The 113179-nt window shown below is 62.5% G+C and carries 106 protein-coding genes, 1 tRNA gene and 2 pseudogenes (2 of these 109 cut by a window edge); 50 read left to right on the plus strand and 59 right to left on the minus strand.

What is annotated here, in order from left to right; translation table 11 throughout:
- The 3 genes from CJO11_RS06395 to CJO11_RS06405 form a co-directional block, all read right to left on the minus strand.
- A protein-coding gene (locus CJO11_RS06395; protein ID WP_095011967.1) for a helix-turn-helix domain-containing protein crosses the window boundary here: on the minus strand, nt 1-176 show its 5' portion. It extends 697 nt beyond the left edge of the window; 176 of the gene's 873 nt are visible here — the first part of the coding sequence; the start codon lies at nt 174-176; the stop codon falls past the left edge of the window.
- A 155-nt stretch (nt 177-331) separates the two neighbouring features.
- Entirely contained in the window at nt 332-2599 is a 2268-nt protein-coding gene (ptsP, locus tag CJO11_RS06400; RefSeq protein ID WP_095011968.1) for a phosphoenolpyruvate--protein phosphotransferase, read from the minus strand.
- Nucleotides 2600-2784: 185 nt separating this feature from the next.
- Entirely contained in the window at nt 2785-2943 is a 159-nt protein-coding gene (locus CJO11_RS06405; RefSeq protein WP_338064660.1) for a YdcH family protein, read from the minus strand.
- 189 nt (nt 2944-3132) lie between these two features.
- Between CJO11_RS06405 and CJO11_RS06410 the strand changes: the two genes are divergently transcribed.
- Together CJO11_RS06410 and CJO11_RS06415 are read left to right on the plus strand one after the other, a co-directional pair.
- Nucleotides 3133-3330 carry a YdcH family protein gene (locus CJO11_RS06410; protein WP_095013253.1) on the plus strand — a complete coding sequence of 66 codons (198 nt, stop codon included), beginning with the start codon at nt 3133-3135 and terminating at the stop codon, nt 3328-3330.
- Nucleotides 3331-3443: 113 nt separating this feature from the next.
- Nucleotides 3444-3899, plus strand: coding sequence for a DUF1465 family protein (locus CJO11_RS06415; protein WP_095013254.1), 456 nt, complete (start codon nt 3444-3446; stop codon nt 3897-3899).
- Nucleotides 3900-3908: 9 nt separating this feature from the next.
- Here CJO11_RS06415 and glpK read toward each other — a convergent pair whose 3' ends face one another.
- Entirely contained in the window at nt 3909-5369 is a 1461-nt protein-coding gene (gene glpK / locus CJO11_RS06420) for a glycerol kinase GlpK (protein WP_095011969.1), read from the minus strand.
- A gap of 56 nt (nt 5370-5425) precedes the next feature.
- On the opposite strand from glpK, the gene CJO11_RS06425 reads away from it, so the two are divergent.
- The 5 genes from CJO11_RS06425 (at nt 5426) to nadA (ending at nt 9921) form a co-directional block, all read left to right on the plus strand.
- Nucleotides 5426-6298 (plus strand): MBL fold metallo-hydrolase, encoded by an 873-nt coding sequence (locus tag CJO11_RS06425; protein ID WP_095011970.1) that lies wholly within the window; start codon nt 5426-5428, stop codon nt 6296-6298.
- Nucleotides 6299-6445: 147 nt separating this feature from the next.
- Nucleotides 6446-7216: an adenylate cyclase gene (locus CJO11_RS06430; protein WP_095011971.1), complete on the plus strand. Its 771-nt coding sequence runs from the start codon at nt 6446-6448 to the stop codon at nt 7214-7216.
- An 86-nt stretch (nt 7217-7302) separates the two neighbouring features.
- Nucleotides 7303-8091, plus strand: coding sequence for a hypothetical protein (locus CJO11_RS06435; RefSeq protein ID WP_150124986.1), 789 nt, complete (start codon nt 7303-7305; stop codon nt 8089-8091).
- A gap of 148 nt (nt 8092-8239) precedes the next feature.
- Nucleotides 8240-8890, plus strand: a complete 651-nt coding sequence (locus CJO11_RS06440) for a hypothetical protein (RefSeq protein ID WP_095011973.1) — start codon at nt 8240-8242, stop codon at nt 8888-8890.
- Between the two features lie 44 nt (nt 8891-8934).
- The gene (gene nadA / locus CJO11_RS06445) at nt 8935-9921 is read left to right on the plus strand and encodes a quinolinate synthase NadA (RefSeq protein ID WP_095011974.1); all 987 of its coding nucleotides are present in this window, start codon (nt 8935-8937) and stop codon (nt 9919-9921) included.
- Between the two features lie 109 nt (nt 9922-10030).
- Here the strand turns inward: nadA and CJO11_RS06450 are convergent, their stop codons facing one another.
- Together CJO11_RS06450 and CJO11_RS06455 are read right to left on the minus strand one after the other, a co-directional pair.
- Nucleotides 10031-11692 (minus strand): M10 family metallopeptidase C-terminal domain-containing protein, encoded by a 1662-nt coding sequence (locus tag CJO11_RS06450; RefSeq protein ID WP_095011975.1) that lies wholly within the window; start codon nt 11690-11692, stop codon nt 10031-10033.
- A 270-nt stretch (nt 11693-11962) separates the two neighbouring features.
- Nucleotides 11963-12895 carry a DMT family transporter gene (locus CJO11_RS06455; protein ID WP_095011976.1) on the minus strand — a complete coding sequence of 311 codons (933 nt, stop codon included), beginning with the start codon at nt 12893-12895 and terminating at the stop codon, nt 11963-11965.
- A 54-nt stretch (nt 12896-12949) separates the two neighbouring features.
- Here CJO11_RS06455 and CJO11_RS06460 point away from each other — a divergent pair, with 54 nt between their 5' ends.
- Entirely contained in the window at nt 12950-14059 is a 1110-nt protein-coding gene (locus CJO11_RS06460) for an alkene reductase (RefSeq protein ID WP_095011977.1), read from the plus strand.
- A gap of 10 nt (nt 14060-14069) precedes the next feature.
- On the opposite strand, the gene CJO11_RS06465 is transcribed toward CJO11_RS06460, so the two are convergent.
- Together CJO11_RS06465 and lipB are read right to left on the minus strand one after the other, a co-directional pair.
- A complete protein-coding gene (locus CJO11_RS06465) occupies nt 14070-14348 on the minus strand; it encodes a hypothetical protein (RefSeq protein WP_095011978.1) in 279 nt (92 codons plus the stop codon).
- Complete coding sequence (lipB, locus tag CJO11_RS06470; protein ID WP_095011979.1) at nt 14345-15016, minus strand: lipoyl(octanoyl) transferase LipB; 672 nt, start codon at nt 15014-15016, stop codon at nt 14345-14347. Before lipB ends, CJO11_RS06465 begins: the two co-directional genes overlap by 4 nt.
- Before the next feature lie 67 nt (nt 15017-15083).
- Between lipB and CJO11_RS06475 the strand changes: the two genes are divergently transcribed.
- On the plus strand, nt 15084-15911 hold the full coding sequence (locus CJO11_RS06475; RefSeq protein WP_095013255.1) for a DUF7847 domain-containing protein: 828 nt from the start codon (nt 15084-15086) through the stop codon (nt 15909-15911).
- Between the two features lie 89 nt (nt 15912-16000).
- A complete protein-coding gene (locus CJO11_RS06480; RefSeq protein ID WP_095011980.1) occupies nt 16001-16306 on the plus strand; it encodes an antibiotic biosynthesis monooxygenase family protein in 306 nt (101 codons plus the stop codon).
- A 38-nt stretch (nt 16307-16344) separates the two neighbouring features.
- Here the strand turns inward: CJO11_RS06480 and CJO11_RS06485 are convergent, their stop codons facing one another.
- Nucleotides 16345-16962 (minus strand): class I SAM-dependent methyltransferase, encoded by a 618-nt coding sequence (locus tag CJO11_RS06485; RefSeq protein ID WP_150124987.1) that lies wholly within the window; start codon nt 16960-16962, stop codon nt 16345-16347.
- 148 nt (nt 16963-17110) lie between these two features.
- On the opposite strand from CJO11_RS06485, the gene CJO11_RS06490 reads away from it, so the two are divergent.
- Complete coding sequence (locus CJO11_RS06490) at nt 17111-18424, plus strand: MFS transporter (RefSeq protein WP_095013257.1); 1314 nt, start codon at nt 17111-17113, stop codon at nt 18422-18424.
- Between the two features lie 21 nt (nt 18425-18445).
- On the opposite strand, the gene CJO11_RS06495 is transcribed toward CJO11_RS06490, so the two are convergent.
- On the minus strand, nt 18446-18790 hold the full coding sequence (locus CJO11_RS06495; RefSeq protein ID WP_095011981.1) for an arsenate reductase family protein: 345 nt from the start codon (nt 18788-18790) through the stop codon (nt 18446-18448).
- 134 nt (nt 18791-18924) lie between these two features.
- Here CJO11_RS06495 and CJO11_RS06500 point away from each other — a divergent pair, with 134 nt between their 5' ends.
- Complete coding sequence (locus tag CJO11_RS06500) at nt 18925-21030, plus strand: TonB-dependent receptor (protein WP_095011982.1); 2106 nt, start codon at nt 18925-18927, stop codon at nt 21028-21030.
- Between the two features lie 12 nt (nt 21031-21042).
- On the opposite strand, the gene CJO11_RS06505 is transcribed toward CJO11_RS06500, so the two are convergent.
- Nucleotides 21043-21588, minus strand: coding sequence for a (2Fe-2S)-binding protein (locus CJO11_RS06505; RefSeq protein ID WP_095013258.1), 546 nt, complete (start codon nt 21586-21588; stop codon nt 21043-21045).
- 129 nt (nt 21589-21717) lie between these two features.
- Between CJO11_RS06505 and CJO11_RS06510 the strand changes: the two genes are divergently transcribed.
- Together CJO11_RS06510 and CJO11_RS06515 are read left to right on the plus strand one after the other, a co-directional pair.
- Nucleotides 21718-23220, plus strand: coding sequence for a flavin-containing monooxygenase (locus CJO11_RS06510; RefSeq protein WP_095011983.1), 1503 nt, complete (start codon nt 21718-21720; stop codon nt 23218-23220).
- A 40-nt stretch (nt 23221-23260) separates the two neighbouring features.
- Nucleotides 23261-24025 carry a competence/damage-inducible protein A gene (locus CJO11_RS06515; RefSeq protein ID WP_095011984.1) on the plus strand — a complete coding sequence of 255 codons (765 nt, stop codon included), beginning with the start codon at nt 23261-23263 and terminating at the stop codon, nt 24023-24025.
- A gap of 88 nt (nt 24026-24113) precedes the next feature.
- Here CJO11_RS06515 and rplA read toward each other — a convergent pair whose 3' ends face one another.
- The 4 genes from rplA to secE all read right to left on the minus strand — a co-directional run bounded on the left by rplA (nt 24114) and on the right by secE (nt 26152).
- On the minus strand, nt 24114-24806 hold the full coding sequence (gene rplA, locus CJO11_RS06520; RefSeq protein WP_095011985.1) for a 50S ribosomal protein L1: 693 nt from the start codon (nt 24804-24806) through the stop codon (nt 24114-24116).
- A gap of 4 nt (nt 24807-24810) precedes the next feature.
- Complete coding sequence (rplK, locus tag CJO11_RS06525) at nt 24811-25242, minus strand: 50S ribosomal protein L11 (protein ID WP_095011986.1); 432 nt, start codon at nt 25240-25242, stop codon at nt 24811-24813.
- Between the two features lie 155 nt (nt 25243-25397).
- Entirely contained in the window at nt 25398-25934 is a 537-nt protein-coding gene (gene nusG, locus CJO11_RS06530) for a transcription termination/antitermination protein NusG (protein ID WP_095011987.1), read from the minus strand.
- A gap of 23 nt (nt 25935-25957) precedes the next feature.
- Nucleotides 25958-26152, minus strand: coding sequence for a preprotein translocase subunit SecE (secE, locus tag CJO11_RS06535; protein WP_095011988.1), 195 nt, complete (start codon nt 26150-26152; stop codon nt 25958-25960).
- Nucleotides 26153-26481: 329 nt separating this feature from the next.
- Between secE and CJO11_RS06540 the strand changes: the two genes are divergently transcribed.
- From CJO11_RS06540 to CJO11_RS06565, 4 genes are all read left to right on the plus strand, one after another.
- Nucleotides 26482-27915 (plus strand): site-specific integrase, encoded by a 1434-nt coding sequence (locus tag CJO11_RS06540; RefSeq protein ID WP_095011989.1) that lies wholly within the window; start codon nt 26482-26484, stop codon nt 27913-27915.
- An 808-nt stretch (nt 27916-28723) separates the two neighbouring features.
- The gene (locus CJO11_RS06545; protein WP_095011990.1) at nt 28724-29512 is read left to right on the plus strand and encodes a hypothetical protein; all 789 of its coding nucleotides are present in this window, start codon (nt 28724-28726) and stop codon (nt 29510-29512) included.
- 2550 nt (nt 29513-32062) lie between these two features.
- The gene (locus CJO11_RS06560; RefSeq protein ID WP_095011993.1) at nt 32063-32737 is read left to right on the plus strand and encodes a recombinase family protein; all 675 of its coding nucleotides are present in this window, start codon (nt 32063-32065) and stop codon (nt 32735-32737) included.
- Between the two features lie 481 nt (nt 32738-33218).
- On the plus strand, nt 33219-33662 hold the full coding sequence (locus CJO11_RS06565) for a hypothetical protein (RefSeq protein ID WP_150124988.1): 444 nt from the start codon (nt 33219-33221) through the stop codon (nt 33660-33662).
- A gap of 155 nt (nt 33663-33817) precedes the next feature.
- Here CJO11_RS06565 and CJO11_RS06570 read toward each other — a convergent pair.
- Nucleotides 33818-33893, minus strand: a tRNA-Trp gene (locus CJO11_RS06570).
- A 75-nt stretch (nt 33894-33968) separates the two neighbouring features.
- Here CJO11_RS06570 and aat point away from each other — a divergent pair.
- Nucleotides 33969-34667, plus strand: a complete 699-nt coding sequence (gene aat, locus CJO11_RS13360) for a leucyl/phenylalanyl-tRNA--protein transferase (RefSeq protein ID WP_420823148.1) — start codon at nt 33969-33971, stop codon at nt 34665-34667.
- A 35-nt stretch (nt 34668-34702) separates the two neighbouring features.
- Here the strand turns inward: aat and CJO11_RS06580 are convergent.
- The 4 genes and pseudogenes from CJO11_RS06580 to CJO11_RS06595 form a co-directional block, all read right to left on the minus strand.
- Nucleotides 34703-35107 (minus strand): annotated as a pseudogene (locus tag CJO11_RS06580) (DUF2155 domain-containing protein); the annotation flags it as partial.
- 2 nt (nt 35108-35109) lie between these two features.
- Complete coding sequence (locus CJO11_RS06585; RefSeq protein WP_095011997.1) at nt 35110-35508, minus strand: NADH:ubiquinone oxidoreductase subunit NDUFA12; 399 nt, start codon at nt 35506-35508, stop codon at nt 35110-35112.
- Nucleotides 35509-35556: 48 nt separating this feature from the next.
- Nucleotides 35557-36036: a DUF192 domain-containing protein gene (locus CJO11_RS06590; RefSeq protein WP_240504595.1), complete on the minus strand. Its 480-nt coding sequence runs from the start codon at nt 36034-36036 to the stop codon at nt 35557-35559.
- Entirely contained in the window at nt 36033-36596 is a 564-nt protein-coding gene (locus CJO11_RS06595; protein ID WP_240504596.1) for a regulatory protein RecX, read from the minus strand. The genes CJO11_RS06590 and CJO11_RS06595 overlap by 4 nt, the downstream gene beginning before the upstream one ends.
- Nucleotides 36597-36737: 141 nt before the next feature.
- Here CJO11_RS06595 and CJO11_RS06600 point away from each other — a divergent pair, with 141 nt between their 5' ends.
- Complete coding sequence (locus tag CJO11_RS06600; RefSeq protein ID WP_095012000.1) at nt 36738-38492, plus strand: fatty acyl-AMP ligase; 1755 nt, start codon at nt 36738-36740, stop codon at nt 38490-38492.
- A 16-nt stretch (nt 38493-38508) separates the two neighbouring features.
- On the opposite strand, the gene CJO11_RS06605 is transcribed toward CJO11_RS06600, so the two are convergent.
- The gene (locus CJO11_RS06605; protein ID WP_169829148.1) at nt 38509-38934 is read right to left on the minus strand and encodes a PaaI family thioesterase; all 426 of its coding nucleotides are present in this window, start codon (nt 38932-38934) and stop codon (nt 38509-38511) included.
- A 60-nt stretch (nt 38935-38994) separates the two neighbouring features.
- Nucleotides 38995-40548 carry a TIGR00341 family protein gene (locus CJO11_RS06610; protein WP_095012002.1) on the minus strand — a complete coding sequence of 518 codons (1554 nt, stop codon included), beginning with the start codon at nt 40546-40548 and terminating at the stop codon, nt 38995-38997.
- 167 nt (nt 40549-40715) lie between these two features.
- Between CJO11_RS06610 and CJO11_RS06615 the strand changes: the two genes are divergently transcribed.
- The 4 genes and pseudogenes from CJO11_RS06615 to ligD form a co-directional block, all read left to right on the plus strand.
- Nucleotides 40716-41924, plus strand: coding sequence for a toxic anion resistance protein (locus CJO11_RS06615; protein ID WP_095012003.1), 1209 nt, complete (start codon nt 40716-40718; stop codon nt 41922-41924).
- Nucleotides 41924-42676, plus strand: a complete 753-nt coding sequence (locus CJO11_RS06620; RefSeq protein ID WP_095012004.1) for a hypothetical protein — start codon at nt 41924-41926, stop codon at nt 42674-42676. The genes CJO11_RS06615 and CJO11_RS06620 overlap by 1 nt, the downstream gene beginning before the upstream one ends.
- Nucleotides 42676-42978 carry a polyhydroxyalkanoic acid system family protein gene (locus CJO11_RS06625; protein ID WP_095012005.1) on the plus strand — a complete coding sequence of 101 codons (303 nt, stop codon included), beginning with the start codon at nt 42676-42678 and terminating at the stop codon, nt 42976-42978. The genes CJO11_RS06620 and CJO11_RS06625 overlap by 1 nt, the downstream gene beginning before the upstream one ends.
- Before the next feature lie 56 nt (nt 42979-43034).
- Nucleotides 43035-43883 (plus strand): annotated as a pseudogene (gene ligD, locus CJO11_RS06630) (non-homologous end-joining DNA ligase); the annotation flags it as partial.
- Here the strand turns inward: ligD and CJO11_RS06635 are convergent.
- Nucleotides 43880-44668, minus strand: coding sequence for an SDR family oxidoreductase (locus CJO11_RS06635; protein WP_095012007.1), 789 nt, complete (start codon nt 44666-44668; stop codon nt 43880-43882). The pseudogene ligD and the gene CJO11_RS06635 overlap by 4 nt on opposite strands.
- A gap of 58 nt (nt 44669-44726) precedes the next feature.
- Here CJO11_RS06635 and CJO11_RS06640 point away from each other — a divergent pair, with 58 nt between their 5' ends.
- On the plus strand, nt 44727-45473 hold the full coding sequence (locus CJO11_RS06640) for an SDR family NAD(P)-dependent oxidoreductase (protein WP_095012008.1): 747 nt from the start codon (nt 44727-44729) through the stop codon (nt 45471-45473).
- An 18-nt stretch (nt 45474-45491) separates the two neighbouring features.
- On the opposite strand, the gene CJO11_RS06645 is transcribed toward CJO11_RS06640, so the two are convergent.
- Entirely contained in the window at nt 45492-46655 is a 1164-nt protein-coding gene (locus CJO11_RS06645; protein WP_095012009.1) for an acyl-CoA dehydrogenase family protein, read from the minus strand.
- Nucleotides 46656-46765: 110 nt separating this feature from the next.
- On the opposite strand from CJO11_RS06645, the gene CJO11_RS06650 reads away from it, so the two are divergent.
- On the plus strand, nt 46766-47638 hold the full coding sequence (locus CJO11_RS06650) for an alpha/beta fold hydrolase (RefSeq protein WP_095012010.1): 873 nt from the start codon (nt 46766-46768) through the stop codon (nt 47636-47638).
- A gap of 5 nt (nt 47639-47643) precedes the next feature.
- On the opposite strand, the gene CJO11_RS06655 is transcribed toward CJO11_RS06650, so the two are convergent.
- Nucleotides 47644-48297 carry a Crp/Fnr family transcriptional regulator gene (locus CJO11_RS06655; protein WP_095012011.1) on the minus strand — a complete coding sequence of 218 codons (654 nt, stop codon included), beginning with the start codon at nt 48295-48297 and terminating at the stop codon, nt 47644-47646.
- Between the two features lie 75 nt (nt 48298-48372).
- Between CJO11_RS06655 and CJO11_RS06660 the strand changes: the two genes are divergently transcribed.
- Together CJO11_RS06660 and CJO11_RS06665 are read left to right on the plus strand one after the other, a co-directional pair.
- Nucleotides 48373-48960 carry an HD domain-containing protein gene (locus CJO11_RS06660; RefSeq protein ID WP_095012012.1) on the plus strand — a complete coding sequence of 196 codons (588 nt, stop codon included), beginning with the start codon at nt 48373-48375 and terminating at the stop codon, nt 48958-48960.
- Between the two features lie 18 nt (nt 48961-48978).
- A complete protein-coding gene (locus tag CJO11_RS06665) occupies nt 48979-49773 on the plus strand; it encodes a class II aldolase/adducin family protein (RefSeq protein ID WP_205651114.1) in 795 nt (264 codons plus the stop codon).
- 45 nt (nt 49774-49818) lie between these two features.
- On the opposite strand, the gene CJO11_RS06670 is transcribed toward CJO11_RS06665, so the two are convergent.
- From CJO11_RS06670 to CJO11_RS06680, 3 genes are read right to left on the minus strand one after another with little or no spacing between them, the layout of a single operon-like run.
- On the minus strand, nt 49819-50961 hold the full coding sequence (locus tag CJO11_RS06670; protein WP_095012013.1) for an acyl-CoA dehydrogenase family protein: 1143 nt from the start codon (nt 50959-50961) through the stop codon (nt 49819-49821).
- A 14-nt stretch (nt 50962-50975) separates the two neighbouring features.
- Nucleotides 50976-52124 carry a CaiB/BaiF CoA transferase family protein gene (locus CJO11_RS06675; protein ID WP_095012014.1) on the minus strand — a complete coding sequence of 383 codons (1149 nt, stop codon included), beginning with the start codon at nt 52122-52124 and terminating at the stop codon, nt 50976-50978.
- Nucleotides 52125-52886 (minus strand): crotonase/enoyl-CoA hydratase family protein, encoded by a 762-nt coding sequence (locus CJO11_RS06680; protein ID WP_240504334.1) that lies wholly within the window; start codon nt 52884-52886, stop codon nt 52125-52127.
- A 103-nt stretch (nt 52887-52989) separates the two neighbouring features.
- On the opposite strand from CJO11_RS06680, the gene CJO11_RS06685 reads away from it, so the two are divergent.
- From CJO11_RS06685 to CJO11_RS06695, 3 genes are all read left to right on the plus strand, one after another.
- Nucleotides 52990-54258 carry an acetyl-CoA C-acetyltransferase gene (locus CJO11_RS06685; protein WP_095012015.1) on the plus strand — a complete coding sequence of 423 codons (1269 nt, stop codon included), beginning with the start codon at nt 52990-52992 and terminating at the stop codon, nt 54256-54258.
- Nucleotides 54259-54366: 108 nt separating this feature from the next.
- Nucleotides 54367-55467: a 4-hydroxyphenylpyruvate dioxygenase gene (hppD, locus tag CJO11_RS06690; protein WP_095013261.1), complete on the plus strand. Its 1101-nt coding sequence runs from the start codon at nt 54367-54369 to the stop codon at nt 55465-55467.
- Nucleotides 55464-56024, plus strand: coding sequence for a VOC family protein (locus CJO11_RS06695; protein WP_095012016.1), 561 nt, complete (start codon nt 55464-55466; stop codon nt 56022-56024). The genes hppD and CJO11_RS06695 overlap by 4 nt, the downstream gene beginning before the upstream one ends.
- 9 nt (nt 56025-56033) lie before the next feature.
- Here CJO11_RS06695 and rfbB read toward each other — a convergent pair whose 3' ends face one another.
- From rfbB to wecC, 3 genes are all read right to left on the minus strand, one after another.
- A complete protein-coding gene (gene rfbB / locus CJO11_RS06700; RefSeq protein ID WP_095012017.1) occupies nt 56034-57089 on the minus strand; it encodes a dTDP-glucose 4,6-dehydratase in 1056 nt (351 codons plus the stop codon).
- A 13-nt stretch (nt 57090-57102) separates the two neighbouring features.
- Nucleotides 57103-57981 carry a glucose-1-phosphate thymidylyltransferase RfbA gene (gene rfbA, locus CJO11_RS06705; protein ID WP_095013262.1) on the minus strand — a complete coding sequence of 293 codons (879 nt, stop codon included), beginning with the start codon at nt 57979-57981 and terminating at the stop codon, nt 57103-57105.
- 86 nt (nt 57982-58067) lie between these two features.
- Nucleotides 58068-59372 (minus strand): UDP-N-acetyl-D-mannosamine dehydrogenase, encoded by a 1305-nt coding sequence (gene wecC, locus CJO11_RS06710; RefSeq protein WP_095012018.1) that lies wholly within the window; start codon nt 59370-59372, stop codon nt 58068-58070.
- A gap of 190 nt (nt 59373-59562) precedes the next feature.
- Between wecC and CJO11_RS06715 the strand changes: the two genes are divergently transcribed.
- Together CJO11_RS06715 and CJO11_RS06720 are read left to right on the plus strand one after the other, a co-directional pair.
- Nucleotides 59563-60828, plus strand: a complete 1266-nt coding sequence (locus CJO11_RS06715; protein ID WP_095012019.1) for a nucleotide sugar dehydrogenase — start codon at nt 59563-59565, stop codon at nt 60826-60828.
- A complete protein-coding gene (locus CJO11_RS06720) occupies nt 60825-62048 on the plus strand; it encodes a glycosyltransferase family 4 protein (RefSeq protein ID WP_095012020.1) in 1224 nt (407 codons plus the stop codon). Before CJO11_RS06715 ends, CJO11_RS06720 begins: the two co-directional genes overlap by 4 nt.
- Here the strand turns inward: CJO11_RS06720 and CJO11_RS06725 are convergent.
- Complete coding sequence (locus CJO11_RS06725; RefSeq protein ID WP_095012021.1) at nt 62025-62540, minus strand: hypothetical protein; 516 nt, start codon at nt 62538-62540, stop codon at nt 62025-62027. The genes CJO11_RS06720 and CJO11_RS06725 overlap by 24 nt on opposite strands.
- A gap of 224 nt (nt 62541-62764) precedes the next feature.
- Between CJO11_RS06725 and CJO11_RS06730 the strand changes: the two genes are divergently transcribed.
- Both CJO11_RS06730 and CJO11_RS06735 read left to right on the plus strand, forming a co-directional pair.
- Complete coding sequence (locus CJO11_RS06730) at nt 62765-63448, plus strand: polysaccharide biosynthesis/export family protein (protein ID WP_240504335.1); 684 nt, start codon at nt 62765-62767, stop codon at nt 63446-63448.
- A 19-nt stretch (nt 63449-63467) separates the two neighbouring features.
- Entirely contained in the window at nt 63468-65669 is a 2202-nt protein-coding gene (locus CJO11_RS06735; RefSeq protein ID WP_095012023.1) for a GumC family protein, read from the plus strand.
- 22 nt (nt 65670-65691) lie between these two features.
- On the opposite strand, the gene CJO11_RS06740 is transcribed toward CJO11_RS06735, so the two are convergent.
- Entirely contained in the window at nt 65692-67053 is a 1362-nt protein-coding gene (locus CJO11_RS06740) for an oligosaccharide flippase family protein (RefSeq protein WP_095012024.1), read from the minus strand.
- Between the two features lie 196 nt (nt 67054-67249).
- Here CJO11_RS06740 and CJO11_RS06745 point away from each other — a divergent pair, with 196 nt between their 5' ends.
- Nucleotides 67250-68122, plus strand: coding sequence for a glycosyltransferase family 2 protein (locus CJO11_RS06745; RefSeq protein ID WP_095012025.1), 873 nt, complete (start codon nt 67250-67252; stop codon nt 68120-68122).
- Nucleotides 68123-68131: 9 nt separating this feature from the next.
- Here CJO11_RS06745 and CJO11_RS06750 read toward each other — a convergent pair whose 3' ends face one another.
- The 3 genes from CJO11_RS06750 to CJO11_RS06760 are packed head-to-tail and all read right to left on the minus strand — an operon-like array spanning nt 68132 to nt 71012.
- Nucleotides 68132-69091: a glycosyltransferase family 2 protein gene (locus tag CJO11_RS06750; protein WP_095012026.1), complete on the minus strand. Its 960-nt coding sequence runs from the start codon at nt 69089-69091 to the stop codon at nt 68132-68134.
- A 26-nt stretch (nt 69092-69117) separates the two neighbouring features.
- Entirely contained in the window at nt 69118-69618 is a 501-nt protein-coding gene (locus tag CJO11_RS13435) for an acyltransferase (protein WP_095012027.1), read from the minus strand.
- Nucleotides 69615-71012 carry a hypothetical protein gene (locus CJO11_RS06760; RefSeq protein WP_095012028.1) on the minus strand — a complete coding sequence of 466 codons (1398 nt, stop codon included), beginning with the start codon at nt 71010-71012 and terminating at the stop codon, nt 69615-69617. Before CJO11_RS06760 ends, CJO11_RS13435 begins: the two co-directional genes overlap by 4 nt.
- 68 nt (nt 71013-71080) lie before the next feature.
- Here CJO11_RS06760 and CJO11_RS06765 point away from each other — a divergent pair, with 68 nt between their 5' ends.
- Complete coding sequence (locus CJO11_RS06765; protein ID WP_095012029.1) at nt 71081-71806, plus strand: sulfotransferase family protein; 726 nt, start codon at nt 71081-71083, stop codon at nt 71804-71806.
- Between the two features lie 8 nt (nt 71807-71814).
- Here the strand turns inward: CJO11_RS06765 and CJO11_RS06770 are convergent, their stop codons facing one another.
- The 6 genes from CJO11_RS06770 to CJO11_RS06795 are packed head-to-tail and all read right to left on the minus strand — an operon-like array spanning nt 71815 to nt 78227.
- On the minus strand, nt 71815-72975 hold the full coding sequence (locus tag CJO11_RS06770; protein WP_095012030.1) for an acyltransferase family protein: 1161 nt from the start codon (nt 72973-72975) through the stop codon (nt 71815-71817).
- Nucleotides 72969-73370, minus strand: a complete 402-nt coding sequence (locus CJO11_RS06775) for a VOC family protein (protein WP_095012031.1) — start codon at nt 73368-73370, stop codon at nt 72969-72971. Before CJO11_RS06775 ends, CJO11_RS06770 begins: the two co-directional genes overlap by 7 nt.
- The gene (locus CJO11_RS06780) at nt 73370-74431 is read right to left on the minus strand and encodes a hypothetical protein (RefSeq protein ID WP_150124990.1); all 1062 of its coding nucleotides are present in this window, start codon (nt 74429-74431) and stop codon (nt 73370-73372) included. Before CJO11_RS06780 ends, CJO11_RS06775 begins: the two co-directional genes overlap by 1 nt.
- A 24-nt stretch (nt 74432-74455) precedes the next feature.
- On the minus strand, nt 74456-76006 hold the full coding sequence (locus CJO11_RS06785) for an MBOAT family O-acyltransferase (protein WP_095012033.1): 1551 nt from the start codon (nt 76004-76006) through the stop codon (nt 74456-74458).
- Between the two features lie 58 nt (nt 76007-76064).
- Nucleotides 76065-77957, minus strand: coding sequence for an HAD-IIIC family phosphatase (locus CJO11_RS06790; protein WP_095012034.1), 1893 nt, complete (start codon nt 77955-77957; stop codon nt 76065-76067).
- Nucleotides 77958-77984: 27 nt separating this feature from the next.
- On the minus strand, nt 77985-78227 hold the full coding sequence (locus CJO11_RS06795) for an acyl carrier protein (RefSeq protein WP_240504336.1): 243 nt from the start codon (nt 78225-78227) through the stop codon (nt 77985-77987).
- A 223-nt stretch (nt 78228-78450) separates the two neighbouring features.
- Between CJO11_RS06795 and CJO11_RS06800 the strand changes: the two genes are divergently transcribed.
- On the plus strand, nt 78451-78720 hold the full coding sequence (locus tag CJO11_RS06800; RefSeq protein WP_240504337.1) for a spike base protein, RCAP_Rcc01079 family: 270 nt from the start codon (nt 78451-78453) through the stop codon (nt 78718-78720).
- On the plus strand, nt 78720-80795 hold the full coding sequence (locus CJO11_RS06805; RefSeq protein WP_095012035.1) for a hypothetical protein: 2076 nt from the start codon (nt 78720-78722) through the stop codon (nt 80793-80795). Before CJO11_RS06800 ends, CJO11_RS06805 begins: the two co-directional genes overlap by 1 nt.
- Before the next feature lie 22 nt (nt 80796-80817).
- Here the strand turns inward: CJO11_RS06805 and rfbD are convergent, their stop codons facing one another.
- From rfbD to CJO11_RS06840, 8 genes are all read right to left on the minus strand, one after another.
- Nucleotides 80818-81675 (minus strand): dTDP-4-dehydrorhamnose reductase, encoded by an 858-nt coding sequence (gene rfbD, locus CJO11_RS06810; protein ID WP_095012036.1) that lies wholly within the window; start codon nt 81673-81675, stop codon nt 80818-80820.
- On the minus strand, nt 81672-82889 hold the full coding sequence (locus CJO11_RS06815; protein WP_169829151.1) for a nucleotidyltransferase domain-containing protein: 1218 nt from the start codon (nt 82887-82889) through the stop codon (nt 81672-81674). The genes rfbD and CJO11_RS06815 overlap by 4 nt, the downstream gene beginning before the upstream one ends.
- A complete protein-coding gene (locus CJO11_RS06820; RefSeq protein WP_169829152.1) occupies nt 82886-84586 on the minus strand; it encodes an ABC transporter ATP-binding protein in 1701 nt (566 codons plus the stop codon). The genes CJO11_RS06815 and CJO11_RS06820 overlap by 4 nt, the downstream gene beginning before the upstream one ends.
- Nucleotides 84561-86498, minus strand: a complete 1938-nt coding sequence (locus CJO11_RS06825) for an asparagine synthase-related protein (RefSeq protein WP_095012039.1) — start codon at nt 86496-86498, stop codon at nt 84561-84563. Before CJO11_RS06825 ends, CJO11_RS06820 begins: the two co-directional genes overlap by 26 nt.
- Complete coding sequence (locus CJO11_RS06830) at nt 86495-86968, minus strand: lasso peptide biosynthesis B2 protein (RefSeq protein WP_095012040.1); 474 nt, start codon at nt 86966-86968, stop codon at nt 86495-86497. Before CJO11_RS06830 ends, CJO11_RS06825 begins: the two co-directional genes overlap by 4 nt.
- A gap of 31 nt (nt 86969-86999) precedes the next feature.
- On the minus strand, nt 87000-87269 hold the full coding sequence (locus CJO11_RS13275) for a PqqD family protein (RefSeq protein ID WP_169829153.1): 270 nt from the start codon (nt 87267-87269) through the stop codon (nt 87000-87002).
- A gap of 25 nt (nt 87270-87294) precedes the next feature.
- Nucleotides 87295-87456, minus strand: coding sequence for a hypothetical protein (locus CJO11_RS13280; RefSeq protein ID WP_169829154.1), 162 nt, complete (start codon nt 87454-87456; stop codon nt 87295-87297).
- Nucleotides 87457-87566: 110 nt separating this feature from the next.
- A complete protein-coding gene (locus tag CJO11_RS06840; protein WP_095012042.1) occupies nt 87567-88424 on the minus strand; it encodes a hypothetical protein in 858 nt (285 codons plus the stop codon).
- Nucleotides 88425-88587: 163 nt separating this feature from the next.
- Between CJO11_RS06840 and CJO11_RS06845 the strand changes: the two genes are divergently transcribed.
- The 4 genes from CJO11_RS06845 (at nt 88588) to CJO11_RS06860 (ending at nt 91481) form a co-directional block, all read left to right on the plus strand.
- A complete protein-coding gene (locus CJO11_RS06845; protein ID WP_150124992.1) occupies nt 88588-88833 on the plus strand; it encodes a hypothetical protein in 246 nt (81 codons plus the stop codon).
- Nucleotides 88834-88840: 7 nt separating this feature from the next.
- On the plus strand, nt 88841-90169 hold the full coding sequence (locus tag CJO11_RS06850; RefSeq protein WP_095012044.1) for an O-antigen ligase family protein: 1329 nt from the start codon (nt 88841-88843) through the stop codon (nt 90167-90169).
- Nucleotides 90166-90870 carry a hypothetical protein gene (locus CJO11_RS06855; protein WP_095012045.1) on the plus strand — a complete coding sequence of 235 codons (705 nt, stop codon included), beginning with the start codon at nt 90166-90168 and terminating at the stop codon, nt 90868-90870. The genes CJO11_RS06850 and CJO11_RS06855 overlap by 4 nt, the downstream gene beginning before the upstream one ends.
- Before the next feature lie 128 nt (nt 90871-90998).
- A complete protein-coding gene (locus CJO11_RS06860; RefSeq protein ID WP_095012046.1) occupies nt 90999-91481 on the plus strand; it encodes a GNAT family N-acetyltransferase in 483 nt (160 codons plus the stop codon).
- A gap of 225 nt (nt 91482-91706) precedes the next feature.
- On the opposite strand, the gene CJO11_RS06865 is transcribed toward CJO11_RS06860, so the two are convergent.
- Nucleotides 91707-94016, minus strand: coding sequence for a TonB-dependent receptor (locus CJO11_RS06865; protein ID WP_095012047.1), 2310 nt, complete (start codon nt 94014-94016; stop codon nt 91707-91709).
- A gap of 167 nt (nt 94017-94183) precedes the next feature.
- Here CJO11_RS06865 and CJO11_RS06870 point away from each other — a divergent pair, with 167 nt between their 5' ends.
- Entirely contained in the window at nt 94184-95224 is a 1041-nt protein-coding gene (locus tag CJO11_RS06870; RefSeq protein ID WP_240504338.1) for a LacI family DNA-binding transcriptional regulator, read from the plus strand.
- 14 nt (nt 95225-95238) lie between these two features.
- Here the strand turns inward: CJO11_RS06870 and CJO11_RS06875 are convergent, their stop codons facing one another.
- Complete coding sequence (locus CJO11_RS06875) at nt 95239-96441, minus strand: MFS transporter (protein ID WP_095013265.1); 1203 nt, start codon at nt 96439-96441, stop codon at nt 95239-95241.
- 215 nt (nt 96442-96656) lie between these two features.
- Between CJO11_RS06875 and CJO11_RS06880 the strand changes: the two genes are divergently transcribed.
- From CJO11_RS06880 to terL, 5 genes are all read left to right on the plus strand, one after another.
- A complete protein-coding gene (locus tag CJO11_RS06880; RefSeq protein WP_095012049.1) occupies nt 96657-98243 on the plus strand; it encodes an alpha-glucosidase in 1587 nt (528 codons plus the stop codon).
- A complete protein-coding gene (locus CJO11_RS06885) occupies nt 98240-100279 on the plus strand; it encodes a hypothetical protein (protein WP_095012050.1) in 2040 nt (679 codons plus the stop codon). Before CJO11_RS06880 ends, CJO11_RS06885 begins: the two co-directional genes overlap by 4 nt.
- A 659-nt stretch (nt 100280-100938) precedes the next feature.
- A complete protein-coding gene (locus tag CJO11_RS06890; protein ID WP_240504339.1) occupies nt 100939-102255 on the plus strand; it encodes a site-specific DNA-methyltransferase in 1317 nt (438 codons plus the stop codon).
- Entirely contained in the window at nt 102252-102728 is a 477-nt protein-coding gene (locus CJO11_RS06895) for a DUF5681 domain-containing protein (RefSeq protein WP_095012051.1), read from the plus strand. The genes CJO11_RS06890 and CJO11_RS06895 overlap by 4 nt, the downstream gene beginning before the upstream one ends.
- Nucleotides 102721-104208, plus strand: coding sequence for a phage terminase large subunit (terL, locus tag CJO11_RS06900; protein WP_095012052.1), 1488 nt, complete (start codon nt 102721-102723; stop codon nt 104206-104208). The genes CJO11_RS06895 and terL overlap by 8 nt, the downstream gene beginning before the upstream one ends.
- Before the next feature lie 22 nt (nt 104209-104230).
- On the opposite strand, the gene CJO11_RS06905 is transcribed toward terL, so the two are convergent.
- Nucleotides 104231-104473 carry a hypothetical protein gene (locus CJO11_RS06905; protein WP_095012053.1) on the minus strand — a complete coding sequence of 81 codons (243 nt, stop codon included), beginning with the start codon at nt 104471-104473 and terminating at the stop codon, nt 104231-104233.
- A gap of 141 nt (nt 104474-104614) precedes the next feature.
- Between CJO11_RS06905 and CJO11_RS06910 the strand changes: the two genes are divergently transcribed.
- A complete protein-coding gene (locus CJO11_RS06910; protein ID WP_095012054.1) occupies nt 104615-104818 on the plus strand; it encodes a helix-turn-helix domain-containing protein in 204 nt (67 codons plus the stop codon).
- A gap of 348 nt (nt 104819-105166) precedes the next feature.
- Here CJO11_RS06910 and CJO11_RS06915 read toward each other — a convergent pair whose 3' ends face one another.
- The 6 genes from CJO11_RS06915 to CJO11_RS06940 form a co-directional block, all read right to left on the minus strand.
- A complete protein-coding gene (locus CJO11_RS06915) occupies nt 105167-106063 on the minus strand; it encodes a fructose bisphosphate aldolase (RefSeq protein ID WP_095012055.1) in 897 nt (298 codons plus the stop codon).
- A 167-nt stretch (nt 106064-106230) separates the two neighbouring features.
- Nucleotides 106231-106932, minus strand: a complete 702-nt coding sequence (locus CJO11_RS06920; protein WP_169829155.1) for a SapC family protein — start codon at nt 106930-106932, stop codon at nt 106231-106233.
- Nucleotides 106933-106964: 32 nt separating this feature from the next.
- Nucleotides 106965-108515, minus strand: a complete 1551-nt coding sequence (locus CJO11_RS06925; RefSeq protein WP_095012057.1) for a tryptophan halogenase family protein — start codon at nt 108513-108515, stop codon at nt 106965-106967.
- Between the two features lie 104 nt (nt 108516-108619).
- Entirely contained in the window at nt 108620-111442 is a 2823-nt protein-coding gene (locus tag CJO11_RS06930; RefSeq protein WP_095012058.1) for a TonB-dependent receptor, read from the minus strand.
- Nucleotides 111443-111730: 288 nt separating this feature from the next.
- Nucleotides 111731-112624, minus strand: a complete 894-nt coding sequence (locus CJO11_RS06935) for an aldose 1-epimerase (protein WP_169829156.1) — start codon at nt 112622-112624, stop codon at nt 111731-111733.
- A protein-coding gene (locus CJO11_RS06940) for a sugar kinase (RefSeq protein WP_095012060.1) crosses the window boundary here: on the minus strand, nt 112611-113179 show its 3' portion. The gene runs 436 nt beyond the window's last position; the window shows 569 of its 1005 coding nt (coding positions 437-1005); its start codon lies off the right edge, out of view; its stop codon occupies nt 112611-112613. Before CJO11_RS06940 ends, CJO11_RS06935 begins: the two co-directional genes overlap by 14 nt.

Raw genomic sequence — 113179 nt, forward strand, 5'->3', positions numbered from 1 at the left:
GCCGGAAGCTCGGCAAAGCGCCCTGCTTCGATCACTTCGAGGTGGCGCTGCGGGATACGGGTTTCCGCCGCAACTTGCGCGAGCGTCATTCCCGCCTTTTCGCGCGCGAGCCGCAAGCGCTCGCCAGCACCGTGCAGCGGTAGTTCGTCCTCCGGCATGGCGGTATCATTGTCCATGAAGCGTCCTGAGAATGCGACCCCACCCCTTGGGATTTACGCCAGATGAGAGGAGCCACATCCGACTGTCAAGCGCGCGATTCGGTGTCTCGAAAGGCGAGCGATGAAATGGGCAGTGTGCGCGGCGAACGCAGCCGAGAAGCCGCCAAGCGCATTCAGTCGGTGTCGATGCCGCGCTCTTCGGCCCAATGCTGCAACGCGGCACGCATATCTGGCGGTGGCGAGGAGAGCCATTCGTTCATCACCTGGCCAATTTCCTTCAGGTCTACCTTGCGCACCAGTTCCTTAATCGGGCCAACGCCTGCCGGGGTTATTGAAAGCTTGCGGAATCCCAGCCCGAGCAAGGCCAGAGCCTCGAGGCGGCGACCACCCATCTCACCGCAGATCCTAAGGTCAACCCCGCTCCCTTCCACGCCCAGCACCACCCGGCGCAGGAACCGCAGGATTGCCGGGCTCAGCCAATCGTAACGTTCGGCGAGCTTCGGATTGGCGCGGTCGGCGGCGAACAGGAACTGGGTGAGATCGTTCGTCCCGACCGACAGGAAGGAAAGTCGGGGCAGCAACTGGTCGAGCACTTCGGCCAGCGCCGGAACTTCCAGCATGGCGCCGTACCTGATCGCTTCGGGAAGGATCTTCTTCTGCTTCTTGAGGAATGCCAGTTGTCCGTCGAAGACGGCCTTTGCGGCATCGAACTCCCACGGCTCGGAAACCATCGGGAACATCACATAGAGAGATCGTCCCGCAGCCGCTTCGAGCAATGCCCGCGCCTGGACCTTGAGCAATCCTTCGCGCTCGAGCGCCAGTCGCAGCGCACGCCAGCCCATCGCCGGGTTCTCGTCGTTCTCGGCCTCCTCGGATGCGACATAAGGCACCGCTTTGTCGCCGCCGATATCGACCGTCCGGAAGATCACCGGCTTGTCGCCCGCCGCATCGAGCACATCGCGATAGAGCCGGGTCTGTCGTTCGCGCTGGGGCATAGTGGCGGAGACGAGGAACTGGAACTCGGTGCGAAACAACCCGATCCCGTCGGCACCGACCAGTGGCAGCGCGTCCATGTCGTCACGCAGGCCGGCGTTCATCATCACCTGGATGCGGGTGCCGTCGCGGGTGAACGGTTCGACATCGCGCAGTTCGGCATAAGCGGCCTGCCGCTCCTTGGTACGGGCAAAGCGCTCGGCAAAGATGTCAATCGTTTGCTGAGAAGGCCGGACGTGAGCGATCGCCTTGTCGGCATCGAGCAGTACTTCGTCGCCGTCGCGCACGATCCCGCGAATCCCGCGCGCACGGCCGAGCACCGGCACGCCCATTGCGCGGGCAACGATCACCACGTGCGCAGTGAGCGAGCCTTCCTCGAGGATCACGCCCTTCAATCGCCGCCGGTCGTATTCGAGCAGCTCTGCAGGGCCGAGGTTGCGCGCGATCAGGATCGTATCGCGCCGCAGCCCTTGCGTTGCGGCAGTACCCAGCTGGCCCGAGACGATCCGCAGAAGCCGGTTCGACAGGTCCTCCAGGTCGTGCATGCGATCCGCCAGCAGCGGGTCGTCGATCTCGCGCATCCGCATCCGGGTGCGTTGCTGGACCCGTTCGATCGCCGCTTCGGCCGTGAGCCCGGAATCGATCGCTTCGTTGATCCGCCGGCTCCAGCCTTCGTCGTAAGCGAACATCTTGTAGGTCTCGAGGATGTCCTCGTGTTCACCACCGGTGCCGAATTCGGCCTGGCTCGACATCGCATCGATCTGGTCGCGCATCTTGTCGAACGCGCGGTAGACCCGTTGGCGCTCGGCCTCGATATCATCCGCCACCACCTGGTCGATATGCACGCGCGGCTGGTGGAACACCGCAAATCCCGACGCGAGGCCTTTGACCAGGCTGAGGCCGGGGACCATCTGCGGGCCGGTCAAGGCTTCGCCCAGCGTGCCCGCCTCTTCATCGACAAGGCCGGCGTGGGCGATCATCTCGCTGAGGACCATCGCGACGGTCTGCAGCGCTTCGATCTCGACGTCTTCGTAGCGCCGCGGATCGGCATGCTGGACGCACAGCGTACCCACCGCGCGTTCGCGATAGACGATCGGCACACCCGCAAACGAATGGAACTTCTCTTCCCCCGTTTCCGGGCGATAGGCAAAGTCGGGATGCGCCGCCGCTTCGGCGAGGTTGAGTGTCTCGATCCGGTCGGCGATCACTCCGTTGAGGCCTTCGCCGATCGCGAGCCGCGTGACATGGACCGCGCTCTGTTCCAGCCCGCGGGTGGCGAACAGTTCGAGCATGCCTTCGCGCAGGAGGTAGATCGAGCAGACCTCGCTATCAAGGTTTTCGCCGATAATCTCGACCACGCGGTCGAGCTTGCCTTGCGGATACATCCGCGAGGCCATCACCTCGTGCAGCTGGGTGAGGATCGATCGGGCAGCGGCGGCGGCAGTCATCTTCGCGTTGCCCTAGCGGATTGTGCACCGTATGGGAATCGCGCAGTCGGTATTCTCGCAATGCCGGGCAAATGGCGCGCGCAAACGCCGATCCATCGCGTTCGCGGCGCGCCATCCTCCCGTCCCCCTCGGGGGAGGGTCGCTCGCGCCGGGCAGCAGGGGACGCTGATGGCGCGAACCGGCGGTCAGAGCTCGTTGAGCTCTTCCTTGATCCTGAGCTTTTGCACCTTGATCTGCTTGATCGTCTCCGCGTTGGGCGCCGGGCGATTCATCTCATCGCGCAATCGGGCTTCGAGGCCTGCATGCTTGGTCTGGAGGGCGTCGGCGTGGGACGATGACAGCATCTCGTTCTCCTCTTGCGGGTGCAACCCGAACAGGCGACTCGTGCCATCTGGCGGCACGTGCCGCTCAAGTGTCATACAACCATAATATTGACGACTTGCGAACCCCTGCCGATCGCCTATTCGATCAACAGCGACGATTTCCGCGACGAGGCGTTGGCTGCGGTTGCATCGGATGGGGACCCAGGACGGATGACCGACGAAGAACTGCGCAAGCGGCTGGCGATGCTCCGCACCGAACATCGCGACCTCGATGCAGCGATCGAAGCGCTGACCGCCGCCGGATCGACCGACCAGTTGCAAATCGCCCGCCTCAAGAAGCGCAAGCTCCGGCTGCGAGACCAGATCGCGATCATCGAAGACCAGCTGATCCCGGACATCATCGCCTGATCGCACTGAGGACGGCGCATTTCTGTCCCGCGCCGGGACAGCACCCCAATACCCGCCGGAAAATGCGGTTACCGATATGGCCCGGCGGAATGGGCGGGAGTAGCCTTGGCGAAATGGGGAGACCACACAACATCAGCCAGCCGATCGTCGAGTCGCTGTATTGCGAAGCGCTGGTGCTTGCCGACGATGTGCGGGCGGCATTCGACCTCTCGCCGCATCGGAGCGAAAGCGACGACCTGACACGGATCGCAATGTCCGCCGAAGGACTGCGAACGACGACCCGGATGATGCACCTGCTCGCCTGGTTGCTCAACCAGCGAGCCCATTTCGCGGGTGAGCTGAGCGAGTTCCAACTCCGCCGACACGGTGCACTGCCGGCCGATCGCCCGGCCGATCCGGATAACCTCGCGCTGTTCGAACCCGAAACGCGCGCGCTGATCCGCGAAACCGAAGCGCTCCACCGGCGAGTGTCCCGGCTCGACGCGGCATGGCGCGAAAGGTTCGCGGCAAGCCCTTCGTCTGCGGCGCGCAACCTGCACGAGAGACTCGACCGCGCGCTCGGGGAATGAACCCGGCGGCTAGACCGCCGCCAACGCCCGCTTCCACCGATCGAGCCGCGCGGACCGGGCCGCATCGTCGATCCGTGGGCTGAAGGTGCGAACCTTGCCGCGCATCGCTGTCGCAGCCTCTTCGAGCGACGCGAACAGCCCGGCCCCGGTCGCGGCCAGGATCGCAGCCCCGAGCGCGGTCGTCTCGACCATGTCGGGCCGCTCGACTTCGAGCCCGAGAACGTCTGCCAGGTCTTGCGCCATCCAGTCATTGGCGCTCATCCCGCCGTCGATCCGCAGGTCGGTCCACGGCGCACCGTCGGCGGCAAAGGCTTCGGCCAAGTCGTGCGTCTGGTGCGCCATCGCCTCCAGCGCGGCCCGCGCCACATGCGCCTTGCCGGTCGCGAAACTGAGGCCCGTGATCACGCCGCGTGCATCCGCCAGCCAGTGCGGCGCGCCGAGGCCTGAGAGCGCCGGCACGATTGTCACCCCACCGCTGTCGGGAACCGAGCGGGCGAGCGCTTCGGTTTCGCTCGCGCTGGCGATCACGCCGAGCGAATCGCGCAGCCACTGGACAAGGCTTCCGGCAACGAACACCGAGCCTTCGAGCGCATAAGTCCGCTTGCCCTTGTGCTGCATCAGTACCGTGCCGAGCAGGCGGTTGTGCGACTGCGGGATTTCGCTGCCCTTGTTGGTCAGCACGAACGCCCCGGTGCCGTAGGTCGCCTTGGTCTCGCCGAACGCGAAGCAGCCCTGCCCGATCGTCGCCGCCTGCTGGTCACCGGCGATCCCGGCGATCGGGATCGTCGGTCCGAGCAGGTCGGTCATCGCCAGCGCGCCATGCGTATCAACCACTTGCGGCAAAGCCGAGTGCGGCACCCCGAACACCTCGCACAATCCCGGGTCGTACTGCGCGCCTTCCAGCGACAACAGCAAGGTGCGACTGGCGTTGCTGGCATCGCTGAGGTGCTCGCCGCCGGTGAGATTGTAGAGCAACCACGATTCGACCGTGCCGAATGCCAGCCGACCCGCCGCTGCTGCCGCGCGCACCTGCCCGTCGTTTTCGAGCATCCAGCGCATCTTGGAGGCCGAGAAATACGGGTCGAGCAGCAGGCCGGTCGCCTGCTGGATCGCGGGCTCTTCGCCGGCTGCTTTCAGGTCAGCGCAGAAATCGGCGGTACGCCGGTCCTGCCACACGATCGCGCGGGCGAGCGGTTCGCCGCCCTGGCGATCCCACGCGACAACCGTCTCGCGCTGGTTGGTGATGCCGATCGCGGCAATGCTCCCGTGGCCGACCTTGGCCGCCACCTCGCGCATGCAGGCGAGCATCCGGTCGCGAATCTCGCCCGCATCGTGCTCGACCCATCCCGGCTTCGGATAATGCTGCGAGAGCGCTTGCTGCGCCACCGCTGCCACATTGCCGGCGAGATCGAACGCGATCGCGCGGGTCGAAGTCGTGCCCGAATCGAGGACGAGGACGTGGTCTGCCATGTGCAATCTCTCCTGAGCGCGTGACATGGCGCAGCCCAACCCCCATATGCAAGGGGATGGCCGGACCACCCCCCAAGCCCTGGCCGACCGGATTGGTCGAGCAACCCGAGCCGCTGGTGCGCCGCGTGCTCGCCCCCAATCCGTCGCCCTATACCTACACCGGGACGCAAACCTACCTGGTGGGTGCCGACGAGCGGATCGCGGTAATCGATCCCGGCCCGGACGAACCCGAGCACGTCGCCGCGCTATTGGCCGCCATTGGCGATGCCGAAGTGGCGGCGATCATGTGCACCCACACCCACCGCGATCATTCGCCCGCCGCCCGGCCGCTGGCAGACAAAACCGGCGCGCCGATTGTCGGCTGCGCGCCGCTAGTGCTCGACGACAGCGGACCGCGTGCCGATGCCGCATTCGACCGCCACTACGAGCCCGACCGCGTGCTTGAAGATGGTGAAGCGATGACCGGCCCCGGTTGGACACTGACCGCGGTCGCCACTCCAGGTCACACCTCGAACCACTTGTGCTTCGCGCTCGAACAGTCGGGCGCGCTGTTCACAGGGGACCACGTGATGGCCTGGTCGACGAGTGTAGTGGTGCCGCCCGACGGCGACATGGCCGCCTACATGGCGAGCCTCGAAAAGCTCTACGCGCGCAGCGATACCGTCTATTACCCGGCGCACGGCCCCGCGGTCGAGAAACCACGCCAGCTGGTGCGCGGGATGATCGGCCACCGCCGCCAGCGCGAGAACCAGATAATCCGTTTGCTCACGGAGCAATCCCGTTCGGCTGCGGACCTCGTGAAGCCGATGTACAAGGGGCTCGATCCCCGGCTCGAAGGGGCAGCGCGCATGAGCGTGACTGCCCACCTGCTCGATCTCGAGCGGCGCGGCATCGTTGCGCGATCGGGCGACGACTGGCGAATGAACTGAAGCGCCTGCTCGAATCGGCCAGCCACCGGATTTTCCGGCGAAAACATACAATAGGCCCTCGTTGACCTGCGGCGAATAGCGGCTACCCTTGTTGCAATCGAGAAAACAACGGTCGCTTGTCCTTGGAACCTGTGAGGAAAGCGAGCCATGGCAACGGCACCCGCAGAGCAATTCGCGCTCGAAAACCAGCTCTACTGGCGCATCGCGGTTTCGCTCTCCGTCTTCATTCTCATTGCGTTCGGTGCATTCAACGCGCTCGGCGTGGTCGATATCACGCAGATGCCCCGTTCGACCCACCTCCACGCGATCGTGATGATCAGCTGGCTAGGGTTCTACCTTTTCCAGAGCCGCCTCGGTGCGGGGGCCAATGTCGCATTGCATAGGAAGCTCGGCTGGTTCGGCGCGGTGTTTGTCGTGCTGATCTTCGCGACTGCGTGGAACACCGGATTCACGACGCACGCACTCGGGCGAACTCCGCCGGCCTTCTCCCATTCCTATTTCCTTGCGCTGACTCTCATCGAGCCGGCGATGTTCGTCGCGATGGTGTTCGCCGCCATCATTTTGCGCAAGCAGACCGACTGGCACCGACGGCTGATGCTGGGCGGGCTCGTCATCCTGCTCGAGCCGGCGCTGGGGCGTGCGCTCCTGATCCTGTCGGTTCCGATGATGGGCGGTCCGGAGAGCGCGATTCCGTTCTTCGCCGCACACCAATGGGTGCTGCCCATGATGCAATTGTTCGTGCAGGTCGTCATCGTGCTGGTGATCATGCTCTACGACCAGATGATCCGCGGCACGACCCATCCGGCGTTGCGCTGGGTGCTGGGGGCCGTAGTGCTCAACTACGCATTGATCTGGACGCTATCGATCGAACCGACGTTCAGGAGCTGGTCGCTCGCCCTATGGAAGAGCGCGGCCTGAGCACTACAGGGTTCTGTCAACAACCGGCAAGTTGATTGCGAAGGCGCGCAGGTATAGCAAACGCGCGGGTCGCAGTGGAGGGAACGATGGCAACTGCTGCGCCTGCGGGATTCGAACCCGTGCACGAATCTCAATCATCCGAAAACAGCTTCTTCGGCAAGATGGCGATCTTCATGGCGATCGTCGTGGTCGCCGGCTTCATGTTCCAGCTGGCGATGGGTCGTTCGACCTTCGCGTCACCGCCGCGGGTGCATTTCCATGCCATCAGTTTCATGGGTTGGGTCGCACTGTTCGTAACGCAGAGCAATCTCGCTGCGCGCGGCAACCTGCGGCTCCATCGCAAGCTCGGCTGGGTCGCAGCAGGCTGGATCATGCTGATGCTGACCTCCGCTTCGATCGTGATCGTCGCAATGGTCCGCAATGCCACGGTGCCGTTCTTCTTCTATCCGCAGCAGTTCCTCGTGTCCGATCCGATGATTCTGATCACTTTCGCCGGATTGGTCGGCTGGGCGATCGCGTGGCGCAAGCGACACGACTGGCATCCGCGATTGCAGATTTGCGCGATGGCAGTGCTGGCTGCGCCGGCATTCGGTCGCTTACTGCCGATGCCGCTGATCGCGCCGTACAGCTTCGAAGCATCGTGCCTTGCTTGCCTGATATTCCCGGCAATCGGAATGGTCCGCGACCGGCGCCGTTATGGCAAGATCCACCCGGCATGGGTCTGGGGCACGGCAATCCTGCTCACCAATATCGTCGTGTCCGACATGATCGCCTATTCGCCAATCGGCGCAGAACTGTATCACACAGTCGCTGCCGGTACGGCAGGGGCGGGTGTCGATCCGCTTGGTTTCGGGACGCCTCCAGGTGGAGGATGAGGCAGGGCAGAGCTCGGCCCTCGAGATTGCCCAAACACAAGAGCAAGCAAAATGGGCACCTGGAAGTATTAAGCGGGGCTATGTCATGGTGTCAGCTGCGGACGTGAACGGTGCCTTGATGCGCTAAGAGCGACAGTTTTTCTTCCTCATGTCGCTGTTGTTGATCGCAACCGCGTTGCTCGGCTTCGGCTATTTCCAGTATGCCGGTCTATCGACTTGGCATTCGCCTTGGTGGGTGCATGTTCATGCATTCACCCAGATGGGCTGGCTGGGCCTGTTCGCCGTGCAGAACGCGCTGGTGGTGAAGGGCAATGTCGCCCTCCACCGCAAGCTTGGGCAGCTTGGCGTGGCCTATGCCATCTGGCTGGCAATCTTCGCAGTATTCACCGGCTATTCGACCCTCTCCACCGGTCGCAACGACAGCGTGCTGCCAGATGAAGCGCTGCTGGCGACCAACTGGGCCACAGTCGGGACTTTCGCGATCCTGTTCATCGCCGCTTTCGGCAACCGCCATCGGAGCGACTGGCACAAGCGGCTGATGCTGTGCTCGGTGATCGCGCTGTCGGTGCCCAGCTTCGGGCGGATACTCGTCATGCTGGGAATACCCAGCACCACCAACCGGGCGCTGTTCGTGCTGTCCTATATCGTGATCGGCATGCTTTTCGACTGGCGCGTGCGGAGCCGGGTCCATCCGGCCTATATATGGGGGGCAGCGGCAGCGGTATCGCTGGGCCTCGCGATCGGCGGCCTGACGCTGTTTCCACCCTTCGTTGCCTTTGCGCGCGGGATTGCGCCTTGATCGACAGGCGCGTTGACGCCATCTGCCTCCCCAAGAGGTGACGCATGAGCATTGAGACCAAACTTCCCACCGGGCAGGACCTGCTTGCCGAGATCGACCGCCTCCGCAAGGAGAAGAACGCGATCATCCTCGCGCACTACTACCAGTCGCCCGAGATCCAGGACCTTGCCGATTTTGTCGGCGACAGCCTCGAGCTCAGCCGCAAGGCGGCGGCGACCGACGCCGACGTGATCGCGTTCTGCGGGGTCAAGTTCATGGCCGACACCGCCAAGATCCTGTCTCCTGAAAAAATCGTCGTGCTGCCCGACATGGACGCCGGGTGCAGCCTCGAGGATTCGTGCCCCCCCGAAAAGTTCAAGGCTTTCCGCGAGGCGCACCCCGAACATATCGCGCTAACCTACATCAACTGCTCGACTGAAGTGAAAGCATTGTCGGACGTGATCGTCACCAGCTCGAGCGCAGAGACGATCATCGCCCAGATCCCCGAAGACCAGAAGATCATCTTCGGGCCCGACCGGCACCTCGGCGGCTATCTCAGCCGGAAATTCAATCGCGAGATGCTGCTGTGGCCGGGTGTGTGCATCGTCCACGAAGCGTTTTCGGAAACCGAGCTGCTCAAGCTCAAGGCGCAGCACCCCGGCGCACCGGTGGCCGCGCACCCCGAATGCCCGCCGTCGATCATCGACCATGCCGACTATGTCGGCTCGACCAGCGGCATCCTCAAGTTTGCGCAAGCGTTCGAAGGCGACACGCTGATCGTCGCCACCGAACCTCACATCATGCACCAGATGGAAAAGGTGCTGCCCGAGAAGACCTTCATCGGCGCGCCGGGCGCGGACGGCAACTGCAGCTGCAACATCTGCCCCTACATGGCGCTCAACACGCTACCCAAGCTCTATACCGCGCTGCGCGACCTCGAACCGCGGATCGAGATCGAGGAAGGCTTGCGGCTCGCCGCGAAGCGCAGCCTCGACCGGATGCTCGAGATGGCCAGCAACACCGTCGGCAAGGGCGATCTCGGCAAAGTCTAGCGCGGCCCGGCAGCGGGCAATCGCGCGTCGCGAAGACACCTCAACAGCAAGACGAAGACCCCGCCGGATCGCTCCGGCGAGGTCTCATTCTACTATCAGAAGCGACGGTTCAGAGTACCAGATCGGCTGCCATCACCGCATCGCCGATCACGTGGACGCTGAAATCGGCAACCCCGTCTCCGTCGATATCGCCGGAGAGATATCCGCCGTCGAAGCGTACTTCGCCTGCGCTGTTGGAGAATACGGCATTGCCGATGAAGGCACCGAAACCGAGCGCGGTCAGGTCGATCGTGTCCTCGCCGCTGGCGAAGTCTGCGATCGTGTCGCCCATTTCCATGTTGTGGAACAAGAAGGTATCCGCACCGTCACCGCCGATCAGGGTGTCGGCGCCTTCGTAGCCGTCGAGCACGTCGTCGCCACCCATGCCGTTGAGCACGTTGTCGACCTGGTTGCCGACCAGATAGTCACGCTGCGTCGAGCCGATCGCGTTCTCGATGATCGTGCCGTAGGCAATCGAAATGTTATCGACCGCCGTGGTGTACAGGCCGCTGATGCTGACGCCGGTCGCATAGTAGGTGTCGGCCTGATTCACCGACTCGTAATAGGGCATGAAAGTAGACGCCCAGTATGCAGGCGTGGTGTCATACACATCGCCGAGAGTCGTATAGCCGGCTTCGCGGATGGCAGCGCGGTGTTCGTTGATCACCGAGGCATCGGGAATGGCGGCCGCGCCCGAGCTGAACGCCCCTTCGTGCAGGTTGATGTAGACGCTCACCCCCGCTCCGGACATGTCGATCGTGTCGTTGCCGCCGGCATCGTAGATCGACAGGTAGGGGAACAGGTTCTGCGAGAAATCGTAGACCGCGTTTCCTGCCGTCGAGTTCCAGCCGTAGATCGTGTCATCCGCACGGGTCGTGGGATCAGCCCCGTACTTGGCCTGGATCGTCAGTATATCATGGACCAGCGGAGTCTGAGGGTTGTTGTAGAACCCGCTCGACCAGTCGACATTGTACTGGTTGAACGAAGTGTTCTCCGACCCCCAGTACGACATGATCGTATACTGCTCGCTGTCCTGGGCATACTCGGCGTAATTGGCGTAGTTCAGCGGTAGATCGGGGTCGTAATTGTAATTGCCCGGGTGCGAGAGACCGAGCGTATGGCCAAGCTCGTGGACGAGCGTGGTCGCGCCATAGCCGCCAAAGCCCAGCCAGGCGTTGGTCCAGTTGACCGCCGGATCGGCCACGAACACATCCGACTGGAATTGCCAGCCCCGGCCGTTGATCGGATAGTAGGCATAGGCCTGCGCGGGGTCCCAGCTATTGCCGAACTGGATATCTGCCCCGATCCCGTTCTTTTCGACAAAAGTTTGCGGAATCAGGTCGTCCCACAGCTGGATCGACGCACGCGCAGCGTCGCGCTGGGCGTCGTCGAACGGCGAGAATCCGTAAGGTGCCCCGAAGCCGTAATTCGGGTTGTTGTAGAGCCCTGTCAGATGCGAAAGGTCGGTAAAACTGTAAGTGATCGTGCCGCTCGGCGCGTCAAGCACGCGCCCGGAGTCGATATGCTCGACAACTCCGTCGAGCCCAAGGATCGGCTTGCCGTCCCAGGTTCCGCCGGCATACGGGTCAAGGCTGAAGTCGGTCGGCGCGACCGGCGCTGGCATGTCGAGTGCGACCGGTGCCAATTTGCCTTCGTGCGCCTGCGTTCGCAGCGTATCGTCGCCGCGTGCCTCTGCAATCGGCTGACTGCTTGTACTTTCGATCTTTGCCACGTGCGTATCTCCCCTCGTCCGCCGGAGAAGCCGGCGGGTGCACAAAACCCGCCGGGGCCGCCGGCGAGCGTTCGGTTAGCGATCTGCCGGAGTTCCGCGTCCCACGAATTCCAGATCGGGACAGGCTTAGATCTGGGCTAATCGAAGTCAACGCCTGCGGAGAACAAAGCGCTGAATTAGCATGATTGGTTCGCGTCAAGCGATGGCGGAGTCATTTAATTTCAAGCTGCCAACCGATCGATCATTTGCCTGCAAGGGGATCGAGTCCAATCACGAATTGATCGGCGGTTTACTCGCCTGAACGGCCACCGCAGGTCCCTGCGAACGAGCGAGAACCAGCGCGCCCGCCACCAGTGCCATGCCGACCATGTCGGGCACTGCGAGCGTTTCTCCGAACACCATCCAGCCGATCGCGGCGGCGATCGCCGGCTGGGTCAAGAGCGCCATCCCGATCACCAGCGGCGGGAAGTTCTTGAGCGAATAGACCAACAGTCCCTGCCCGATGATCTGGCTGGTGATCGCCAGCGTCACGACCGGTCCCCACCCCGCCGCACCAGGCCAGACCGGTTCGCCCAGCGCGATCGATGCCGCGAGCAGTAGCGGCGAAGAGGCGAGCCCCACCAGCACGAGCACGCTCCATTGCCCCATCGATGCCCGCGCCCGCTGCGCAGGGATAAGGTAGAACGCGTAGCAAAGCCCGGCGAACAGGCAGAACAAGTCACCAACGAGCGTCTTGGTCGAAATCTCGAGGCTGCGGCCGAGCAGGATCGTCGCCCCGCCAATCGCAGCTGCCAGTGCCAGCGCCTCACGCCGGTTGGGCAGGCGGCGAATGGCGACAATGCCCCATGCCATCAGGATCAGGCTGCCCGCGTTGCCGAACAAGGTCGCGTTGCCCAGCCGGGTGCGTTCGATCCCGGTGTGCCAACTGGCAAGGTCCATCGCGAAGAAGGTGCCCGCAATCAGCACCATTGCGACCATGCGCCGGTCGAGCTTGCCGGGTAGCCGCGTGCGCCATGCCAGCAGCGCCATCAGCGGCAGCGGCAGCAGCATCCGCCAGAAGGCGGCGGCGACCGGGCCGGTATCGCTCAGCCGGACCAGCCACGGCCCCAGCGCGAGCGCGACATTGCCGCCAATCAGCGCCGCGAAGTGCCGCGCGTCGGCCTGAAAGGCATTCTTGTCCGCCGTGGCGCTTGTCGTGGTCATGAGTCGCCCCTAGTTCGGTTGCACAACGAAACCAGCAAAAAAGGACTGCCGCCCATGCACGATGCGCTGTTTACCCCCGTCAAGCTCGGCGCGATAGAAACCAAGAACCGCATCCTGATGGCACCGCTGACGCGCGGGCGCTCGACCTTCCCCGGTTCGATCCCCAACGAGCTGATGGTGGAATACTATCGCCAGCGCGCAGGAGCAGGCCTGATCATCAGCGAAGCGACCGGGATCAGCCGCGAAGGGCTTGGCTGGCCCGCCGCACCGGGCGTCTGGAGCGAGGAGCAGGTCGAAGGCTGGAAGCCGGTGACCAAGGCGGTCCACGACGCAGGCGGCAAGATCGTGCTGCAGCTGTGGCATATGGGTCGGCTCGTCCACCCCGACTTCCTCGATGGCAATCCGGGCGTATCGGCCAGCGCGACCACTGCGCCCGACCACGCGCACACGCCGACCGGTCGCCAGCCGCACCAGCAGGCCCGCGCATTGAGCGTCGAGGAGATTGCCCGTGTCGTCGGCGACTATCGCAAGGCTGGGGAGAACGCCAAGGCAGCCGGGTTCGACGGCGTGCAACTGCACGGCGCGAACGGCTACCTCGTCGACCAGTTCCTGCGCGACTCGACCAACTTGAGGACCGACGAATACGGCGGTTCGGCGGAAAACCGCACTCGGTTCCTGCGCGAAGTGCTGACCGCGCTGATCGAGGTCTGGGGCGCGGACCGGGTCAGCGTGCGCCTTTCGCCCAACGGCGAAACGCAAGGCTGCAACGACAGCGATCCGGCAACCACGTTCGGGGCGGCAGCGAAGGTTTGCGAAGGCCTCGGGCTGTCATTCGTCGAACTGCGCCAGCCGGGACCGGACGGGACCTTCGGCGCGACCGACGTGCCCAAGCAGGATGGAGTCATCCGCAGCATCTATTCGGGACCGCTCGTGCTCAACAGCGACTACACCGCAGAAGAAGCAGAAGCAGACGTGGCCAGCGGGCGTTGCGATGCGATCAGCTTCGGACGGCCCTACATCTCCAACCCCGACCTCGCCGAACGAATCGCAGTTGGGGCCGAATGGGCGCCCAACGTCAACGTGCCGAAGAGCTGGTACCTGCCCGGCCCCGAAGGCTACATCGATTATCCGACGATGGAAGAAACAGCGACCGCTACCGCCTGACCGGTCCGGGCTATTGCGCGGTGGGAGCTGGTGTAGCTTCCGCCGATGCGGGCGCGTCGCTCGCGCTGTCTGCTGGGGTGGCGCTTGGCGCGCTGGCAGGCTGGCTCTGCAACGGCGGCGATTGCGACTTCACGGTATCGAGCGGCAACATCGCATCGCTGGCCGATCCCGGCAGGATTTCGCCCGCTGCCGTAGCGTTCTCGTCATCCGAGGCAGCCGGCTGCTTCGAACCGCATGCGCTGAGGATAGCGAGCAACGGCAGGGCCAGGTAGGCAGGTTTGATCGTCATGGCGTTTCCGTGTTGCAGTTGCCGAGCCGGGCGAGGAACCCGCGCGCCTCTGCGAGCAATGCCTCATCGAACGCCTCGGGCGCAAGCGGGATCCCGAGCCGGTCCATACTGGTGACCCCGAATTCGTCTATTCCGCACGGCACGATGCCGGTGAAATGGGTGAGGTCGGGCGCGAGATTGACCGAGAACCCGTGCATCGTCACCCACCGCCGCACACGCACCCCGATCGCGCCGATCTTGGCTTCGCGCCCGTCGATATCATCGGTCCAGATCCCTACCCGTCCTTCTGCGGGCCACGACTTCACCCCGAACCTCGCGAGAGTGGCGATGACCCATTGCTCGAGCCCGTGGACGAAGCAGCGCACGTCCTTTCCGCGCCGATTGAGGTCGAGCAGCACATAACCGACCCGCTGCCCTGGGCCGTGATAGGTATAGCGCCCACCGCGCCCGGCCTCGACCACTTCGAACCGGGGATCGAGCAGTTCCGCCTCGGCAGCGCTGGTCCCTGCGGTGTAGACCGGCGGGTGCTCGAGCAACCAGATCAGTTCGCGCGCTTCGCCCGCAGCAATCGCGCGGTTGCGCGCCTCCATCTCGGCCAGCGCCTCGCGATAGGGCACCGGTGCGTGCGATATGCGCAGTTCGATCTCGGGCGGAAGATAATCGGCCATTGCCGATTGCGTGGCGATGCCCGGCCCGGTTATCAAGGGGAAAGCCGCAGGAAAGGGGAACCGAGCGATGCAATTCGACATGACCGCCGCGTGGAACGAGGCGATGCGCCTTGTTACCGCCAACCGCGACGTGCTTCTGATCGTCGGCGGGGTGTTCTTCTTCCTTCCCTACCTCGTATTTGCATTGATGCTAGGCAACCAGATGTCGGCAATGGAAGCGAGCCTCGGCCCGGCTGCCGATCCCAAGGCGGCGACCGAAGCGATCATGGGCTTCTATGGCAGTATCTGGTGGATGTTCGCATTGCTCTCGATCGCGCAGGGCATCGGGATGCTGGGTCTGCTGGCGCTGCTTACCGACAGGACCCGCCCGACAGTCGGCCAGGCGCTGGCCATCGGTGCCCGCTTGTTCATACCGTACATCGCCGCACAGATCATCATGGTTGTCGCGGTGAGTTTGTTGATCATGGTCCCGATAATTGTCGGCGTGGCAATTTCGACAGCAGTCGGCGTGATCATGGGCATCGCGGCACTGGTGGCCGCCGTCTATCTCTTCACGAAGTTCATTCTGCTTCCGCCGGTTATTGCGATCGACCGGATCGGCAATCCGATTGCGGCGCTGCGCCGGTCATGGATGCTGACCAAGGGCAACAGTTTGCGAATCTTCCTGTTCGTGCTGTTGCTTGTGGTCGCTGTCGCAGTTGTCGGGGGAGTGATCTCTATGATGCTCGGACTAGTTCTTGCACTGGCCGGAACCGACATTGCACTGATTGGGCGGGCGATCCTGTCGAGCGTTCTGAACACCGTGTGGGTCGTGATCTTCCTCGCCGTGCTCGCAGCCATCCACCGCCAACTGGCGGGCGATTCACCCGAAGCGGTCAGCCAGACGTTCGAATAGCCGGTCGTGCTCGACAGGGCCGCAAGCTGACAAGTCACCCGGCAAGGTGCTAGCTTTCGATATTCCATCGATGCGGAGGGGAGGCTGCAATGATACTCAGGCAATTCAGGGTGACGATCCACCGAGGCAAGGAAGACGAATTCGAGAAGGTCTTCCGCGACGAAATCCTGCCGATGGTCAAGGCGCATGACGGGCTAGAATGGGTGGCGGCAGGCAAGCCTTACAACGGCGCACCAAACGTGTTTTGTATGACCATGCTCTGGCGCGACCTCGATGCACTCAAGGGCTTTGCCGGAAACGAATGGAACACGGCACGCATCGAGCCCGAAGAAGCACACCTCATCGAAGCAACCGAACTCGAACATTTCGGACTGCTCGGCACCACTGGCCCTTAGAGGCTCAGTTGTGCTAGCGAGCAAGTGTAAGCGGGAAGTTAGTCCTTCCAGCCCCAGAACAGCTTGCAAGGCAGCACATTAAGCGGTTCGAACCCGCTATCGATTCGCTTGAAGTGCCTGGCCATGAAATCGCGCGCAGCGGCGGAAAACTGGTAAACGAGGAATGCCCCGCCCGGGCGGATTACCCGGTATGTCGCGGCGGCGATCGCCGGACCGACCCCGCCGGGTAGTGTCGAGAACGGCAGGCCCGACAGCACATAGTCGGCATGGTCGAACCCGTGTGCCTTGACAATTTCTTCGACGTCCTCTGCCGAGCCGAGCACCGGCTTGAACCGGCTGTCGGCGATGGTTCGCTTCAGGTAGTCGATGTAGAGCGGGTTGGTGTCGATCACGATCAGCGTGCCGTCACGGCGCAAGCGTTCGAGCACCGGCAAGCAGAAGGTTCCGACGCCGGGACCGTATTCGACGAACACTTCGCATTCGTCCCATTTCACAGGCGCAAGCATCTTGGCAATCGTGAAGCGCGATGAAGGGATGATCGAGCCGACCATCCGCGGGTGTTCGAGGAATCCGCGGAAGAAGACGCCCCACTGGCCGAAGTAGCGGCTCAATTTGCGGCCAAGGCCTTCTTCGCGCCGAAGGGCCATCTCGTTCATCTCGGTCAAGGTAAGCTATGTCCCGTCTTTGCGACCCGGTCCCGGGGCCATTGGGTGGGTGCCGCACTCGCAAATTCGCAGCCGCATTGCAAGCGCTCCAAAGCACCGCTAGCCGGACCAAGTGACCGATTCCGTATCTCCCGCTGCCATGACCAAACCGATCCCGCGCGAGCGGATGGCGCTGCTGTTCCTGGTGATGCTGGTCTCCGCCGCAGGCAATACCGCGATGCAATCGGTGATGCCGTCTATCGGCACCGAACTGAAGGTCGCCGACGTGTGGATCAGCCTGGCCTATACCTGGTCGGCACTGCTGTGGATGCTGTGCGCCCCGCTGTGGGCTCGCCGCTCCGACCGGCGCGGCCGCAAGGCGATGATGGCGCTCGGGCTGACCGGGTTCATCGCCAGCTTTGCGCTGTGCGGATCGATCTTGTGGTTCGGCTTGTCGGGCGCTCTCACCGGCCTGTGGACACTGTTGTTCTTTGCTGCCGCACGCAGTCTCTACGGCGGATTCGGCTCCGCCGCACCGCCGGCAGTTCAAGCCTATGTCGCGAGCCGCACGCCGCGCGCCGAGCGCACCCAGGCGATGGCGATCATCGCGTCGAGCTTCGGGCTCGGCACCGTGATCGGCCCGGCGGTCGCACCGCTGCTGGTGTTTCCCATGACCGGCCTCGTCGGCCCGTTCTTCGCGTTCGCGCTGATCGGGTTGACGGTGCTGATCTTGCTCCGGTTGCGGCTGCCGAACGATGCACCCAGCTTCGCGGCACGCGGCTCGGTCACCGCCGCGCCGTTCAGCCCGAGCGCAAACCTGGGCGTCGGGGAGGACGACGAGGACAACGAGGAAAGTGTACCGCCCCCGGACCTGCGGCTGCGCGACAAGCGTTTGCGCCCGTGGGTGATGTGCGGGCTTCTCGGCGGGCACGCGCAAGCGGCAACGCTCGGCATCATCGGCTTCTTCATCCTCGACCGCCTCCACATGCGCGCGACCCCGGATATCGGGGCGGGTTCGATCGGCCTAGTGCTGATGAGCGGCGCGATCGCAACGTTGTTGGCGCAATGGGGCCTGATCCCGATGCTCAAGCTCGGCCCCCGCATCTCGATCATGTGGGGCATGGCGCTGTCCTTTGTCGGAATCATCATCTTCGCAGTGTCCGACCAATTGCACTCGATCACGCTCGGGTTCGCGATGGCGTCGCTCGGCTTCGGCCTGTTTCGTCCGGGATTTGTGGCTGGCTCGTCGCTCGCGGTGTCGCGGCGCGAACAGGGGCAGGTCGGCGGCATCGTCGCGTCGGTCAACGGCGCCTGCTACATCCTCGCCCCGGCGATCGGGGTGTGGCTTTACGACCACCACGAATGGGTCGGCTTCGGGGCGATCTGCACCTTGTGCGCTGCGGTGTTCTACGTCGGCTGGCGGTGGCTGCAATCGGACGCGATGCTCGAGGGCCGCGTTGACGAAGCGGACTAGCCGCCGCGCTCGGTTCGTCCCTCAGAGTATCTCCTCGATCCGTTCAGGCGGGCGGCACAGGCGCACTCCCTTTGCGGTTTCGACCAGCGGGCGTTCGATCAGCTTCGGATCGGCCATCATGGCATCGAGCACCGTGTCGGCGTCGGCCTCGGTGATACCACGCTCCTTGGCATCGGTCCCCTGCGTGCGCACACCTTCGCGCGGCTGCATTCCTGCATCACGATAGAGCTGCGCGAGCTTGTCGCGGCTCGGCGGGTGCCTGAGATACTGGATCACTTCGACCTCGATCCCCTCGCGCGATCGAAGCGCTTCGAGCGCCATGCGCGACTTGCTGCAGTTGGGATTGTGCCAGATCGTGGCCTTCATCGCACGTCTCCTTTGTCGGCGTTGCACCTAGCGGTGCGGTTTTTCACCGCAAGTGTCGAATTGCTGTTGTAATTGCGAATTGCTCGCAATAAAACAATTGCTAACGATAACGATTCGCAACACGAGAAACTTTCATGCACAACCTTGCCCTGCGCGGCGCCTTGCTTTGCGCTGCCGCAGCCGCCCCATCCATGCCGGCAATCGCCGCCGATGCCGTTGCGGCGGCGGATGGTCCGCGCGACTACCTGCCTTCCGCCATCCTCGTCACCGGACAGCGTGTCGACGGCTACGCGATCGACGACGGGTCGACCGGGACCAAGACCCCGACCCCGCTGATCGACGTGCCGCAGACGATCGATACGATCACCGAGGACCAGCTCGAAGACCAGGCGATCACGCAGCTCGGCGACGCGCTGCGCTATGTCCCCGGGGTCTCGCTCGACACCGGTGAAGGGCACCGCGACCAGGTCTATATCCGCGGCCAGGCCAGCACGGCGGACTTCTACCTCGACGGGATCCGCGACGACGCGCAATACTATCGCCCGCTCTACGACATCTCCCGGATCGAAGTACTCAAGGGCGCCAACGCGTTGATCTTCGGGCGCGGCGGTGGCGGCGGGGTGGTCAATCGCGTCAGCAAGGTCGCCGATCCTGCAAGATCGATGCTCGGCGCCAACGCCAGCATCGACACATTCGGCGCATGGACGCTTTCGACGGACGTCAATCAGCCGCTGGGCAATGGCGTCGCTGCCCGGATCAATGCCGCATACGAAGACTTCGCCAACGACCGCGACTTCGTGACCGGGCATTTCTGGGGCGTGTCGCCGACTGTCACCGCCGATTTCGGTTCGGACACCCGGCTCACCCTCCACTACACGCATGACGAAAACACGCGCGTCACCGATCGCGGGAACCCGTCGCTGGGCGGCGAGCCGTTGACGGGCTTTGACACGACCTTCTTCGGCAGTCCCGATTTCAACACATCGCACACCACTGCGGACATCGCCCGCGCGCGGATCGAGCACGAATTCTCGTCTAGCCTGAGCGCCAATGCGACCGTGGTCTATGCCGACTACGACCTTTACTACGCCAACGTCGTGCCGCAGGGCACCGACGGGACCGATGTGACGCTGGCGGGATATACCAGCGGCACCAAGCGGCAGAACCTGATCGGCCAGGCGAACCTGGTATGGACCGGAGAGACCGGCGCGATCGGCCACATCTTGCTCGCCGGGGTCGAGGCCGGCCGGCAGGATACCGACGCGCTCCACACGGGGATAACGTTCGCTGGCGGGGCCACTTCCGTGACTATCCCGCTCGCGTCGGTCCTCGCAGTGCCGGCAGTCACCGTCGGCGCGGTCGATCGCTCGACCTTCTCCCGCCTTGAGACAGTCTCGGCCTACCTGCAGGACCAGATCGCGATCGGCGAGCACTTCCAGCTGATCGCCGGGGTTCGCTACGACGAGTTCAGCCTCGATAGCGACAACCGGCTGGCTGCCGAGCAGCTATCGCGCAAGGACCGCACGTGGAGCCCGCGCTTCGGCGTGGTCGTCAAGCCGCGCCAGTCGCTTTCGCTTTACGCCAGCTACGCCACCAGCTTCCTCCCGCAATCAGGCGACCAGTTCACCCGTCTCGACGCCACCACCGCGAGCCTTGAGCCGGAAAAGTTCGAAAACCTCGAGGCAGGGGTGAAATGGGCAGTGAACCCGTCGCTTCTGGCGACCGCTGCGGCGTTCCGGCTGGACCGGTCGAACACACGCGCTGCCGACCCGCTCAATCCCGGTTTCACGGTGCTGACCGGCGCGAGCCGGGTAAACGGGTTCGAGCTGTCGCTGGCGGGCAAGCTGGCGGAAAACTGGCAGGCGAATATCGGCTACACCTATCTCGATGGCGAGATTCGCTCGGACACGTCCAGCGCCGCTGCAGGCACCCGGTTGCAGCAGGTGCCGCGCCACCAGGCGAGCGCGTGGACCCGCTACGACCTGAACGAGAGGTTCGGGCTCGGCGGGGGCGTGATCTTTCAGGACAAGCAGTTTGCCTCGATCAGCAACGCTGTCACGCTACCATCATGGGTGCGCTTCGATGCCGCCGCTTATCTCCATCTGCGCGAAGGCGTTTCGCTCCAGCTCAATGTCGAGAACCTGCTGGGCGCGCATTATTACCCGAGCGCGCACGGCGACAACAACATCCAGCCGGGCGATCCGCGCAGCGTGAAGATCGGGCTGAGGTTCGATATGTAGTGCGAACGAAGCTCAATCCTTCGGCGGTGGAGCCATCGCCGGTACGGCCTTCGCCGCGTCCTGCGCGCTGATCCCCGGGGCCGGTGCGGCGCTGATCGTTTCCTCGCGCCGCGCGACCCGGCCCGCGCGCTGGATCGCCCGCACAAGCCGTGGATAAACTCCGCAACGGCACAAGTTCGGCAGCGCAGCGGTGATCTGCTCTTCGGTCGGGTTGGGGTTGACCTTGAGCAGCGCGGCAGCGGCCATCACGATCCCGGGCGTGCAGAACCCGCACTGGATCGCCTGTTCGGCCACCAGCGCTTGTTGCACCGGATGCGAACGGTCGCGGCTCAGGCCTTCGATCGTGGTGATATAGCGGCCCTCGGCTTCGCCGATCGTGACGAGGCAGCTACGCAGCGCCTCGCCATCGACGATAACCGTGCAGGCGTGGCAATCGCCCACCCCGCAGCCATACTTGGTGCCGGTGAGGTTGGCCGCTTCCCGCAGCGCGTGCAGCAGCGGGGTCTTCGGGTCGAGATCGAAGCGCATGGGGCGCCCGTTGACGGTCATGCCAGGCATCCCGCGATGCATAGCGCTCACAGCGCCATCGGCGCCAGCCCATTCGTGCGCGGCGAAGGCAGGCGCAGGGAACCGATTGCACGATGCAACCATTCGGCTTACGTTTGCGTCAACTGGGAGACGACGAAAATGACTCAAGCGCGCTGCGACCATGACGTCCTGATTGTCGGTGCGGGTATTTCCGGCATCGGCATGGCGGCACACCTTGAAATGATGTGCCCCGACCGCAGCTATACGATCGTGGAACGCCGCGCGGACCTGGGCGGCACATGGGATTTGTTCCGCTACCCCGGCATCCGTTCGGACAGCGATATGCATTCGCTGAGCTACAAGTTCGAACCATGGACCGGCCGGGAAACGCTGGCACGTGCCGAGCGCATCCAGGACTACCTGCGTAACGTCACCGAGAAATACGGCATCAGCGAGCACATCAGCTACAACACCAAAGTGCTCTCGGCCGATTTCGATTCGGCGCAAGGCTGCTGGCGAATCGCGTTGGAGGACGATGCCGGATGGCGCGAGGTGACCGCCAACTGGCTCTATCTTGCCGCCGGGTATTATGACTACGACGAGCCCTATTCCCCCGATTTCGCGGGCGAGAGCGAATTCCCCGGCCCGGTGATCCACCCGCAGCACTGGCCCGAAGGCCTCGACTACAAGGGCAAGCGCGTGGCGATCATCGGGTCGGGCGCGACCGCGATCACACTGGTCCCCAACATGGCGCGCGATGCGGCCAAGGTGGTAATGGTCCAGCGCACGCCGACCTATATCCGCTCGGTTCCCGGGATCGACCCGATCAGCGGATTCCTGCGCAAGTTCCTGCCGCTCAAGACCGCGCTCAAGATCACCCGCTGGGCGCATATCCAGCTGGCTGACAAGATGTTCAGCAACGCCCGCAACAAGCCGGAAAAGGTCAAGGCGGAGATCGAGAAGGACAATCGCAAGCACCTCGGCGAATTCTATCGCGCCGAGGACTTCACTCCGCCCTACCAGCCATGGGACCAGCGGATGTGCTTCGTCCCCGATGCCGACTTGTTCGAAGCGATCAAGAACGGCAGCGTGGAAATTGCTACCGGCCATATCGAGCGCTTCTCGCCCGAAGGCATCGTGCTGACCGACGGGCGGACCGTCGAAGCCGACATCATCGTCAAGGCCACCGGCCTGCGCCTCGCAATGGCGGGAAAGATCGCGATCAGCGTCGACGGGCAGGCGGTCGTGCCGAACGAGCACTATTACTACAAGAGCGCGATGATTTCGGGCGTGCCGAACCTCGTCCACCCGGTGCCATACACCAACAACGGCTCCACCCTGCGGTTCGACCTGCTGTCCGATTACACCTGCCGGGTGCTGCAGAAGATGCGGCAGCTCGATGTCGACATTGCTGTCCCGGAAATTCCCGCAGGCACCGATCTTGGCGTAATCGAATCGTTCGAGCTCGACGCCGGATACGTCAAGCGATCGGGCAACATGTTGCCCAAGAGCGCTGCGAGCGACCCCTGGCGGCTGAGCCACGACTACCTGCGCGACCGCAAGTTCCTGGCGACCGACCCGATCGACGACGGGTTGCTGCAGTTCCGCAAGGCCGGGGCCAATGCGCTTGCAGCAGAGGAACAGCTCGAAGCCGCAGAATAGGCGGCTTTCCTTGGCGCGACTGCTCGCCTAACGAAGCGGGATGAGCGCAACCGATCGGATCTGGACCGCAGGGCTCGTCATCATCGGCGACGAGATCCTGTCGGGTCGCACCCACGACAAGAATATCGCCCAGATCGCCTCGTGGCTGCAGGTGCAGGGGATTCGCCTGTCCGAAGTGCGGGTGGTGCCCGATATCGAGGACCGGATCGTCGAAGCGGTCGATACCTTGCGCGCGGCCAACGATTACCTGTTCACCACCGGCGGGATCGGACCGACGCATGACGACATCACTGTCGATGCGATCGCCAAGGCGCTGGGCGTGCAGGTCGTGATCCACCCCGAAGCGCGCGCGATGCTCGAGCGGTATTACACCGGCCGTGGCAGCGCCCTCACCGAAGCGCGGCTGCGGATGGCGCGGGTGCCCGAAGGCGCAGAGCTGATCCCCAACCGGATGTCGGGCGCGCCCGGGATCCGCATCGGCAATATGTTCATCATGGCCGGGGTGCCGCACATTACCGCAGGGATGCTCGATTCACTCACCGGCGAGCTCGAAGGCGGTGCGCCGCTGCTGACCGAAACGATCGGTTGCTGGACTGCAGAAAGCGAAGTCGCCGACCTGCTGCGCGAAGTCGAAAGGGCGCACGAGAGCGCCCAGATCGGCAGCTATCCGTTCTTCCGCGAAGGGCGCGTCGGCGCGAACTTCGTGATCCGTTCGACCGATGCGGAAACGCTCAAGAGCTGCGTCGATACACTGTGCGAGGCGCTCGGCGAGAATGGCCTCGACTTCACCCCGGGCGGCATCTGACACGGAACAAGGAAAGGGCCGGAGTTTCCCCCGGCCCTTCGCATTTCGGTTCGATCGGGAGCGAAGCCGCCCGGCTTCGCTGTCCTGGTCAGGCGCCTTCGACTTCGGCGCTGTCGATCTTGAGGCCCGGACCCATCGTCGAGGTCAGCGAGACCTTCTTGACATACTTGCCCTTGGCACCCGAAGGCTTGGCCTTCACGATCGCATCGGTGAGCGCCTTGAAGTTGGCCTTCAAGTCCTCGTCCTTGAACGAGAGCTTGCCGATGCCCGAGTGGATGATACCCATCTTCTCGACGCGGAATTCGACCTGTCCGCCCTTGGCGTCCTTAACGGCCTGTTCCACGTTCGGAGTGACGGTGCCGAGCTTCGGATTCGGCATCAGGCCCTTGGGGCCCAGCAACTTGCCCAGGCGACCGACGACACCCATCATGTCGGGGGTCGCGATCACGCGGTCATAGTCGAGATTGCCGGCCTGCATGTCTTCCATCAGGTCTTCGGCACCGACCTTGTCGGCCCCGGCAGCCAGCGCCTTGTCGGCGTTGTCACCCTTGGCGAACACCGCGACCCGAACTTCCTTGCCGGTGCCCGAAGGCAGCGAAACCATGCCGCGGACCATCTGGTCGGCGTGGCGCGGATCGACGCCGAGGTTCATCGCCACTTCGACGGTCTCGTCGAACTTGCCCTTGTGCTGGCGCAGGGTCGCGATCGCTTCGTCCACCGAGTACAGCTTCTCGCGGTCGAGCTCGGCCAGCGCCTTCTGCTTCTTGGTCAGCTTTGCCATTGTGTCAGCCCTCCACCACGTCGAGGCCCATCGAACGGGCCGAGCCCTCGATGATGCGGGTTGCCATTTCGATGTCGTTGGCGTTCAGGTCCTTCATCTTCGCTTCCGCGATTTCGGCAAGCGCCGAACGCTTGATGGTCCCGGCAGACACCTTGCCCGGCTCCTTCGAGCCCGACTTGAGCTTGGCGGCCTTCTTGATCAGGAAGCTGGCCGGCGGGCTCTTGGTGGTGAAGGTAAAGCTGCGGTCGGCGTAGACGGTGATCGTCGTCGGGATCGGCATGCCCTTTTCGAGGCTGTCGGTCGCGGCGTTGAACGCCTTGCAGAATTCCATGATGTTGACGCCGCGCTGGCCCAGAGCCGGGCCGATGGGCGGTGACGGATTGGCGATGCCCGCGGGCACCTGCAGCTTGATATAGCCGTCGATCTTCTTGGCCACGAGTGGCCTCCTTTCTCACTGTTGCCGCGCTCTTTCGAAACGCGGCTCATGGTAAGCGGTCAAACAGGCACCCGAAGGCACCCTCCCGCACGAAACGCGGCCTGAAAGCCGCGAAGCGGCGCCCCTAATCGAACGGAGCGCCAAATTCAAGCCAGTTACTTGACCAGTTCGACCTGTTCGAAGTCGAGTTCGACCGGGGTAGCGCGGCCGAAGATCGAGACCGAGACCTTGACCTTCTGCTTGTCGAAGTCGAGCTCTTCCACCACGCCGTTGAAGCTGGCGAACGGGCCGTCGAGCACCTTGACCTGATCGCCGATCTCGTAGTCGACATGGATCTGCTGCTTGGGCGCAGCCTTGGCTTCTTCCACCCCGCCGAAATAGCGGGCGGCTTCACGCTCGGAGATCGGCTGCGGCTTGTTGCCCGAGCCGAGGAAGCCGGTCACCTTCGGGGTGTTCTTGACCAGGTGGTAGACGTCGTCAGTCATGGTCAGCTTGGCGAGCACGTAGCCGGGCATGAACTTGCGTTCGACCTGCACCTTCTTGCCGCGCTTGACCTCGGTCACGGTCTCGGTCGGCACTTCGACCGCCTCGACCGCTTCGGCCAGGCCCAGACGCTCGGCCTCGGCGATGATCGCATCGCGAACCTTGTTCTCGAAACCCGAATAGGCGTGGATGATATACCAGCGAGCCATTGTCGTCCTGCTTGTTTGAAGGGTCAGGCGAGCGAGAGCAGCCAGCTCATGGCCGCGCCGAACAGCGAATCGACCCCGAGGAAGAACACCGCCAGGATCACCATCATGATCCCCACGAAGATTGCGGTGCGAGTGGTTTCCTCGCGGCTAGGCCACACGACCTTGCGCATTTCCGCCTGCACTTGCCGCATGAATTCGCCGGGGCTGGTCTTGGCCATGATCGTCAGCTCTTGCCTTCGAAATTGAATACGTTCGCCTTTCGCCAATGGGGCCGCAGCCGCTCCGGTTCAAGTCCCGGGAGGGCTAAAGGTGCTCCAGATGTCGGAAAGCGAGGAGCCATGTAGGCCGCGCCAAAGGCAAAAGCAAGCCACCCGGATCGCACCCGGCGCCATCGGTTCTGCGGCGAAAGGAAACGCTGGCAGGGGTGACAGGAGCCCAAGACAAACCCCCTCTAACCTGCTGAAACCGCACGAAACCCTTGTAATCGCAAGGCTCTTGGACCACAAAGCTGGCCCACAAAGCTGGCCCACAGAGAAACGGAGACAAGGTGGCATCGCTACAGAACAGGCACAACAAATGGCGCGCCAAGGTCCGAATCCCCAAGTCCCTCAGGGACCACCATGGGGGCCAAGAGTTCCTCCAGAAAACCCTCAGTGCCCTCGACAAGCCCACGGCGCGAGCCGAGGCCGAAACGTGGGAGGCGGGGTTACGCTCCGAGTGGGCTGCGCTGGCCTCCCCCAGTTCCACCAGCGGGGCAGCCTTGAGGCGCGTCTACGATGACGGGAGGAGGGCCGCGCTCATGGGTGAGTACACCCTCATCGCGGACACCGACGATGACCCCGTAGAGCTTGGCATTGATCGCGAGATCGAGAAGATCGCAGAGCAAGCTGAGCGAGATCGGTTGACGGAGGCAGCTGAGGCGCGGCTAGCTGGCCTACAGGATGCACTCAAGGAACTGCAGGGCCAGAAGGTGAAGCCCCGGCGGGAGCTAGAGCCGACCTTCTCGGAGCTTGCCAAGCAGCACGTGGAGCTCTGGGCCACGCAAGATGGGCTCAAGGAGAGCAACACCCGCCAGCAAAAGGAGGCAACCTTCCGGCTCTTCGCTGGGTACTGCAAGGACCGGCCAATCCGGAGTGTGACCCGAGCGGAAGTGGCCGGGTTCATGGATGCACTGAGGCGACTAGACCCACTCTGGTCCCGGTCTCCCAAGAGCAGAACCATGACGTGGTCAGAACTGCAAAATACCTACTGGGGCAACGACAAGGGCCTGTCCGCTTCCACGCTCAACCGCCACGCAACTACACTGCAGGGACTCTGGTGGTGGGCGGAAGCTCGTGGGCATTGCGAGGGAAGGAACCCGTTCACCGGGCTCCACCAGAAGATACGCCCGGGCAAGAACCTTCTGGGCTACTTGCCTTGGACCACCGAGGAACTGAGATCCCTGTTCAACCCTCCCCCGAGGCGAACCGATATAACCGAGGTCATGGTGGTGGCTCTCCACACTGGGATGCGCCTCAATGAGATTGCTTCGCTTACGCTGGGGGACATCAGAGAGGCTGAGGGCGTCACCTACATCGAGGTGCAAGACGCCAAGACACCCGCAGGTAACCGGCAAGTACCCCTCCATCCCCGCATCGCATGGTTGGGCAACCTCAAGGGCCCGTCGGATGCGCGGGTGTGGCCCGGGTTCAATGGCGAGGGTCCGGGCAAGAAGCCGGGGCAGGATGCGAGCAAGGAGTTCTCCCGCTTCAAGGTTGCCCGAGGGTTCACCGACAGGCGGAAGGTGTTCCACTCGTTCCGTAAGAACGTGACGAAGATCATCGAGCGAGCCGGTGTGCCTGAGAACGAGTGGGCACAGGTACTGGGCCACGAGCGAGGATTCACATACAAGACATACAACGCCGACGGGATCACCATGCAGCGCAAGGCCGAGTTGATCGCGCTAATCGAGTATCCCGGGTTGGAGTTTCCGGGCCGATAAGTGGAACAGGCCAATTAGTGCCACCCCTTGGGGAAGGAACATTTTTGGGGCGGGCTCGATCAGCCAAGCAGGGATAGTACCCGATGTTGGCGACACGGGACGCTACGCGGCTTGCAAAGCCATGTGAATCCTAGCGATTGTTGGAACAGACCAATTGGGGCCCACCCTTGGGGAGAGAACCTTCGCTTGAGGCTGATCGATGGGTGTTCGGTGAGCTTGATTCTGGCCTCAAGATCGACGCTCAATTTCCCAAGCGATATCAACCGGCTGCAAAAAAGCAGGCAATTAGGTCGCACCTACGGATAGAGAACCTCCGCAGACCGGCCCCCGTGAGTATGGACAGGTAAGCCGTGGAGGCCGGTGGGAAGGGGGGTAAGGGGGGATGGGTATGTTGGTACTCTATGAGTACCTGTAGTTGCATTTGTGGCTTCACCCACTCCTCACCAACACTCCCACCTAATCCAGTACCCGTTGGTCCACTCTAAGTGGGGGCTGGGGAAGTGTGTCTCTGTCTCCGCACCATGTCGCCACCGACGGTGCCCTTCTAGTTCCCCAGTTTCGTCGCGCTCCCCTTCCCGGGTCTGAGCGCACGATGGGCTCTGCCCCCTAAGGCTGCTTTCGGGCCACGGGTTGAGGGGCAGAGCCCAGAACTTCTCCAGCCTGTCGAGGCTGTTTCACCCGAACCGACGCAATCCCAACCTCATGACCCCGGCGGTGCACCCTCAGTGCCCTGTCGGCCCATCCCAGCGCCGTGGCTGGGTCTCTTAAACTCGCTGGCTCCACGGTCCCAGCATCCGAAAGGTCCACTATGGACAACTCAACCGACCCGTCCCGTCTGGTCGCTGACACCACCGGCTCAGACTTCACACCCGCAATCTACGATATCGCCCCGGAAGACCGGGAGCGCGCAGAGCAGCTCCTGCAGTTCGATCCCCTTGCTGCCCCGAGCCCCGTCAAGCTCACCGGCGGTGGAGCCTTCAAGGCCCCTGAGCGGTTCTCGCTGTCGATCCTGCCGCCCGACAAGCAGGCCCCCATTGTCGCCGAGCTCGCCAACGTCCCCGCCGACATGCGGGCCCAGCGCGAACACGAGCTCGTCACCAACGCCCTCAAGCAGAACAGCACCGAGCTCCGCATCAAGGCAGGTCCGGGGGCAGGCGCCACCGAGCTCGACCGTGCCCAGTTCCAGCTGGCCAAAGACATCCACGAGCTCGAAACCGAAGAGCTCTCGATCCACGCCCAGCTGGCCGAGGTCTCGAAGTGGGTTCCGGTGTTCAACGAGGTGACCGGTGAGCCCGTCATCGATCCCGCCACCGGCAAGCAGCAGATACTCGCTATTGAGGCCATCCAAGGTGACCGGCGGGAAGCCATGCAGAACCGCGCCAATGAGCTCGCCTACCGCGTTGAGCTCCTCAAGGGCATCGAGGGTGACCGTCGGATCGAGAAGGCCCTCAAGGGCACCATCGAGACCGAGAAGCTCCAGAAGCAGCAGATTGCTGACCGCGAGGAAGTGAAGCGGCTGGCAGACGAGCTCGCCCGTGAGAAGCGTCTACGCGAGCAGGCCGAGGCTCTCGCCAAGCACAAGGGCACTCAGCTGTGACCGGTGCAGGCATGGCCCTGATCGGGGCCGGTCTGGGTCTCATCTTCCAACACCTGCGAGGGCCCCATGCGTAGAAACCCGACCATCTGGCGAAGGGGCAGCAAGCAGGTCCGTCGAACGATACCCAAGCCGCTTCCCAAGTGCCGCGAGGTGACCGTCGAGGTCATGGGCGTGGCTCCTGGCATCAAGCGGATCGACATCGTCTCAGAGCCCCAGACGCCCAAGGCGTCCAGCTAACCCCTAGGAGAGCCCCCGCCATGCAGACATCCGAACCGCTGGATCATGGTGGGGGCATTCCTCCACTCTGGGCTGACATTCACGCCCTTCAACCTTTCACCCCCAATCGAAAGAACACACGACCCAATGAACACCACCGCAGCCCGCTTGTCCCTGAGAGAGGCCATCGACGCTAAGTGTCGCGATTGCATCTTTGACGAGTGCGAGCCCGGACGTTGGAAGCAGCAAGTTGCAGCCTGCACCTGCACCGACTGTCCGCTCTACACTGTCCGACCCCTGCCGAGACAGCGCGCATAGCAGGCCGAATTGATGTCTGAAGGACACCCTTAGGCTGGCTTTCTGAGATATCGTGGCCGGTCTGGGGGTGTCTCCACCCAATCAAATGAGGACACTCGCAAATGCCAACTCGGAGCTGGTTTTCTGGCTTGTCCAATGACGAGCCACACGAATTATTGGTCGGATTAGTCTTTGCTGGCCTTATCCAAGTATGTCCCAACTCCGACTAGCACCGCCGGGAGAATTGCTCCGAGCAGGACACCAACGCCGCCCAACCTCAAGCGCAAGCCATATTCACCTTCGGGAAGCAGCCATCGGGGCGCGTCCCTCTTTCCAAGTTCGAGAATGAGCAGCGACCCATTGTAGTCATACTGGGTTCCGAGGCGCCAAAAAATAAGGATTAGAACTGCGGCAAGCGCATAGCTGGAGTATACCAGAACCTTCCTTTGGTCACTGTTCATTTTTGCCTCCCATAATATTGCCCCCGGCACATCAAACGGATTGCTTTAGAAAGTGGATCGCGCGCTAGCGATAGAAGTGCCGCCAACGGCATCGACTGGCCAGAGCTACTTATGCTTCTCAGCGGCCCGTGTCGTCAATGTCGGCTACCCCCCTTCTTGGATGCCGCCACCCAGACAGATTGCAAAGACGGGAATATGAACCAACAATGCGATTGCTGTAGCCAAAGTTTCACTGGGTTAAAGCTTCTGCTAACTTTGCATCTGCTGTTTGCCTCGACTCAGGGAGGGAAAGAGATGGGGATGATTACCGAGGCTAGTCCTAGATGGAGGAAGGTAGCTGGAGCGAAGTCAGTACCTCGAACATGCCCTCGTTGCAGCAATAACGTACGGTTTGATTTGGTGACCGAAACGGCCGGGATAACTATCTTCGGCTTGGGGAGGGCATTAATCCCACTTCGACGATATTGGGCTATTAAGTGCCCTATATGTATATATTATGAAGTGATTTCTTCTGAGGAAGCAAGGAGCCTCAGGTAATGGTTCTAACCATGCGGATTGGGACAATTGAATTAGGCACAGGGCGTCTAGTTAATTGTGAACATTGTAATAATAGATCATATGAATCGGTGAAGCTAAAATATTTTCATCAAGATGCCCTTGGCTTCGTTCCGATGAATCGCAGGATTCAGGAGATACTTGTCGTATGTCCAGTTTGCCACTGGGGTATAAAGGTAGACCGCAATAAGGATTTTGTTTTTATTGATGCAATATTATGGGAAGGTCGGGAGAGAACGAGGGCTTTCCTTGACACCGTCTCCCCCTATCAGAAGCGTCTAACGATCAAATACTATAGGAAAGTCGGACTAAAGAGATTATTGAACTATATGGGGTTTGAAAAGTAGCCGCTCCCTGACGGATGGTCGGTGTTGAATTTGGGCGGTCATATTTGCTGCAAAAATCCGAACCGGGAAGCGAGTGAGCGAGAAACGGCCATTCCCCCATAGGGCACCCACCTGTAACCACCGGTCCCTAGCGGGACACCCCTCACTCTGAGCAGCTGAGGGATGCCGCGGAGCCGAACTATGGGGCGGGATTGTTGGGCGGGGCAACTCGCGGCACATCTAAGCCCAACTCTAATTGGTAGGTCCTCAGAACCCACAGGTTACCCCAGTAGGGCATTACGAGGCCATCGGCGGTAAATGACTCCTGTGACGCCGCTAACCTTGTTGCCAGCTCCTGAGCTTGTTCCGGTGTGCAGTCCTTGTTCCATTCGTTTATCTGCTCAAGGACATACGCCATTCCTTCAACAGAAGTCATGTCCGTGAGTTCAGGCACCTGAGCTGCGATCAAGTCTTGATTCTCGTTAAGCTCTATACTCTTCCGATCAAGCGCGGCTCGGGCTCTGTAATTCCTCCACCAAGATTTCAGGCCCATCAATTTCTACTCCGACCCAGTCGATCCATCTGAGAGCAAGATAGCAGTAGATCGCGCAAAGTGCTCCATCAACAATCGGCTTTACACGTTGTACCAATCCACGTAACGTCCGTTACACAGGTTGGAACAGTGAGGTTCACCGATGAAAGCCGTTGCCTACTACCGCGTCTCCACCGCCACTCAGGCCCGCTCTGGGCTGGGGCTAGATGCCCAGAGGGCAGCCGTTGCTGACCTATGCGCCTCCCGAGGCATGGAGATCATTGCTGAGTTCACCGAGGTGGAGAGCGGCAAGCGGAACGACCGGCCTGAGCTCACCGAAGCTCTCCGCCGCGCGAAGCTCACAGGTGCCACGCTGGTGGTCGCCAAACTCGACCGCCTGTCCCGCTCAGTGGCGTTCCTGTCCACCCTGCAGGACAGCGGAGCCAAGTTCATCGCTGCCGATATGCCCGAGGCCAACGAGCTCACCGTGCACATCCTCGCAGCCGTGGCCCAAGCGGAACGCAAGGCAATCTCCACGCGCACCAAGGAGGCCCTCAGGGCAGCCAAGGCGCGGGGCGTGAAGCTTGGCAACCCCAACGGGGCAGCCTCACTCAAGAGGGCTGGCAAGGGTAACGTGGCAGCCATCGAGGCGGTCAAGGATGCCGCCCAGAGCCGTGCTCAGGAACTCGCTGGTGAGATTGAGGCGGTGAAGGCAGCCGGGGCCCAGAGCCTGCGGGAGATCGCTCAGGGGCTCAACGAGAGGCACATCGAGGCACCTAGGGGAGGCAGCTGGTATCCTTCGGGGGTTAAGCGGGTGTTGGAGCGCCTAGGGACCTGAGCCCTGCACCACCTAGTGTATTGTGCGAGCAACACACTAGCCTGCCGCCCTGCTTTTTTGCTCCACGACTCGGTGGGCTAAGAACTAATAATACTTCGCAGGACTGTTAGATTGATTCAAACAGTCGGGGAAAACCGGCCGCCAATAAATTTTTTTCGAATTGAAGAAATACCCTTGCGCGATTCGCCAGCCTAGGGATTCCGCGCCTTACGTCCCGCCGCTGCCGCAAGGTGATCTTCGTGAGCAATAGTTCGATAGGTTAATTATTGCGTCACCCCCTTGCATGGGAATCCCGGCTAATTCACGTTGGGGACTGGCTGGGGATAAGTTTTGTCCCCTAGCCTACCCGGTCCAACTATAAGGGCCGTGGGCGAACTGCGTACCTTCCAACAGTATGCAGGGGAACGGTAAGCGGGCGGGCCTTCAACCACTCAGCCCCTTCCAAAAGGGCATGATGCATCGCTTACCGTTCCCGCCCTTCTTGCCTGAGATCGTTGGTTCGATCAATCCTAGGGGCAACTCGGACGGCTGCGGCAGGTGGCAGATGAAGATCAGAGAAGAATGGGGTTCGTTAGCATCGCTCATAATTGGAGGCCTTGCCTTCGTCGGCGGAGTAGCTCAGCTCACCGACCATCACACCAAAGGCAGCGGGATTATAGCTGGGGCTCTTATGGTTGTGGGGGCTCTCATTTATCGATCAGCGAAGAAGCGTCGGTCTCTTGAAGGAAGGAGCATCGTCAGAATAATCTCGGAGATCATCGGGGCGCTAATTATCCTCGAGCTCGCCTTCGGTCAGAACAATTTGAAAGAGCGGATCGCGAACGATCCAGTTGTATTCGTAATCGCGATATGGGCGCTCATTGCCTACGGCTACGCGGCCTTCAGATCACTATCGAGTTCAGACAATCAAGGCGCGTCCAGATAGCAGAACACCGACTGACTGCTTCTGCTTACCTTGGGCGAGTGCGAAAGCCTGAGCGATTCCCTCCCCATCCGGACCACAAAAGTGGCCCACAAAGCTGGCCCACAGAGATCACTGTGCGCCACCTAAGTATCTTAAATATAATGTTTTTAGAGCGCTGGCAGGGGTGACAGGATTCGAACCCGTGGCCCTCGGTTTTGGAGACCGATGCTCTACCAGCTGAGCTACACCCCTGCAGCGGACCGGCGCTTTAGGTGCAAATGTCCGGCATCGCAAGCGGCGAAACCGATGCTATGGTGTTCCGGCACCATGCACGCACCCGCCTCTCCTCTTTTACCCAGCGACCTGTTGCTGCTCGCCTATCGCAACGGGATCTTCCCGATGGCCGACGGGCGCGACGATGCCGATGTGTTCTGGGTCGAGCCGAAGAAGCGCGCAATTATTCCGCTCGATGGCCTCAAGGTCTCGCGATCGCTCAGGAAAGTCGTGCGGCAGGCGCGCTTCGAGGTGACCTGTAACCGGGCCTTCGCGGAGGTGATCGACGCCTGCGCCGCGCCGCGCCCGGGGCATCCGGACACCTGGATCAGCCCGCGCATCGCCGCGAGCTATCGTAACCTCCACGCCGAGGGGCACGCACACTCGATCGAATGCTGGCAGGATGGCGAATTGGTCGGCGGACTCTACGGCGTCGGGTTCGGCGGGGTGTTCTGCGGCGAGAGCATGTTCAGCCGCGCCGACGATGCCTCAAAAGTCGCACTGGTGTGGCTGGTCGGGCTGCTGCGGCGCGCCAAGGCGACCCTGCTCGATTGCCAGTTCATGACCGACCACCTGGCCTCGATGGGTGCAATCGAGATTCCGCAGAAGCGCTACTGCGCGTTGCTCGAAGTCGCCGCCGGACTGGATGCAGCGACGTTGCCCGAGGCCTTCGCTGCGCTCGAAGGCGCGGCGAGATCGACCGGTGCATCGCCCGCCCAAGTCATTTTGCAGTCGTCCACCCACACGTCATAAACCGGGTCTTCGACGACGTTGAGGCTCGGCGATTCCTTGAACAGCCAGCCGGAAAAAATCTTGTTCCACACCGCCTTGTCCCGCCGCTGGTCGACCTTGCGCACGAACACCTGCACGAACGCACCGGTCTGCTTGGGCCATTCCCAAGGCGCGGTCTGCTCGCACGCCGCCAGCCGGATAATCGCGTTGCCGAAACGCTGCGAATCGCCCGGCTTCATGGTGAACTTCTTTTCGAGGTAGTTGCGCTTGTTGAGCACACCGATCGTCGCGACACGGTCTTGCATCGGGGTAGCCGCACCGGGATTGGCCGGCTTGGGCAACTTGGGCGCTTCGAGCGGGGGTAAGTCGGTAGGGACGCCAGTTTCCTGCACTTCGGGCGGCGGCACGGCCTTGGTGCACGCGGCAAGCGCGAGGGGCAGGAGGACAGCCGCCCGGCGCATCGTCAGGCGTCCGGGCTCCACGATTCGTAGTCGCCGGTCGCCGAGGCCCGGACCCCGCCGCGTTGCAACGCTCCCTGCGGCAAGTAGGCCCCGGCCGTACCGGTGGCGTTGGGAGTGTAGTCCGATTCCCAGATCTTCGGCGGAGGCAGGCGGCTTTCGGGCACGTCGTCGAACGAACCGTGCAACCAGCCGTGCCATTCGGCGGGCACCCGGCTGGCGTCGTTCGCGCCATTGTAGATCACCCAGCGGCGCTCGCGTCCGTCGGCCAGCGGCTTGCGGCCCTTGAAGTAGCGATTGCCTTGCGCGTCGGAGCCGACTTCGATCCCGTTGCGCCAGCTGAACAGCGCGGTGCCGATGGTGGCGCCATCCCACCAGGTGAAGATTTTCGCGAGAAGGTTCATGCGCGGGCGGTTAGCCGATTCGCAGCCCAGCGCCAAGCGCCAAGGCGATCACCATTCGACCTTCGCACCCGGCCCGATGCCGAGCGCTGCGGCGCGCCCACCGGGAATCTCGAGCACCGCCGAACACATCCCGATCGCGCTGACCGGGGTAAGCGAGTAGGGCTCGGTATTGGCCGAGATGTTGAGGATCCGGTGGTCTGTGCCGATGAAGATGATGTCGAGCGGCAACGGGGTGTTCTTCATCCAGAAGCTCGGCACATCCTGCGGGTCGCGCGGAAAGATCATGCCTTCGTCGGGCCCCAGTTTGGTGCGGAACATCAGCCCCCGCGCTTCCTGCTCCGGCGTGCTCGCGACTTCGACGCGGAAGCTATGCGTGCCCTTGGGCGTCGTGACCGTCAGCGCGATCACCGGCAGGCCCGACTCGGGATTCACAGCCGGCGTCGCTGCTGGCGCTGCCTCCGCAGCCGGCTGGTGCGAGCAGGCGACCAGAAGGGCGGCCATTGCAGCGATGATCGTAGGGCGAATCACGGGTTATCTGGCTCCTCGGCTTCGGCGGCCCAGTCTTCGGCCAGCGCGATGGACGGCGCATCCACTACCGCGCGCGCCGCATCGAATCCATGCCCTGCGCGCACCATCGCGGCAATCTGCTTTTCGCGTTGCGGCCTATCGAGCGGCGATGCGCCCCACGGGCCGAACCTCCTGCGCCGCGCCAGCGTCAGCACAGCCCGGCGTGCAGCGGCTTCGTCGGGACCGGTCTCTTCTCTGATTTCCTCCGCAATTCCGCCAGCCGCCAGCGCCTGTGCAACCCGGCGCGGTCCGTAGCCGCGATTGAGCAAACCGCCACTCTTGGCCCGCGCCCACGCTGCATCATCGACGTATCCCGCATCGACGAACCGGGCGATAATTGCGTCGAGATCGGGCTCCATGCCCCCATCCCAGCCGCGCTCGCACAATTTACGCACAAGGTAGCTGCGCAGCTTGCCCGCACTGGTGGCAAACCGCGCAACATAGGAAAGTGCCAATTCTTCAAGCTTTTGGGGGTCCAGCGGGCGCGAATTGCGACGTTTGCGGGCGCGAGGAGCGGACATGATCGCCATATTCGTGCCACACTATGACACGATTGGGAAACCATGTATGGCTGCGCCCCGGGTCGCGTGGCCGTATTTGGGACACGCAACTAAGGGGATGCGCCGGAACAGGCGCGCTATAAGCGGGTTTTGCCTCCACACATGACTGAATCCACTCTTGCACCGACGCCGAACGATTGCTCGCTGCCGCGTCGCCGGTCGGATTTCGCCACGTTCGCCGAAGCGATCGATTACGCTGCAAAGAGCGAAAAGGGCCTCAACTTCCACGATATGCGCGGCGACCTCGTGCGCGCGTATCCCTATTCCGAGCTGCGTGAAGATGCGTTGGCGATGGCGCGTCGGTTGGTCGCCTCGGGCCTCAGCAAGGGCGACCGCGTGGCACTGGTGGCCGAGACCGGCCCCGAATTCGCCGCGCTGTTCTGTGGCTGCGTCTATGCCGGTATCTGGCCTGTGCCGCTGCCTTTGCCGACGACTTTCGGCGGCAAGGACAGTTATATCGACCAGTTGTCGGTCCAGCTGCAAAGTTCCGATCCGGCGGTGCTGATCTATCCCGGCGAAATCGCCGAAATGGCCAAAGCTGCCGCCGACCGCCAAGGCTGCGAAGGCACTAGATGGGAAGACTTTGCAACGCGGTCCGAACCCGAAGCAGATCTGCCCGCGCCAGACCCGGACGATATCTGCTACCTGCAGTATTCCAGCGGCTCGACGCGTTTCCCGACCGGCGTCGCAGTGACCCACCGGGCACTTTTGCACAACCTGTTCGGTCACGCGACCGGCGTCGACCTCGGCGAGAACGACAGGGTCGTCAGCTGGCTGCCGTGGTATCACGACATGGGCCTCGTCGGTTGCTTCCTCTCGCCGATTTCGAACCAGGTCAGCTGCGATTACCTGCGGACCGAGCACTTTGCGCGTCGCCCGCTTGCCTGGCTTGACCTGATCAGCCGCAACCAGGGCAATACGCTCTCCTATTCGCCGACGTTCGGCTACGACATCTGCGCGCGGCGCATTTCCAGCCAGAGCCATGTTGCCGACCGGTTCGACCTGTCGCGCTGGCGCACCGCGGGCAATGGCGCGGACATGATCCGCCCCGACGTGATGCAGAACTTCGTCAACGCTTTCGCCGGGGCAGGATTCCGCGCGAGCGCGTTTACCCCGAGCTACGGCCTTGCCGAAGCGACGCTCGCGGTCACCGTGATGCCGCCGGGCGAGGGGATCCGCGTCGAACTGGTCGAGGAAGAGCGCCTGTCGGGCACGCCGCGCGATCTCAGCCGTCCGGCCCGCTATCGCGCTATCGTCAACTGCGGCAAGGCGTTGCCGGGAATGGAAATCGAGATCCGCGGCGAGAACGACGCAGTGAAAGGCGATCACCAGGTCGGCAAAGTGTGGTGCCGCGGCGAAAGCGTGATGCACTCGTATTTCCGCAACCAGGAAGCGACCGACGAATGCCTCGTCACCAAGGAGAACGGGGACGTTTGGCTCGATACCGGCGACATGGGCTACATGGCCGAGGGCTACCTGTTCATCGTCGGGCGCGCAAAGGACATGATCATCATCAACGGCAAGAACCACTGGCCGCAGGATATCGAGTGGGCGGTGGAGCAGTTGCCGGGCTTCAACCACGGCGACATCGCCGCGTTCGCGGTCGAGACCGAGAACGGCGAGGAAGCTCCTGCCGTGCTGGTGCATTGCCGGGTGTCCGATCCGGAAGAACGGATCAAGCTGCACGAGCAGATCCGCGACAAAGTCCGCGCGATAACGGGCATGAACTGCGTGGTCGAGCTGGTCCCGCCGCGCACCCTGCCGCGCACCAGCAGCGGCAAGCTCAGCAGGGCGAAGGCCAAGCGGCTTTACCTCTCAGGCGAAATCGAACCGATCAAGCTGCTCGAAGCGGCCTGATGCCGCCACCTTCCGATCAATAGGCGAACTCGAGCACCGCGTGGGTGCACAGTTTGCCGCTGTCGATCAGGGTGACGTTGCAGTCGATATAGGCGCTGGACCTGCCGAAGCGGCGAACATTGGCTTCGACCAGCACGTCTTCGCCCGCTGCAGGACGCAGGAAGTGCGTGTGCTGGTAGGCCGTCCCTTTGCTCATCTTCGCCCCGGTCGCCGCTGCAATCGAGGCGGCCGTATCGATTGCCGCCATCAGCGCCTGGCCGCATAGCGATCCGGTGAAGAAGTGCAGGCTAGGGTTCTGTGGCAGCCGAAAAGAGCAATAGCCCTCGCGAACGATGCAATCGGTCAGCCCCATTTGCTTGACCCATGGCGCATAGATCAGCTCGATGAATTCGCCGACAGTCTCCTGCGTAACCGGCATCAAGGCCAAGACACGATCCAGCACGATGCCTCTCCGTTCGTTGCAGTCGGCGCGACTTTTCCATCAGCGGCGGCAGGGTCCCGCTTATTCCGTAGTTGCCCCCATAACCCACACCGCGCGCATCTCCGGCCCACCCGGCTCAAGCACCGGGGTCACGTTTTCACCAGCGAGGATCGCCGCCGCCGTTTCACGCTCGCCGGGATCGCCCCCGCGCAGCGCAACGTTCATGCCAGTGCGGTGCGCGGCCCATGCGACCAGTTCGAGCGCTGCGCGGCCCTCGCTGGTCGGCTGGCCCTTTTCCTCTCCGGTTTTCGAGAAGGCGATTGTCGGCAGCGCCCCGCCCGCAGGTGGCTGGAGCAGGATCTGCCAGGTCGGCATGCTCGCTGCGATGCGTTTCTCGAGCGTCTGGTAGCTGGCGAGCCCGGCACCGGGCAGCGGCCTGGCGCGAACCACCGCGCGCCGATTGTCGCGGTCTATCGTCACGTCGGCGGGGGTTACCCCCGCAACCAGCGCCAGCGCGCGCTTCAGCTCGCCGACGCGCTCCACTTCGGCCTGCTGGCGCTGCGCCTCGGCAGCTGCAAGCTGGGCCGCTTCGGCCGCCTGCGCCCCGGTCCCGACCTTGTATTGCACGATCTTGAGATCGACCGGCTGGCCCAGCATCCGCTGCAACGCTCGCTCGCCTGTCTGCTCTGCCTGGGGCACCAGGGTAGGCGTGAGCACCGTCGCATTGACCGTTACCGGGTCCGCGCGCCAATCGATGTCGACCTGGCTCAAACGCGAATTCTTGTCGAACAGGTCTTGCAACTCGCCGCGAACCTGCCGCTCGCCATTGGCCTGCTTGCCGATCTGGATCAGCGAATAACCCAGCGGGATCGCAAGGGCGATGAACACCACCACCACCACGAAATTCTGGAGCTGCGTCTGGCGCTCGGTCAGCTCGGTGCGAAAACCGTAAATGCGCGCCATCAGCATGGCGGTCAGCGCGATCGTGATGAGGTTGGTCAGGAACAGCAGCAGCGCGCCCTGGAACACCGTCCAGTTGAGCGTCGCGAGGCCGAATCCGACCACCGCCAACGGCGGCATCAACGCGGTCGCGATCGCCACGCCGACGATGGTGCCTTCCTTGCCGCGGATCATCGCGTAGGCGCCGGCGAGCGCCGAGAACAACGCAACCATCAGGTCGAACAGGTTGGGCCGGGTGCGGCTGGCGATCTCGCTGGTGACCGTCTGGATCGGCGAGAAGAACACGATCAGCGTGCACAGGAGGATCGCCATCAGGCTGCCGTAGAGCAGCGACCGCGCCGACTGGCGCAGCCATTGGTAGTCGCCGATCGCCAGCGCGAAGCCGAGCCCGATGATCGGCCCCATGAGCGGCGAGAGCAGCATCGCGCCTATCACCACCGCCGGGCTGGAGAGTAACAGGCCGAGGATCGCGATTCCGCCGCTCATCGCGGTCATGAACAGGTATCGCGCCGAGGTGTCGCATTCTTCGCGGCGCTTCGCGATCACCGCCGCCTGGTCGACCGTCGAAGTGACAGACGTGCGCCACCAGTGCCGCCAACTGTGAATGACAGCCGAAAACTGTCCGTGGTGCGGAACGTTCGTGGCGGTCGAGACGGGCGCATTCGGATCGCTCATCGGCTCAGGCTTAGTGCGTGCGTCCGGCGTTGAAAAGCCATACGGCGGCGCACAAGCCGTTTCCCACCCGGTTTGGGAAACGCTAGTCTGGCTTGAAACTCGTGTCTTATGACACTAATACAGTAAGAAACCACGCCGACGGCCTGCCAAGGGAGCCCGTACCACCGATGACCGCGACCGAAACCAAGACCGCCACCGAAAGCGATCTCAAGCTCACTCCGCCCGACCCTGTGCCACAGGTCAGCGTCGATAAGGCCGCAGGGTTGGTCCCCGTGTCCGACGAGAAGAAGTCCAAACTGGAAGAGAAGGTCGACGCGTTCGTCGCCGACCTCGTGGCGGAAGACGCCAATTCGCCCGAATTCGGCCAGAAGGTTGACCAGATCACCAACATGGGTCGCAAGGAAATCATGGCCGCTGCGCAGCAATCGAACCGGTTCCTCGACCGGCCGGTGCGCGCGATGGACAAGGACGAAGGGGTCGGCGCGAATCTTGCCGAGCTGCGCCGGGTGGTCGAAGACCTCGACCCGGGTCGCAAGGGCAAGCTGTCGAAAGGCCGCAAGCTCCTCGGCATCATCCCGTTCGGCAACAAGCTCAACAGCTATTTCCGCAGCTACCAGAGCGCGCAGACGCACATCCAGTCGATCCTCACCAATCTCTCCAGCGGCAAGGACGAGCTGCTGATGGACAACGCCGCGATCGACGTCGAGCGGACCAAGCTGTGGGAAGCGATGGGCAACCTGGAACAGATGGTCCACATCTCCAAGACGCTCGACGAGAAGCTGGAGGAGAAGGCCGCCGAACTCGACGCGACCGACCCGGCAAAGGCCAAGGCGATCCGCGAGACCGCGCTGTTTTACGTCCGCCAGCGCACGCAGGACCTGCTCACGCAGACTGCAGTCAGCGTGCAAGGCTACCTCGCACTCGACCTGGTCAAGAAGAACAACGTCGAGCTGGTGAAGGGCGTTGACCGCGCGAGCACGACCACTGTCGGCGCGTTGCGCACGGCAGTGACAGTCGCCGAAGCGATGACCAACCAGCGGTTGGTGCTCGGCCAGATCACCGCGCTGAACGAGACGACCGCCGGGATCATCGATTCGACCAGCACGATGTTGCGCGACCAGACCGGCAAGATCCACGAACAGGCCGCCAGCAGCACGATCCCGCTCGAGACGCTGCAACGCGCATTCCAGAACATCTACGATACGATGGACGAGGTCGACACGTTCAAGCTGCGTGCGCTCGATTCGATGAAGCAGACGGTCGAGACGCTGTCGAGCGAGGTCGAGAGGTCGAAGGGCTACATCGCCCGCGCCGAAGGGCAGGCCAAGGCGCAGGCGAGCGTCGGCGAATCGAAGCTGCTGTCGGTGGAGAGCTGATGGCCGCCGACAGCACTCACGACAGCGACCGGATCATCGGCGAAGCAAAGCGCTCGCTCGCGGTCCAGCGGCAGGGCGGCACCCACCGCCCGGTCCGCTCGATCGGTCGCGAATCGCAGCGACTCAAGACCAGCCACCTGAAGAAGAAGCTCGGCCGTTTGCTTCTGGCGGTGGCCGGAATCTGGTTTGCCGCGAGCGTGATCGGAGTGATCTGGAACGGGATCGGCTTTTCCGGGCTGATGATCGGTTTCCTCACCACGCTGGCCGCGGTTTACCTGTTTACCCGTTATCCGAAGTTGAAAGTGCCCAAGCGGGCTGACCTCAACCAGGGCGATGCCAAGCAATTGGTCGGGCGCACCGAACTATGGCTCGAAGCGCAGCGCCCGGCCCTGCCTGCACCTGCCGCCGACTTGGTCGGCAAGATCGGCGTCCAGCTCGACGCGCTCGGGCTGCAGCTCGACGGGGTCGACCAGAACCATCCCGCCGCGCGCGAAGTGCGCAGCCTGGTGGGCGAAACGCTGCCCGAAATGGTCGATAGCTATCGCAAGATCCCCGCACACCTGCGGAGCGAAAAGCGCGCCGGTGCAACGCCCGACGAACAACTGACCAAGAGCCTTGGCAAGATCAGCGAAGAGATCGACCACGTCACCCGCCAGCTTGCCGACGGTGCGCTCGACGATCTCGCAGTGCGCACCCGCTACCTCGACTACAAGTACGGCGACCCCGACAGCCCCGTAGCGGAGAGTGCCTGATGCGCGTTGCCATCCCCCACGACCTCGACAACGACACCGTCCGCCAGCGGATGAAGTCCCGCACGCACGAGCTTGCCGACCACCTGCCGGCGGGCGCGGATGTCCACACCAGCTGGCCGAACGACGACCGCATGATCATGACGATCGGCGCGATGGGGCAGGAGGTTACCGGCAACGTCGATCTCGAGCCTGGCAAGCTCGTATTCGAAGTCCAGCTCCCGGCGATGCTTTCGTTTCTCGAGCCGATGATCTCTGGTGCGATCGAAAAGGGCGGCCAGAAGCTGATCGCTCCGCCCGAATGATGCGCGCGGCTGGGGCTTAGTCGGCCATGCCGAGCGGCGATCCCGACGGCGCGGGAATCACAAGCCGCGACCGTGTAATCTATCCCGACAGCGGCCAAACCAAGGGCGACCTCGCCGATTACTACTCGGCGATCGCCCCGCTGATGTTGCCGTTCGCCTCGCGTCGCCCGATCAGCCTCGTACGGTGTCCTGAGGGGCGCGCGAAAAAATGCTTCTACCAGCGACACGACACCGGCGGGTTCGGCCCACATGTTTTCAAGCTGCCGATCGCCGAGAAGGACGGCTCGATCGACGACTATCTCTATGTCGAAGATGCCGCCGGATTGCTGGCCTGCGTGCAGATGGGCACAATCGAGTTCCACGGCTGGTGTGCACTCGGCGACGATGTCGAACATCCTGACCGCATGGTGTTCGATCTCGATCCTGCAGAGGGCCTGGGTTTTGCGGACGTGAAGAATGCCGCGATCGGGATTCGCGACCTTCTCGCATATCTAGGGCTCGAAAGCTTCGCGATGCTGACCGGCGGCAAGGGCGTCCATGTCGTCGTCCCGCTCAACCCGGGACATTCATGGGAGCAGCACAAGTCCTTCGCAAAGGGCCTCGCCGAAGCCCTCGCGCGCGAGGAGCCGGGCCGATTCGTGGCTACGATGAGCAAGGCGAAGCGCAAGGGTCGAATCTTCATCGACTGGCTGCGAAACCAGCGCGGCAATACCGCAGTAATGCCCTATTCCGCCCGTGCCCACGCCAATGCGCCAGTGGCGGCACCGGTCGCATGGGCGGAGCTGGTAGAGACAGCCAGCTCCCACCGGTTTTCGATTTCGGATGCTGGCACCTTGGTTGAACGGGCGCGTAGCAAGCCTCTCGCCGGATGGGGCGTAGCTGACCAAGCCTTGCCGACGGGTTAGCTAAGCCCTTTTGCAATATCCATCCGCCCGGCATCGCCGACCGAACTGCCGCCGTCGACGTCGAGAATTGCGCCGGTGATGTAACTTGCCGCGTCGGAGCTGAGGAACACCGCGGCCTCTGCGATCTCGCCGATTTCGCCCCACCGCTTGGCCGGGATACGGTGCTCGCTCGCGGCGCGCAATTCGGGGTTTGGCGCGAGGCGGGTCATACCCTCCGTCCCGTCGATCGGGCCCGGCGAGATACCGTTGACCCGCACGTCCGGCCCCCATTCGATCGCCAGCGTGCGGATCACCTGATTGACTCCGGCCTTGGCGGCGCAGGCATGGACCTGCAGCGCCATCGCCTGTTCGGCCTGCCCGGCAGTGATCGCGATCAGGCTGGCCGGCTTCGCCAGCAGGTCATGACAAGCCCGGAAAGTGTTGAATGTCCCGAGCAGGTCGATGTCGACCACGGTCTTGAACGCGTTGGATGACATGCCCAGGGCCGGCGCGAGGAAATTACCCGCCGCGCCCGCAATGACGATGTCGAGATCGCCGAATTCGCTTCGTGCCGTCTCCAGCGCGCCGCGAATCGCGCCGAAGTCGCGCACATCGGCGGAAAGACCGATCGCGCCATGTCCGATCTCCCGCGCAGCGTTCGCCGCCTTTTCCGGGTTGCGCCCGCAGACCGCGACCTTTGCGCCCAGTTCGGTGAACCGCTTGGCGATCCCCAGGTTGATGCCACTGGTTCCCCCGGCGACGAAGGCAACCTTGCCTTCGAGCAGGCCATCGCGAAACGGACTCATATCTCTCTCCCCTTGCACGCTTCCGCCTATCGCGTAGCAAGGCGGCGGGAGAGTGCCAATGACAATGGACCCACTGTTCGATTTCACCGGCAAGGTCGCGCTGGTCACCGGCGGCAGTCGCGGGCTCGGGCGCGAGATGGTGCTCGCACTCGCCGAGCGCGGCGCCGACTGCGTAATCGCCAGCCGCAAGATCGAGGTGTGCGAGGCGGTCGCCGATGAAGTGCGCGCCTTGGGTCGCCGGGCGCTTGCGGTCTCCGCGCATTGCGGTCGGTGGGACGATATCGATCGCTTGGTCGAAGCGGCCTATGGCGAGTTCGGCACAATCGATATCGCGATCAACAACGCCGGGATGGGGCCATACAGCCCGAGCCACGAAGTAACCGAAGCGCTGTTCGATTCGGTGCTTAACCTCAATTTCAAGGGTCCCTTCCGGCTTGCCAGCCAAGTCGCCAACCGCATGGCGCAAGGTGACGGGGGAACGATCATCAATATCAGTTCCACCGTAACCCAGCGCGCGTTTCCTGGGGTGGTGCCGTATGGCGGAGCAAAGTCCGCAATCAACCACATGACGGTGAGCCTCGCCCGGGAATACGGGCCCAAGGTGCGGGTCAACGCGATCATCCCGGGCGCGTTCCTGACCGATATTGCCAATGCATGGACCGACGAAGCGCGCGAAGTTCAGCCGGTCGCGCTGGGCCGGCCCGGTAACCCGGAGGAAATCGTCACCGCTGTGTTGATGCTGGCCAGCCCCGCGTCGAGCTATACCAGCGGAGCGCTGCTGCAGGTCGACGGAGGGCCGCGCTGACCCGCCGCCAAGCCTACGTCACATCGATCGCGCGATCAGCATCTTCATGATCTCGTTCGAGCCGCCGAAGATGCGGGTGATGCGGCTGTCGCGGAACATCTTCGCAATCGGGTATTCGTTGATGTAGCCCCAGCCGCCGTGGAACTGGAGGCACTTGTCGACGACTTCGCCCTGGAGTTCGGTGAGCCAGTATTTCGCGATCGAAGCGGTGGTCACGTCGAGCTCGCCGCGCAGCAGCTTGGCGATGCAGTCGTTGAGGAACACCTTGGCCGCGGTGCCGCGGGCCTTGAGGTCGGCGAGCACGAATTGCGTGTTCTGGAAGTCCCAGATCGTCTTGCCGAAGGCCTTGCGCTGTTTGACGTATTCGACCGTCGTATCGAGCGCCTTCTCGATCGTCGCCATCGCGCCGACTGCGATCACCAGCCGTTCTTGCGGCAGCTCGCCCATCAGCTGGTAGAAGCCGCGCCCTTCCTGCCCGCCGAGCACGGCGTCGCTTGGCAAATAAACATCGTCGAAGAACAGCTCGGAGGTGTCGGCCGCGTCCTGCCCGACCTTGTCGAGCTTGCGGCCACGGCGGAAGCCTTCCGCACCGTCAGTCTCCAGGCACATAAGGCTGATGCCCTTGGCACCTTCCTTCGGATCGGTTTTCGCCACAACGATGATGAAGTTCGCCAGCTGGCCGCTGGAAATGAACGTCTTGGCACCGTTCAAGCGATAGCCGTTGCCGTCCTTGATTGCGGTGGTCGAAATGTTCTGCAGGTCGGAGCCTGCCCCCGGCTCGGTCATCGCGATGGCGCTGATGTATTCGCCGGTTACCAGTTTCGGGAGCCACTTCTTCTTCTGCTCCTCGGTCCCGTGGCGCACCACGTATGGCAGGATGATCACGTTGTGCAGCGAGGATGCGAATCCGTCGACGCCCTTCTCCGCCTGCTGGTCGAGCACAACCAGGTCGTGCCGGAAATCGCCGCCATGGCCGCCGTATTCGGTCGGCACGGTCATGCCGAGCAGGCCGGCCCTGCCCGCCTCTTCCCAGAATTCGCGCTCGACCTGCCCATCCTCGCGCCATTTCTCGACTCGCTTTTCAGGGGCGTGCTGTTCGAAGAATTTGCCGACCGCGTCGCGAAAAACCGCGATTTCTTCGTCTTCCATGAAAGCGGGCGGGGGAACGTCGATCACAGGCATTGAGTCTGATCCTCTCTCGTGATTTGTCTTGTCCCCAAGCCTATCCTATCGGTAGCGATCCGCAACGTATTTTCCGCTTACGTCAGCGGAAAGTGCATTCAGGAGGACAAATGGAGCTGATCGGCCCCACTTCGCAGAGCTACATTTCACAGCGTACCCGGCTGCACTACGCCGACTGGGGCAACCAGGATGCGCCGCCGTTGATCCTGCTTCACGGTGGGCGCGACCATTGCCGCAACTGGGACTGGACCGCCGAAGCATTGCGACACGACTGGCACGTGATCTGCCCCGACCTGCGCGGCCACGGTGACAGCGAATGGAACAACAACGGTCACTACCCGATCATGGGCTACGTCTACGACCTCGCCCAGTTGGTCCACCAGTTGCAACTCGCCCCGGTCACCATCGTTGCCCACTCGCTCGGCGGAAACATTTCGATTCGCTACACCGGGCTCTATCCCGAAAACGTGCGCAAGCTGGTGGCGATCGAAGGCCTCGGGCCGAGCCCGAAAATGCAGGCAGAACGTCGCGAGACGCCGTTCCACGAGCATTGGCTCACCTGGATCGACAAGAAGCGCCAGGCAAGCAGCCGCCAACCCAAACGCTACGCGACGTTCGAAGACGCGTTAGAGCGGATGCACGAGGCCAACAGCTATCTCTCGCGCGAGCAGGCCCAGCACCTCACTTCGCATGCCGTTATGCGCAACGAAGACGGTACCTTCAGCTGGAAGTTCGACCCTCACCTCCATGCCTGGCCGCTCGACGATGTCTCGCAGCGGGGGCTGGAAGAGCTGTGGGGCCGGATCACCTGCCCCACCCGGTTCATCTACGGGGCCGACTCGTGGGCTTCGAACCCGGCGAAGGACGGGCGGATGGAGCATTTCGGCGACAATGTGACCGTCACCGAATACGACCGCGCGGGCCACTGGGTCCACCATGACCGGTTCGCCGATTTCATCGAGGAATTGCGCGCGTTTCTCTAGATCGATCAGCCGCAATAAGCGGTAATGCCGTTGGGGTCAGTCACCGAGATCTTGCCATAGCCAAGATCGACCAGCCGCTTGGCGGCAAAATCGGACAGGATCTTGCCCACGGTGACTCGTGAAACTCCCACAAAGTCGGCCATTTCCTGCTGGGTGATCTCGAGGTCGGGGCCGTCACTCGTCGCAAGATCGGCCAGCACCCGGGCGATGCGAACCTGCGCGGACAGGCTGTAGTCGCTCTCGATCCGGTCGAGCGCAGTGCGCATCTTGTGCGCCATCGAGGCGAGCATCCAGCGGGCGAAACGCGGTTCGTTTGCCAGCAGCCGATCGATCTGCGGCAGGTCGATCCACACCAGTTCGACCGCGTCTTCGGCGATTGCGTTGACCTGCTGCGGCAGGTGCGTGAGACACGCCAGTTCTCCCACGAGGTCGCCCTTGCCGAGAACGCCGTAGAGGATCCGCTCGCCATCGCGGCCGAACCGGCAGGCCATCAGGTGCCCGCTTTCGATCAGCCAGAAGCCGGTCGGCTGATCGCCGCGATGGAGCACTTGCGATCCGGCGGCAAAGCTGTGCCTGCGTCCCACTGAAACCAGCAGCGCGAAGATATCCCCTTCGGCACGGGTGGGCCCGATTTCGGAGAAATGATAAGTCCTTTGCATTCTTTCGCGTCATGCGCGCATAGAATGCGTTGCACAAGAGCAATCGATTCGCCTCGATTCGGGAGAGATTTGACGATGACCGACCTGCTGGAAAAGACCGCCGCCTTCCACACGATGTCCGAAGGGACGCAGGAAGACTGGGACATCATCATGACCCACATGAAGCCGTTCGCGCAAAGCGGCGGCAAGCGCGTGCTCGACCACTTGCGGCTGCTCGAAGGCGATTGCGGCGGGTTCGCAGTCGATCGGCTGACCCACTGCCTGCAGACCGCCACCCGCGCATACCGCGACGGGCGCGACGAGGACTATGTCGTGATGGCGCTGCTCCACGACATCGGCGACACGCTGGGCGCCTACAACCACGCCGATATCGCCGCAGCGATCCTCGAGCCGTTCCTGTCCGAAGAACTGCACTGGATCGTGAAGCATCATGCGATTTTCCAGGGCAGCAACTTCTTCCACTTCATCGGGCTGGATCCCGACATGCGCGAGAAATATGCCGACTCGCCCTATTACGAGGCGACCAAGGAATTCATCGAGAAGTACGATTGCCCGGCATTCGACCCGGACTACGAAAGCGAACCGCTCGAGTTCTTCGAGCCGATGGTGATGCGGCTGTTCGAACGGCCGCGCGCCAGCGTGTACAAGCGAGCAATGGACTGAGCCGAGGAGTAAAGAGAGATGGCCACCGTAATCGACATGAAGACCAAGGCTGACGACAGCCACATCCGCGGCTCGGTCAGCGACGAGGAATGGCAGGTCCGCGTCGATCTTGCCGCCGCCTATCGCCTGGTGGCGCTGTATGGCTGGGACGACCTGATCTTCACTCACCTTTCCGCCCGCGTGCCCGGGCCGGAGCATCACTTCCTGATCAACCCGTACGACATGATGTTCGAAGAGATCACTGCGTCTTCGCTGGTCAAGATCGACGTCGAAGGCCAGCCGGTGCTGCCCACCGCACATCCGGTCAACCCTGCGGGTTTCACGATCCATTCGGCGCTGCACATGAACTGCGAGGATGCCTATTCGGTGATGCACCTGCACACTCCGGCCGGGCAGGCGGTGAGCGCGATGGCAGACGGCCTGCTGCCGCACACCCAGACCTCGATGATCGCCGGTTCGGACATCGCCTATCACGAGTACGAAGGCATCGCGACCGACCTCGAGGAGCGCGAACGACTGATCGAGGACATGGGCGACAAGCACGTGATGATCCTGCGCAACCATGGCACGCTGACGATCGGCAAGACCGTGGCGGAATGCTTCCTGCGGCTCTATTTCCTCGAGCGTGCGTGCGATGCACAGGTGAAGATGCTCTCCGCCGGGCGCGACGGGCTCAACAACCCGCCGCAGGGCACGCCGGAAAAGGTCAAGGCGCAGACCAAGCCCGAAGGTATGGGCATGATCGCCAACGGCCTCGCGTGGCCTGCGCTGCTGCGCAAGCTCGACCGGATCGACCCAAGCTTCCGCAACTGATCGGGCGAATGGATGGGGCGGGCCTCGCAGCCTGCCCCGCCACCGTCAGATCGAGCGCGAAATCACTTCCTTCATGATTTCGTTGGTTCCGCCGAAGATGCGGGTCACCCGCGCATCGCGCCACAGGCGGGCGACGAGGTATTCGTTCATGTAGCCCGCGCCGCCGTGGAGCTGGAGCGCGGCATCGCAGATCCGGCCCTGCATATCGGTGTGCCACAGCTTGGCCGAGCTCGCCTCGGCGGTAGTCAGTTCCCCGGCCAGGTGGCGGGTCAGTGCCCAGTCGATATGCGCCCAGCCGACCTGCAGCTGCGCGGCGAGGTCCGCCAGCGTGAACTTGGTGTTCTGGAATTCGAACACGCTCTGGCCGAACGCCTTGCGATCCTTGGTGAAGGCGACCGCTTCGTCGAACGCGCGTTGGGCACTGGCCTGCGCGCTGATGGCGATCGAGAGGCGCTCCTGCGGCAATTCCTCCATCAGATGGATGAACCCGCGCCCTTCCTGCCCGAGCAGGTTCTCCACCGGGACGCGCACGTCTTCGAAGAACAGCTCGCTGGTGTCGGCCGAATGCTGGCCGACCTTGTCGAGATTGCGGCCCTTCTGGAAACCGGGCGTACCGTCTTCCACCAGGATCAGGCTGGTGCCCTTCGCGCCCAGGCTCGGGTCGGTCTTGGCAACCACGATCACCACGTCGCAATTCTGCCCGTTGGTGATGTAGGTCTTGCTGCCGTTGATGATGAAATCGCTGCCGTCGCGCCGGGCGGTGGTGCGCACGCCCTGGAGATCGGACCCGGCGCCAGGTTCGGTCATGGCGATCGCGGTAATGACATCGCCCGAGACCATCCCCGGCAGCCAGCGCTGCCGCTGCTCTTCGCTGCCGAGCCGCTCGAAATAGTTCGCGGTGATATCGTTCTGCAAAGTAAACCCGGCCGACGAGCCGATGTAGCAGACTTCTTCGTTGACTACCGCGCAATAGCCGAAGTCGAGCCCCAGCCCGCCGTTCTCTTCGCTAACCGTGGGGCACAGCATTCCTGCCGCACCGAGTGCCTTCCATGCCTCGCGCGGGACGATGCCTTCGCGCTCGTGCTGTTCGAGGTGCGGGACCATTTCAGCGGCCAGCACCTTGCGAACGGTGTCGCGGAACATCTCGTGGTCTTCGGTAAACGCCGTGCGGCGGGAGGTATCGAGCATCGTTATTTTCCTTGTCAGGCCACGGTTCCGGCATCGCGCAGCGCGGCGCGTCCGGCTTCGTCAAATCCGAGCGATGCGAGGATCGCGTCGGTATCGTCACCCGGCATCGGTGCGGGCTGCGGCGTGGAGTTTGCGGTCTGCGAATAGCGCGGAGCGGGCATCGGCTGCTTGCCGCCGGCCCCATCGAAGAAGGTGCCGCGCGCGACGTTGTGCGGGTGCTGGGCCGCTTCGCTCATCGTCAGCACCGGCGCATAGCACACGTCGGTATGCTCCATCAGCGCATTCCATTCGTCGCGGGTTTTGCTCTTGAACAGCGCGGTAAGCTTGTCCTTGAGGCCGCCCCACTTGGCCCGGTCATGCTGGGCGTCGAATTCGGCGTCGTCAGCCAGCCCCGCGATCCGTCGCAACTCGGCATAGAACTGCGGTTCGATGCTGCCGATCGAGACGAACTTTCCGTCCGCCGTCTCGTAGGTATCGTAGAAATGCGCCCCGGTATCGAGCATGTTCGCCCCAAGCTCTTCCGACCACACGCCCATGTTCTTCATGCCGTGGATCATCGCCATCAGCACTGCGGTGCCATCGGTCATCGCACAGTCGATCACCTGGCCTTGCCCGCCACGCGCAACGTTGAGGAGCGCGCTCGACATGCCGAACGCGAGCATCATCCCGCCGCCACCGAAGTCGCCGATCATGTTGATTGGCGGGGTCGGTTTGCCGCCTGCGCGGCCGAAGTGCGCGAGCGCACCGGCGAGCGCGATGTAGTTGATGTCATGCCCGGCCCATGGCGAATAGGGACCGGTCTGCCCCCACCCCGTCATCCGGCCATAGACCAGCTTCGGGTTGTCCTTCAGCAGTTCATCCGGCCCCAGCCCGAGCCGCTCCATCACGCCGGGGCGAAAGCCCTCGATAATCCCGTCGGCGCTGGCGCACAGCTTGCGGGCGAGCGCGACGCCTTCAGGCGACTTCAAATTGACCGCGATCGACTTGCGCCCACGGGCAAGCACGTCAGCGTTCGATATCGGCTGCGATCCGCCCCGGGTGCCGCTTGCGCGGTCGATGCGGATCACTTCTGCGCCGTGATCTGCCAGCATCATCCCGCAAAAGGGGCCCGGCCCGATCCCGGCGAATTCGACGATCCTGAGGCCGCTGAGGGGGCCCGCCATTTACTTGCCCTTCCAGTTGGGCTTGCGCTTCTCGGCAAAGGCGGCAGCGCCTTCGCGCGCGTCTTCGGAGACGAACACCGGTGCGATCAACCGGGCTTGCCGGTCGTAGCGTTCGTCCATCGGCCAGCCGCGCGATTCCTTTACGATCTGCTTCGACACGCGCACCGCCAGTGGGCCGTTGGCGGCAATCGTATTGGCAAGCGCGATCGCCCCGTCGAGCGCCGCGCCGTCGACCACGCGGTTGATCAAGCCAAGTTCGTAAGCACGCGGCGCGTCGATGAATTCGCCGGTCAGCGCCAGTTCCATCGCGACTCGTTCGGGAATCTGGTCGGGCAGCATCATGACCCCGCCCGCTGCGGCGACGAGGCCGCGCTTGGCTTCGGGAATGCCGAACTTCGCACCGGCATTGGCGACCACCAGGTCGCAGGCGATCATCAGTTCGAGGCCACCGGCCAGCGCATAGCCTTCGACCGCGGCGATCAGCGGTTTCTTGGGCGGCGCCTGCACCACGCCGCCGAACCCGCGCCCTTTGATGCTGGGCGATTCGCCGCGCAGGAAGCCCTTGAGGTCCATACCCGAGCAGAATGTGCCACCCGCACCGGTCAGGATGCCGACCCGCAAGCTGTCGTCCGCGTCGAGCCGGTCCATCGCCTCAGCGATCCCTTCGGCTGCAGCCTTGTTCATCGCGTTCTTGGCTTCAGGGCGGTTGATCGTGACGATCAGGATCCCGTCTTCCTCACGCGTCAGCACATCTTCGCTCACCGGCACTCTCCCATTTCGTTTTGAAACTTGCTTGTACTCGTGCTGGCCAAGGTTTACGCAAACGTCAACCCGATTCCCGAACGAACACAAAAGAGGACTTCCAATGGCAGAAGCATATATCATCGACGCGGTGCGCACACCGCGCGGTATTGGTAAGGTCGGCAAGGGCGCGCTGGCGCACATGCACCCGCAGCACGTCGCCGCGACGGTGCTCAAGGCGATTGCCGAACGCAACCATCTCGACACCAAGGACGTCGATGATGTGATCTGGTCGGTCAGCACCCAGAAGGGCAAGCAAGGTGGCGACCTGGGCCGGATGGCCGCGCTCGACGCGGGTTACGACCAGACCAGCTCGGGCATGACGCTCGACCGCTTCTGCGGCGGCGGCATCACCAGCGTGAACCTCGCGGCTGCACAGATCATGAGCGGCATGGCCGACCTGGTGGTTGCCGGGGGCACCGAGATGATGAGCTACACCTCGTCCTCGACACAGGAGGAAATGCAGGCTGGCCTGATGCCGCTGGGCATGGGCGCGGGCAACGAACGGCTGCGCGAAGTGCACCCACAGAGCCACCAGGGCGTGTGCGGCGACGCGATTGCGACGATGGAAGGCTTCACCCGCGAAGACCTCGACGCGCTCGCATTGCGCAGCCAGCAGAAGGCCGCCGTCGCCATCGCTGAAGGCCGGTTCGACAAGTCGGTGATCCCGGTGGTCGATGTCGAAGGCAACGTGGTGCTCGACAAGGAAGAGTTTCCCCGTCCGCAGACCACCGCCGAAGGCCTCGCCGAGCTCAAGCCCAGCTTCGAGAAGATTGCCGATGCTCCGCTCGACGAAAAGGGCACGACCTTCCGCAAGCTGATCAACCAGAAGTATCCGGACCTCGACATCAAGCACTTCCACCATGCAGGCAACAGCTCGGGCGTGGTCGATGGTTCGGCAGCTATCCTGCTTGCGAGCAAGGACTACGCGAAGGCGCACGGGATGAAGCCGCGCGCACGGATCGTCGCCACCGCGAATCAGGGTGATGACCCTACGCTGATGCTCAACGCCCCAGTCCCGGCGGCAAAGAAGGTCCTCGAGAAGGCAGGCCTCACCAAGGACGACATCGACCTGTGGGAGATCAACGAAGCGTTTTCTGTAGTCGCCGCGAAGTTCATCCGCGATCTCGACCTGCCCGACGACAAGGTCAACGTGAACGGCGGCGCGATGGCGCTGGGCCACCCGATTGGCGCAACCGGTTCGATCCTGATCGGCACGATCGTCGATGAACTGGAGCGGCAGAACAAGCGCTACGGCCTCGTTACGATGTGCGCGGCGGGCGGGATGGCCCCGGCGATCATCGTCGAGCGGGTGGACGATTTCGTCGACTGACCCCCCAATCCCTCGGATAAAATGCTGGCGGCGGGCTTTGACAAAAGGTTCGCCGCTTGCTATTTGGTTTCATACGAAACTAGTTTAGCGATTACCGAGGACACATTCATGGCCGACCTGTTCGAAAATCCCATCGGGCTCGACGGATTCGAGTTCGTCGAATTCTGCGCGCCGGACAAGGGCGTGCTGGAACCGGTGTTCGAAGGCATGGGCTTCACCCACGTTGCTAGCCACCGCTCGAAGGATGTCGACCTGTGGCGCCAAGGCGGGATCAACCTGATCGCCAATTACGAACCGCGCAGCGCCGCGTGGTTCTTCGCCCGCGAGCACGGCCCTTCGGCGTGCGGCATGGCGTTCCGCGTGAAGGATGCGCGCAAGGCCTATGCCGAACTGCTCGCCCGCGGCGCCGAGCCGGTCCAGGTCCAGACCGGGCCGATGGAGCTGCACATCCCGGCGATCCGCGGCATCGGCGGGGCAATCCTCTACCTCGTCGATCGCTACGACGGCGACGCCGGGCAGGGGCTGACGATCTACGACATCGATTTCGAATACCTTCCGGGGGTCGAGAAAAACCCCGAAGGCGCGGGCTTCAAGCTGATCGATCACCTGACCCACAACGTCTATGGCGGACGGATGAAGTACTGGGCGGACTACTACGAGAAGCTGTTCAACTTCCGCGAAATCCGTTTTTTTGACATCAAAGGCGAATACACCGGGCTGACTTCCAAGGCGCTCACGGCGCCAGACGGCAAGATTCGCATCCCGCTCAACGAGGAAGGCGAAGGCGGCAAGGGCCAGATCGAGGAATTCCTGCGCGACTTCAACGGCGAAGGCATCCAGCATATTGCCTTGATCTGCGACGACCTGATCGCTGCATGGGACCGGCTCAAGGCGCTGGGCGTGCCGTTCATGACTGCTCCGCCGCAGGCCTATTACGACATGCTCGAAGAGCGCCTCCCGGGTCACGGCGAAGATGCCAACGCGCTGGGGATGCGCGGCATCCTGCTCGACGGCACGACCGAAGGCGGAAGCCCACGCCTCCTGCTGCAGATCTTCGCGCAGGCACAGGTCGGCCCGGTATTCTTCGAATTCATCCAGCGCAAGGGTGACGATGGGTTCGGCGAAGGCAACTTCAAGGCGCTGTTCGAAAGCATGGAGCGCGACCAAATCGAGCGCGGCACGCTCAATGTCGAGGAACCGGCACAATGACCGCGCACCCGATCAAACTCGGCGGGGTCCACCATGCGGCCTATCGCTGCAAGGACGCCAAAGAGACCGTCGAATGGTACGGCCGCGTCCTCGGCATGGACTACACCACTGCTTTCGCCGAGGACCACGTGCCTTCGACCGGCGAATACGATCCCTACATGCATGTGTTTCTCGACGCCGGTAACGGCAACGTGCTGGCGTTCTTCGAGCTGCCCAACCAGCCGGAGATGGGCCGCGACGAGCACACACCCGCGTGGGTCCAGCACCTGGCATTCCGGGTCGGCAGCGAAGAAGAACTGCTTGCCGCCAAGGAACACGTCGAAGCGCAAGGCATCGAAGTGCTTGGCCCGACGCACCACGGCATCTTCAAGTCGATCTATTTCTTCGACCCAAATGGCCACCGGGTGGAGCTTGCCGCCGACATCGGCACCGACGAGCAATACGCCGAACTGCGGCGCGTCGCTCCGTTGATGCTCGAGGAATGGAGCCAGACCAAGAAGGCTCCGCGCCACGCCGACTGGCTGCACGAGGTCGCCCGCGCCGAACACGGGAACTGATTTCCGGCGTCAATCCCGCCACAGCGGTCGCCACCAGTCCTCGTTAGCGAGGTACCAGCGCACTGATTGCGTCAGCCCGGCTACAAAATCGTATTGCGGCGCGTAGCCCAGATCGGTCCGCGCCCGAGCAGAATCGATCGCGTAGCGTCGGTCGTGCCCCGCGCGATCGGCTACGAATGACTTGAGTTCGGCGGTCGCGCGGCCTTGCGCTGCCGGGGCGTCAGGGAAGCGTTCGGCGAGTTCGGGATCGGTGGCAAAGGCGCTGTCGACCGCGTCGCACAGGGCATCGATCACCGCCATGTTGGGCAGTTCCGCTCCGCCGCCGATAGGGTAGGTTTCGCCGACAATCCCCCGCTCCAGACACAGTTCGATTGCGCGGCAATGGTCCTCGACATGGAGCCAGTCGCGCACGTTCATCCCGTCGCCGTAGATCGGCAGGGCGATCCCGTGCAGCGCGTTGAGCAGGAACAGCGGGATCAGCTTTTCGGGGTGCTGGTAGGGACCATAGTTGTTCGAACAATTGCTGGTCGTCACCGCCAGTCCGTAGGTGTTGTGATAGGCCCGCACCAAGTGGTCCGCCGCCGCTTTGGAGGCCGAATAGGGAGAGTTGGGCGCATAGGGCGATGCCTCGCTGAACGGCGGCGCGCCCTCCCCGAGCGAGCCGAAAACTTCGTCGGTCGAGATATGGTGGAACCAGTGGTCGCGCCCGCCGCCCTGCTCCAGCCATACCGCCCGCGCCGCCTTGAGCAGGCTGTGCGTACCGACGACATTCGTTTCGACGAAGGCATCCGGCCCGGCGATCGAGCGGTCGACGTGGCTTTCCGCCGCGAAGTGGACGATCGTGCCGATATCGCGCTCGCGCAACAGCTTCTCGACCAATGCGGTGTCGCGGATATCGCCGATCACCAACTCGGCCTGTGCGATCCCGGCAATGGTCGCGGGGTTCCCAGCATATGTCAGGCTGTCGAGCACAGTCAGGCCGTCGCCCGGATGGCGTTCGGCCCAGTAGCGCACGAAATTGCCGCCAATGAACCCGGCGCCTCCGGTTACGAGCAGGTTGGCCATAGCCCGCCCCCCATCAGCCGAGCAGCCGCAGCAGGTAGGCGCCGTAGCCCGAATTCATCAGCGAGCGAGCGATCTGTTCCAACTGCGCGTCGTCGATGAACCCCTGCCGCCAGGCGATCTCTTCGGGGCAGCACACCTTCACACCCTGCCGCTCTTCGAGGATGCGCACAAACGTGCCGGCATCGAGCAACGAATTGTGCGTGCCGGTGTCGAGCCACGCGAAGCCGCGCCCCAGGATTTCGACCGCAAGTTGTCCGTCTACGAGGTAGGACCGGTTGAGGTCGGTGATCTCGTATTCGCCGCGCGCCGAGGGTTGCAATTCTTTCGCCCGATCCACCGCCGTGCCGTCGTAGAAATAGAGCCCGGTGACGGCATATCTGGATGCAGGGCGGGCAGGCTTTTCCTCGATCGAGACTGCCCGACCCGAAGCGTCGAAGCCGATCACGCCGTAGTTCCCCGGATCGTCGACATGCGTTGCGAATACACTCGCCCCTGCGGCCCGCCTATCCGCCGTAGCGAGCAGTTCGGGCATTCCGTGGCCGTAGAAGATGTTGTCGCCCAGCACGAGCGCGCTCGGATCGCTGCCGACGAATCCGGCGGCTACGTGATAGGCCTGCGCAATCCCCTCGGGCTTTAACTGCGCAGCATAGGACAGTGCCACGCCGAAGTCCGATCCGTCGCCCAGCACGCGCTGGAATTGCGCGGCATCTTCGGCCGTGGTGATCACCACTATATCGCGGATTCCCGCCAACATCAGCGTGCACAGCGGGTAATAGACCAGCGGCTTGTCGTAGACCGGCATCAGCTGCTTAGAAACGCCACGGGTCAGCGGATAGAGCCGCGTCCCGGTGCCACCGGCGAGGATGATCCCCTTGCGCCCCGTCGATTGCATAACCCGCTTCACCTCGCACTGCCTGCGCCGCCTGCTTCGCAAGGGCCGCGAGGCAGGTCAACCGCGATCGCGGGATTGCAGTGCGCTCAGCCGGCCTTGCGAAGTTCGATCGGCCCGGCAACCACGGCGGGTTGGTCGGGCCATATGCCGCGAGTGTCGTAGACGACCTTGTCGGCGCGCTCCGCCAGCGGGACCGACTTGAATACGTCGTGATCGACCAGCACGATCATCACGTCGCACGCTTCCAGCGCGGTATCGATATCGACCTGGACCGCGCCGGTGCCTTCGAACTCGCGCGGCAGCTCGGCGGCGTAGGGTTCGACTACGTTGACCCGCCCGCCGTAGCGGCGCGCAAGGGTCGCTGCGACCAGCCGCGCAGGGCTTTCACGGAAGTCGTCGATGTTGGCTTTGAATGCCAAACCAAGGCACGCGATCCGCGCCTGCGGGTTGGCTTCGACCAGTTCGGTCGCTCGGGCGATGACGTGGTGGATCTTGCAATCGTTGACCCCGCGCGCGGTGCGGATCAGCGGGGTTTCGCTGGGCGCACCGTGGACGATGAACCACGGATCGACAGCGATACAGTGCCCGCCGACGCCCGGCCCCGGAGTAAGGATGTTGACGCGCGGATGGCGATTGGCCAGGCGGATCACTTCCCACACATCAAGCCCCATCGCATCGCTGACGATCGAAAGCTCGTTGGCGAACGCGATGTTGACGTCGCGATAGGCGTTTTCGACCAGCTTGGTCATTTCCGCGCTGCGGGCATCGGTGGTCACGCAAGTGCCGCGCACGAACCGCTTGTAGAAGCTCAGCGCCTTGCGCGCGCAGCGCGGCGTGATCCCGCCGATCGAACGGTCGTTGTTGGTCAGTTCCTCGAGGATGCGCCCGGGCAGCACGCGCTCGGGGCAATAGGCGATCGAGACATCGGGAATGCCGTCGGTCAGGCCCGGCAACTTGAGGTCGGGGCGCTGGCCGGCGATCATGTCGCGCATCGCTTCGGTCGTGCCGACCGGCGAGGTCGATTCGAGGATGATCGTATCGCCAGCTTTCAGCACTGCAGCGACGTTGCGCGCGGCATCGAGCACATAGGTCGTGTCAGGCGTATGCGCGTCGTCCTTGTGGAACGGGGTCGGCACCGCAATCACGAACACGTCGGCTGCTTGCACTTCGGTAGCCGCGCGCAGGAGACCGCGTTGGACCACGCCATGCACCAGTCCGTCGAGATCGACTTCCTCGATATGGATTTCGCCGCGATTGATCGTATCGACGACGTGCTGGCTCACGTCCACGCCGTGCACCTTCATCCCCGAACGGGCTATGATCGCAGCCGTCGGCAGGCCGATATAGCCGAGGCCGATCACGGAAACTTCAGGCAAAATTTCGCCGCGCATGGCAGTCCCTTGCAGTTCTTGTCGCGCACCCGTTTGCCAGCAAAGGGTTGATATTGCGGTAACGCTGATCGCGAGCGCCGAAAGCGCTTTGCATTCCGTGGGGCACAGCTCCGGCCTGCACGTTGCATCGCAAAGGCAACCTTCGTACTCGAAGGCGATCGCGCAGTTTGCCAGGCGAAGGTCCGAACCATTGAAAATATTGATTTTCGGACTTGGTTACGTCGGTTCGACGGCCGCGGGATGTCTCGCCAGCCAGGGACACCGCGTGATCGGGATCGACGTCAATCCGGCCAAGGTGGACGCGATCAATGCCGGCCTATCACCAGTCCGCGAGCCGGGGCTCGATGAGCTGGTAGCCGAGGCCCGGACCGAAGGATTGCTGTCCGCTTCGCTGACGCCGGGCGAAGAGCTTTTCGATGCCGACCTGGCGATTGTTTGCGTTGGCACGCCAAGCGGTCCCGACGGAGCGCACGACATGGGGCACATCGTGCAGGTCACGCGCTCGATCGCCGAGGCATTGCAGCCGGGGCGCGAAGGGCAGCTAACCGTCGCCTACCGTTCGACCATGCGGCCGGGGAGCATGGAAACGCTCATCCGACCGATCTTCGAAGCGTCACTGGGGAACAATTGCGAAGCGACCGTCGAGCTAGTCTACAATCCTGAGTTCCTGCGCGAGGCGAGCGCGATCGAGGATTTTTTCACGCCGCCCAAGATCGTTGTCGGTACGCGCGACGGTAAGCCGTCTGCGGCGATGGACGCGTTGCACGAAGGGATCGACGCGCCGACGTTCCACGTCGGATATCGCGAGGCCGAACTGACCAAGTTCGTCGACAATTCGTGGCACGCTACAAAGGTGGTATTCGCCAACGAGATCGGGCGGCTCTGCGCGCAGCTCGGCATTTCCGCCAGCCAGGTCCACGCGATGTTTGCCGCCGACACCAGGCTCAACATTTCGCCGGCCTACACCCGGCCCGGAGGGGCGTTTGGCGGATCGTGCCTGCCCAAGGACGTGCGCGCGCTCCAGCACCTCGCCGCCGAAGCCGGTGCCAGTGCGCAGCTCATCGATAGCCTGATGAGCAGCAACGCGGCGCACCTGCAGTTCCAGTTCGACCGGGTGGCCGCGGCAGTTGAACCGGGTGCAAAGATCCTGCTCGTCGGCCTTTCCTTCAAGCTAGGTACTGACGACTTGCGCGAGAGCCCTGCATTGGACCTTGCCCGGCGGCTGATCGACGCCAGATACAGGCTTGCCATTTACGAAGCGGAGTTGAGCCCCAATGCGCTTCTCGGGCAGAACCGCGACTACGCCATGTCCCACTTGCCTGAACTACGAGAGTTGCTGGTCGACAGGGAAACCGCGCAGGCAGGTGATTTCGCTCTTGCCGTCGCAACCAACCGGCTGGTCGACACGCTCGATCTCGGTGCCACGCCAGTGCTCGACCTCAGCGTAATCGCATGACCGGCAGCGACAGCCAGCCGCTCGCCGGGCGCAAGGTCCTGATCATTGTCGAGAACCTGCCGCTGCCGTTCGACCGGCGCGTGTGGCAGGAGGCGCGCACGCTGGTTGCGGCAGGCGCAGAGGTCTCAGTGATCTGCCCGACCGGCAAGGGCTACAAGGCGCGCTTCGAGACGATCGAAGGGGTCGAAATCCATCGCCACCCGTTGCCGCTGGAGGCGAGCGGCGCGGTCGGCTTCCTGCTCGAGTATTCTGCTGCGCTGCTGTGGCAGACTCTGCTGGCATGGAAGATATATTTCCGCCGCGGGTTCGACGTGATCCACGGGTGCAACCCGCCTGACCTGATCTTCCTCGTCGCGCTGCCGTTCCGCCTGCTGGGCGTGAAGTTCCTGTTCGACCACCACGACATCAACCCCGAGCTGTACGAGGCCAAGTTCGGCAAGCGGGGGCCGTTCTGGCACCTGCTGAAGCTGTTCGAACGGCTGACGTTCGCCACCGCGACGATCTCGATCGCGACCAACCGATCGTATCGCAAGATCGCGATCGACCGCGGGGGAATGAAACCGGAGCGGGTGTTCGTCGTGCGCTCAGGCCCCGACCTATCGCGGGTCAACCGGGTTGAACCGGTCGAGCGGTGGAAGAACGGGCGGCCGCACATGGCCGGATATGTCGGAGTGATGGGCGAGCAGGAGGGGATCGACTTGCTGATCGAGGCGGTCGCGCATCTCACCGGGCCGATGGGGCGCAGGGACATCCAGTTCGTGCTCGTCGGCGGTGGTCCGAGCTTGCCCGACTTGCGGGAACTCGCCGAGCGGCGCGGCGTGGCGGACTTCATCACCTTTCCCGGACGCACGCCCGACGAGGACCTGTTCGCAGTGCTTTCGACGATGGATGTCGGGGTCAATCCCGACCGGGTTAACGCGATGAACGACCTCTCCACGATGAACAAGATCATGGAATACATGGCTTGCGGCAAACCGATTGTGCAGTTCGACGTCACCGAGGGGCGCTTTTCCGCGCAGGATGCTTCGCTCTATGCCAAGCCCAACGACCCGATCGACTTTGCGCGGAAGATCGCCGAACTGATCGACGATCCCGAACGGCGCGCGGCGATGGGTGAATTCGGCAGGAAGCGCGTCGAGCAGGAACTCGACTGGTCGAAGCAGGTCGAACCGCTGCTTGCCGCGTACCGCCTCGCTCTAGGGATCGCGCCGGACGCGTAGCGCGAAGATCGCTGCGGCTCCCACGACTAGCGTCGCGCCGATATCGAACAGCCAGTTGAGGTGCATCGGGCGGTAGAGCACGCTGTCGGTCACATGCCAGGAGACGATCCGCAAGATCATCAGCAATCCCATCGCAAGACAGCCAAAGCCGGCAACCGCGAGGGGTCGCATGGCCCCAAGTCTCAACTTTCGCGCACGTCCGCCGGCCAGCATCGCGCAAATCGCGACAAAGGCGAACGCGGTGCCGACCACCAGGGGTCCCTGCACTGTACGTCGCACTGCATAATCGCCGTCTTCGCGGGCGTTCAAGCGGAGCGCATCGGTCAGCGTATGCTCGAGGCCGAAGCCGCGCGAAACTGCCAACAGGATGAAAAATGCCGCGAACAACGCCCATGCCAGCCGGTCAGCAGCGCGTGAATCGCTTCCGAGCGCAGCCCACGCACACAGGGTAGCGACAACCAGGTAAAGCGCTTCAGCGACGAAATTGAACACGATTGGTGACGCCCCGGAAATGGCTGAATCGCGCGAACTTTAGGTCACAAGCGGGCGAAATCCAATGATTCCGCCAGCCGCAGCGCAGGACCTTTCAATAACCGTCGACACGGCAGGTGCGATCCTTGCGCTCACCCTGCACGCCGATTAAGCATTTTCCCATCGGGACCGAGTCTTGGGATGAATGCACGATGCTGTTTGGCAGGCCGATTCCAGGCCGCAGATTGACCCTTCTTGCAAGCGGGATCGTTGCGCTTTCGGGATGTGTCGATACGCCTTCTCCGCAAGCGGGGGCAGTCAATGCAGTGGCGGTTTCCGACCAGGGACAGGCGGATTTTTCCTCCAAGCCCGAAGCGACCTACCTCCTCAAGCCGGCTGACTCGATCTCGCTGATCGTATTCCGCGAACCCGATCTGTCGCTCCAAAGCGTCGCGATCGGCGTCGATGGCACGATTTCGTTTCCCCTGCTGGGCAAGGTCCAGGCAGCCGGGCTGACGACCGCCCAGCTTGCAGACAAGATCCAGCAGGAACTTGGCGACGGGTACCTCAAGGACCCGCACGTTGCAGTAAACGTAATCGATTACGGATCGCACGTCGTCACCGTTGAAGGGGCGGTGAAGAAAGCCGGGATTTACAACTACCAGCCCGGGACCCGCCTGTCGGGCGCGATTGCGCTGGCCGAAGGGACATCGAACGTTGCCAAGCTGCGCGACGTGGCGATCTTCCGCCAGCGACCCGACGGAATCTGGGTGGCGAAGTTCGACTATCGCGAGGTCGTCAAGGGTACGATGATCGATCCGCTGATCGCGCCGGGCGACCGGGTCGTTGTCGGCACCTCCGCGCTGTCGCAGGCATGGCAGGACACGCTCAAGGCGCTGCCGGCCTTTGCCATCTTCACACGCTTGTAGCGGCCGGGAGTGTGCAGCTGTGAACGATAGCCCCCACCCCGAACCGTCAAACTCGGCCAGCCAGACCGGCTGGCTCGAAGAACTGCTGAGGATCGAGCCGGACGGGGGATACGGCCCGTTCAACATGCTCGACATTTCGAAGGTGCGCGGGTTCCTCTGGCGCCAGCGCTATGTGCTGGGCGGGATCGTCGCCGGCTTCCTCGTTCTGGGCTTCCTCATCACAATGCTGATGACGCCGATCTTCCAGGCTACCTCGACCGTAAGGGTCGATCCCGAGATGTCGACCATCGTCGACGACGGGCAGGCCCCGCCGGACCTGAGGGGCAACGATTACCTGCGTTATATCAGCACGCTGACGACGGTCATCCAGAGCCGTTCGCTGGCGCTGCGGGTAGTCGATGCGCTCGACCTCGGGAAAAACGCGGAATTCGTAGGCTCCGATGCCGCAAGACTGCCTCCCGCCAAGGCCAGAGATATCGCCGCGACGATGCTCATGGGCGAAGTGAAAGCGGAAACGCCCGACGATAACCGGATCATCCAGATCCACGTCCGCTCACCCGATCCCGCGCTCGCCGCGAAGATCGCCAATGCCTACAGCGACGCGTTCCTCGAGGATGACATCCGCCGCAGCTTGGCCAAGAACGAATACGCCCAGACCTATCTTTCAAAACAGATCGGGGATGTCCGCAAGCAGCTCCAGGATGCCGAGCGCAAGGCGATCTCCTATGCGCGCACCAATCGGATCGTCGGTGATGCACTGTTGGGCCAGTCATACGATCCGGCAACCGGGACGACCAGCGACCAGGCGGCTCCGCCCACCACGACTGCCAGCAACCTCGCAGCGATCAACGCGGCCTATTCCGCCGCTGTCGCCCGGCGCATCCAGGCGCAGCAACGCTGGGACGCGATTGCCCGGACCGATCCGGCAGACCTGCCAGAGGTGCAGCAGAGCGTCGCAGTACAACAACTGATCACGAATCGCGCAGCGGCGGCGAGCCAGCTCGCGGACCTCCAGATCCGCTATGGCAAGAAATACCCCCAAGTCAGCGAGTTGCAGGCGCAGATCGCGACGATCGACCGGCAAATCACGCAAGTCAGCAACGACATCAAGGACGGCATCCACCAGAACTACCTGATCGCGCAGCGGCAGGAGAGCGCGCTTGCCGGGCAGTTGCACAAGGTATCGAACGAAACGCTCAACGAGCAGGATCGGCGGGTGGTTTTCAACCAGCTCCAGCGCGAGGCGTTCTCGCTGCGGGCACAGCTGCAAGACCTGATGGCGCGCTACAACCAGATATCGTCCGCTGCGAATGCGCGCCCGGGGACGATCACCAAGCTCGATGCGGCAACCGTCCCTGGCTCTCCATCCTCGCCCAACGTGGTCCGGAACATGTTGCTGGCGCTGATTGCCGGTGTCTCTGTTGCGGTCATGCTGGCTCTGCTGCGCGACGCATTCGACGATCGCCTGCACACGCTCGACGACGTGGAACGCAAGCTGGCGCTGCCGCCGCTCGGATTCACGCCGTTCGTCGCGGACATGGAGGATGAAAAGGACTCGGTTGCCCAAAAGGAGGCATATACCGCGATCCGCACGTCGATCGATTTCGCGCTGCCGCGCCGCGGCTGCAACGTGATCCAGGTCACCTCGAGCCAGGTCGGCGAAGGCAAGACGACCGTCGCAGAGGCGATCGCCCGCAAGTTCGCGCAGATGGGTCGCAAGGTGCTGCTGGTCGACGCCGACTTGCGCAAACCGTCGATCGCCGCGCAGTTCGGCCAGGCGCGCGGAAAGCTCGGCCTTCCCGAACTGCTGTTGGGGCAATGTTCGCTTGAAGACGTGCTGGTGGAGCACGACCAACCGGATCTCGACGTCGTACCGGTCGGCCCGCTTCCCGCCAACCCGACCGATATCCTGTCGTCGCAGCAGTTTGCGGATTTCATCGATCAGCAACGCGCGAACTATGCGCTGATCGTCCTCGATTCGCCGCCTGTGATCGGGCTGGCGGACTCGCCGGTCATCGCCCAGCTGACCGACGGGTTGGTATTCATCATCGAAGCCAATCGCGCGCACTTCGGTCAGGCCAAGGCCGCTGTCCGTCGCTTGCGCCAGGCCAACGCCAACATCCTGGGCGTGGTGATGACCAAGTTCCGCCCGCTCGACGCGGGTCAGGCCTACGATTACCAGTACAATTATTATTCCTATGGCAAGCAAGCCGACGCCTGAGTCTCTTTAGGCAGGAACCGCTTCAACCGTCCGCAGACGGCGCGCCGCCATCGTCGGAACGGCGAATGAACTGGTGCCACACCGCCGCAATCGAGGCGACATTGCGAACCACAACCGCGAATGCGACCGTCAGTGCCGCACCGACGAGCCCCAAGTGACCTATGGTCAACACCAGCAGCGCGATCGCACCACCGGTAGCGACGATCTCGATACGCTGCACCAGATGCTCGCGGTGGGTCATCAGCAGCACCATGCCCATCGGCCCGGCAGCGACATTGGTGAACTGGGCGATCGCCATGATGACCAGTGCGGTCGCGCCGGTACGGAAGTCTCCCCCGAACAATCCCAGCAACCACGAAGGTGCAAGCAGGATCGCACCGAGCAGGGGGATCCCCACGAGAGCACCGAGCAACCCGGTCTTGCGGGCAGCGGCGATCATCGCCCTGCGATCCCCTTTGGCATAGAGCGTAGCGAGGTGCGGCCCTGCCATCTGCGCGAAGGCGTTGTTGATGATCGCAAACAGCAGGCAATACTGGACTGCCACCCGGAAAATACCCGCCTCCGCCGCCCCGTGCACCGCTCCCAATGCCACCAGCGCAAGCCAATCGACCGACTGTGCCATCAGCACGACGCTGACGATCCGGCCACCCGAGCGCAGCGGAAGCGCGGCAGGCGCCACCGGCGATTCGCGGACGATTGATCGCAGGCCGACCATTCCCGCGACAGCCACCGCAAATGTGGAACCGGCATAGACGGCAGCGGGCGCATAGCTCGCCAGCGCCAACCCGCTCGCAAAGGCGACGCCCAGCAGCAGCGCAGCGATGCCGGTATAGGCCACGCCGTCCAAGGACTGGGACAAGAACACGCGTCCGGTCCCCCGGATCGCTGCGGAGACCACCCGAATGATCGCCAGCATCGGAACGGCGATCGACAGGATCAACAGCGAGGGAAGCAGTTCCGGTCGATGCATAATCGACCGCGTCGCTGGAACGCTGGCAAGGGCAACGACAATCGCGATGACGACGCCTAATCCGGCGACAAAGCGAACCGACCGGCGAATCGCCCCCTTCGCTGCGGCCAGATCGCCCTCTCTCCATGCAACCGAGACAGTGCGCACCAGCACCGTGTCGAGGCCCATTGCCGCGGCCAGCGATGCCAACGCGGCGGTCGTCAGCGCAATCTGGAATATGCCTACGCCCCCCGCCCCCAGTGCGTGAGCGACCAGAAAGCTGAGCGCAAAACTCGCCACCGCGCCAGCGCCCTTGAGGGCAAGGCCAATCGCAAGATCGCGTTCAAGCCGTGAAGGACCGAATCCGAGGATTTGCTCCAAGAACTTCCTCACCTGACCGCTGCACCTCGTTCTGGTCTCTCGCAGCGGCATCATGGCGCGCGATGGCAGGATTCATAGCCCCGCGACCCAACTAAGTCGGTGATTCCTGCCTGCAGCCGAACGGTTGCGCGGCAGTCGCGGCACCTCTAGCTGGGACCTGGAGCGATCGAACCAGGGCGGGTTGCGAAGTGGTCAGACAATCGGACAACATCCCGAAGTGCAGCTGGATTGCTCACCTGGATCGTGCCGGATGAGCGCTCCGTTTTCGGTCGTCATTCCGGCGCACAACGAAGAGGCCGTGATCGCTCGCTGCCTCCAGGCCCTGCTGCACGACGCCCCGCGACACGCGTTGCCCGAGGTGGTCGTCGTCGCGAATGCGTGCAACGACCGGACCGCGGATATCGCGCGCCAGAGCGCACCGCATGCGAAAATCGTGGAGATTCCTGTCGGGTCCAAGACGCTGGCCATGAACGAAGGCCGCAAGCACGTCGGCGCTGCGCCGTGCTTCTTCCTCGATGCCGATGTCCAGTGCAGCCATGCCTCGCTGGCCGCCACTGCCGAGGTGCTCGAACAACCCGGCGTGATGATCGCGTCCCCGGCGTTGCGAATGGACCTGTCGCGCAGCGACCGATGGGTTCGGGCATATTACCGGGTGTGGTTGACCCAGCCGTATGCCAGCGATCACCTGGTCGGTTCCGGGCTGTTCGGGATTTCTGCCGCCGGCCTGGAATCGATCGGCGACTTTCCTCCGATCTTCGGGGACGACGTCTGGCTGCGCACGCGCTTTACCCGCCACGAGCGCCGCAGCGTACCGCGTGGGAGTGACGGGCAGGCGGCCTACTTCGTCGTCTCGCCGCCCCGGACATGGGCCGACCAGGTTCGGATCGAGGCACGGCGGCGGATCGGGATCGGCGAAGTTGCTAACCAGTTCGACACTTCCGATGACCTTCACCTCAACCATGTCGGTGACTTGCCGCGCGCACTGGCCGGCGGGACTTCGCTCCTCGACGTGACGATATACGTTGCGATGAAGGCAGCGGCGATCGGGCTCTATCGCTGGTACAGGCTGCTCGGCAGGAAGCCCGTCTGGACGCGCGACACCCGGGCACGGCAGCCGGAGTAGACCCTCGCCTTATCCGCTCGGAGGACCGCGACGCCATTCGGCACGGCGGCGCCAGGCATTCGACCATTGGGTCGCCCGCTCGCGAAAGCGTGGGATAAACAAAGCGGCCAGGTGATAAAGCGCGGCTCGCCAGGCGGCCCAGAACAAGGTCATGATGCGGCCGTATCCTTTCAGCCAATGCGGGAAATGCCGATCTATCAGGCCGATCCGCGCGCCCAACACGTAGACGATGCGATCTGCGAACAACGCCGTGCTCGCGCCGCCGTAGTGGATAATCGTCGCCTCCGGAGAAACCATCGGCGAGGCACCGCTTGCCCGCGCCCGCGCGCACAGGTCCGCCTCTTCGCCATACATGAAGAAGGCCGGATCGAACCCGCCGAGTTCGTCCCAGAAGGTTTTCTCGATCAGCAGGAACGAGCCTTGCACGATATCGACCGAGCGCTCGGTATCGCGTTGCCAGCCACCGATTGCCTCGGGATTGAATAGCGCCGAGCCGGGGAACAGCTTGGCAAGCCCGGTTGCCATGCAGGTGACGCTCCACGGGGTGATCCGGCCCCAGCACGAAGTGGGGTTGAGCGTCCGGTCGGCAAACAGCGTGCGGCCGCCCCAGATCTTCGCGTCGGGCTGGCGCTCCGCGAACGCAACCAGCCGATCGATCGCATGATCGAGCACCAGCGTATCGGTGTTGAGCAGCAGGACATAGTGCCCCCGCGCCCGCGCGACCGAGAGGTTGGTGGCGAGCGCGAACCCGTGGTTCTTCGCCTCCGCCATGAGTTCCACTTGGGGGAAATCGGCTGCAATCGCTTCAACTGAGCCGTCGCTCGACCCATTGTCCACCACGATCACTTCGAACGGCATTTCGGTTGTCTGCGCGAATACCGTTCGCAGGCAATCGAGCGTCATTTCGCGGGTATTCCAGTTGACCAGCATCACCGATACCAGTGGCGGCTGTCCGGGCCTGGCGTTCATGACCGTCGGATCGCCTGGCAACGGCCCTAGCCCTCACCGAGGAACTTGCCGGGCAAGGCAGCAGCATGTGGATCGCTTTCGCGCAACGCCCTCTCGTTATCGTCCGCGTCGGAAAAGCGGCCATAGCGCCCGACCGCTATCCCGCTACGGATGACCCGCGCAGGGTTTCCCGCTACGGCCGAATTCGGCGGAACGTCGCGCGTCACCACGCTGCCCGCCCCGATCACGCAATTGTCGCCAATAATCACCCCTGGCAAGATCAGGCTTTCGCCTCCGATGAAGCAGTTTTCCCCGATGCGGGTGTGCAGGTAGAGCCCGCGCGTCCGGTCGTGAGTGAGTATCCGCGAACCAAACGCGAGGTAGCTGTAAGCCCCCACGTGGACGCCCTTGGGAAACGTGAGATCGACTTTAGCCGTCAGCGACATCCGCACACTCGGATCGATATCCAAGCCGAACATTCGCACCAGCAACGCCCTGCGCGCGCCGGTAAGCAATCGTTGCAGGCCCGATAGGCGGTTAAGCGTCATCGCTCGCCTGCCTCCGCTTCATTGCCCTTGGCAAACTGGGCGATGCTGCCGGCGGCACCGACCAGGAACAGGAACCAGCCCATCTCACCCCCCCAGGGCGAAACGGTGAACATCAGCAAGAAGACGATCAGCAAGGTTATCGCGAGGCCCCATTCCATCCGTAGTCCATGAACAGCTTCCAGCTGCGCTCCCGGGCAGCGTATCCGCATCAACCCGACCAGATTGCCGACGAACGCGATCGCGGTGAACGCCAGCACCGGTAGGCCGAACCGCAAGGGCTGCTGCAGCCAATAATTGTCGATGCTGTCGGTCTTCATCCATTCGGGCCTCGCATACGACCCGAAGAAGCCGATCCCGAACAACGGATGCCTGAACACATCGGCCCAGCCATAGATCCAGATCATCATGCGATAGTAACCCGTCGCCGGGTCCAGCGTGAGGTTCCGGATCGCCAGCGATATTATGCCGCTGTTGGAACCGATCTGGAGGACCAAAAATAATACTATGCTGACAGCGATGACTGGCAGCCATGTCAATTTCAGCACCCGTTGGACGATGTGGTAGACCGACATTGCGATCCCTAACGCCAGCGACAGCAGCGCCGCCGAACTGAGGCAGAAAATCGCCCCGAGGCTGGCCGCGATGCCCATCAGCCCGCGGCGCGGAAGGTCCGCGAAGAAATAGAGCGGCAGCAAGGAGCCCATCACCAGCCCGCCGGTGATAGGGTGCTGGAACGGGCCCGTGGCGCGCAACAGGCCAAGCCGCAACCCGCCGATCCGATCGAGCGCAGCCTCGGGCGAGAACCCGGTTATTTCCCCGATCAATGGCCGCACCAGGTATCTGTGGCCGATACTTTCCAGGGCCAGGCACACAGCAATGAAAAGGAAAACCGGTGCCATCAGGTAAAGCAGGCGGCGCAATTCAAGCGGACTGGCAATCAACATTCTTCCAACGAAGTAGGCTGCAAACAGATCGAGCGACAACGCGCCTGCCGATTGATATCCGGCCAATCCGTAGATGTTGAGGGTTGCGATTGCGATCCACCCGGCTGCGAGAATTATCGCCACATCGGATATTGTCGGCCGAAAGCGGTTTTCGCGCATTCGCACGAGAGCGAACGGCAATGCGAAAAGCAGGCCGATACGATAGGCGTAGAGCTCGAACCCGCCGAGGCTCAGCCGCGCCTCTGGTGGCAGCAGCATCAACAACACGACGACAAGCGGCACGAGATCGATCCGGGAGAGGATCAATCGCTTGGCCAGCCGTCGGCGAATCCTCAACCGCGCACCGATCGGCACCGCGTCCGTGACAGCAAGGGCCCGATCCGGCTCCTGCCCGTCGGCGCCGGAGATTCGGCGCGGTACGAACCCGGAATGGCTAACCGGCTCGGTCATGCGGCGCAGTCGGATGACAAGGGAGGCACCTGCTCGGTCTGGACTCGGATCGCTTGCAGGTATGGCCAATGCCGCCACGCATTGATAGACCCTCGGCGGGTTTTGCCACTCCGCCGCACGGCAAGCGCCAGCCATCCAGCTTCGGGGACACCGCGACGTCGCACCAGCCGCCCATCACCGCCAAGGTCTTTTGCATCGGCTTCCAGAAGACAGGGACTTCGTCCCTGCGCGACGCGCTGGCGGAACTGGGCTTTAACGTCGCAGGCGTGTTTGGCCGGACAACCCCGCTCGATCAATTGCGCAAGACTTTCGTTGAGGCAGGGCTCGAGGTCGCCAGTCGGCACGACGCGGTGCAGGACATGCCCTGGCCGCTGATGTTTCGCCAACTCGATGCCCGCTTCCCCGGTGCGAGGTTCATCCTGACCGTGCGCGATACCGATCGCTGGTTCCAGTCTATCGAAGCGCATTTCGGCGATCGGCCGTATCACATCCAGCAACTGACCTACGGCGCGGATGCGGGAGCGCCGACAGGCAACGAAAGCCGCTATCGCAGGGTCTACGAAGCGCACAATGCCGCCGTCCGGCAATACTTTGCGGATCGTCCGGGCGACTTGCTGGTGATGGACCTCGAGCGCGGAGACGGCTGGGCGCAGCTCGGCGAATTCCTCGGCATCGCCGTTCCCGAAGGCCCCTTCATCCGCACCAATTCGGCTCAGCAGCGCGAGACGTTTACTGCCCGATTGCGCAAGTGGCTGCACAGGTTGGGATTGCCGGTAAAGACGATCGACCGCTGAAACGAGGTCTAGGCCGCGTGCCCGGTAGGCTGCATGATCCTGCGCGCAGCCGAGTTGATCCAGGTTCGGGCGGGCATCTCGAACCAACGGTGCGTGATCAGCGACAGGCAGGTGACGCCAACGAGGCCGCCAATGATGCAGGCAAGGGAAACAGCGGTCCCCTCTCGAAGCGTCCCGGCCAACCCCAGATCGAACAGGGCGATCCCGAAGCCGAAATGCAGCATGTAGAGCGAGTAAGACGCGTCTCCCAGCCGTACTGCGAACGGACTACACAACAGGCTCGATCCACCGTGCCGCTCCGCGTCGGCAGCGAGATAGATCACTGCCGCCGTGCAAAGCACTACGAACAAGGGCGACGTTTCCAGAAAAGCCAGCACCAGTGTCAGCACGAATGCTATCGGAAAGCCGACAACAGAGGCCGTCCGGCCCATGCTGTACCTTTCGCCGAACCTGTACAGCGCCATCCCCAGCAGGAATTCCGGCAGGATGCGGAAGATCCCTGCATTCCATGTCAAGTGGACCAGGCTGTTACCTAACGCCGCCTGATAGCCCAGCGAGAAAATCGCGAGGAACGCGGCCCCGACAATCACGCCTGCAACCGGTCGCCGCGCGGCCTTGCTAACAAGCGCGCCCATCAGCGGGAAAGCGAGGTATGCAAACCATTCTGCGCTGATCGACCACGAAGGCATGTTGAACAGCAGGCCATCGGTTGCCCCCCAGGCATGGATGAGCAGTACATGGGCCAGGAACTCGCGCATCAGTTCACCGCGAGGCAACTTCATGAAATCAGCCGGATCCCAGACGCTGAACGACCACTGTTGATGGCGCGCCAAGAGGCCGAACGCGATCATCAGCAAGAGTGTCATCAGGTGCATCGGGTATATCCGCCCGATGCGCCGGCTGACGAAATTCCAATAGTCGAGCCGCCCTTCGACTTGCCGTTGCAGGTAGACATGGCTGAGGACGAAGCCCGACAGCACGAAAAAGAAATCGACTCCGAGGTAACCCGCCCGCACGATTGAAGCATCGTAAAGCACTGAATTAGGGTAGAAGTTCGACCAGTGGAACAGCACCACCCAAACCGCTGCAATAAAGCGCAGCGAAGTGAGCGACCGGATTTCGTCGGGAAAGGGCCTGGTCACAGGCGCGACGCCGCTGGGACCTACCATGGCTGGACCAGTTCGATCTGAACGCCGCGGGTCGAAGCGGGATGGATGAAGTTGCACCAGAAATCACCCGCTCCCTTGATCGGGGCCGGCTCGAGCAATCGCAAGTCGCGTTCGGCGCACCACCGCTCGGCTTCAGCGAAGTCGGCGATCTGGTATGCAAAGTGATGCACCCCGCCCACCCCCTGGTTGAAGCGCAGCAGCGGACCATCATCCGCGACGACAAGTTCGATCGCCGCGCCTCCACCAGCCGGACGGGTAAACACGCACCAGCAATGCCATCGCTCGACATAGCCGCGATAGTCCTCGGTCAGCCCGAAAGTCGCCATGTGTTCCTCGACATCGCGCATCGACGACAGCACGATCCCCACATGGTGGAGCGTATAGGTCTCGAACATCAGCGCCCCTTCTCTGTCGGCAGCGGGGTTGCTTCCAGCAACCGGCGGTCCACGATCTGCCCGGCGAGCCAGCCGGTCAGACGGGCCGATCCGATGCGGTTGGAGTGTGCATAATCGGAATAGTTGCGCGGGTCCTGCGCAAGGAAGTCGGCCTGCAGCAATGGGCCAAAGCGACGATAGAAATTCGCGCCCTTTACCGGCACCGCATGGGCAAACACCGGCGTGTAGAGGAACACCACTTTGGTCCCGTTGGCTTTGGCGAGCCGGGCAATTCGGGGGGTGTAAGTCCGTTCGATCGCAAATTCGTAGTCGGCAAGCGACGGTGGAAGCAGCGGGGGAGCGATCGAATTCATGCGAGCATCCGCCCCGGGGCGTAGCTCGGCAGCAGTATGCACGGCATCCCGGTCGACATAGCGCCCCGTTGGCGAGGCAAAGCTGCGGGTGGTGTCGAAATCGGTCCCGGCATAGTGCGCGCGGTCGAACCGCACACGATCGCCGAATGCGTGAGGAAATAACGTCTGCACGAACAGCGCCATCTGGCGATAAGGCACCGCCGCGAGGTTGGTAAAATAGGCGGAATTGATGAGCACCGGTGCAGCCGCAATATCGCGCGCATCGGCCATGTCGCGAAACGCTGGGTGCGCTTCTCGCGGCATTTGCCCGATCGCGGAAAGTACGATCAGCTTCACTTCGGGATGATCGCGAAGCAGTTGCTTGACGATGACGTAGTGCGCATCGTCGCCTTCTTGCGGCAGCGAAAGGTTGGCTACGTGGACCGGACGGCCCAGCGCCTTGCCCAGCTTTGCCTGCAACAGTGGCGCGCGCACACCGGCCTGCAGCCGCGAGTTGCCAACGATGGCGATGTCGATCGGGATCTTGTCGAACGCGATCCGCTCATACCCCCAGACCGTCCGGAACTGGAGTGTAGGGAGCAGCTGCTGGTAGCGGATGTAGCGATCGTGCGGCAACGCGAACGTGGCCGCGAATAACGCCGCGAAAACCAGCGCGAACAGGCCGAGTAGCGGCCATGCCGCTCGCCTCGTTTCGTCCGTATCTGCCATTTCGTCCTCCACCTAACCGCCCGATCAGAAGTTGAAGTAGATGAACGCGCTCGTCCCGCGCGAGATGAACGCGACGCCCAGAAAGAACACGATTGCCGCAGCGATAGTCCAGCGAGCGGCCATGCGCCATTGGCACCATCCGCGATAGGTCTCGAGCGCGCGCCAGCGGGGCCATTCGAGCACCGGGTCAAACCGGCCCATGATCTGCTGGGTGTTGGGCACCGCGAACATGGCAATGTAACACGCTGCAGTTGCTGCCAATGCGCCGACAACGCCGAGCGGCCACTGCGCATGTGCGGCAAGGCCGTCGCCGCCGCCGGCCATCGCGGCCAGCATCGCGAACGCACTGTGCAGGTTGGCCGATCCGAACGGGACCATCGACACGACAAACGCGAGCACCGTGGCCGCTTGTGCTGCGGGGCGGTGCCACCCGTGCGCCGGCAGACCCGCCTTGCGCCGCTGCTTGCGAGCATCCTTGCGCAGCATCGCCCACGCTTCGTTGGTCGCCATGTAGATGCCTTGCATCAGCCCGAACAGCACAAAGGTCCATCCTGCTCCGTGCCAGATGCCGACCACCATCATAGCGATCATCGTCGGCACGATCACACCGAGACCAAGCGCGCCCCACGCGCCGAAACCGCTCCCGATCGCCACCCGGGTGAGCGAAAGGCTCAGCGGCTGGAACACGTAGGACTGAACCCAGCGGCCGAGAGTGATGTGCCAGCGACGCCAGATCTCGACCACGCTGGTAGAGCGCAGCGGCGAATGGAAGTTGAGCGGCAAGACGATCCCGAACATGCGCGCCGCGCCGATCGCCATGTCCGAATATCCCGAGAAGTCGAAATAGACTTGCCCGGTGTAGGAGAGTGCACCGATCCAGCTGTCGAGCCACCCGAGCGGCGTGCCGACCTTGGCCCCGCCGAAAACCGGGGCGGCGTTAAGCGCCAGCGTGTCGGCGATCACCGTCTTCTTGAACAGGCCGATCGAGAAGATGACGAGTCCGATCAGGATCGACTGGCCGATACGCCCGCAGCTGACCGGCTCGCGATGCTGCCGCACCGTCTCCTCGTAGCGCACGATTGGGCCGGCGAGCAGCTGCGGGAAGAACAGTACGAACGAGGCATAGTCGAGCGGCTTGCCGGGCCCGAAGCGCCCGCGGCTGACGTCGACAAGGTAGCCGATCTGCTGGAAGGTGAAGAACGAGATGCCGAGCGGGAAGATCACCTTCTCGAGAGTGAATCCGCTATCGAACAGGGTGTTCAAGGTGCGGAGTACGAACTCGATGTACTTGAAGTACCCCAGCACCGCGACATTCGCGATCACCGCCGCTGCCATTGCCGCGAAGCGCCAGTTCTCGCGGACACGTGCGATGCACACGGCTGCAAGGTAATTGAGCGCCACCGACACCAGCAGCAACGGAACGAATTGCGGTCCGCCGAGCGCGTAGAACGCCAGTGTCGCGACAATCATGAATGGCCGACGCAGCGCGGCAAGCCTGGTCAATGCCAGCAAGTAGTATCCTGCGACCACGAACGGCAGGAACCCGAAAACGAATCCGATCGAATTGAACAGCATCGCTGGCCTGTCCTCCCCCGTCAGGCTCGCTCGGCAACGGTCTGCCAGGCCACTGCGCTCATGCCGTCACGTCCATCGGAAGATCCGGCGCGCCATAGCTGGCGAGATCGAGCGACCAGAATGTCGTTCCGCCCTCGCCTTCTCCGGCGGCATCGAAGCCGAGGTTCGCGAAGTGGTCGGCCACCAGCCCGTTGCGCGCGGTCGGCAGGTAGGTTCCCAGCAATTTCTCGACCCCCGCTTCCCGTGCCGCCTCCGCGATATGCGCGAGAATCGCTTCCTCGACCCGGCGGCCGAGCACGCGGCAGCTCATCAGCCAGGTGTCGCAGCACCATTCGTCCGCCCCGCGATCGAAGATCACCACCGAAATCATTCCGTTGTCGCCGAAACGGTCGGCCAGGCGCACCTGGATCGCATACTTCGCCGGATCGGATGCGATCGCGGCAACCTCCGCTTCGGAATAGCGCCTGGTCGTGAGGTTAAACTGGTTCGACTTGTTGACCAACTGAGCGATACGTGCGCGTCCCTGATCGTCGAACGGGCGGATCGTGCAGGTCATCTCGAGCGACCGCAGGTAGCCATCCAAGTCGCCCGCCTGCGCCTTCGATGCGGTGCGCAGGGCGTTTGCGCGGTACATCTGCGCGCGGTCGCGGTCTTCCTCGCCGAACGAAACGGCCTCGAAATATCCCGCCATCGACAGCAGCTGCACGTAGTCCGCCGGTTCCTCGCCGACTTCGGGCACGGCGACCTCGGGCAGCTCCTGCCGCACCCGCTCGCGTTCGGCGGGATTGTCGTCGAGCAGGACCAGCGCATCGGTACCGATGTCGAGTGCCTCGGCGATCGCCCGCATATTGCTCGCCTTGTCGCTCCAGTTCGCGACGAAGGCAGCGAAATGCTCTTCCTTGAGCACCATCTCATCGTGCTCGCGGATTGCGCGCAGAGCGACATCGGAAACGTTCTTCGAACACACCGCGAGCAGGACCCCACGGCTGCGCAGGTCGAGCGCGTAGGACTGGATAGCGAGATGCGCTTCGCCGCGCGCCGATCCTTGCCCGAGCACGATACCTTCGACCCCGTCGTCGCCGATCACCCCGCCCCACAGCGTTTCATCGAGATCGAGCACAAGGCACTTGCGGGACAACCCGCGCGCCGCGGCGAGCAAGCGGCACAAGTGCTCGGCGTAGAGCGGAACGGCGTCGAGCGCGAACGGCAGCTTGGCATCATGCCAGCGCATCGGATCGTGCCAGCGCGACAAGCCAATGGTTTCGGCGATCGCCGCAGTGTCGAGCAGCAGGTTGCCCGGACCGACAAGCTCGCTCGCGAGGCGCGCGTTGAACCTTTGGGTCATCGTCCTGATAGACCCGGCCATGCGCACGTCGAAGCTGCCGAACAGGCCTTCCTGCGGCATTGGCAAGGTCTGGAGGATCGCCCCCGCCCCGAGATTGGCTTGCGCCGCGTCGCGCAATGTCGCCGCTTGCCCGAGCGCGGCCTCGACCGCCTCTTCGGCTACAACGTCGCTAAGGACCGGACGCGCAAGCCCCAACGCGTGATGATCGAACGACAGCAGGACGTAGTCCGGTTGCGTGATCGCAAGCGCGGATTGCGGATCGAGCAATCGCTGCGCGGCCAATCCGAATGCGGCGCTCTCCACCGTGACCATCAAGCCGTGGCGAAGCCCGGTGGCCGGGATCGCTTCGGCCACGAATTCGACCGTGTGGCTTGCGGCGATGGTCAGCTTGATCGGTCGCAACCCGCCCGAGGCCCCGAGGGCTTCGACACTGGTACCAATCAATTTGCTCAGTTGCCCCAGCTGCGAGAGATTGAGCGTATGGCGGGCCAACGCGATAGCCTGGCGCTCCTCCAATCCGCCAGCTGCCCGCATTGCCTTGAGCTGCTGGCGAAAGTCCGCCGGTGGCGGCGGCAGCCACGGGAGAGAAAGGGGATCGACGCTCATCGCGGGCAGGCCCGGGAAGCTGCCACCTCAGCCCAACTTCGTCTGCACGAGATCGACCATCTCGCCGATGTTTCGCAGCCCCTCGATCTGGCTGTTGGTGAAACGGATTGCGAACGCCGTCTCCACCGCAACCATGAAGCGGATGTTCGAAAGGCTGTCCCATTCTTCGATGTCAGCAGCCGACAATCCGTCGCGATATTCGAACACATCGAGGTCGAACACGTCCTCGATGATGCCCGTGAGCCGGTCGATGATGTCTGCGCGCGTCACGAAGGGGTCTCCCGGGAAGTGCGTAGCGTGACCGTCGGCCAATGGAAGCCAGCGAACGCTCAAACCTGTTCGTTCCTAACCACCGGACATACGATCCGCAACGCCCGGTCACGGCGATCGGGTCGGCAAGCCACAGCAAAAGATCCAGGTCCTACAGGGGTTTCCTACACGGCAGGTCACGTGATAGCGCGATGTTCCTTTTTTGTTCTATGTGGAGCATCCCATGATTCACGATCCATTCCAGAATGCTAGCGACAGCCCGACCGCCCCGGCCGAAGACTGCTTCGCGATCACGCCCGACGACGTGGCCGAGCTGGCCACTGCACCCAAGGCGATCTATGTCGGAACCGGCGGCGATGTAACGCTTGTTCCGCTCCACGGCAGTGCTCCGGTGACGTTCCGCAATGTCGCAGACAGCAGCGTGCTGGCGATCCGCGCGCGCGCCATCCACGCCACCGGCACCACCGCAACCGACATCGTCGGGCTCGCCTGATGAGCTGGCTCGGTTACGGATTCAATTCCGCCCGCAGTTCAAGGATCGCTACCGGCAAGCCGGCAAATGCAGGCCCCCCGGCGATCATGCCATCTGCGACGTGGGACGGGACGGCAGGGAGTGGTTTTGCGACCACCCCGAGCGACCCTGTGCGCACCACCGCGAAGCCGGCGATACGCCCGATCGTTGTGCCCAACCAGTACTTCACCGGCGAACTGCTGGTGGGGGTGACTGCCTGGGCCAATAATTCGGGATCGCTGGTCGACAACTGCGGGCTGTCGCACGTTACGGTTCACTGCGAAGGGAGCAGCGTCGATATCGCGGCACCGAGCTTCCAATCGTTCCCCGATGCCAACGGCAATACTGTGACCTACTTCGGTTGGTGGGCGAAACTTCAGCACTCCGGCACCGACGGTCATGCGCAGGTTTACTTCGAAGCGGTACCAAGCGACACGACGATGCAACACCGGGTGATCGGCCCCTACCAGTTCAGCCCCCAGCCGACGCTGCACGATTTCTCGGTCGAGGTCGCACCGTCGGCAGCAGTTGTCACCGGTGCGAGCTACCAGTCGATCAGCGCGGCAATTTCCTATTTGAAGGGAGTCGGCGCGCAGAATCCGCTGGTGACGATTGTCGAGCCGGGCACTTACGCCACCGGCAACGGGCCTCCCAATTACTATGGGCTTGCCGGGTTTGTGACGATTGCGGCCAGCGTGCCTGTGACGATCGGGTTTCCGACCTACACCACCGATACGGCCGCGCTGCTATACACCGATCGCACCGTCCTCTGCTTTCGCGGCAGCAACATCACCATCGACATGGCAAACGCCAGCGAGATTTACTTCAACAACTCGAATTCCCCGACGCGCGACCTGTGGTTCGACGGGGTCACCTTCACGAACAGCCTTGGCCGCGAAGCGTTGTGGCGCAAGGGAATCCGGCCTTACACCGCGTTCTGCAGCTACTACCCTTGGTTCACTGAAGTCACGGTTCACGACGTGGCGCTGGGCTATGGCAGTGCCAACCTCGTGCGCGGGGGCAGCGCAACGACCGTGGGATTCGACGTGTTTCCCGACGCTCGCTGCGCAATCGGCCACACGGTCACAGACCATTCGCTGCAATTCCTTGTGAGCGACACGCCGGCGCTAGAGGTGTCGTACGCCGGGGTGGAAGCCACCGCGACGCTGGCCCGAAGCGGCGGGGTCGACCCCAACGACACGACCTACACCGCCAAATGGGGTGCCAACAGCGCGACCTTCGCGGTCGGTTCCAAGGAAGCATATCTCACAGGGGCGACCGGCGACGGGTACACAGTGCAGGACGTGGCCGACTGGCTCAACGGCTTGGGCGTAGGCTTTACGGCGACGGTGTTGACCAACGAATTCCGCGCCAGCGCGCTGGGCATCGCGGGGACGCTGGGCAGCGGGTTCGGCGACACCGACGTCAAAAGTGCGACGTTGCAGTTGCTGGTCAATTTCGGCTCTCACGGCGACTGGTACCAACAGCGTTTCAACTATTTCCCGGAAAACTGCGTCATCGCCGATAACACCGCAGTCAATATCCACGTCCAGTGCACGTTCCTGTCGACCAACATCGACACCCGCGACTTCGTGTTCGTCAACAACGCGTGGTACGTCGCACCCGGCGACGGGGTGTGGAATCCGGCGATTGTTTTCAGCCAGATCGGTCGGGATGGGCAAGCGAACACCTGCAGTCACGTGGTGCTCGCGCACAATTCGTGGTCCGACCAGCGACTGAGCTATCGCAGTACCACGACGGCATTCGACGGCTATTGCCTCACGGCGAACAACACCATGCCCGAAATCGCCCTGACCAGCACGCCCAACCCCTTCCCGACGATTGCTGACAACCACCTGCAGGCGGGGGCAGTCGATCCTGCCGGGGCGACAGGGACGACAATTGGCGGGACCGTGGCGGACCTGTTCGTGGACGCAGCGAACGGAGACTTCACTCCGGCTGGGGACCTCGCCACCAAGAAGAAGAAGCCGGTCGTCGCATATGACGGTGCAGGTGTGAAGCGCGGCAATATGGCGCCGGCCGGCGCGTTCGCCTAGCCGATGGGAACGGGCCTGCGGTTCAGGTGCCGGCGAGCTCCGCCATCAGCATTTGCCGCAGGTTTGCCCGCCAACCGGGCGGGGCAAGCCCAAGCAGCGCGTATGTCTCGCTGCAATCGAGCACCGAATAGGCAGGGCGGCGCGCAGCAACCGGATAGTCCGCGCTGGCGATCGGTTCGACAGCAACGGCGCGATCGAGCAAGCCCAGCCGCCGCGCCTCCTTGTAAGTGGCGGCTGCCAGCTCGTGCCAGCTCGCCGCCCCGCCATCGCTGTAATGCCAGGTGCCCGATGCGCCGCGTTCCGCGAGCTGCCAGATCGCCCGCGCCGCTTCGGTGGCCCGGGTCGGCGTGCCGACCTGGTCGGCGACCACGCGGACTTCATCGCGTTCGGCCATCAACCGCAGCATCGTGCGTACGAAGTTCGCGCCTCCTGCCTCGTAGAGCCACGACGTACGGACAATGAGCGCATCCCGCCCGGCGGCATCCTCTCCGGCGGCCTTGCTCCGGCCATAAACCGACAGCGGGTTGCGCGCAGCGTCCGGCGGATAGGGGCACGTCGCCTCGCCATCGAACACGTAATCGGTCGAAACCTGCACGAACTTAGCGCCGATGCTCGATGCCGCTTCCGCGAGGTGTCCGACAGCCGCCGCATTGATCGCGAAAGCCAACTCCGCCTCGCATTCGGCCCGATCGACCGCAGTGTAAGCCGCAGCGTTGATGACCAGGTCGGGAGATTCCTGAGTGACCACGCGGTAGATCGCCAGGGGATCGCCCAGGTCCAGCCTTGCGCGATCCGTCGCTACGCAATCCCATCCCGCAGGGGCAGCAGTGACAAGCGCCCGGCCAAGCTGCCCGCCGCCCCCCGTCACCAGCACCTTCACGATTCGGATCCTTGCGCCAGCAGCCAGTCGCGCAGCCGGCTCCTCGCAGCTGCAAGATCGATTGCCGTCGGGTCGCTGCGCGAATCGCGGTAGCGGCGGGCGCGCTGCGCCAGCCAGACCGGGTAACCGAGCCAACGCGCGGGATTGCCCGGCCCCACTCCGACGATGGCAGCAAGCCAGTCCGGATCGGGATGCAACATCGCATCGAGCGTAGTCCTCGCTGTGGCGCTCGCGCCGCGGTCGTGCTGCATCCGCCGCAGGAAGCGCTGCCGGTCGCGCCCAGCCGAAGGGCTCAGCATCGCCGCACGGACCACCGACAGGCATTCCGCACTCGGTTCCGGCAGCGAATCCGGGATCCGATCGAGCCATTCCGCGCCAAGCTCGCGCGCCAGCGCTGCAATCAGTCCCAGCGCCTTGTCGAGGCCGAGCGCCTGCGCGTCTTGCATCAACAAATGCCAGTCGAGCTCATCGTTCGCTGCTAGGTAATGCACGTCGGCGAGCACGACCGGGCCGTTGTCGAACAGGTGCTGGAGTGCAGCGTGCGCGACGATATGCAGCAGGCATGCGTGCGCCGTCGGCACGCACACCGTCCGGTCGAACACCGTCGTATTCTCCGGTTGCGCGCGCATGAGTGCCAGAAGGTCGCGTTCTCGCGCAAAGTCCTTCGCATCGAGCCGATGGTGCAGCTCGATCATCACCTTGCGCTCGGTGTCGACCAGCGGGGGCAACTGATGGCTCGCCTCGATCCCGTAAGCGGGCCGGCCGTCCGCGATCTTGTAGCGCCCGCTCGCCAGCAACAGCTCCTGTGCACGCTCGGCGTCGGCGGGTTCGAGCAGCAGGTCGAGGTCGCGCATTGGCCTCAGTTCCGGGCGCGGATAATCGAGGTGTGCGAGCCGGACGCCCTTGAGGCAGATCGGCTCCAAGCCCGCATCTGCCAGCAATGCCAACATCCTCACCAGCGCAAGCGACTGGTTGAGTGTGTAGAGACGCTCGCGTTCCACCTGCTCGTCCATCTGGCGGGCAACCGCGGGCGGAACGGCCAACTCATCCTCGACGTTGGCGAGCGCCTGTGCAAGCAGCGCTGTCACCCGCTGCTCGCTCGCCAATGCAGCCAGTTGTTCCCAGCCGACCGGGTCGAGCGTAGCAAGGCGCGCTCCGTGATCCGCACCCGGTCTGGCGCATATCCGCAGCAGGATTTCGCCCGGTTCACTCACGCGGCACCCAGTTCGATCAGGTCGTCGACATCGCGCAGCAGGGCAGCGCGGTGCGACAGCACGACGCATGTCGTTCGCCCGCGCAAAGCCGCCAATGTCCGCGTAATCGCTTGCTCATTGTCCGAATCGAGCGCGGCGGACACTTCGTCAAGGATCAGCAGCGACGGCTGGCGCAGCAATGCGCGCGCGAGGGCAATCCGCTGGCGTTCGCCGCCCGACAGTTCGCGCCCCCGCTCGCCCACCAGCGTGTCGATACCTTCGGGCAACGCCCTCACGAACCCGGCCGAAGCTTCTTCCAATGCCTGCTCGACTGCCGCTCGATCGACCTCTTCCAGATTCCCCCACGCAACGTTTTCGGCGATCGTCCCGTCGAACAGGTAGGGCGATTGCTCGACATAAGCGACTTGCCGCCGCCAGCGGATTCGATCTGCCCCGATCAAGGGAGCGCCGTCGACCAGGATTTGACCCGCATCGGGCGCAACCAGCCCCGACAGCAGGTCCGCCAACGTGCTCTTGCCCGAACCAGACGGACCCGTGACTCCGACCAAGCTGCCTACTTCTATTCGATGGCTGAAGCGGTCGAACACCGGCCGGTCGCGGTCGGGATAGGACAGCGAAATGTCGCTTAGCTCGATTGCAGTCGCCAGCGCGAGCGGTTCGCCCATCTCTGGTCCCGGCTCGGCAGCGCCCCGCGCCTCTTCGACCGTTGCCAGCAGGTTGGCGAGCGCCGGGCGGCAGAACTGCCACGAACGCACGCCGTTCTGGAGATTGCCCGCGAGCGGCACGATCCGCAGGAAGATCGCCAACACCGGCACGAACAACGCCAGCGGCACGGCTAGAACCGCCAGCGCGAACCAAGCAAGGCACGCGAGCACGATCGCGGCGACGACCTGGATTCCCAGCCGCTCGACATCGACTGCCCGCAGCCACGCCAGTTCGACATCGCGCAGCTCTTGCGCGATCGCATCGAAACGCTCGGCCAATTCGCGCTGCGCCCCGGCGATGCGTGCGGCGCGCAAGTGCGTCAGCCCTTCGGCTACGTGCGCGTGCAGCGCCTCGTAAGCGGCGGCGAACGGATCGCCCAACTGCGCCCGACGGCGGCGCGTGAGGACCATGAAGCCTCCAGCCAGCAACCCCAGCAACGCGGTAATCGCCGTCAGCCGCCAATCGAGATAGAGCGCCGCCGTAAGCAGCGCAGCGAGCGTCACCAGCGAAGTCACTGTGTCGAGCGCTCGATCGGCAAGCGCGCCGACCCGCTGGCTTTCGCCGACAATCAGCGCGGCATGGTCGCCGCTGCGCTGTCCGCTGAGCCAGCGCCATTCGGCGGCGATCAGCGCGTCCTGCGTCATCGTCCGCAAGCGGCGGGTAAGGCTGAGGCTGAAATCGTGCCGCGCCGACAGCATCAGGAACGTGAGTCCGGCGCGCAGCGCGACCAGCAGTACAAACCCGCCGAGCAGCACCGCCAGCGGCAACGCGGCCAGCGCGCGGCTCCATTCTGCCGAAAGGCCCGAAACCGGATGGCCCGCAACGATCTGGGTGATCGGCACCAGCAGCAGCAGTCCGATACCTTCGGTAGTGCTGGCGCAAACCATCAGCAGCCCGACACGGGTAAGCGTGACCCGCCCGGCAAGCGCCACGAGCGTGCGCACGGCACCGAGCGGAGGGATCGCCTTAGCCGGCATTGCGCTGCTCGACATGGCGCAGGAAACGCGCGGTCTGGAGGCCGCGCCCGACCAGCACCGGGATCCACGCGGCATCGGTGCCATCGACCACCGCGCCCACATCCCAGTCGTGCAAGGCAGCGATCATACGCTCGAAGTCGAACACATCGGCCAATCGCTCGTCGCGGCCCAGCGCCTCAAGATCGTCTACCATTTCCATCCGCTCGCGCGCGAAGCGCAGCGGCCAGTCAGCGGTCTGCACCGCCTTCCTGCGTTCGGACACCACCATGTCCGGCACTTTGCCAGCCAGCAGCCGCCGCGCAAGCCAGCGATCGGTCCCGTCCCGCAGATACTGCGCGTCTGGGATGCCGATGCACAACTCGACCAGCGGGCGATAGGCAGTGGGATCGCGTTTGGGGACACCGTGGAGCAGCGTTTCGGCAAGGTCGAGTTCGGGCGCTTCGCACGCTGCGACATCGATGACGTGCGCGCGCCATTCGCGCGACGAGGCGAACGGCAGGTGATAGGGATCGTATCCGCTATCTTGCGCCCGCTGTATCGCTTCGCGCGCAACCTGCGAGCCTTCGCGCATCGGGCACCAGGTTGCGAACGGCTTGTCCAGCCAGCCGTGCCCGAGCGCGACCCGCCAGCTGTGCGGCAGGTTCGGCCGAACGGCCCAGCGCAGCAGCTTTCGCGCCAAGCCGAAGGGCGCTTCGCGCGCGCCGAGTTCGCGTAGCAACCGCGCGAGGTGCCCCTGGCGCAGCCATGTGGGGTAGCCCGTCAGCCCGTCATAGGTGAAACCGGGATTGCCGAGATCGCCCGCGAGCAGGACGTCGCATCCATCGCTTGCCGCCAGCGCACAGATCGCGTGGTACCAGTGCATCGCGAACTGGTTATGCGGAGGCGATCCGCACATCAGTGCGACGTCCTCGATCCCATCGAGCAGCGATGCATCGCTGCCGGTGACGAACTGCGGTTCGAGTTGCGGATATTGCTTCGCCAGCGCCTGCACGTACGGCGCTTCGTCACCGAAGAACCCCGCTTCGCGCTGCGCGGCCCAGCCCGGCTGCGGGACCGTGGTGTACGAGCGCAGCGCCAGCTCAGGGCCCATCCCCTCCATCGCGTAGGCGGCGACCGCTTGCGAATCGAGCCCGCCCGAGAGCATCACCGCCGGCTTTCGGACTCCGGCCAGGGCCACCCGTGTCGCAGCGCGAAACTGCTCCTCGACCGCTTCGACATAGTCCTCGTCGCGCGCGAAGCGGACAGGCTCGACGTCGGCAACCGACCAGAACCGGCTGACCCTGGTGCCCGATCGATCGATCGTCGCTTGCGTGCCGTGTGCCACTCGCCGGATGCCGCGATACCAGCTGCGCTGCTGGTCGCGCATGTTGAGCAGCAGGATGTCGCCGAGCTTGGCTTCGTCGATCTCGGCGGGCACGCCGGCGGCAAAGATCGATCGCGGGATGCTTGCGGCCAAGACCCGGCTGCCATCCACCCAATAGTGCAGCGGAACCAGCCCCAGCGGTGACCGGGCAAGGCGAACCTTTCGCTCATCCGGAAACCACATGATCGCGGCGTAGTTGCCGGTGATCGCGCGGTCGCAATCGTCACCCATCTGGCGATAGAGCGCGGCGTAGATATCCGCCTCGTCGCTGCACCCGGATAGCCTGTGACGGTCGACCAGACCCTGCGGATCGTCAAGCTGGCCCACCAGCAGGACATGCGAACCGTCAGGCTGGGTAGGCGGCTCCAGCCGCAGCCGTTTCGGGGGGCGATCGTAAGGCGGGCTACCGATCGTCCGCTTTGCCAGCTGCGCACCGGGGACCGACGTGTGCGAAACGTCTCCCCCCTTGCCGAGCACGAGGCTGGCAACGATCCGCTCGGCACAATCGGCGAACCAGGTCCCGCCCGACAGGTCGATTGCGGCGGCGGCAAGGAGGTTGGTCAAGGCCTTGCTTGGCGGCCCGGCGGCGGCAGGCTGGCGTCACCTTGAACGAACGCCATCACTGGCTCGTAGTCTGCCCGATCGCATTCACCGGTCACGAATGCGCCATTGTGCTCGACCCAGGCGTGAAACGCATGTTCACCGGACCGATCATTGCGGTGATGGGCAATCACCAGCCGTGAAGGAATGCCCAAAGCCTGCAGCAGCCACTGGCAGGCCACTGCGCGCGGCAAGCACTTGCCGGCAAACGGCAACCACGCAGCAGCCCGTTCGACGTGGCGCGCTATGCGGCTGGCATCCGCAAGCCCGGCTTCTACAGGTCGCCGGACAGGCCAAGGCTCGGCCGGATCGATCGAACGACCAAGGCTCTCCCGCCAGATCGACAGGCGCACGGTCTTCACAAGCACCCATGCCGCGCCGAGCGCAACGATTGCCTGTGTCGTCCGTATCCGGCCGCGCAGCCGCTCGATCATCGCAGGTAAGTACGCATCGCGGGCGACGGATTCAGGCGAACCGGGCAAATCCGGCCTCGACCAGCGATTGCGCGAATTGGTCGACTTCGCGGCGGCATCGCTCGGGTTCGACGGCGTAGCGTGCGGCCATGCGCGCTGCCACCGCGTCGAGGTCAGCCACCTCGTCAAGTGCGTGCCAAATCGCGAGGCCGGTTCCTTTGAGGGCGAAGAAGCAACCGGTATCGGCATGGATCATCACCACTTCGCCGTCGAGTTCGGATGCCTCGTATGCCGACCGGATCTTGGTGAGACATCGTGCCATGATTGGGTGCAGGTGGTCCTTTCGATCAGGACGTAGCGATCGTCCCATGCTTGCCGTTTCCGTCGCCGAACACCTGTGCCGTCCCGGCGATAGCATCGAGATCGACCGTAAGCCGTTCGAGCACAGGGGTTTCCCATGCTTCCTTCGCGGCACCCCGCTCGGTGGTATTTCTTTTCTCGTCAGACATTTGACTATCGCAATCGCGCCAGCAGCCAACCCCGGATGTATTCAAATTCGGTTTTAGTTAATCCAACCGAATCTGGCAATGGCAACGCCGCTGGTTGTCCTGAGCGGCGTTCATTGCACCATATGTTCCCCGAGAAGTTCCGCAACCGCCTGGGTTGTCGTTGCGAACGCGTCGCGATCTCCTGAAAGTGGCCTCGCAAGCCGCCAGCATCGAACCTTGCTGGCGATCTCCAGCAGCCGTTCGGCATGTCGCTGCGCCCCGCCAAGCGCGATCGCGATCGAGGGGCGGTACATCGCCGCTGCGATGCGCGCGAGCTTGGCGGATCCGGTAATCGGCTCAAGCCGCAATTCCGGTCCGGTCTCGAGCACGACGATGTCGGTCAATCGTGCAGGGATTGCAGGCAGATCAGGCGTCTCGACGTAATACTTGCCGGGAACCGCCGCGATCTCGACGCCGGGAGGCACCCCGGCCAGCGCGCAGGCATCGCCCCACAACTTGGCTCGTTTGCCGAACGGCAGGGGGTGGACTGCATCGCCGCCAAGAAGCAACGGCAAGGTGTCATCAGCAAAGTGGATGAAGCCGTGGGCGGCAAGCGCCATCGCCAGGGTCGATTTTCCGCCCCCTGAATCGGCGGTCAGTGCAATCGCACATCCATCGCGGACAATCGCGCTGGCGTGAAGCGGGAACAAGCCATTGAGCCAACACACCGCGCCAAACACCGTTCCTTCGCGGTAGAGCCCGAATTCGTCCTCGAGCGCAGCGTCGGGGACCTCGGCTCGCAAGCCTTCGCCGCTTTGGTAGGCGAAGCGTACCTCACCCGGAGTCGAAAAATGGAATCCGTCGGCCCAAATTCGCAAGTGGCCGTCGTCGCTCAGCGGCGGGCCGTCCCGCCGGGGAATTTCGCCACGCACCACCTGCATCTCGCGCGCGAGCAGGGCGGCCGCGTCGTCCAATGTCGGCTTATCCATGGCGCGTGGGCGCCTCTCGCGGATGCGGGTCCATTCGAACGGACAAGGCAGACGACATGCAGTGAATGGCTGTGTTTCCTCGCAAACCTTGCGCCCGAAGCCGCTGCCCGGTAGATTCCGGCCCGGCGTCGAGCCACTGTGACAAGCGAGGTGCGGTGTGACAATGATCGTTTCCAGAGCCCTTGCGAGCGCGCTGGCGGTTACGTTGGTGGCGGCTCCGATTGCCGCCGAGGCTGGCACCCGTGCCGACACTTCACCGGTGGTCGGGCAGACCGACCACGACCGGCGCGATCGGGTCCCCGTCCTGCTGCTCCCTTTGCTCCTGATCGTCGGCGGCAGCTTCGCGGCACTTGCTGCGCTTCACGGAAACGACGACGGCTACTCGACCGGCCGGACACGCGGAGGCTGAGCGCCTCTTGCCGACCGGCGAGCAACTCAACCGATCCACCCGTCAAATCTGGCGCGACCCCGCGCTCCACCTGACTGTCCTTATCGCGACCGCGCTGCTGTTCGGCGGCGGCGGTGTCTCGAACGGGCTTGGCAACCTCGTGGTGCAGCTGGCTGCGCTCGCCGTGCTGGCGGCCAATCCCGGGGCATTCGGCCCTTTCGTGCGCAAGGCTCCGCGCGGGCTGGCCATGCTCACGCTCGCAAGCTGTCTCTTGCCGTTGCTCCAGCTTGTGCCGCTTCCTCCGCAGGTCTGGAGCATATTTCCCGGGCGCGACATGGTCGCTCAGGCGCAAGCGCTGACCGGCGGACCCGGCTGGTTCCCGGTGAGCCTCGATGCGGGCCGGACGCTGGTGGCGTTTATCGGGACATTCGCGCCGCTCGCGATCATCATCGTCGGGAGCGCCCTCCCGCGCGAAGCACTGACCGGGGTCGCACGCCGCGTGATCGCGCTGGCGATCGCAGTGGCGCTGTTCGGGTCGCTCCACCTTATCGATGCTCGCATGGGCGACCTCTACGCCGGCTGGCGCGAATTGCCCGGCGTGCTGGTTGGAACCTTTGCCAACCGCAATTCGGCTGCAATTTTCTTCGTCTCCGCCTTGTTGCTCGCGGGCGCGCTGCCACTGCCGCAGGACCGTCGGTGGCGGATTGCCCGTTATGCCGGCGCCGGGTTCCTCGCGTTGTGCGTGGTCCTCACCGGTTCGCGTACTGGGATGGCATTGCTGGCCGTGCCCGCCGCATTCGCCCTTGCACGAGCGGCAATCGCTCGCAAGCAAGCGCTGGCTGGGGCACTCGCGGCGGTCGCACTGGTCGGAGGCACAGCCGCGGTCCTGGTGGCCACGCAACCCGGGCGGATCGGGACCAGCCTCGCGCGATTCGCCGATGGTGACGGCCAGCGGGCGCAGATGCGCGAAGACGCCGCATTCGCCACGCGCCATTACTGGCCGGTCGGCGCGGGCATGGGCACGTTCGACGAAGTATTCCAGGTCGACGAATCGCTCGAATACGTCAGCCCACGGCGAGCAGGCCGCGCGCACATGGACTATCTCGAGCTGGCGATCGAAGCAGGGTTGCCCGGGCTGATCCTCGCCGCCGGCTGGCTCGGCTGGGTCGTGCTTGGCGGAGTCAGGGCATTGCTGATCAAGGGCGCATGGCTGGCACGTGCCGGGGTCGCGATCGCGGCGTGCATCGCCGCCCAATCGACGCTCAGCTTCCCGCTTCGAAACCAAGCCATGCTGTGCATCGCCGCATTTGCGGTGGTACTCATCGCACGGTTCTCTCGCGAGGAGCCTGCGCCGTGAAATCCGTTGCCCGCTTGGTCTTGCTCGCACTGCTTGCGCTGGTCGCGGTGTTCGCCGAACTCGACCGGCAGAGCGCGCGCGATCCTGCGCTGGCGACCTATGTTCCTGCGCCGTTCCGCAGCTTCGCGCTCGACCGGCGCGCGGCGGACGCGATCGACCGACACGACAAGGCAGCGGCGATGCGCAATGCCACCGTGTTGCTCCGCCACCGCCCGATCCCCGCGCGCAATCTTTACCTTTACGCCCGCGCCAGCCAGCTCGATGGAAACAAGCAGGCATTTGCGCAGGCCTTCCTGCTTGGGACCCAACGCGGCTGGCGGGTCGAGCCGCTCCAGTTCGCTGCAGCACAGCTGGCGCTGGTCTCGGGCAATCCTTCGGGTGCGGCCAACCGAGTCGCGGCGCTATGGGCAACCAATCGCAACTACCCGGGGCTCGACGGGCTGACCCGCCAGTTGCTGGCGACAGGTGGCGGATTGCAGGCATTCGCGGGGGACCTCGCCGCCACCCGCGTGTGGCAGGCAAGCTTCCTTGGCGCGCTTCCCCGGCTGGTTCCGGCGACCGAGGCTGCGCGGCTGCTGGTGGCGTCGTCCAACGCGGGCTTGCGCCTGCCATGCACGCAGCGGGACGCCATCATTTCGCACTACCGCTCACGGTCGGGCCCGGCGGCGGCGGTGCAGGTCGTGATGGTGCCTTGCGAATGATTGCCATCAAGTGGGCAGGCTCAACAAGCCACCTAGAGATGCGGCTGGCGAGATCGCCGAAGTTGAGTTGCTGGCTCGATTGGCGCGTTACAGATTGAAGGGCGGCGCGTACGCGATATTCTCTCGACATGTCCGAGACGATAGGCATCAGGCCGGCACTACCTGCAGACGCAGTGGCGATTGCCCGATTGCTGCGCCGATCAATTCGCCAGTTGTGTGTACTCGATCATTGCAACCAAGAACAGCCACTTACCCTGTGGCTCGCGAACAAGAAGGCTCCGATTGTTAGGATCTGGCTGCAAAACGGAGATGCAGAAATGCTTGTTGCCAGCGTTAACGATCGCATCGCCGGGGTTGGCGCGTTTACCTACCTCGGTCATGTCACGCTCAACTACGTCGATCCCGACTTTCGCCTCCGTGGCGTCAGCAAGAAGATAATGGCGACGATTGAAGAGCGGGCCCGTGTTTTGGGGTTGAAGCGGTTGCACCTGGAGAGCACGCTGACAGCGCAACGCTTCTACGAATCAATCGGTTATAGCGTTTCTGGACCTCGGCAACGAAAGCATGGCCTCGAAAATCAGCCAATGCTCAAAAACTTCAGGTCAGTTTAGGCTGGAACGGGACTGCATATTGGAGGTCCGCATGTCGCTGAACCGATGGCAACGCTGGCGAACGTACATTCGCCTTATGGCTGCCAGTCTCGTTTGAACGCCACCATGATCTGGGGTGGTTTCGAAGGAGGGGGAAGACCAACCGCGCGCTGACATCGAAATGATTCGTACCAAGGCCGCCTCTTGGGAAAGAGGCGGCCTTGCACGATCCGAAGCTAACGGCTCCTAGAAGTTGTATCCGATACTGAAGATCGCCGAGCGACCGAGTATCGGCCGTCCGTTTGGCGCAGTAGGATTGCGCGGATCACCTTCGGTCAGACCATGGCTGTCGTTCAGGTTATCGACGCTCACCTGGGCGAACAGACCGGAGGGCAGGTCTGCCTTCATTCCCAGATCGACCTTGGTGTACCCGTCGAGGCGCACCGTGTTGTCCAGGTCGGCCCAGCGTTTGCCAACCATCGAAACCGCACCGTAGAGCGTGAAGTTCACAGACCCCAGGTCGACCGAGTAGCTCGGTGACAGGCGGGCCTGGAAGTTCGGCTGGCGCAGGACCGCGTTTCCAACTTGCGACGGAGTCGATGAATCGGTGACCTTGGCATCTTGCAAAGTCATGATCGCGTCGAGCTTGAACCCTCCGTAGTGGACGTTTCCGTCGAGTTCCACGCCGTATGCCCGAGTCTTGAAGGCTGTCGCTGGCAGGACCGAGCCCACAGTGGCTTCGAAGCTGTTATTACGGTTGTAGAAGCCAGTCAGGTAGAGTGCTGCGTTGTAGCCACGGAACTTGACGCCGCCTTCCACCTGGCTGACGCCGTAAACGTTCTGGTTGCCGCTCCGCAGGTCATCGAAGTTGGGCATGCGGTAACCCTTGGAATACCGCACAAACAGACCAAGATCGTTGCTCACGTCATAGTTGATGGCACCGGTGTAAGAGAACTTGCTGCCAGTGACATGGGTGTTGAGATCGGTGGTCCCGTCGGGATAGCCAGGTCCGCTGTCGAGCACATAATCGATGCTCAACCACTGTTGTCGCACCCCGAGGTCGAACCGCAGCGCATCGGTGGCTTGGATTGAATCTGCCAGATAGACCGCGTCTGCACGTGCATCGCCGGCCGACCGAATGCCGTAGTGCCAACAACCGGAGCCCGATCCGGCATTCTGCAGCATCTCGCACGTAACGCCTGCCTCCAGATGATCGCCATTCTGGACATTCTGGACCGGTGCAAAGTTACCCAGCGACCAGAAGTCGTTCGACGACCAGCCGGCATGGTAATAGCCGACCGTCAGAGTGTTGATACCCGACTGGTAATCGAGGCTCAGGTCGTTGGTGAGCGACTGGATCTTCTTTTGGACGACCCATCCACCGTAGTTCTGGATCCAATCGCCGGACGCGAGTGCCGTACCCCCAGCGGTTGACAGGCTGGTATATGTCGGATTGGCAGCCAGGAAGTCCGCCACGGTCACCGGGGCGCCGTCGGGGACAAAGCCGTAGGTGTCGGCATCGCCGTCGGTGAAGGACGCGTTGTCGCGTACACCCCAGCCGCCACCGAGATCGAAGTTGAGGTTGAGGCCAGAGACGCTGCCCTTCCAACCGCGGCCATTGGCCAGGTCGTAAGTCTGGGAATCGCCCTGTGCATCGACTTGCAACGTGACAAAGCGGGTCGCGTTGCCAAGCTGCGAGAACGTGCCGAGATCGTTGCCCGTGTTGAGTGCCATTGGCAGGTACCACTGGCCGTGGTCGTCAGTCCAACGGGTCCATAGGTTGATCTCGCCGTTATCGAGCTTCTTGGTGAGCTGTGCAGTGATTTGCTGGCCACGCTCGGAGTCGAACTGCGCGTCGCGAATGCCCGGCGAGCGGGAAACATAGCCGCCGATCATGTAATAGAGATCGTTTCCGAGCGGACCCGAAATCACCGCATCGATACGGCCAAGATGGTAGCTCGAGGTCGAAAGCTTAACGAGACCCTTGGTCTCGTCACCACCCTTCTTGAGATTGAAGTTCATTGTTACGCCGACTTCGCCGTTGGAGAACACGGCGTTTGGCCCACCGTGCGCCGCTTCGGTCGAAGCGATGGTTTCGTCGACCCGGAAGATTGAGCTCTGCTCCATGAACGAGAGCGACTCGGTGCCATAGATGGGTGAACCGTTGACCTGGAAGGTTACCCATGGGGCATCACCGCCGCCAGGAAGGCCGCGCACATCGATGTTCGCGCCCGATACACCGCCCGAGCTTTCGGTCCAGACGCCCGGTACAAGGTCGAAGACTTCTGCAGTGCTTTTGGGCGCTGCCTGATTGAGGTCAGCCTGGCTGATTGTGGTAATGGCGTACGAAGCTTCCTGCTTGCGGATACCCGAACCACCAGGGGTACCGATTACCACAATCTCGTTGTCGCTCTGGTCGGCCTGCGAAGCTTGGTTGGTAGTTGCCTTGTCCTTGTCGGTCGAGCCTGTGTCCTGCGCGTAGGCAGGAACCGCGATCATCGCCAGCACGGCTGCAGACGCGCCGAACATGAGCCGGCACTTGCGGGTGGCAGTCATAATCCTCTCCTCATAACGGCGCTCTCCCTTGATGCGCCGACGGGCTCTTGTATCGATTTGTGAAATGCATTTCAAGAGCGCACGGGTTGGCGACTTGCCGGTTCCTCTTTGCCAAGCAGCGGCAGTTTTGCGACAAGCGATCTGTACACGTAACGGGAGCGCATTGAGTGAGTGACGCCAAGCCCAGGAAGGAAAACGGACGCACGCGCTCGATGGGCGTGAGCATGGCCGATATTGCCCGCTTGGCAAATGTCTCTAAACCAACAGTATCGCGGGTGCTATCCGGCAGTCCGCTTGTCACGGAGGCGACCCGCGATCATGTGCTGAGGGTCGCGCGGGAAAACGGCTACGCAGTCAACCGCAACGCCCAGAAGTTGCGGCAAGCACGCACCGATACCGTGGCGGTGGTTCTCGATTTCGGGTCTTATCGCGGCGGACGGGTGGCTGACCCATTTATCTTCGAACTGCTAGCAGGTGTTTCCGAAGCGCTTTCGGTGCGCAACCTCGACTTGCTCCTTTCGCCCCCGGTCTCGCAGGATGCGCGCGGCTACCAGGATCAGATCAACGCGCGCATGGTCGACGGATTCATCTTCCTGGGGCAGGGAGGCCGCGACCCGATGCTGCGCAAACTGGCCCGCGCCGGGGTACCCTTCGTAGTCTGGGGGGCTGTCGATGTGGACGAACCCTATTGTGCCGTGGGGAGCGACAATTTTCTGGGTGGCAAGATGGCGGGCAACTACTTCGCCAAATGCGGCCGAACCCGCTGGCTCTTTATCGGCGACGACAGCCACATCGAGCAACGGATGCGTCACGATGGGCTATCAGCTGCCGCCAAAGAGACCGATGCCGAGATCTCGCTCTCGACATTGTCGATCAACGACATGTCCTACACCGCAATCTATAGGGCGGTGAAAGACTACATCTCGAACCACGATGCGCCGGACGCGATTTTCTGCTTTTCGGATACTGCGGCAATGGCCACGATTTCCGAGCTGCGCGAAGCAGGACTTGCATCGCCGCGCGACTATGCGCTGGTGGGCTATAACAACATACCGCCCGCAGCAGACTTCACGCCGGCAATCACGACCATCGAACAGGAGACGCACCTGGCAGGCGCCATCCTCGTCGAAAAGCTCATGCAACTCATCGAAGGGGGCCGGGCGAACTCGACAACCCTGCCTACTCGTATGATCGTCAGGGAAACCTAGGACAGGGATCGCGCTCAGTCCTTTGCGAGGCGATGCAGCCAGACCGTTGCGCCCGCAAGCAGGGCGATTGGCGCCAGCAGGCTGTAGAGTACGTTCGCGCTCGGAATGGCGGAAAAGAGCTCCGCTACCATTCGGCTGCCGGTGGTGCCGCCGAGGGCGGAAAACACTACGATAAGCCCAATCAGGCCAGCTTGCTTCGCTCGCGGAACAGTCGACAGGACAACCGAATTCAGCGTCGGGTAGATCGGCGCCATGAAGAACCCGATCGCCGGGAGTAGATAGGCAACAAAAGGGACCTCGCGCCACGTGCTGACGCCAACGCCGGGTTGCCCAGTCGACAACCAGGGTACAACACTGAGGACGACCGCCATCCCCGCTAAGCATATCATCAGCAATCGAAACCAGCCGATCCTTGCCACGATCATTCCCGCGCAAAACCGGCCGAGCGAAATGGCCATCGCGAACGCCGAAGCGGCCTGAACTGCGATCTGCCCATCGAGCCCGAGGACCTGATGGTTGATCGTCGGCAACCAGGTGCCCAGTCCCTGTTCGATGAACACGTACAGGAAAATGCCCGCAATGAAGACCTGTGTCGCCCTGAGCACAATCAAGCCGAGCATTTCGCCGAATGCTTTGCCCGGTGCCTTGTCTTGCACATCGTTGCCGAGATTGGCCTCGTCAATCCGCACCAGCAGGACAAGGAGAATGGCAATCCCGCTCAAGATTGCCAGCAACCAGTAGACATGCAGCCAGGACGAGGAGCTGGGATCGGCGGGATCGATGAATGCCGCGAAGATCCATGCGCTCGCCACGACTGCAGCCATGAAGCTGGCTTCGATAATCCCGAGAAGCCGAGCATGGGTCGACGTGCTGTTCGACAGAAGGCCAACCGACGAGTAGACTGAAACTTTCATCAGCGCGAAGCCGAAACCCACGCAAAAGAACATCGCTCGGGTGGCCCAGAACGAATCGGCGATGGGCATCAACAGGCAGCCGATCCCGGCGATCGCGAGAGCAGCAATCATCGATCGCCTGAGGCCAAAGCGCGGAAGTTGTGCCGCAATGAAGAACGAAGCAACCGCGATCGTGAGGTCCTTGAACGCCTCCAATGTCGATGCGCCAACATTGTCGACAGGAAAGTAGCCGATCGACTGGAGGATGACCGTCCCAACGCTGTTGAGGAGAATCGCAAATACCGCGTAGCCGAAGCAGAGCATAATGGTGGCGGCGATCGGCAGGTCGCGGGCGTCGCCCAGTGCAGATCCTGCCTGCGAAGGTGCTCCGGCGTCCGGCCCCATATCGATCTCCCCGCATGGTTATTCGTATTGGCTTGCACAACGCCTAACATTCCCCTTATGAAATGCATATCATAAAAACGGCTTGGTGAACTTGCCGGCAATTCGGCAGGTGTCCAGCGGGAAGGTGTCTCGAGATGAGCGAGTGGTGGCGCGGTGGAGTAATTTACCAGGTCTATCCGCGCAGCTTCTGCGATTCGAACGACGATGGCGTTGGTGACCTGCCGGGGGTAACTTCACGGCTCGACTACCTTTCGGCGCTCGGCGTCGACGGCGTCTGGCTCTCGCCCTTCTTTCGCTCTCCGATGCGCGACTTCGGCTATGACATATCCGACTATTGCGATGTCGACCCGATTTTCGGCACGCTGGCCGATCTCGATGCCTTGCTGGCGAAGGCCCACGATCGCGGCCTGAAAGTGATAATCGACCAGGTCTATTCGCACACGTCGGATCAACACGAATGGTTCAAGGAAAGTCGCTCGTCGCGCGATAATCCCAAGGCCGACTGGTATGTGTGGGCAAACGCCCGGGCGGACGGAGGCCCGCCCAACAACTGGATATCGCTGTTCGGCGGGCAGGCATGGTCGTGGGATTCGCGCCGCAAGCAATACTACATGCACAATTTCCTGTCGGAGCAGCCCGACCTGAATTTTCACAACCCGGAAGTAAGGCAGGCAGCTGTCGATGTCGCACGTTTCTGGCTCAATCGCGGGGTCGACGGGTTCCGGCTCGATGTCGCCAATTTCTATTTCTGCGACAGGCACCTACGCGATAATCCACCCAAGTCACCTGATGGCGGATTTGCTAGGCCCTACTGGCATCAACGGCATCTCCACGATCGTTCGCAACCGGAAAACCTGTCGTTCATGGAAGTGCTGCGGAGCGAGGTCGACAAGTTCGGCGACCTGATGACCGTCGCCGAAATCGGCAGCGATTCCTATATCGACCGGAGCATCGAATATACCGAGGCCGGCAGGCTCCACACGGCCTACAACTTCCTGTTGCTTGAAAATGGACCGCTCAGTGCCCGGCTGATCCGCTCGACACTCGAAAGCTGGACCAGCAAGACCGCCTGGCCGAGTTGGTCGTTTTCGAACCACGATGTCGTACGCGCTCGCACGCGATGGGGTGGAGAGAGCGCGGGCGACGATTTCGCGCGCATGTTGATGGGGCTATTGTTGTGCCTGCGTGGCACCATCTTCCTCTACCAGGGAGACGAGCTTGGCCTGCCGCAGGCACAGGTGCCATTCGATCGCCTGCGGGATCCGGAAGGCATTCGCTTCTGGCCCGACAGCCTTGGTCGTGACGGTTGCCGGACTCCGATCCCCTGGCACACGCAGCAGGCCAATGCGGGATTTAGTACCGTCGAGCCCTGGTTGCCTGTCGATCCGGCTCATCCCGCATATGCGGTCGATCGCCAAGAGGCCGACCCACATTCGATTCTTTCGCAAACCCGCCGGTTTATCGCCTTTCGTAAAGCGCACGAGGAACTCCGGCTCGGCGACATCGAATTCCTCGAAGCGCCTGAACCGATCCTCGTCTTCCGCCGCGTCATGCCGGGCAGGGACCGGACGTTGCTTTGCCTGTTCAATCTGAGCGATCAGGTTCAGCGCTTCGTCCTGCCCGAAGGGAACGAAACGAACCTCGATTTCGGCCTGCCGGGCTCTGTCGACGGCAGCGAAGCGGTTCTGCCCGCATGGGGCGGGTTGGTTCTCGAGACGTGAGGACCGCTTGGCGACTGGCGTGCAGTGCGGCGATCATCCTCGCATCGCTGGCACAAGTTGCAGCCTTCGCTTCGCCGCCGCATGAGCCGGCAAGGACGCAGCCCCTCGCCTTCCGCGTCGATGAAGGGCGCAACATCAACGCCTTCGTGCGTGACGGTCCCGTTGCAGCCCATCTGCTGCTCCGTTCGGGCTGTGACCCGCGCCTGATTGTCGCTTTTCCGGCGGGAAACAGTGGTGTGGGTATCTGGTTCAGCCGGCTGGCGCGACCCGCGAAGTGGACACTCGAGGCTCCTCCGCAACCGCTAACAGGTGCCGACCACGAGGGGCGGCCATTGCGTGGTATCGTCACGTTGGCCTCGATCGAGGTGCCTGAACTGAATTTGCACGGCGCGGTGCTTTCGAGCGTGCGCGTTCTGCGCGACTACGAGCGGACTGGCGATCAACCCGCCGGAGTCGTCACCGGGCCGCATTTCGGGTTGCGCAGTGTGACATGGGAACGCGATCGCCTTGACGGCGCGCCCGGCTACCGCCTTGCGCTGGAAATTCTTGACGGCACGATCGATGGCGAACGCATCCTGGCCGGACCCGATGGGCGAATTGCCCTGCGTATCACTGCCCTTACTGGTGCAGCACCACTGACCCCGCTCGCAGGCACGGCATTGCTCAATCAAAGCGCCGGACAAGATCCCGCAGCTCGTCGCACGCTTGAGTTTCTCTCGTATCACGAGAAATTCCTTGCCGGGTCGTGGCGTTTCAACACCTACTTCGGCCGGGACACTTTGTTGAGTGTTCGGCTGCTGATGCCCGCACTGCGTCCGCAGGCGATCGAAGCTGGATTGGGTTCGGTGCTGGCGCGGCTTTCGCCGGACGGTGAAGTTGCGCACGAAGAAGACATCGGCGAATTTGCAATCATCGACCATATGCGAAGCGATGGAACGCGCAGCGCGACGCCGGTTTACGATTACAAGATGGTAGACGAGACGCTGATGCTTGCCCCCGTCGCGGCGCATTGGCTGCTCGACGATGCACGATCCAGCGAGCGGGCTGCAGCCTTTTTGGAGAACACGGATTCAACCGGTCTCATCAACGGTGCCGCATTGGTCTCGAACCTCGTCCGAGTCATTGACGAAGGAGCGAGATTCGCCGCCGATCCTCGCCCAGCGAATCTCGTGTCACTCAAGCCTGGAGTGAATGTCGGCAATTGGCGAGACAGCGAAATCGGGCTCGGTGGGGGCCGCTACCCTTACGATGTGAACGCCGTGCTCATGCCCGCGGCGCTGGATGCTGTCGCACGCTTGCAGGCGAGCGGCCAGCTCGACAAGTGGATCGACTCGCAAACGCGTGCAAAGTTGCGTGAGGCGGGCAAAATGGCGCGAATCTGGCACGCACAAGCTCCTGCAATCTTTGCCGTCAGCATCTCCCATCGCAAGGCGCGCCTCGCGGTGGCGGCGGCAGCCAAAGAGGCAGGCATTTCACCGGCGGCAGCGCTGCGTTCGCTACCAAATGGCCCGCTTCGCTTCCAGGCATTGGCGCTTGACGCGCACGGTGCACCGATAGCGGTGCTCCAGTCAGATGTTGCTTTCGACCTGCTGTTTTCGGACCCCCGCCCGTCGCAGATCGAACTTATTCTTGCGTCTATCCTGCGCCCATTCCCAGCGGGGTTGATGAGCGATGCGGGAATGCTGATAGCCAATCCCGCCTTTGCCAAGGCTGACAAGCGCGCCGAATTCACGCGCGAGGATTATCACGGTGAGGTCATCTGGTCATGGCAGCACGCGCTCGTGCTGGCGGGGATCGAGCATCAATTGGCCCGCAGCAACCTTCCAATTGCCACCAGGCACGATCTAGAGGCCGCTCACAGACAGGTAACTGCAGTTGTCGACGCGACCCGCAAGTGGCGAAATTCGGAGCTGTGGTCGTGGAATGTCCTCGACGGGCATTTGGTCCCGGCGGCATTCGGCGCTTCAGACCAGGACGCTGACGAATCTAACGCCGCGCAGCTTTGGAGCACGGTCTATCTGGGTCTGGCGCATTAGGCCGCGTCGACAAATTCCCCATAGTCACGGCCGGAGTCGAAATGCGTCAGTTCCAGGATATAGAATCCCGCGTCGAGCGCACTACGAAGGATCGAATGCCGCTTGAAACCATCCAGAGCTCTGCAATTTCACCCAGGACTGCGAGCGGTCATGGGGCCCCTGTTAATGAGATGTCCCTCGAGCCCCCGGTCGGGCGTAAGAATTCTTGCTCGCGCGGCTGCTTGAGGATTTCAAATCGGAGGTTGGTAAGGCGAGCACACCGATCGCATGCGACGATGCGTCAGGGATCGAACTAGCCATCACTCGTGCTCGAAATCGACACAAGTACCTGAAAAGGTGGTGAATGGCGCAGTCCCGACCTAATGGGTCTCTGCGGCTGGTTTTCCCATATTCGTGGGAAAGTAGTGGGAATATCGCCAGAATTGCCCCCAGGCACCATGCTTGCTGAGACAAACCGAGCCAAAGTCCGGCGATTTCCGGGCATTTTCCCATATCCAGCGATCGTGGGAAGCGCTCTCCCGGATATGCGAACATTCTCCTTTTGTTCGATTCATGCTGGTCATCATGACGGCATGGCGCTAAAAGGGTGATTGCTGGTCTCCGGACCGCCCTAACCACCACGTCAATCTGACTTTTCCTCCAGATTGGAGTGGTGATGTATGATGTATCCTGAAATCCCCAACCGCCTCGCAATCGAGTATCGCCCGATCGAGGCGATCACCCCGTTCTCAAGCAACCCGCGCAAACACTCGCGTGCGCAGATCAGGAAGCTGCAGGCAAGCCTGGCTGCTTTTGGCTGGACCAACCCGCTGATCGTCGACGATGCCAACAATCTCATCTGCGGGCATGGGAGACTGATGGCTGCAATGGACCTCGGCATGTCCGAAGTCCCGGTCGTCGATCTTGGACAGATGAGCGAGGCTGACCGGCGCGCCTACATCATCGCCGACAACCGGCTCGCCGAAGATGCGCAATGGTCGAAGGAACTCCTCCGCTCCGAGCTCTCGGGACTGATCGAGCTTGGCTACGAAGTCGAGCTCACCGGATTCGACACCTTCGAGATCGACGGCATTCTGTCATTCGACGATACCGGAGACGCAGACCAGGAGGACCGCGTCGATCTTCCCGATGATGATGCGGCTCCGATCGCGCAGATCGGAGATCTCTGGCACATCGGCGACCAGCGCATGGCGGTCGGCGACTGCCGTGACGTGGCTCTGATCGAGCGGCTGCTGGAAGGCAACCGCGTCCGGCTGATCCAGACCGATCCGCCATACGGGTGCCGCATAGCGAACAACGTGTCCGGCAATGGCCGGGTGAAACATTCCGACTTCGGAATCGGATCTGGAGAAACCTCGCTCCCGGAAATGGCGATGACGCTGCTGCGGCCGGCATTCAAGGCAATCACGCCGCACTGCCACCCGGGCGCGATCGCGTTCGTGTGGACCGACTGGCGCGCGAGTCCGCACATGCTCGATGCAGCGCAAGGCGTGTTCCACGAGCTCAAGAACCAGATCGTCTGGGTCAAGGACCCTGGAATGGGTGGGTTCTACCGCTCGGCATACGAGCTGTGCCTCGCATTCAAGGTCAGTCGAGGCGCCCACACCAGCAACATTGCGCTGGGCCGGCGCAACCGCAGCAACGTCTGGCGCTATCCGGGTGCCAACACCTTTCGCAAGGGGCGGCTGCAGGACCTTGCCGATCATCCCACAATCAAGAACCGCAGGATGATCGCCGACGCGATCCTCGACGTCACGAAGCCGGGCGACGTGGTGTTCGACGGGTTCTGCGGCTCAGGGACCACGCTGGTGGCATCGGCGATGACCGGCCGGCGCGGGTTCGGGATCGAGCTCGATCCGAAGTACGCCGACGTGATCCTCAGACGTGTCAGTGAAGCGACGGGATGCGAACCGCAGCTCGATGGCGAGGTTCCGCTCTCGCAGGTTGCAGCCGAGCGCGCGGGAGGCCGGTCGTGAGCGGCGGCAGGCGCAAGGACGGCAAACCCTTCAAGGACGGCAACACCCGCGAGGACGGCAGCTATGCGGTCGGCAAGAATCGCGCACCGCCAGGCAGCCGGTTCGCTGTCGGCGACGGGCGGAAGCGCGGTCGCCGGAAGAAGGGAGTGAAGAACGCCGACACCGAGTTCCAGCGTGAGCTGGATCGCAAGATGGTGATCAAGGAGAACGGGATCGAACGAACGGTGACCAAGAGCCAGGCGGTCGACCTGCGGCTGATCGACAATGCCACCCGCAAGGGAGACAACAAGGCAATCGAGATGGTCGACCAGCGGCGACAGCGGATCGCCGAAGCGGCCGAGATCAATCGCCGCCGCCACACCCTGAGCGACCAGACGATCCTCGAGGCTTACCTTCAAGAGCGGGCAGCTGATCTCGCGATCGATCCGGCGCTGTTCGGTGATCCGGAACCGGGAGATAGCGGCGATGAATGACGTCGATGCAAGCGATGCGATAGCTGCCCTCACCCGCCTCGACTTTGCGTTCTTCCTGCGCCGGGCATTTTCCGAGCTGGGCGGTGACAGCCCCTACACGCACAACTGGCACATCGATGCGATCGGCCACCAGCTCGACCGTGTACGCCAGCGCGAGAATCGCCGACTCATCGTGACGATGCCGCCGCGCCACCTCAAGTCTCGGATCATCTCTATTGCATGGGTTGCCTGGATGCTGGGTCACAACCCGGCCCTCTCGTTCCTGTGCGTAAGCTATGGCCAGGACCTGGCGGAGGATCATGCTCGCGACTGCCTCAGGGTCATGCAGAGCCGGTGGTACCGCGAGGCTTTCCCGAACGCAGTTATCAAGCGCAGCGCGGTCGCCGACATCCAGACTACCGCCGGCGGCCGCCGGATGGCGACATCGATCGATGGTGCAACCACCGGATTCGGCGCGGACTTCATCATCATCGATGACCCGATGAAGGCACAGGATGCCACCTCGCAGGCTGCGCGCGACAAGGTCATTCGCTGGTTCGACGAGACGCTGTCGCAGCGCCTCAACAACCAACTCCATGGCACGATCATCGTTGTCATGCAGCGGCTGCACGAAGGTGATCTGGTCGGAGTGCTCAAGGAGCGGGAGGGATGGCACGAGCTGTGCCTACCCGCCATCGCAACGTGCGACGAGGATATCCCGCTCACCCACGGGCGGGTCTACCGTCGCCGAGAAGGCTGCGCGCTTCATCCAGCACGTCTGCCGTTGAGCGAGTTGCTACGCAAGAAGGCAGACAACCCTTACGTGCATGCCAGCCAATACCAGCAGCAGCCCGTGCCCGCGCATGGCAACATGATCGAGGCGGCATGGCTCAGGACCTACGATCCGGCGACACTCGATATGACCCATGGCCAGATCGTCCTCTCGCTCGACACCGCCTCGAAGGATAACCCGTTCAACGATTACTCGGTCTGTCTGACCGCACTGGTGCAGGACCAGCGCGTCTATGTGATCGATGTCATGCGCGCGCGGCTCCAGTTCAATCCGCTGAAGGCAAAGGTCATCGAACTGGCCCGTCTGCACAGCGCACAGGTAATGCTGATCGAGGATGCTTCTTCCGGCACTGCGCTCATTCAGTCGCTTCAGGCGGAAGCACTATCGGGCGTTCCACTACCGATCCCGCGCCGGCCCGAAGGCGACAAGATCGCGCGTGTTATGAACATCAGTTCGATGATCGAAGCTGGCCGGCTGTTCCTGCCAGGGCAAGCGCACTGGCTGGCAGAGTTCACCGGCGAGATCCTCGGGTTCCCCTCATCGCGCCATGACGACCAGGTCGACGCGCTCTCCCAGCTGTTCATCTGGGTACAGCTGAAGGACCGATGGCGAGCCCCGCTCAACGAAGGGCCCGAGGAGATGGATCCGCACGCCGCTCTTCCGGTGCGCGATCCGGTCGGTTCGAAAGATCCCTGGAGCGGGCTCTAGAGACACCCGGCTACCGATTGACTCAATTGCCTGCCTTCTTGCTGACATAGGTATTCCAGCCGCGGAGATCCGCGCTCTGGCAATAGATATGACTGGCGACATCCGCCATCTCGAAGCTCGCTTCGTCCCCTTGGTCCAGGTATGCACGGGCAACATCGCGGGAGGCTTCACAGACTTCTCCAAGAGTTCCCACCCGCTTGACGATCGCCAACCTCTTTTCGGCCTCGGCTGCCTTGTTGCTGCAGGCGGAAAGCAACATCAGCATCGTCAGGCACCCAATCACTCGCACCGATCCCTCCTGTCGACTATCAGTAACACCGACAGGTGCTCGAATAGGTCCTCTAGTCAAGTAGAATGTCACTGATCGTCTGTAGATCGATGAGTGACATCGGCGCCATCTGCGCGGGTGGATGTTCGCCAACGCCTTGCCCGGAACCTGCGCCGCCTGCGCAGCGAGCGCGAATGGAGCCAGGAAGAGTTTGCCCACCAGGCAGGGATCCACCGGACCTATGTCAGCGACCTGGAACGCGGTGCACGCAATCCGACGATATCGGTAGTCGAGCGACTTGCTCAGGCCCTTGGAGTGGATGCAGGCTCACTTCTCGACTGAAGAATCACTGTCCCCGGGTTGGCGGTGATCTAAAGTCAGCGGGGCGTGGAAGGCTGCCAGGCCGCGCTTAGGAAGTTTCTGTAAGGATGCTTCGGCGACCAAGCCGATTTCACGACGTAAGCATGGGCATGGCTGACCCAGTCCAGTGGACCTGACGGCTGCCTACGTATGATGGACGAGAGGGAGAGGCGGTGGCGAGAAAGGAATGGCCGCCACCTCCCCCGGGGGCCGAGTAGATTTGCTGGGTCGCTGTGCTTCAAAGATTGGGGCACCGAAACAGACGGACAGTTTCTCAAAACCATCAGGCTGCCAGAATGTCTGGAATTGGCAGCGGTCTTGCCACGTTGCTCACGCCGCCTGCTTCATCGAAGCCTCGAAAATCTCCGCAACCGCCACATCCAGCGACGCATCGAATTCGGCGTCACTCATAGAGGCACGAAGATCCTGCAGCAGGGCGCGACTGAAGCTCGCGATGATCCCGCGGTTACTGATGAGTTCGGCGCACGCCTCGCCGCGGGTATAACCGCCTGACAGTGCCACAACCCGCATTACGCGCTCGTGCCTAGTCAGTGCCTCGAAGTGATTGACCTTTGCCGGAAGCGAGAGCTTGAGGATCACGCGCGCATCATTCGGCAACCGATCGAGATGATCCAGAAGGACCTCGAGCAGAATGCAGTCAGCCTCGCAGCGCTCCGGACTGGCGATATTGACCTCCGGCTCGACTATCGGAACGAGTCCTGCCTCCAGCACACAACGCGCCAACTCGAACTGCTGCCGAACAACTGAGACGATACCTGAGCGATTTGCCTCGTTAATCAAGGATCGCGCCTTCGTCCCAAACACACCAAGTTTTCTGGCCCGGAGAAGCAGGGCATCCAGATCCGCTATAGGCTTCATCAACCTGACGCCGTCCTCTTCGGCATCAAGCCCCTTATCGACCTTCACGAACGGCACGATACCGCGATCGTTTAGTGCCCGCGGCACCGGTACACCGTCCACTTCACCGGCCATCGTTCCTTCGAAAAGTATTGCCCCCAGCACTCGATCACCTGAAAAGCATGGCGAGCTGAGGATGCGGCAGCGCATCTCATGAATGAGCGCGAACATCTCTTCATCATTCTCCCATGCATCGGGGTCGACACCAAAATTTCGCAAGGCGTTCGGAGTCGAGCCGCCGCTCTGGTCGAGCGCCGCGATGAACCCACTGCCGCGCTCAATCGTTTCGGTCATGGCATTCCAATCCATCAAACCTAACAGCTCCTTAGTGCCGCCAAATTGGCGTAAGCGGCAGCGAAACGCGCCGCCTCAAATCCAAAGCAGTGCACGATCGCGGCCCCACCCAAAGCCAAGTCCTCCACTCTTTGCCGACGACAATGACGACAATACGTCGCTTCAACTCGCACGTTAGGAAACTAAGCTGAAGGGCGCTTTGCGAGGAGCTTGTCTACGTTCGCCATCGAGGCAACGATGAGATGCGCTGCAAATAGGGAGCCGTTGCGGTTCAACGAACTTAGCGTGTTCGCATCTAGGGCCTCAATTGAACGAGCGTTGACGGTATAGAAGCCATCGAGCGCAAAGCTCTCACCTTCTCCCGCTACGTCGATCCGGGCTGGCGCAAGAAGATTGTGTTCGTCAAGAGCTTCGACAAACGCTCTCGTTGGGCCGATGCCGCTCATTACAGTCGACAACACTGACTGGAAGTCGTCCATCAAGAACGTTGCGTTTCCCCCTTCATCGAAAAGAGCTTCGCCTTCGTCACGCGACACCATGGGATGCTCGACATCAATCGCCATCGTACCGGTACCGGCCTCCTGGCCTGGCACAACCAGAAAGGGCCGTCGGCGAATATCGAGTGGGATGTAGTGACATTTCCAGTTCTCGTCCTGATCAAGCATCAAGTTTTCGCCGGCCCGGAATCCAAGCAGCGCAAACAGGCCGAATTGGCCGCTCTCCGGGCTCTTGATGAGACAAACCGGGAATTCCACGGCCAGATGCTGCAGTTCGCTCGCCAAGACCGGGAGTAGATTGGTGCCCTGAAGCAAGCGAGAACCCTGATCAGTCCGGATCCTGATGTCTCGATGCTGTCCGGGGTCGAGCAGTTCAATTCGCGGCAAACGTCCTCTCCTTGCAGGCCCACCTGCGGCATTCAGACCTTGGCAAGACCATAGCGTACAATCTTGTCGAGCAGCTCTCGGTTCGGGGAAAGCGTACCCAGCATGGTCCGGACCTCTACTTCATTACGCTCCATCAACGTCGCTGCCTGCGAAGCCAGATTCGGTGAAAGGCCACGAGGGCTGGCCTCGGTATGAAAGCCCATGCCGTACAAGACATATTGATAGCTGGCGGCCGGAAACACTTCGACGGCCCGATCAAAGTCATCGTGCCACGGAGGCTGGTAATGCCACAATTCAAGAAGGTCCCGAAGACTTTCAGGGACAGTTTCTTCCCTGCGATTATCGATCCAGAAGGGATCGTCGTCCCTCTTGCTCAGGACATAATGAAGCTTGAGAAAGTCGATAATGCGCGCCCAACGATAGAGGAAGGTCTCGTTAAAACGGCGTGCGACAACATCCATCGCTGACCGAGAGGCCGGCATTTGCTCAGCGATAAATTGCGCCGCAATTTCAATCAGCAGGATTGCCGATGCTTCGAGTGGCTCGAGGAAACCGGCTGACAATCCGACGGCCACGCAATTGCCCGCCCAAAATTTCTCGCGGTGTCCAGGTTCAATAGAAATCTTGCGTGCCGCAAGGGCATCGGGATCGTGTCCCAGGGATCGGACATACGCGCGCAGCCTGTTCTCGGCCAAATCGTCGCTGCAGTGGCTGCTCGAATAGACGTGGCCGATGCCGCGGCGGCTTTGAAGGCCGATATCCCAAATCCATCCGGCCTTTTGGGCGGTTGAGATCGTGTGGGACACCACCGGGCTTGCCAAATCCTCGTACGGCACCTGCATGGCGAGCGCACGGTCAATGAACAGGACGTCCTTACAGCTCTTGAACGGGACGCCGAAGTGTCCTCCAAGAAGCAATGAACGCATGCCGGTGCAATCAATGAAGAGATCGCCCGAGATTTCGCCGGCCTGCTGCGTCTCGATGGCCGCGATATCGCCGTTGTTGAGCGCGCGAACGCCGGTGACGTCGGCCAAGACATGATTGACGTCTAGATTCTCAATACAATGGGACTGAAGGAAGGGAGCAAACTTTCCTGCATCGAGGTGATACGCGTAGTTAGCGACCGCATCGTATTCTGCGGTCGTGATCTTCTTGGGCGCGAGGCCAGCCTCACACAAATGCTCCTGGGGGCAAACACGCGACGAAAATGAACGATCATTGGTCTTTTCCAGCCAGTAGGGCACCAGATTCGTTTCGAAATAGCCTTGGGGCAGAACCAGCGGATGATAGTAGAAGTCATCCGCGTCACCGGTTACCCAACGGGCAAATTTCGCACCTTGCTTGAACGAAGCTTCGCACTGTCGGATGAAGTCCGTCTCTCGAACCCCCATACGCTTGAGGGTGCGCCGCATGGTTGGCCAGGTTCCCTCTCCGACACCAATGATCGGTACGTTCGGAGATTCCACAAGAGTAATCTGCAGGGGATGTGCATCTTGCGCACGAGATACCGCAGCGATGGTTCCTGCGGTCAACCAGCCGGCAGTGCCTCCGCCCACGATCACGATTTTGGAAATCGGTCGCATAACTGCCTTCCAGTTTGCATCAAGTCGCCGTCAAAAGGCAAGCAGGACCGATCTGCTAGGATCGGCCCTGCCTATGCGCTACGACGCCTTGTTCCTCCAATTTCTCAGAATTTTGCGCGAACACCGAAGGAGAAGCGCGGCCCATACTGCTCCGCATCGCGTATCTGTTGCTCGAACCTCGCGTAGCGACGAATCGTTGCATTGTTCAAGTTCAGACCCTCGACGAAGACCGAGAAGTGATCGTTGATCTGGTAGCTCGCGCTCGCGTCCAGCTGACCGTACGCGTCAACGTTGATAGGTTCTGCACCGAGGCTTTGTAGGAACTTGTCACGCCAGTTGTAGGCGACACGCACCTGCAAACCGTGCTTTTCGTAGAAGCCCACAAGGTTATAAGAGTTCGAAAGCCCGGTGAGCGCGAGGGTTTGTGTGAAGTCATATGGGTCAAGATTGACATTGCCGTGAACCAGCGTTCCGTTAGCGATGATGCCAAACCCAGTGTCTCCGAAGACATGTTGGATGGTCGCCTCTACACCATCGACGGCTGCCGATTTGAGGTTCCCAACGGTGTTGATTTGCCAGGTGACGACAGGGTCGCTCGGCTGTGACAAACAGGCAGGGTTAGGCGGATTCGAGGAGTCGGGGCAGCCTGGCCGCGGGTTGACACTTGGATCGGTAAGAGGCTGACCGTTAACATCGTAAATCGGACCGTTGATCGCGGTCGCCCCGATAAAATTGTCCACCCACTTCCTGAATAGGCCAACCGAGACATAGCTGCTCGGCTTGTAATACCACTCGAAAGAGAGATCCAAGTTGTTGGAAACATAAGGGAGAAGATTGGGATTGCCCTGCGAAGCAATAAATGGTCCGCCAGGACGGGAGTTGAGGAAGTTGGTTTGCGGGAACATCGCCGACAGACTGCTGCGGGCGATGGTCTTACTATAGGACGCGCGCGCGACAATATTCGGGGTGAGATCGATCCGGAAGTCGATGTTCGGCAGGAATTCGCTGTATCCGCCATACAGATTTTGCGTCGCGGGCGTATTGTCCCGGATCACCTGGAGTTCCTGAACATGCCTGTAGTTCAAAGCAATGATGCCGTTGGCGATGGAATACGACGATACGTCGGTCTTCTCGTACCGCACACCTGCATCGATCTTGACTGGCATGTCGTGAAAATCGGTCTCAAGATCAAGGGAAACATAGCCTGCCCAAGTCTTCTCGCGAACACCGTTGTATTGTGGCGGATCGAGAGCAAACTGGCCTGCGTTTTTCACTAAATCGACAAATTGCGTCGCACTGTAATTGGGTATCTGCGAGAACAACTTGTCTGCGCCGGGGAAAGCATTGAGGATGTTTCCGCGAGGGATATAGGAGTAGTCAAGACCAGTTAGTGGCACGTCGACGAAGCGGAATGTCGCCTCTGTCAAAGTGTCTACCTTGTAGTCGGTGTAGTTGGCGCCAAAATTGATTGCTCTGAGGGCGCTATCGTCGCTTTTCCATTGCCCGGAGAACTGCACCTGATTGATGCGATTCTTCACCTCGTAACCGCGGACTTGGTAAAGGTCGGAAACGATGTTCGAAAAGTCATAGGCGCTTCCGCCAAGTGCACTATCATCGAAACTCGCAGTGGGGATGACGCCGGTGAAGGTGCCGTTGATGTCCACTGAAGTTCCGGGATTTTTAAGATCGGCCAGCACTTCTGCCGCTTGCCCGTCTTTGGTTCCAGGATTGGAATGTGCCGTTGACGTGTGCGCATCGAGCTCGAAGCTCAGGTTATCCGTTGCATCCCACTTGATGTTGCCACCAAAGGAATCATTGCGCGTATCGTTCAGATAGTCCCAAGACCAAAAATTGAGCTGGTCGTTCAGCGTCGTGACATCGACAAGCGTACCATTCTTGTCCGCTGTAGCTATATCAGGGCGATCGAACCAGAAGCTCATACGGTGCATCTGGGTGGTCTCTTTGTATCGAGACATTGTGTAGTCTGCAGTCAAAACCAAGCCATCGACTGGCTCCGCTTGGAGTACGACCTGAGCATTGGTGCGCTTTCGATTTGAATCCGCAACATCAAGGTCGACGGTCCACGGAGTCCAAAACGCCTGTGTTGGGTTGACCGAGGTGTCGATTGCACTGAGATCGAGATTGGGATTACTGCGGTTTCCGCGATTGCGGACCCAACCTTGCGTGCCTGTACGCTGCCTTCGCGAATTCCTTTCGGAATACGAGGCGCTAACCAGAAGGCCAAGGCGGCCGTCTGCGAAAGTATCGCTGACGACGCCCGAAACCTCGGGCGTAATCTTGCCGCCCAACTTGGATGTCGTGTCGTAGTTGCCCTTGGCGCTCAGCGTGCCATGAAAGCCTGGCCGATCGAATGGCCGCGGTGTCAGAATATTGATGGTCGCACCAATTCCTCCAGATGGCACATCTGCCCTGCCAGTCTTGTACACCTCGATAGCCGAAATGCCGTCAGACGACAGATCCTGGAAATTGAAGCTGCGGGTGATGCCATCCGAAATGAGTGAGGAAGCATTCGGCATCTGCCGCCCGTTTAGGGTAACTAGGTTGAACCCCGGGCCGAAGCCGCGAACAGTGACACCGTTACCCTCGTTATTCTTTCGGTCAATCGAAACACCAGCGATACGCTGGATCGATTCTGCGAGGTTAGCATCAGGAAACTTGCCAATATCTTCGGCCGAGATGGCATCCACGACGCCGTTGGCATTGCGCTTGATCGCCTCAGACTCATTAAGCGATTTGCGCAGGCCTGTCACAACGATCACGTTGCCATTGTCCGCAGTGCTATTGTTCGCAGTATCTTTGGATGCTGGGGGCGGCGATGCGTCCTGAGCGTACGCCGACGTCGCTAATTGACTGATCGCCAGAGCCGAAACACAGACGGAATAGCGGAAACAAGACTTAATGCCCATTGGCCCTCCCTTTCAATATTTCTCCGTCATCCGCCGCTGATGGTCGGATCGACGCGTTGGTCTTTCCGGTTGACTATCGTTCAAATCGCAGATTGTCAACAATAGACGATCGACTAAAATTGGAAATCCTGTCGACGCGAGGAAAATCACGATTTTGTCGGCCTGAATGCCCTGCGGCCCATCCCGGTCCCACTCAGGAAGAGCCCGGTCTGCATGCGTAAAAGCATGCGCGAATCAGCGCACCTTAATGTCGTGGGCTAGGTCGAGAGCCCGTCAAGCTTGAAAACGTCAAAGATCGTCAGCTCGGATCTTCAAGCGACATGCCATCTTCTCGCCTGGACGCAATTCGACCAAACCAAACCGCCGATCAAAATTGGCCAGGTTATGAGCTCCCGGCAGATGAGACTGTGGTTCGAGGCAGAATGTGTCCAGCTGGGGGTTGGCATAGACCATCAGCCAGTCCAGCCCTTGCGAGGCGGTCATTGTGACCGTCAGGTTCAATTCCGGATATGCGATCTGCGCCATTCGCTCCCATCCCTCATAGGCATTGTTTCGCCAATTGGCAGGTACTGTTCGGCCGCCTGAGAAATCGAGTTCGGGCGGCAGGGATATCGGGTCGGAGGGCAATCCTCCTGGCCCCTCGAGCCAGAATCGTCTACTCGAAAAGGAGACGTGCGCTCCCGGGCTGCGGACGAACCAAGGATGATAACCCAGACCGAATGGAAGCGGGTAGTCCGATGCATTTATTACTCCGAGCTCGATTTCGAGTCCGGAAGAACTCAATTCCAGCGATTGCTCGGCAAGAAAGTCGAAAGGGCCGTAACGCGCCTCCAATTGGAGCGTGATACCGCTGGCCTTCCGAGACACGACTTGCCAAGCGCTCGTCCAGCCGTTGCCATGCAGCGCGTGTACTTCACCCGGATGCGTTGGCAGCTGGTAGCTTTGGCCATTCCAGGTAAAGCGCCCGCCACGAACGCGACCGGCCAACGGCACCATCGCGAAGCCAGCAACGTCCTCGGGTCCCTTTGTCGACACTTCCCTCGGATTAAAAAGGGATTGCAACAGCGATCTGCCCTTCCAATGAAGGCGGCCAAGGCTACCTCCGAGCGACGGTAGAATGTCGGCCTCGTAGTCGCCGTGATGTAATCCTAAAGCTTCGAATTTGCCGTCAACGTCGGACATCGGAATGCCCAGAAAGATAGCAATCAATATCCGCGCGCTCAAAAAGCGACGCATCGCCAGGCAAGGTATGCTTCAGCGCTGCCAAGGCTAGCCCGGTTCTGACCGTTTCTGCATCCGGACATCCATGGACAAGGCCGTCGAGCACGCCCGCACAAAACGCATCGCCACTTCCAATGCGGTCGATGATCCGGGTAATCTCGATTTCCTCCGTCTGCACCTCACTCTGCGGGCGGTCTATTCGGGCCGACAGGGTATGCCTGTCCGCCTCGTGCACGTGACGAGCGGTTGAAGCGATGCCCTTGAGATTGGGAAACATCTCGAATCCGCAAAGCGCGGCTAGACGGCGTCGTTCGGGTCCGCTGCCATCGAATTCTTTTCCGGCAAGCAGAGCGAAGTCCCTGTGGTTGCCAAACAGAAAATCGGCCCATGAAATGAGAGTCTTCAGGATTGGGACGGGATCGCAGCCACGTGCTTCCCAAAGATTGCGGCGATAGTTGCAGTCGAATGCGATCAGAACCCCACGTCCCTTGGCCGTCTCAATCGCTTGTAGCATCG

It is taken from the genome of Tsuneonella mangrovi (genome assembly GCF_002269345.1).
In the GTDB taxonomy this organism is placed as follows: Bacteria; Pseudomonadota; Alphaproteobacteria; order Sphingomonadales; family Sphingomonadaceae; genus Tsuneonella; species Tsuneonella mangrovi.

What these genes read in the sequence shown, in the direction of transcription:
- ptsP (WP_095011968.1), bottom strand. Translation starts at nt 2,599, where the DNA reads ATGACTGCCGCCGCCGCTGCCCGATCGATCCTCACCCAGCTGCACGAG.
- CJO11_RS06405 (WP_338064660.1), bottom strand. Translation starts at nt 2,943, where the DNA reads ATGCTGTCATCGTCCCACGCCGACGCCCTCCAGACCAAGCATGCAGGC.
- CJO11_RS06410 (WP_095013253.1), top strand. Translation starts at nt 3,133, where the DNA reads ATGACCGACGAAGAACTGCGCAAGCGGCTGGCGATGCTCCGCACCGAA.
- CJO11_RS06415 (WP_095013254.1), top strand. Translation starts at nt 3,444, where the DNA reads ATGGGGAGACCACACAACATCAGCCAGCCGATCGTCGAGTCGCTGTAT.
- glpK (WP_095011969.1), bottom strand. Translation starts at nt 5,369, where the DNA reads ATGGCAGACCACGTCCTCGTCCTCGATTCGGGCACGACTTCGACCCGC.
- CJO11_RS06425 (WP_095011970.1), top strand. Translation starts at nt 5,426, where the DNA reads ATGGCCGGACCACCCCCCAAGCCCTGGCCGACCGGATTGGTCGAGCAA.
- CJO11_RS06430 (WP_095011971.1), top strand. Translation starts at nt 6,446, where the DNA reads ATGGCAACGGCACCCGCAGAGCAATTCGCGCTCGAAAACCAGCTCTAC.
- CJO11_RS06435 (WP_150124986.1), top strand. Translation starts at nt 7,303, where the DNA reads ATGGCAACTGCTGCGCCTGCGGGATTCGAACCCGTGCACGAATCTCAA.
- CJO11_RS06440 (WP_095011973.1), top strand. Translation starts at nt 8,240, where the DNA reads ATGTCGCTGTTGTTGATCGCAACCGCGTTGCTCGGCTTCGGCTATTTC.
- nadA (WP_095011974.1), top strand. Translation starts at nt 8,935, where the DNA reads ATGAGCATTGAGACCAAACTTCCCACCGGGCAGGACCTGCTTGCCGAG.
- CJO11_RS06455 (WP_095011976.1), bottom strand. Translation starts at nt 12,895, where the DNA reads ATGACCACGACAAGCGCCACGGCGGACAAGAATGCCTTTCAGGCCGAC.
- CJO11_RS06460 (WP_095011977.1), top strand. Translation starts at nt 12,950, where the DNA reads ATGCACGATGCGCTGTTTACCCCCGTCAAGCTCGGCGCGATAGAAACC.
- CJO11_RS06465 (WP_095011978.1), bottom strand. Translation starts at nt 14,348, where the DNA reads ATGACGATCAAACCTGCCTACCTGGCCCTGCCGTTGCTCGCTATCCTC.
- lipB (WP_095011979.1), bottom strand. Translation starts at nt 15,016, where the DNA reads ATGGCCGATTATCTTCCGCCCGAGATCGAACTGCGCATATCGCACGCA.
- CJO11_RS06475 (WP_095013255.1), top strand. Translation starts at nt 15,084, where the DNA reads ATGCAATTCGACATGACCGCCGCGTGGAACGAGGCGATGCGCCTTGTT.
- CJO11_RS06480 (WP_095011980.1), top strand. Translation starts at nt 16,001, where the DNA reads ATGATACTCAGGCAATTCAGGGTGACGATCCACCGAGGCAAGGAAGAC.
- CJO11_RS06485 (WP_150124987.1), bottom strand. Translation starts at nt 16,962, where the DNA reads ATGAACGAGATGGCCCTTCGGCGCGAAGAAGGCCTTGGCCGCAAATTG.
- CJO11_RS06490 (WP_095013257.1), top strand. Translation starts at nt 17,111, where the DNA reads ATGACCAAACCGATCCCGCGCGAGCGGATGGCGCTGCTGTTCCTGGTG.
- CJO11_RS06495 (WP_095011981.1), bottom strand. Translation starts at nt 18,790, where the DNA reads ATGAAGGCCACGATCTGGCACAATCCCAACTGCAGCAAGTCGCGCATG.
- CJO11_RS06500 (WP_095011982.1), top strand. Translation starts at nt 18,925, where the DNA reads ATGCACAACCTTGCCCTGCGCGGCGCCTTGCTTTGCGCTGCCGCAGCC.
- CJO11_RS06505 (WP_095013258.1), bottom strand. Translation starts at nt 21,588, where the DNA reads ATGCCTGGCATGACCGTCAACGGGCGCCCCATGCGCTTCGATCTCGAC.
- CJO11_RS06510 (WP_095011983.1), top strand. Translation starts at nt 21,718, where the DNA reads ATGACTCAAGCGCGCTGCGACCATGACGTCCTGATTGTCGGTGCGGGT.
- CJO11_RS06515 (WP_095011984.1), top strand. Translation starts at nt 23,261, where the DNA reads ATGAGCGCAACCGATCGGATCTGGACCGCAGGGCTCGTCATCATCGGC.
- rplA (WP_095011985.1), bottom strand. Translation starts at nt 24,806, where the DNA reads ATGGCAAAGCTGACCAAGAAGCAGAAGGCGCTGGCCGAGCTCGACCGC.
- nusG (WP_095011987.1), bottom strand. Translation starts at nt 25,934, where the DNA reads ATGGCTCGCTGGTATATCATCCACGCCTATTCGGGTTTCGAGAACAAG.
- secE (WP_095011988.1), bottom strand. Translation starts at nt 26,152, where the DNA reads ATGGCCAAGACCAGCCCCGGCGAATTCATGCGGCAAGTGCAGGCGGAA.
- CJO11_RS06545 (WP_095011990.1), top strand. Translation starts at nt 28,724, where the DNA reads ATGGACAACTCAACCGACCCGTCCCGTCTGGTCGCTGACACCACCGGC.
- CJO11_RS06560 (WP_095011993.1), top strand. Translation starts at nt 32,063, where the DNA reads ATGAAAGCCGTTGCCTACTACCGCGTCTCCACCGCCACTCAGGCCCGC.
- aat (WP_420823148.1), top strand. Translation starts at nt 33,969, where the DNA reads ATGCACGCACCCGCCTCTCCTCTTTTACCCAGCGACCTGTTGCTGCTC.
- CJO11_RS06585 (WP_095011997.1), bottom strand. Translation starts at nt 35,508, where the DNA reads ATGAACCTTCTCGCGAAAATCTTCACCTGGTGGGATGGCGCCACCATC.
- CJO11_RS06595 (WP_240504596.1), bottom strand. Translation starts at nt 36,596, where the DNA reads ATGTCCGCTCCTCGCGCCCGCAAACGTCGCAATTCGCGCCCGCTGGAC.
- CJO11_RS06600 (WP_095012000.1), top strand. Translation starts at nt 36,738, where the DNA reads ATGACTGAATCCACTCTTGCACCGACGCCGAACGATTGCTCGCTGCCG.
- CJO11_RS06610 (WP_095012002.1), bottom strand. Translation starts at nt 40,548, where the DNA reads ATGAGCGATCCGAATGCGCCCGTCTCGACCGCCACGAACGTTCCGCAC.
- CJO11_RS06615 (WP_095012003.1), top strand. Translation starts at nt 40,716, where the DNA reads ATGACCGCGACCGAAACCAAGACCGCCACCGAAAGCGATCTCAAGCTC.
- CJO11_RS06620 (WP_095012004.1), top strand. Translation starts at nt 41,924, where the DNA reads ATGGCCGCCGACAGCACTCACGACAGCGACCGGATCATCGGCGAAGCA.
- CJO11_RS06625 (WP_095012005.1), top strand. Translation starts at nt 42,676, where the DNA reads ATGCGCGTTGCCATCCCCCACGACCTCGACAACGACACCGTCCGCCAG.
- CJO11_RS06635 (WP_095012007.1), bottom strand. Translation starts at nt 44,668, where the DNA reads ATGAGTCCGTTTCGCGATGGCCTGCTCGAAGGCAAGGTTGCCTTCGTC.
- CJO11_RS06640 (WP_095012008.1), top strand. Translation starts at nt 44,727, where the DNA reads ATGACAATGGACCCACTGTTCGATTTCACCGGCAAGGTCGCGCTGGTC.
- CJO11_RS06645 (WP_095012009.1), bottom strand. Translation starts at nt 46,655, where the DNA reads ATGCCTGTGATCGACGTTCCCCCGCCCGCTTTCATGGAAGACGAAGAA.
- CJO11_RS06650 (WP_095012010.1), top strand. Translation starts at nt 46,766, where the DNA reads ATGGAGCTGATCGGCCCCACTTCGCAGAGCTACATTTCACAGCGTACC.
- CJO11_RS06655 (WP_095012011.1), bottom strand. Translation starts at nt 48,297, where the DNA reads ATGCAAAGGACTTATCATTTCTCCGAAATCGGGCCCACCCGTGCCGAA.
- CJO11_RS06660 (WP_095012012.1), top strand. Translation starts at nt 48,373, where the DNA reads ATGACCGACCTGCTGGAAAAGACCGCCGCCTTCCACACGATGTCCGAA.
- CJO11_RS06665 (WP_205651114.1), top strand. Translation starts at nt 48,979, where the DNA reads ATGGCCACCGTAATCGACATGAAGACCAAGGCTGACGACAGCCACATC.
- CJO11_RS06670 (WP_095012013.1), bottom strand. Translation starts at nt 50,961, where the DNA reads ATGCTCGATACCTCCCGCCGCACGGCGTTTACCGAAGACCACGAGATG.
- CJO11_RS06675 (WP_095012014.1), bottom strand. Translation starts at nt 52,124, where the DNA reads ATGGCGGGCCCCCTCAGCGGCCTCAGGATCGTCGAATTCGCCGGGATC.
- CJO11_RS06685 (WP_095012015.1), top strand. Translation starts at nt 52,990, where the DNA reads ATGGCAGAAGCATATATCATCGACGCGGTGCGCACACCGCGCGGTATT.
- hppD (WP_095013261.1), top strand. Translation starts at nt 54,367, where the DNA reads ATGGCCGACCTGTTCGAAAATCCCATCGGGCTCGACGGATTCGAGTTC.
- CJO11_RS06695 (WP_095012016.1), top strand. Translation starts at nt 55,464, where the DNA reads ATGACCGCGCACCCGATCAAACTCGGCGGGGTCCACCATGCGGCCTAT.
- rfbB (WP_095012017.1), bottom strand. Translation starts at nt 57,089, where the DNA reads ATGGCCAACCTGCTCGTAACCGGAGGCGCCGGGTTCATTGGCGGCAAT.
- rfbA (WP_095013262.1), bottom strand. Translation starts at nt 57,981, where the DNA reads ATGCAATCGACGGGGCGCAAGGGGATCATCCTCGCCGGTGGCACCGGG.
- wecC (WP_095012018.1), bottom strand. Translation starts at nt 59,372, where the DNA reads ATGCGCGGCGAAATTTTGCCTGAAGTTTCCGTGATCGGCCTCGGCTAT.
- CJO11_RS06720 (WP_095012020.1), top strand. Translation starts at nt 60,825, where the DNA reads ATGACCGGCAGCGACAGCCAGCCGCTCGCCGGGCGCAAGGTCCTGATC.
- CJO11_RS06740 (WP_095012024.1), bottom strand. Translation starts at nt 67,053, where the DNA reads ATGATGCCGCTGCGAGAGACCAGAACGAGGTGCAGCGGTCAGGTGAGG.
- CJO11_RS06745 (WP_095012025.1), top strand. Translation starts at nt 67,250, where the DNA reads ATGAGCGCTCCGTTTTCGGTCGTCATTCCGGCGCACAACGAAGAGGCC.
- CJO11_RS06750 (WP_095012026.1), bottom strand. Translation starts at nt 69,091, where the DNA reads ATGAACGCCAGGCCCGGACAGCCGCCACTGGTATCGGTGATGCTGGTC.
- CJO11_RS13435 (WP_095012027.1), bottom strand. Translation starts at nt 69,618, where the DNA reads ATGACGCTTAACCGCCTATCGGGCCTGCAACGATTGCTTACCGGCGCG.
- CJO11_RS06760 (WP_095012028.1), bottom strand. Translation starts at nt 71,012, where the DNA reads ATGACCGAGCCGGTTAGCCATTCCGGGTTCGTACCGCGCCGAATCTCC.
- CJO11_RS06765 (WP_095012029.1), top strand. Translation starts at nt 71,081, where the DNA reads ATGCCGCCACGCATTGATAGACCCTCGGCGGGTTTTGCCACTCCGCCG.
- CJO11_RS06770 (WP_095012030.1), bottom strand. Translation starts at nt 72,975, where the DNA reads ATGGTAGGTCCCAGCGGCGTCGCGCCTGTGACCAGGCCCTTTCCCGAC.
- CJO11_RS06775 (WP_095012031.1), bottom strand. Translation starts at nt 73,370, where the DNA reads ATGTTCGAGACCTATACGCTCCACCATGTGGGGATCGTGCTGTCGTCG.
- CJO11_RS06780 (WP_150124990.1), bottom strand. Translation starts at nt 74,431, where the DNA reads ATGGCAGATACGGACGAAACGAGGCGAGCGGCATGGCCGCTACTCGGC.
- CJO11_RS06785 (WP_095012033.1), bottom strand. Translation starts at nt 76,006, where the DNA reads ATGCTGTTCAATTCGATCGGATTCGTTTTCGGGTTCCTGCCGTTCGTG.
- CJO11_RS06790 (WP_095012034.1), bottom strand. Translation starts at nt 77,957, where the DNA reads ATGAGCGTCGATCCCCTTTCTCTCCCGTGGCTGCCGCCGCCACCGGCG.
- CJO11_RS06800 (WP_240504337.1), top strand. Translation starts at nt 78,451, where the DNA reads ATGATTCACGATCCATTCCAGAATGCTAGCGACAGCCCGACCGCCCCG.
- CJO11_RS06805 (WP_095012035.1), top strand. Translation starts at nt 78,720, where the DNA reads ATGAGCTGGCTCGGTTACGGATTCAATTCCGCCCGCAGTTCAAGGATC.
- CJO11_RS06820 (WP_169829152.1), bottom strand. Translation starts at nt 84,586, where the DNA reads ATGTCGAGCAGCGCAATGCCGGCTAAGGCGATCCCTCCGCTCGGTGCC.
- CJO11_RS06830 (WP_095012040.1), bottom strand. Translation starts at nt 86,968, where the DNA reads ATGATCGAGCGGCTGCGCGGCCGGATACGGACGACACAGGCAATCGTT.
- CJO11_RS13275 (WP_169829153.1), bottom strand. Translation starts at nt 87,269, where the DNA reads ATGGCACGATGTCTCACCAAGATCCGGTCGGCATACGAGGCATCCGAA.
- CJO11_RS13280 (WP_169829154.1), bottom strand. Translation starts at nt 87,456, where the DNA reads ATGTCTGACGAGAAAAGAAATACCACCGAGCGGGGTGCCGCGAAGGAA.
- CJO11_RS06840 (WP_095012042.1), bottom strand. Translation starts at nt 88,424, where the DNA reads ATGGATAAGCCGACATTGGACGACGCGGCCGCCCTGCTCGCGCGCGAG.
- CJO11_RS06845 (WP_150124992.1), top strand. Translation starts at nt 88,588, where the DNA reads ATGATCGTTTCCAGAGCCCTTGCGAGCGCGCTGGCGGTTACGTTGGTG.
- CJO11_RS06860 (WP_095012046.1), top strand. Translation starts at nt 90,999, where the DNA reads ATGTCCGAGACGATAGGCATCAGGCCGGCACTACCTGCAGACGCAGTG.
- CJO11_RS06865 (WP_095012047.1), bottom strand. Translation starts at nt 94,016, where the DNA reads ATGACTGCCACCCGCAAGTGCCGGCTCATGTTCGGCGCGTCTGCAGCC.
- CJO11_RS06875 (WP_095013265.1), bottom strand. Translation starts at nt 96,441, where the DNA reads ATGCTCTGCTTCGGCTACGCGGTATTTGCGATTCTCCTCAACAGCGTT.
- CJO11_RS06880 (WP_095012049.1), top strand. Translation starts at nt 96,657, where the DNA reads ATGAGCGAGTGGTGGCGCGGTGGAGTAATTTACCAGGTCTATCCGCGC.
- CJO11_RS06890 (WP_240504339.1), top strand. Translation starts at nt 100,939, where the DNA reads ATGATGTATCCTGAAATCCCCAACCGCCTCGCAATCGAGTATCGCCCG.
- terL (WP_095012052.1), top strand. Translation starts at nt 102,721, where the DNA reads ATGAATGACGTCGATGCAAGCGATGCGATAGCTGCCCTCACCCGCCTC.
- CJO11_RS06905 (WP_095012053.1), bottom strand. Translation starts at nt 104,473, where the DNA reads ATGCTGATGTTGCTTTCCGCCTGCAGCAACAAGGCAGCCGAGGCCGAA.
- CJO11_RS06915 (WP_095012055.1), bottom strand. Translation starts at nt 106,063, where the DNA reads ATGGATTGGAATGCCATGACCGAAACGATTGAGCGCGGCAGTGGGTTC.
- CJO11_RS06925 (WP_095012057.1), bottom strand. Translation starts at nt 108,515, where the DNA reads ATGCGACCGATTTCCAAAATCGTGATCGTGGGCGGAGGCACTGCCGGC.
- CJO11_RS06930 (WP_095012058.1), bottom strand. Translation starts at nt 111,442, where the DNA reads ATGGGCATTAAGTCTTGTTTCCGCTATTCCGTCTGTGTTTCGGCTCTG.
- CJO11_RS06935 (WP_169829156.1), bottom strand. Translation starts at nt 112,624, where the DNA reads ATGTCCGACGTTGACGGCAAATTCGAAGCTTTAGGATTACATCACGGC.